We start from the raw sequence: 115,343 nt of genomic DNA, 5'->3' as shown, positions 1-115,343 counted from the left end.
CACCAAGAATATCCTGCTTCAAGATGACAGAGGGTTTACCTTTTGCTCCTGGAACAAAAACATCATCCAGACCATCTCCACTTATATCTCCAATGGCCAATTTTGGCCCCTCATTGGAGATCATGTGAAAGCGCAACCTGTCCCTATCGAAGTCCACAAAATCGCTTTCTTCATGCCTCCACGGAACCACTGCTTCTGAAACCTTAAAATAGGTCAATAATCTATCTTTTGAAGATTTCCATTCCTCATCAGATTGATCCGGTTGAAGTGTCAAAACTTGATTACTCTTCACCTCTTTTAAAACCCTTTTCCTGCCATTTGGCCAATGGATAATCAATGAGTCAATCAAACTGTTGTAACCCAATCCAAAATGCAGACGGTGATCAACAGAAGACATATAACCCTTGACGGGATTGTGTTCTGCAAAAAACATCTCTTTGCCAGCATAGACGGTTACCTGCGTACCAAACTGTCCCGAAAGTTCAAGCTGCAGATAATGATGTTGATTGACCTCACGGCTATTGTTCTTATACAAAAAAACTTCCCCATTCAGGTTGTTCACTACCAAATCCAAGTCCCCATCATTATCAAGATCTGCATAAGCAGCTCCTGTGGAAAAGGTAAGTTGCTGCATTCCGGCACGCGCTGCTATATCCTCAAACTCAAAACCTCCTTTATTCCTGAATAAATAATTCTGCAAAGGAGTAGAAGGGAACTCATCAATCATTTTGGTCAAAAGGATAGAGTCCTTTTTGAATTGACTGATCAGATTTTGGTTGTTGACATAATAGTCCACGTAATCAAAATCTGTCAAATCCTTCACAATCCCATTTGCCACAAAGATATCCTTGAGCCCATCATTATCCGCATCAAAGATCAATGCCCCCCAAGACCAGTCTGTGGCATGTACACCAGATTGTCTTGCCACATCAATGAAATGCACCTGATCTGTACCAGGCCTATACCCTAGGTTTCTCTGTAAGGTGTTTCTGGTAAATTGATGAAAATAGCCTGCTTGGACATTCGCCTGATATTTATCCCATTCTTCAAAAGGTGTTTTGGTCTTGACTCTATCCAAAGTGGCAGGAAGCATTTCCGTAACAAAGACATCCTGCCAGCCATTATTATCCAAATCGGCAATATCAGCACCCATGGATCCCATACTGATCTCGGTCATCATATTTTCCAGATCCTCTCTAAAGGTTCCATCCCCATTATTGATATACAGGTAATCTTTTTCAAAAAAATCATTGGATACATATAAATCCGGCCATCCATCTTTATTGATATCTGCTACTGTAACCCCAAGTCCATAGCCAATAGAAGAACCATAAATTCCTGCCTCTTCACTGATATCCACAAAGCTACCCTGATCATTCCTATAAAGCTTATTACCACCCATGGAGTCCCGGACATCCCTTTGGCCTTGCCTAAGGTCATAAATGCCTATTGACCTGGCAGAATTGTTCAAGAGGTACATGTCCAAATCTCCATCCTTATCAAAATCAAAAAATACAGCATGCTGCGACAAACCTTCATCCGCAATGCCAAATTCCTTGGCCTTCTCAGTAAAAGTAAGGTCTCCATTGTTGATATAAAGAGAATTATGACGCTCCTGTCCACCCAATGGGCCGGATTTACAGATATAAATATCCAGAAGACCGTCTCCATTAACATCTGCCATGGAAACACCTGTTGACCAGATACCAGGCACTGCCAGACCTGCATTTTCAGTGATGTCTTCAAACTGAAAATTTCCTTTGTTCAGATAAAGTTTATTCTCGGTTTGATTTCCCGCCAAAAAAATATCCACCAAACCATCATTATTGATATCCCCTAAGGCTACTCCAGCACCATTATAAAAGTTCCGAAAAGTATAAGGGTTAAATTTTTCATTGTAATCCAGATCATTCCTGAAATCCACCCCCGTCCAGGACTTATCCATCAGCTCAAAAAGCAATGGGGTATCTTCCTTCTTGGAACAAGAAGATATTGTAAGAAGGACAAGAATTATGAAAATCGGGCGAATCAAGGTTTTTTCTGAATTAATCTTATGCTGTTTGGGGATACTAAAATACTTCGGTAAGGCCAATTTCAAAACCCTGTCAAGTTTGTGTCAATTTTATTCATTGATTTATGACTTCCCTTAAAGTAAAAAGAAGTGCACGGATGTGCACTTCTTTCTTCAATCATATGAACCAAAGGATTAATATCCTGGGTTTTGAGTCAGACTAGGGTTAGCCTGAAGCTGATTTTCAGGGATCGGGAACAGGTTTCTTGTAGCTGGTGAAGCTGCCTTCTCCCACCATGCTGCATTGAATCTACCAAATCTGATCAAATCAGATCTTCTATGACCCTCTGCAAACAATTCTCTACCTCTTTCAGCCAACAATACATCAGCACTGATGGAGGTAAGGGCCGGAACATTTGCTCTTTCTCTTACCAAATTCACATATTGTAAAGCAACTGAGTTATTACCTCTTCTCCAAGCTGCCTCAGCTTTTAATAGCAATACATCCGCATATCTAAAGATCGGGAAATCATTGTTCAAGTTAGGGGCAGAACCCATTGGGATTTCAAACTTGTTGATCCTTGTCCCTGCCTGTCTGAAGGCATTTGGAGCCAACTGATTGATCTGAGGTGTGAAAATTAAATTTGGACCATCAGGATCCCCATCAAAGGCATCATCCACCAATGGTGTTACGCCATCAGCAGCAAATTGCTGTCCTTCTCTCAAACTGGCTTTTCTTACATCACCATCCTCAAAGCTGTTGTAAAACTCTTCCAAGGCGGCATATCCGTTCCATGGCTGTTCCTGTAATTGGAAAGTCAGCTGATTGCTGTAATGGAATGTCATTTGATGGATATTGAATCCAGGAGCATTGTTGGCATCCCAAGGCAGGGTAAAGATATTCTCCGGAGAATTGTTGTTTGCAGCTGCAAAGTTAGCAAAGAAGTTAGGTGCCAAAGAATAAGGTCCTTCATTGATCACTACATCCAAAACTCTTTCTGCATCTTCCCATCTTGCAGTTCCAGTGTAAACTTCTGCGTTCATGTACAGTTTGGCCAACAACACATGCGCAGACCAATAGTTAATATTGGTTCTGGTGTTTTCTCTTGTCAGATTATCTACATTTTCCAAGATGGAAGATTCTATAAAATCAAATACTTCTTGTCTTGTGCTCTGTGCAGGACTACCACCTCTGTCAGTTTCTCTGATGATCGGTACATTACCGAAAGCATCTATCAACCAGTAATAGCCCAAAGCTCGCAAAACCCTCAATTCTGAAGCCAAATCTTCCAAATCAGGATACTGCTGTAAAAGCAAGTTACATTCTGCCACCACACTAAAGGCAAACTGCCAAGCACCATTATAAGGATCATCAGTAGAAATCCAAGTATGTCTGTGCGTTCTCAACCACACACCACCATCTTCCCAGTCAGCTCCTTTTTGGGGAATGGCCAATTGATCTGAAGAAACTTCAATGATACTGTAATAACCACCATGTGCTCCAAAACTTCCCTGTCCATCTCTTACTAATGAACCGTATGCTGATTGCTTCAGTACCTCGATCAGTTCGGGAGTGACATTAGCCTCCAACTCTTCCTGCGTGATACCCGAAAGTACCTCCTGCTCCAATTCCCAGCAAGACCCCATGGTAAATGCCACCAGGCCTCCCAATAATACTGTTTTAATTGATCGTAACATATATAGTAAAGTTTATGTTATTTAAAGGTTAATGTGATACCTGCTGTCCATACTCTTGGTAAGAAGTATGTATTTCTTCTCTCAATACCTGGAGCCAGCGGGTTTGGCTCTAAAGGATTCTCATTGTCTGTCCATCTTACTTCAGGGTCAACTCCAGAGAATTGAGTTATGGTGAATAGATTTTGAACACCACCATAGATTCTGAAACCGTTGATCATATTAGATCTGGTTGGTACTGTATAACCCAGTTGAAGGTTGTCAAGTCTCACGAAATCACCTTTCTCAAGATACAAATCAGAGAAGGTAGGTGTAGAAGTAACCAATGGGTTGGTAGGAGTGTTTTTGGTAATTACAGAATTCCAGGTATTGGAAGCTCCATCAGCATTTTCATAGAAACCTCTGAAGGAGTTGTAGATCATGTGTCCCCAGCTACCTCTCAACAAGAAATTCAAATCCCAGTTTTTGTAGGAGAAACTGTTTGAGAAACCAAAATCACCGGTTGGCAACGCATTACCCAATCTTTCAAACTCAGCAGGTGTTTCACCGGAAAGGATGTATTCACCACCATCAGTTAATCCCAATAATCTTGGTCCATAGAAATCACCGATTCTTTCACCCTCTCTGTTCCAGACAATAGGGTTGTTGTTTTGTCCAGGGGAACCAGGTATACCCTGTCTGATTTCTGGCAATTGGATTGAACCAACACCGATATTCTCAATTCTGGTCCTTCTGTATATCGTAAAGTTTGCTGTAGGCGTCCATTTGATTCCATTTCCCAGATCAATGTTGTTGACACTGGCCAAAAATTCGAAACCTGCAGAAGTCAGGTCACCGATATTAGCCCAGATATTGCCAACTGTATAGAAGTTGCCAGGAAGAAATTCGTTAGGAGAACCGACAGGAACAGTGGTATTGAAAATCAGATCAGAGATGGTTCTCTGATAGTAATCCATCTGACCGGTCACTTTTCCGTTCCAAAGACCAAAGTCAACACCAAAAGTGAATTCACGGGTAGTCTCCCATTTCAACTGAGGGTTTGGATTGGATAACTGGTTAATACCAACAAATACTGAGTTAGGATCAGTAGGATCCAATGGAATTCTGTTACCATTACCATAAATACCCAAAGCCAAAGTTGGAGATGGAGGCAACTGACCTACTACCCCAAAGGAAGCTCTTGGCTTGAATTGGCTGAAAACACCCATGTCGAAAATCTGGGTAAAATCAGCACCCGCACTTACCGCAGGGAATAGACCGGTCTGGTTCTCAGAACCAAAACCTGAATAGGTTTCTGCCCTCAAGGATGCCGACAAGAAATAAGTATTGGCATAATTGAAGTTAGCTCTGCCAAATACTGAGTTTAATACCGCTCTGGTTGCAAATGAACCCATTCCTGTTCCGGGACCCAATCTTAAGCCACCAGCACCTAAGTTGTTTGGCCCTTGGTCAAAAAGGAATCTTGTAGAAGAAGCATTCATGCCTCTTTCTTCAAAAATCTGGGTTTCTCCACCCAACAAGAAAGTTAAATTTAACTGGTCTGCAATTTCATCTTCAAATCTGATGGTTCCGTTCCAAATGGTATTTGTCCTGTCAAACATATTTTGTCCGGCCTGACCAATTCTACCAAATCCTGTCTGGAAATCCTGTCTGGAATAAAACTGGGTAGACAGGTCAGTGAATCTATCCTGAGAAAACTGGGTAGATACGGTGAATTTATCTGATAAATCATATTCAGCTCTGAAAGAGTATAGTGCCGCTCTTTTTTCGTTTGTAAATCTTTGCTGATTGATCAGAGCTACCGGATTGTAGAAGTCAAACAATGGTCTTTGGAAATAACCCCCAAAGTTCCTGATTGCACCTTCAGTGTTTTCTCTTATCGGCGCAGTCGGGTTATAGATAGTGGCATATCTTACTGCCTCTGCATTGACGTTGTTCTCATCAGCATTGGTATAGGATAGATTCAAATTGAATCTCAACCTGTTATTCAAAGCACCATGAGACAAGTTAAAACGGGTATTCAGCTGCTCTCTGCTTGTCCCTTTCACAATACCGTCATTGTTACGATAGTTGACAGAAGCCAAATAGGAGGTATTTTCAAATCCACCTGCAATAGAAGCATTAACAGTTCCATTATAGGCAGTTCTTAAAACTTCATCTCTCCAATTGGTGTTAGAACCATAATTGGTTCCTCCTCTTGCAACAAACTCTTCCGCAGAAAGAACCGGAATAAGATTGGTGGCCGTTTCAGCTGAACCAAAACTATTAATGGTCACTGTGGAAACCCCTTTCTTGGTAGATCCTTTTTTAGTGGTGATCAAGATAACACCCGCAGCACCTCTGGTACCGTAGATAGCGGCTGCAGAAGCATCTTTCAATACATCAAAAGATTCAATATCGTTAGGATCAACAGCATCCAAAGAAGCACCGATCACACCATCCAAAACGATCAATGGAGACTGGGAAGCACCGAAAGAAGAAATACCTCTCAAACGGATAGTTGTGGCTTGGTTAGGATTACCACCTGGTCTTGTTACAGAAAGACCTGCAACCTTACCTTGAAGCAACTGGCTCGGATTAGGGAAGTTACCCCTGTTGAACTGCTCTGAACCTACAGAAGAAACCGCAGAAGTAATTTCTTTTTTATCCTGCGTACCATAGCCGATTACTACTGCTTCTTGCAGACTCTGAATATCCTCTTCCAATTCAATGTTAAAAACACTTTGATTGCCTAGTGCTACTTCCTGTGCAGTAAAGCCAACAAATGAAAAAACCAATGCTTGGTCACCTGGCTGAACCATGATAGAAAACTTACCGTCCAAGTCTGTAGTGGTACCTCTTGTGGTACCCTTCACTAGGACAGTTACTCCCGGAAGGGGATCTTTCAAGGTGGCATCCAGGACAGTTCCTGTTACCTCCCTGCCTTGTGCAAATGCCGCCGCTACACTGAATACCATCAGCAGTGTTATCAGCGACAATGCTTTCAATTTTTGTAAATAATTTCTCATAGGGTTTGTTGTTTTGAAAAAAACGAAATGGTTTGAATAGTTAATTTCTATTCTAAGTTGAATGTTTAAATTTTATTTTGCAAAATTTAACAAATGCCAAAGGCCAGATTTGGGCTTATAGCAGTTAACAGAATAAAGGTATTTTTCGTTAATCATTAAAAATTACCCTGATATATTAATGAATTTTTAACCGAAAACGTTTGAACTTTTCGAATAGTTAAAATTTTTCAGTTTTATTAAAAAAGTGAAAATCAAGAAACCGAAAACCACACCCAAACTCGGTTTCCGAAAAAGCCTCTATACTGCCCAAAATCGAATATTTTCAAAAAAAATATTCTTTATACCCAATTCCCAACAGAATTATGGTAGAGTTTCTGATGCATCGCTACCAATAATACCACATCATAGATACTATAAATTGCTAGTAATATTCTGAGAAAATTAAAGCTATATACCAATGGAATTGACGACTGAATTATTCCGCTTTACCAATCAATTCCAACCTAAAGGATATAAAAAAAGATTGTCCAGATTTTGAAACAGCCTTTCTTTGCCATATTTTGATTCTCAAAACTTTTACTTCATTTCCATCGATGGTAATTTTATTGTTCCCATCATCAACAATTATATTTTTAACGTTGATACCTTTGCTGGTGAACAAATCAATAATTTAGCGAAATGCATTCCACATTTTTAATTCAAATAAGTGATGGATCTAAATCCCAATAAATGCCTTTTCATGCTTTTTTTAGGATTCATGACAATGACTTTTGAATCTGTAACCGCCCAAGGTATCAGGGGTAAGGTTTCCACTGAGAAAGGTGACGCACTTCCTTTTGCCTCCATTTACGTTAGGAATATTGGAGATGGCGTCCCGACCAATCAAATGGGTGAATATGAATTCAAACTCAGGCCGGGATTCTATGATGTGGTGGCCCAGTATCTTGGATACGAAAGCATACTGAAAACCGTGCAGGTAGAAGACAATTGGGTAAACCTTGATTTCATGATGAAAGAACAGGTCTATACTTTACAGGAAGTTACCGTAAAAACAGGACAGGAAGACCCGGCACTCACCATCATGAGAAAAGCTATTTCCAAAGCCAAATTCCACCGATTACAAGTGTCCGAATACAGCATGATGGTCTATCTAAAAGGAACGGGCCAATTGACCAATGCGCCCTTTTTCATGAAAAAAGAACTGGAAAAAGAAGGGCTCAAACTTAATGAAGCTTATACTACTGAGTCCGTTTCCCAAATCACTTTCCGGCAGCCCAATGAGGTAGAAGAAAAGGTCATCAGCATCCGGACCAGTGGCGACAATAACCAAACCTCTCCTGCCCCTTATATTGCCACCAGTTTTTATAATCCCAAAATCAATGAGGCCGTCTCCCCGCTTTCACCTTCAGCCTTTGCCTATTACCGGTTTAAATATGAAGGTTCATTTGTGGAAAATGGCGTCATGATCAACCGGATCAAAGTCACCCCTAAATCCAGAGGAGAACGGGTCTTTGAAGGACACATATATATAATAGAAAATCTTTGGGCAATCCATAGCCTTGACCTCCAAACTTCCCTCTTGGGATTTCAAATCGGGGTCAAGCAATTATACCAACCTGTGAAAGAAAATGTATGGATGCCATCTACCCATACCTATACCTTTGGCGGAAAGTTTTTCGGCTTTGCCGGGGAATTCAAATACCTGGCCTCGACACGGGATTACAACATCACACTCAATCCAGACCTTATTCTAGAAACCAGAATCATCGATGAGAAAGTGGATGAAATCCCACAAGACATCAGTAAGATTGATAAAAACTTATCCACCTTGGAGCAAATGGCCCAAGCAGATAAAATGACGCGAAAGGACTTCAGGAAAATCATCAATGAGTATGAGAAAGAAGCGATAAAAGAACGGGAAGAAGCTGAAATCATATCAGTAAGAAAATATTCCATAGATTCATTGGCGACCAAAAGAGGCTTAGCCTATTGGGACAGCATCAGACCGATCAAGCTAACAGAGGCTGAAATCAAAGGTTACCAAAGAGATGATAGTTTGGCGGTGATTGAAGCAGCGAAAAATTCTGAAGTGGATTCCATCGCTAAAAAATCAAAAAGGAAATTCCAACCTATGGAGATCCTGACCGGTGGGAGGTATAATTTCGGAAAAGGAAAATCAGCTGGATTCAATACCAATATCAATAAGTTTTCTTTCAACACTGTAGAGGGCTTCAAATTTGGACTCGCCGGTTATTATAGAATTGAAAAAAGTCAAAAAATGACCGATTCGGTAACCAACCATGTGCGCTCCTGGAATTTCAGACCGGAATTCAGGTATGGATTCTCCAGCCAACAGCCCTATGGCACCTTGGATATACGCAGATCTATCACCAAAGGCAGAGAAGGAATAACCTTTGGGATCAGCGGCGGCAGATTCATTTACCAGTTTAATGCAGAAAACCCGATTTCCGAACAGGTAAATGCTTTCTATTCCTTGTTCCTAAGACAAAACTATATGAAACTGTACGAACAGGATTTCATCAAAGCCTATTTCTACCACCGTATCAATGATGGCATCACCTATAGAAGTAGCATTACCTATGCAGAAAGAAGCTCATTGGAAAATACTTCAAATTTTAGCTGGTACCGCAAACCTGAACGTGTCTACAGTTCCAATGAACCGGAAAGTCTCGAGGCAACTCCTGTGAACTTTCAAAATCACAAGGCAGTGATTTGGCAAAATTCCCTGGAGTGGAGACCCGGTTTGAAGTATACTATCCGAAACGGCATAAAGCGCCCCATTTACGAATCTGCACCACTAATCAATCTGTACTATACCAAAGCCTTGCCTGGATTGACCAATGACCCTTTTGCGGCCAAGTTTGACTGGGTAGAAGCAGGCATCGAGCATTTCTTCAATTTTGGAGTCAGTGGCAAACTGGATTTTAATGTGAAGGCTGGTACTTTCCTGAATAATGACCGGGTATATTTCATGGACTTCAAGCATTTTGGTGGAAACAGAACCATTTTTGCCAATATGGGAGTGGCCTCCAATTACCGCTTCCTGGATTATTACCAATACAGCAGCCAAACGGAATATGTCAGTGCAATTGTGCATTACCAATTCCGAAAATTCCTGCTGACCCAACTGCCGATGCTCCGTTTTTCAGGCGTGAGAGAAAACATTTTCTTCAATTATCTCAAAACCCAGAACTCCCCTCATTATTGGGAGCTTGGATATTCCCTGGACAATCTTTTCAGGATATTCAGACTTGAAATGGGAGCAGGATTTGAAAACAACAAATACCAAAGAGGAGGTGTGAGATTCGGAATCGCCAGTTTTATCAATATCAGTATTGACGATTGATTAAAAATTTGTGCCTTTGAGCCTTAGTGGCATTTAAGCAATAAACCCAATTTGCAAATTCAAAAATCCTGTTCTATCTTAGCACATGTAAGGTTTAATATCAATAAAGATTTAGCAGTCAATGGCTGTTTTATCTTTCACGGGGCTTCTTTGAAGCCTTTTTTGGTTTTTAGACTTTCATAATTCTCCCTATTTTAGCTGCCTAATTGAAGCTACATGTCCTTAGAAGTAATCGATCTGACCAAAATTTACGGCAAACAAAAAGCATTGGACAGGGTATCCTTTACCGCTGAAAAAGGACAGGTGTTGGGTTTTTTGGGTCCAAATGGCGCAGGGAAATCCACAACCATGAAAATTGCTACCGGCTTCCTCATGCCCAATGATGGAGATGTTCGCATCAATGGTATTTCTGTACTGGATAAACCAAAAGGGGTAAGTAAACTGGTAGGGTATTTACCGGAACACAATCCTCTATACCTGGACATGTATGTTAGGGAATTTTTAAACTTTGTCGGTGGAATTTACGGGATGAGGGGTGACCTACTCAAAAACAGGATTGAAGAACTCATCCCCTTATGCGGATTGGAAAGGGAGGCCCACAAAAAAATCAGCCAACTTTCCAAAGGTTACCGTCAGCGAGTCGGCCTGGCAAAAGCACTCATCCATGACCCTGAGGTGATCATACTTGATGAACCCACTACAGGCTTGGATCCAAACCAATTGGTAGAAATCAGAAAACTGATCAAAGACATCAGCCAAAACAAAACCCTGATCCTCAGTACACATATCATGCAGGAAGTAGAAGCCATATGTGATAAAGTGGTCATCATCAACCAAGGTCAAATCGTCGCCGCTGACCTGCTGAAAAACCTCAAAGCAGAAAGCCGGACTTCTACAATTTTGATTGAATTGGAAGAAAAACCCAGCCTGGAATGGTTTGAAGCACTGGGAGAAACAACCTGGATGGAAGGAAAAGAGTTTGGCATCGCCATCACGGTCAATGACAGCAGTTCTGCTAGAAAACAGGCCCTGCAGATCATACAGGACAAAAACCTCACATTGATCAGCATTCAGCAACAAGAACACAACCTGGAAAGCATATTTCACCAAATCACCCAAAAGAAATAATATGTCGGCATTGTATTGGAAAGAAATCAATGGTTTTCTGAGCAACCTCAGTGGTTACTTGATACTTTCCGTCTTTCTGGTGTCTCTGGGTCTCATCATCTGGGTATTCCCGGACACTTCAGTCCTGGAATATGGTTTTGCGGATTTGGAAGCGCTCTTTATCTATACACCATTTGTGCTTGTTTTCCTTATCCCTGCCATCACCATGAAAATGATCGCCGAGGAAAAGAAATCCGGAACTTGGGAATTGTTGATGACCTCCCCTCTGAGCATCAACAAGATTATTTTGGCCAAGTACTTTGCTGCCCTCACCTTGATCATCATCGCCATTATTCCGACTTTGATCTATTATTTTAGTATAGTTGAATTAGGAGACCCTGTAGGCAATATTGACCATGCCGGTTTCTTCGGTTCTTGGATCGGCCTGATCATGATCAGTGCGGTTTTTGCAGCCATAGGAATATTTGCATCCTCCCTTACTTCCCATCAAATGGTGGCTTTCATCTCGGGAGTATTTATTTCATTTTTACTATATTTTGGATTAACGGCTTTGGTACAGTTGAATGTAATGAGCCCCTTCGCCCTATTTCTGGAAGAATTGAGTCTCAGCTACCATTACCAAAGTATGGCCAGGGGAGTGATTGACGGTATTAATCTGGCTTATTTCCTGAGCATCATTGTCCTGATGTTGGGTTTAGCAGGAATTTTAATCAGAAAAAGATGAAAAAAAGTCCTTTTCCGCAAACAGTGAAAATCCTGACAGGCGTAATCGCCATCATACTACTTCTTGGACTTTTGGTACGCCTTTTCCCTTTCCGTCTGGACCTGACGGCCGAAAAAAGATACAGCCTTCATCCTGCAAGTATTGGGGTATTGGAATCATTGGAAGAGCCAATCGAAGTGGAGATTCTGCTGACAGGCAAACTCCCTGGAGGCATGCGCCGCCTGCAGCGCGCTATTGAAGAAACAATCCGGACCTTCAACGCTTACAGCAGTGAAAAAATCACCTTCTATTATGAAGATCCTTTATCTCTCCCTGCTGATGTGAGGGAGGATTATATTGTGGACTTGGCCAGCTATGGCATCAACCCTACCAATCTTTTTATTTCTGAAGATGGAGGTCAGCAAAGTAAACTGATTTTTCCGGGAGTAGTGGTCAGAAATGAAGAATACGAAACCGGGACGCTGCTTTTAAAAGGGGAAAAAGGAATGACTTCAGATGAAAAACTGAACCATTCCATTGAAAACCTGGAATTCGAATTGATTCAGGCCATCAAGAAAATCAGCAGCAACCAAGAGTTCTCTATCGGCATGACCATGAGCAATGGAGAAATGGCAGAGGATGATGGTTTTGGAATCGTTGAAGCACTGGTAGACCAATATGAAGTCTTCAAAGTGCCGCTTGAACAGGCCAACAAAACAGAAGATTTGGATCCTTTCGATATTCTGATCATCGCTGGGCCCAAAGAAAGTTATTCGGAAAAGGAAATCTATTTTCTTGATCAATACCTGATGAAAGGTGGCAACCTGATTTTCCTGGTCGACGCCATGGACTATGACCTCAAAGATGCAGGAGGCGATGGGACATTCGCGCTGCCTTTGGAACATGGATTGGATCAGCTGCTCTTCAGGTATGGCATTAGGGTCAATAAAGACCTGATTCAGGATTTGAACTTCGGTTACCATCCGGTGATGGCCGGAAATTTTGGGGATTCAGAACAAATCATCCCTCTTCCTTGGCCATTTTACATCGCCGCAGGTAGGATGGCAAAGCACCCCATCACCAAAGGCTTGGATCAGGTCATGTTCCGTTTTAGCAGTTCATTGGATACTGTCAAAGCCGATGGCGTGACCAAAATTCCCCTGATCTTTGGTTCGGAATTCAGCAGAAAACTTGCTGCTCCGGTCAGACTTGCATTTGAAGACATGGCCAATGAACCTGATTTGAATGATTTTGGAAGCAAAAACTTACCCCTGCTTTACTTATTGGAAGGAAATTTCACCTCATTTTTCAAAAACAGGTTCCTTCCTACAGGGATCAACAAAGACAGCTTCCTGGACCATTCCAATGATGGCCGGATACTGGTGGCCGGCTCAGGCCTGCTATTCAAAAGCCAAAAAAGCTTTGCTGATGGCAATCCGTTGCCAATAGGCGAGGATCCTTTTAACAATACCCAGTATGCCAACCGCCAATTACTTCAAAATGCGGTCAATTACCTGTTGGACCCAGACGGCATCATGTCCACAAGGACCAAAACACTTCAAATCAGACCCTTGAACAAAATGAAAGTAAGGGAAGAAAAGACCAAATGGCAGGCCATCAATGTTCTCGGACCTGTGTTGTTCTTTATTCTGTTGGGCTTGGTATGGGTGACATGGAAAAAGAAACAGTATGCACAGTAATTGAAAAATTGATGAAAAGGCACTTTCCATGACAACAGTTTTTCAATATTTCAAGGATTTTTGCAGTCAAAAGGCTGCTTTAATGATTTTATTTATAAATTTACCCTGTTCAAAAAATAGCTAAAACATAAGCCCTTTCTATATGAAATTTATTGTTTCTTCTTCTGCTCTACTAAAGCAACTTTCAACGATCAACGGCGTGGTGACCACAAACCCTGTAGTGCCGATTTTGGAAAACTTTCTTTTTGAAATCAAAGAAGGAAAATTGACCATTACCGCTTCTGATCTGCAAACTTCCATGATGACTGAAATCGAGGTGGAAGCGAAAGAAGACGGAAACATTGCCGTGCCGGCAAAGATCCTTATTGAGACGCTGAAAAACCTACCTGAGCAACCGGTAACTTTCAGTATTGACCATGACACCTACAGTGTGGAGATCAGTTCAGACAACGGCCGCTATAAATTGGCAGGCGAAAATGCTACTGACTTCCCTAAGATCCCAACTGTAACCAACGCTACAGCTGTGGATATGTCCACTGAAGTATTGAGCAGCGCCATCAGCAATACCATCTTTGCAACAAGCAATGATGAGCTGAGACCAGCCATGACCGGCGTCTACATTAATCTGAGCAGCACCAATGCGACTTTCGTCGCTACTGATGGACATAGGCTTGTAAGATATAGAAGAGTTGACGTCGCTTCTGCAGATGCAGCGAGCTTGATCATCCCAAGAAAAGCCCTGAACCTATTGAAATCTACACTTCCTTCTGAAAATGTTCCGGTATCCGTAGAGTTCAACAACTCCAATGCTTACTTTAAATTTAACAGCATCAAAATGATCTGTAGATTGATCGATGAGCGATTCCCGGATTATGAAAATGTAATTCCTGTGGACAACCCTAACCACATGACCATCGATAGATTGGAATTCTTGGGTTCCTTGAGAAGGATTGCGATTTATGCCAACAAAACCACCCATCAGGTAAGGTTGAAGTTGACCGGAAGCGAACTGCAGATATCCGCCGAAGACCTTGACTTTTCCAACGAAGCCAACGAAAGACTTTCCTGCGAGCATGATGGCGAGGACATCGAAATTGGCTTCAATGCTAAGTTCCTGGTCGAAATGCTGAATAACCTTGACTCTAAGCAGGTAACCTTACAGTTCTCTGCACCAAACAGAGCAGGTCTTATCGTGCCTTCAGATACTTCTGAAAATGAAGATATCCTGATGCTGGTAATGCCGGTGATGTTGAACAATTACGTTTAAAAATACACCAAAAATAATTTGGGCCCCTGCTGCAAAGTAGGGGCTTTTTTGTTGGAGAGAAATTGATTTTTTGAAAAAAAGGATAGATCCTAAAAGGATTGAAAACCATAACTGAAACGAGCGTATATTTCAGGAATACCCTTTTCGGTGCATTACCTGAGATTAAATACAGTTAAAAGGACCGGATTTTAGTCATAAAAATAAGTGAGGGGAGAGTTGTTGGAAGTTAATTTAAATAAGGAAGCTCTGTAAGCTAAATTACCTCACCTGAAGGATTGGATCAAAATACCTGAATAATAATTCAATGCCGAAAAATATCATCCCTTTGAAAAACAAGGCTATTTTCAGCCATGGGGGATATTAGCGGATATACCAAGAGTTTTTTGCGTCTTGATGATCCTCAACCAATTCCCCAAAATTTCTTTCCCATACTGGGTCAAATATGCTTCGGGATGATATTGTATACCAAAAATAGGGCGGAATCTATGCGCCATGGCCATATTGACGCCATCTCCAGTCCGGAGTAAGACCTCAAATTCCTCAGGTTCATCTTGAATGATCAAGGAGTGGTATCGGGTTACCTCGAAGGATTCCGGTAGGTTTGCCAGTAATCTTTGCTGACATTGACGGAAAACACGATGTACTTTACCATGAACAGGATGTTCTCCTTTCACCAATTTGGCTCCAAAGTGCTCTCCTATTGCCTGATGCCCGAGACAGATGCCGAGAATTGGTGTGCTTTTTTCCACAAATTGACCGAGGATCTTCATGAGGTTGCCTGCTTTACGGGGCGACTCGGGTCCTGGAGACAAAATCACTGCTTCCCATTTCTGTCCCAGTAAGCTTTCTGGCGACACATCATTCCTGACGATATGCAGTTCCAAACCCAATTGCATCAGGTAATCTGCCAGGATATGGGAAAAAGAATCAAAATTATCAATCAATAAAACCATCCGTGGACGTTTTGACCATTTGTTGAATGGTGCTGATCACCTCACTGAAAATCGGTAAATAATTATCCAATCCTTTGATCACTACTGGGGCAATAGGCTGAATAAAACTGTAGGTTTTGGAATCTGCCAACCAGTCTTCGTTAAGGTGAAACTCAAAAGAAGCAGCTACCCAAATAAAAAAACTGATCACAAATGCTGCTTTCAGGACACCCAAAAGCCCTCCAGCTAGACTGTCCATAGACCCTAAGATGGTGAAATCAAGTGTCTTTTTTACTAAAAATGCCAGCCCCCTAATGATCAGGATGACCCCCATAAAAATGAGGATAAATGCCACAAACGGAAGCGCAAAGGTCAGCTCTGTCACGTTTTTAGCCAGTATTTCAGCACCCCAGTCCATGAGATGAAAAGCCATGATCAGGGCAACTACAAAGGCTACCGTAGAGATTATACTGATAAATAATCCCTCACGGTAGCCACTGTAGGCTCCCAGTATCAAAAACACCGCTATGACCAGATCCAGTGCTGACAAACTTTTATCCCAACAGGGCTTTAACTTTTTGTGAAATCAATTTTCCATCGGCTTTGCCGGCCAAAGATTTGGTAGCAGCCCCCATCACCTTACCCATGTCTTTAGGACCCTCTGCCCCTACTTCGGCAATGATTTGCTTCAAAGCTGCTTCAAGCTCTTCTTCCGTCAATTGCTTGGGGAGAAATTCATTGATGATCTCCAGTTCAGCCATCTCCACGGCATAAAGATCCTCACGGTTTTGTTGTTGGTAGATATCAGCTGAATCTTTCCGCTGCTTGGCCGCCTTGGTCAACAGTTTTAATTCATCCTCTTCAGAAATTTCACCGTTAGCCCCTCCTTTGGTTTCTTCTAACAAAATCAAAGATTTGATCGCTCTCAAAGCTCTCAATCTATCTTTGTCTTTGGCCAACATGGCTTTTTTAATTTCACTTTCTACACTTGCCTTTAAACTCATTTCCTTGTTGTTTGTATTATAGGTGTAAATTTGTACAAAATTACCGTTTAATTTCAGGAAAATGACCAAACTCAGTGTAAATATTAACAAAATCGCCACGCTCCGCAATGCCCGTGGCGGAAATAATCCGGACGTGGTAAAAGTTGCGCTGGACTGTGAACGATTTGGTGCAGAAGGCATTACCGTACATCCAAGACCGGACGAAAGACATATCAGATACCAGGATGTCCTGGATTTGTCCCAAGCAGTGACGACTGAATTCAATATCGAGGGTTACCCGGACAAGCGCTTTATGGAGATCATCCGGATGGTCAAACCAGCGCAGGCGACCCTGGTCCCTGACCCTCCCCATGTCCTGACTTCCAACAACGGATGGGATACCATCACCCATCAGGAGATGCTTAAGGATATTGTCGCCGAGCTCAAAGAAAGCGGAACGAGGGTATCTATATTTATCAATCCTGAAGCTAAATATTTTGAACCTGCCAAAAGCACTGGAACAGACAGGGTAGAACTCTATACAGAACCTTATGCATCCCACTACCATATAGACAGAGTTAAGGCGGTAAAACCTTATGTGGAAGTGGCCCATATCGCTAGGGATCTTGGATTGGGTCTGAATGCAGGACATGATTTGGATCTGCACAACCTCAAATTCCTGAAGGATAGCATCCCTTTCCTCGATGAAGTTTCCATCGGTCATGCACTGATCTGTGACGCCTTATATTATGGATTGGAAAACACCATTCAGATGTACAGAAGGCAGTTGGAATAAAAAAACAAAATTCCAAATTTTAAAACTCAAGATCCAAAAAGCAAAAAGCAAGTTTGATAATCAAGGTAATTGTAATTAAGGTTTTTATTGGCCTTATTGGCTTTCATGTTTTTCTTAATCGCTAAAAATTTATATTTGAAAACGTTAATAATTTAAAATTCTAATTTTACCTTAATAGTTTGGGACTTGGGGCTTGATATTTGGAGCTTGAAATTTTGTTTTTTTTTTCAGAACCTATGCTATTCAGGCATTTTAATTAATTTTGCGGGCTATGGCAAAAAATGAACAAACTGCGGAAAACACGCAATTGAAAGATATAATCGCACACGCCAAGGAATACGGCTTTGTGTACCCTTCATCAGAAATCTATGACGGTCTGCAGGCTGTCTATGATTACGGTGCTTATGGGGTAGAACTGAAAAACAACCTGAAACGTCTTTGGTGGGAAACCATGACCCGTCTCAATGACAACATAGTGGGGATCGATGCGGCGATTTTTATGCATCCGACCACCTGGAAAGCTTCAGGTCACGTGGACAGTTTCAATGACCCAATGATCGACAACAAGGACAGTAAAAAACGTTACCGTGCGGATGTGCTGATCGAGGAGAAAGCTGCCCAATATGAGAAAGAAGGAGATAAAGAAAGGGCACAGAACCTATTGAACGCCATGGCAAGACTTTTGGAAGCAGAAGACCTTGCCGCTGTGCGAGAACTCATCATCAATGAAGGCATTACTTGCCCGATCAGTGGCACTTCCAACTGGACAGAAGTACGTCAGTTCAACCTGATGTTCTCTACCCAAGTAGGTTCTGTAGCAGAAGATGCTTCTACCATTTATCTGAGACCAGAGACCGCCCAAGGTATTTTCGTCAACTTCCTCAATGTACAGAAAACCGCCAGGATGAAAGTACCATTTGGAATTGCCCAAATCGGTAAGGCCTTCAGGAATGAAATTGTTGCCCGTCAGTTTATCTTCAGAATGAGGGAATTCGAGCAGATGGAAATGCAGTTCTTTGTAAGACCTGGCTCTGAATTGGATTGGTACAAGCAGTGGGCGGAAACCCGTATGAGATGGCATAAGGCTCTGGGAATTCCAGAACAAAAACTCAGAAGACATGACCATGAGAAATTGGCGCATTATGCCAATGCCGCGATGGATATCGAATTTGAATTCCCTTTTGGTTTCAAAGAAGTGGAAGGTATCCACTCCAGAACAGACTTTGACCTGAAGAGCCATCAGGAGTATTCCAAAAAGAAACAGCAATACTTCGACCCGGAAATCAATCAGAACTATATTCCTTTTGTGATTGAAACTTCCATTGGGGCAGACCGACTGTTCCTGATGACCCTGTGCAATGCTTTTGTAGACGAAGAGGTGGAAGGCAAGCAAAGAACTTACCTGAAGTTCCACCCCGCCATTGCCCCAGTCAAAGCAGCCATTTTGCCATTGACCAAAAAAGATGGCCTACCTGAAAAAGCTCAGGAAATCGTAGAAAACCTCAAATATGATTTCAACATCATCTATGAAGAGGCTGCTTCCATTGGAAAAAGATATACCCGTCAGGACCTGATCGGAACACCATTCTGTATCGCTGTGGATCATCAGACTTTGGAAGACAATACAGTGACTATCCGTCACAGGGATACCACCGAACAGGAAAGGGTAGCCATTTCAGAACTTCACAGCAGATTGACTGAAGCTTGTAGCTTTAGAAGGATTTTTGAGAAGATTTGATCTCCAGCCATTTGAACACATTGAGATAGAAGAATTTCACTCAATAAAATAAAGGAGGACTCTTGATTTTAGAGTCCTCCTTTTTTATGGTTTAAGCCTGAAAGGCTGAGCTGTTTTAGTACGGGAGAAAGTCTGAGGTGATAAGCAATTGGGTTTTCAGAGGCCTGAAAGGCCGTTCCGTATTAGCCTAGGATATCATCCCGGGTTGAAATAACAATTGCGTACCAAGAGGTCTGAAAGACCGATCTTTGATGGATACCAAGGAACCTAGTTAAAGGATGGATTTATGGGGAATGAAAAGCAAGGCCTTATTGACATCAGAACACCTAACATCCTGCTAACCTAAGTTTCTTTACTTGGATCAGCTAAAACAAAAAGCCCCGGATTACTCCAGGGCTTATGATATTGTCACTAGGGCTTATCATGGATTAGCATGATTTGACAATATTCTTAAGGTCACATTTCTTGGAATCACCATTGACAGTAAAGTCTGTCCAAAGGTTGGCATTTGGCTGGCCAACACCTCTACAGTTTGTATCCAATTCCACTGTCCAGGTATACGTTGAAAAAGCTATCATATTCATCTTTTTTTGCATGGTCACTCCTTTAGCTTCCCAGTTATCCAATCCACCGATGGTCACACCTTGGGCAAAAGTGAAAACCAAATTGGCATCATTCATATCTTGTTTTGGTACAAAGGTAAAAGTATAAGTACCGTCTCCATGATCTACATAGCTTAGGGAATTGTCACAAGTCACTTCAGGTGCTTCACAAACACCTACCAGTTTATAGCTGGTATTGATCAATACTTGCTGTCCTGAACCGCCACCATTGGAGTTGTTTCTTCTTACTACCAGATCTGCAAAAAGCTCATCACCTGCATTCCAATCAGTTTCAAAAGCACCAAGTTCCTCAGTGATTATAAATGGTTGGGCAGCTGGCGTATTGCTTTTATATTTTTCAACACCTTTAAAATTAACCACTTTGATGTCTGTAGTACTGCTGATAGCGTATACCATTTGGGTTGGGGTATTGTAAACCTCCACTGTTACATCTCCTTGGGTTGGACCATAACTTTCGGTAAAGGAAGCCACAAACCAAGTTTCTGCATCTTCGGTAATACAGGAAATATCCCAGGCATTCTCGGTGTAGGTTCTGGCATTATCCAATCCTGTTCCTATAGCGGCAAGGTTAAAACCATTCTTGGCCACAGCTTCCGCTTCCATTCCATAAGGACTTGGATCAAAAGGTTCAATGTGGTTACAGGAAAATAAAGTAGCGGCGCCAAAAGTAAGCACCAAGGCCATTTTGAAGTTTGTCATTAAGTTTTTCATATCGTCGGTTATTTTATTTGATGATGCTAAACTACATCAAATTTTATTTAAATGCAAATATATGTATATAAAAAACATTTTTTTGTATTTTGAAAAAATATTGATTTTACCAAAAACCGCCTCAAACAGCCCAAAAAGGCCCATTTTGAGATTGAAAAAAAAAATTGAAAAAAATTTCAAATTCTTTTTTTTGTATTTATAAATTTACTAATTTTATCAAAAACCCCTTATTTTAATCCATTTAGGCCTTTTTTAATCAATAAAAAAATTTTATCTTTTTTCTCCTATTTTGTAAATAAACTGCGTTTTTTTACTCATTTTATGCCTTTTTGTGTTTTACAAATTAATGATTTTCAAACTTCCAGATTCAAAAATGAGAGTTTAATATCTTCAACCTTACCTGTGAAAGACAAGCTTGACTTTTCAAGTCAATAAAAAAGGCTGCCAGCTTCTGCTGACAGCCTTAGACTTATAGCCTAATCCTATATTACTGATTGCATACCACATCCAAGTGGATAACATAAAACCTGGATCCATTGCCCTTAACAAGCAATTCTCTTCCCGCATAAATTCTTGGACTGTTAGGTCCACCACCATTTGCCGGCCTGGCAGTAGGCAATTCATTATACGCCAGAACTTTTACTGCTTCATCACTTTCCTGTAATTCCCAATCTCCCAGATCAATGCTGATTTCATCTTTATCAGCATCATAAGTGACTTTTCCATTGGTCAGTTTCTGACCTGCATAGATCGGCTGTTCCGCGTCTTTTGTAGTATCAAAATAGAACCACCAAGCCGAGCCATCACCCTCTGTACTGCCTCCATAAGCAGTCTGGGAACCTTCACAGAAATATTCCTCATCACAATCTTCTAAAACCAATTTCACAGCTGTTCGCTCTGCACTGACACAGCCTTCAAACTTTACGGCTTCTGCCCAGTAGGTCACTTCACCTACTTCATCCAAAATTGGGTCATCAACTACATTGCCACCGCTAGCAGCATCGTACCACACTACAGTTACGCCTTCTCCACTTACTTTGGCAGAAGCCCTCAAAACAATGCCCTCCTCAAAGCACTCTTTCTGATCACCATCTGAAACAGGCGGTTCAGGAGCTTCGGTCAAGGTAAAACAAAAAGTCAAATTACTTAAACCAGCAGGTTTACCACTGGCATTCACAGGAGCGGCGAGTCCATCATCATTTTTAATTCCAGATTTGTATTCATATACGTTTGCGGCTGATCCTCCTTTTACTATCACTGCCATACGCTCCAAACAATAGCCTTTTGGCGCTGTATAGGACCAAGTCACATATGTTCCATCAACAACCTCTACCTCCAGACCTTCCGGCCATTTCTCATCAAAAGCCCCATCATTGTAATTATTTCTACCGGAACTCTCGGCATAAGTTTCATCCAGATCATCACAATCTACATTCCCTCCATTATTACCGTTACCCCCTACTCTAAGAGCCCAGTTGACCGGCTCCACCAATGGGCCCTGAAAATTTATTTTGGTTCCAGGACCTTGTGCCAATTCTTCTTTTGCATCCAGTTGGGGATTCAAATCCTCAACCTGCGAACAGCTGAACGCAAACAATAAAATAACCAATCCCCAAACTCCTGTCAGGGATTGGCGTAATGAAAGTGCTCTCATGTTTAAATGTTTAATGGTTTCCAAATGGATCTTAGTTTGCTAAATATATAACCAAAAGTTATTTTTTGTATATAAAATACACTTTATCACATCTGAATTGAATAATCTAAAAATCAATTGTTTACACTTAAAAAAATAGAATTAGCCTAATAACTGGTTTTCTTCCTAATAATTTGATTTTACCTTTATTCAATTAGACTATTTGAATTCAAAATTTTTTCAAAAAAATAACTTTTTTTAAGTATAATATCCTGACTTCTAGCACTTATTAAGATATCACCCTTACTTTATTGACAAAATCAACCCTTAATCCATCTTCTTTTTCGATAAAATATTTCTTTAGAATCAAGTGAGATCCCCTTTCATTAGGGGCATCATAAAATTTGATTTTCCCGTTTTTCTAAACCAGATTTGACAAATTGAGTTTCTACCTTATGTCCAAATCAGCAATTGTCATCGGTGCGGGAATCGCAGGCCTAGCAGCATCCATTCGTCTAGCCATCAAAGGTTACCAAGTCAATGTATTCGAAGCCAATGCTTTCCCGGGAGGCAAGCTCTCTGAAATTGAAATCAAAGGTTACCGCTTTGATGCGGGACCTTCCCTGTTTACTTTACCGGAACAGGTAGAAGAACTTTTTCAATTGGCCGGAAAAGACCCAAAGGAGCATTTCGATTACATCAAATTACCAGTGGCCTGCCATTATTTCTGGGAAGACGGAGCTCAGGTCAAAGCTTATGCTGATATCAACCGCTTTGCAGATGAGGTGGAAACCAAGCTAGGCGAACCAGCAGACCATGTCAGGAAATCATTGAAAAGATCTGCCTTTATTTATGAAAGCCTGGCACCACTGTTTATGCACCGTTCTCTACATCAACTGAAGACCTGGACCAACAAGGACGCTTTAAAATCCTACTTGAAACTAGGAAAGCTTGGCATCTTCAGCACCATGTACAAAGCCAATGCTAGACAGTTCAAACAGGCTAAAATGGTACAGTTGTTCAACCGCTATGCCACCTATAATGGCTCCAATCCCTATGAAACCCCTGCCACGCTGAATATTATCCCACACTTGGAATTCAATATTGGCGCTTTCTTTCCTAAAAAAGGAATGCATGACATTACTTTGAGCCTATATAAACTTGCCTTAGAACTGGGCGTCATATTTAAATTCAACTCCAAGGTTGAAGAAATAATTGTAGCCAATCAAAAAGCCATTGGTGTCAAAGTAAAAGGACAGGATCATCTGACTGATATCGTGGTCAACAACATGGACATGGTCAATGCTTACAAAACCATCCTCAAAGAAGAAAAACAGCCCAAACTTTTGCTCAACCAACCCAAATCAAGTTCCGCATTGATATTTTATTGGGGCATCAAAAAAGTCTTCCCTGAACTGGATCTGCATAACATTCTTTTTTCTGAGGACTACAAAGCGGAGTTTGACCATATTTTCCACAAAAAACGCATTTACGAAGACCCAACGGTCTATATCAATATCACATCGGTATACAAACCAGATGATGCGCCAGAAGGCTGCATGAACTGGTTTACCATGATCAATGTCCCCAATAACCAAGGTCAGAACTGGGACAGCATGATCAATGAGGCTAGAAAAAATATCATTGCCAAAATCAACCGAACACTGAATACCGACATTGAACCTTTGATAGAAGTCGAGGATATCCTTGAACCGAGAACAATTGAATCCAGGACTTCCAGTGCCAATGGCGCATTGTACGGTAATAGCTCCAATAATATGTATGCGGCATTTTTAAGACACGCCAACTATTCTTCCAATATCAAAAACCTGTATTTCTGTGGGGGCAGTGTACATCCAGGAGGAGGAATCCCCCTCTGCCTGCTTTCTGCTAAGATTATGACGGAGATGGTAAGTAAAGAAAAAGATCCAAAGTAAAAGGCAAAAGTAATTTCGAATTTCGGAAGGAAGATTTCGGAAAACATTAAGAAGTTGAGGCAAATAAGGAATTCATTAAGGTTTTTGATTTTGTCAAAATCAATTATTCCATCTAGGCCTTAAACAACCATTATAACCCGACAACTCGACAACAAGCAAAATCCCCTACACTTCCTTTTTCCTCAAAACAAACACCCCCATACTCCGCTGACCATGCACCAAAACACTTTTAGCGGGCTCAAGGTATTCCAATTGGTATCGATTTACCATTTGCTCTTCAAGTTTTTCGGTCATGACAAAACGTTCAGAACCATCAGGCAACAGGTATACGCCCTCCCCTAAATTTGGAGAATTTGACAAAATATTACCTGCATCTGTACACATCCTCAAGAAAAACACACCCCCAGGCTTCAGCACCCGCATCATTTCATCCATCAATTGAAAGAAATGATTTTCGCTTATGGCAAAATGAAGAACCGCGGAACTCAAAATGGCATCGAATGCACCATTATGGAAAGGCATATCTTCTACATTTGCCTTTTGAAATCTATAAATATCAAAATCTTTCTGAATGGTCTGTGCATAGACCCTTGCCATCTGAATGGCAATTGGATTTGCATCTGCTCCAAAAATCTGATAGCCTTGATTCAGGAAATAAATACAATTTCTCCCCTCTCCACATCCTGCATCCAGGATTTTCATATCCTTTTTGAATCGGCCTTTGAGGATCTGGTCCAACAGGTAGATATCAATGTTACCCAGTAAAGCATTAAGTTCCTTAACTTCCACTTTCGAATTTTTTAATGGCTTCTTCCATTTTCATTCTGCCAACCTGAATCAGTTCTTCCGCCCTATGGAACTCCAAGGTCCCTGCCTGTTCCCTGGAAATTTCCACGATGATATCCACCGGGTGCTTTTCTATCACCAAGTCCGACAATTTATCCTGCAGCAGGTCGAAAGAAAAGTTAAGCAATTCGACAGAACTCATCCCTTTGGCTTTTTCAGATTTCTCTTCAGAATAAAAATAGTTGGCGAATTTCTTTTGATAATCCTTCATCCATGAGGGGAGTTTAAGATTTGAGTCCATCTTTTCTTTTTTGTCTACCTTCACCAATTCTTCTTTTGGACCATTTAGGTCAATGGCTACCAACAAATCTCCCTTGTATTGTTCCTTAATCAAGTTAAAAGGTATAGGGTTCAGAATACCGCCGTCAATATATTCATGTTTACCGATTTTAGCTGGCGTCATAACAGATGGAATGGAAGATGAAGCCCTAATCGCCTCGTAAAGACTTCCGGATTTGAAGATTTTTTCTTTTCCGGCAGGGATCTCTACTGCTGTACATCTAAAAGGAATATTCAGTTCTTCAATCTGACAATCAGCTATCAATTTTTTCAATTCCCCAAAAACCTTTTCCCCTTTGATAAAGCCCTTACTGGAGAAGGTAAAATCCATCAGTGAAAAAACATCAATCCTATCCAGATTACAAATCCAGTCCTTGAATTTCGGTAATTGACCGGTGGCATATATCCCGCCGATCAGAGCCCCAGCAGAACAGCCAGCTATTGAGACGACTTCATATCCAGACTCTTCCAATACCTCAATAGCTCCAATATGCGCCATCCCTCTAGCGCCACCACTGGAAAGCACCAATGAAACAGTTTTCTTACCCATAATTCAAATCCATTTTCAAAAACAAGAAATTACCGTCATTTTTGCAGCACGAAAATATAAAATTATGAGCCAATTTAAGCCTTTTCATTTAGCATTTCCTATTCGGGATATAGAAGAAACCAGAAAGTTTTATGGAGATCTCCTGGGTTGTGAAATAGGACGAAGCACCGAGAAATGGATAGATTTTAATTTCTTCGGACACCAACTTTCCGCCCATGTTAAGCCTGAAGAACTAACTTTGGCCAAGGCAAATGAAGTTGACGGTAAAAATGTCCCTGTAAGACATTTCGGAGCTATTTTACCCTGGGATGAATGGCATGCATTAGCAGACAAACTTACCCAGCACGGTATCCAGTTCGTCATTGAACCTTACATCAGGTTCAAAGGGGAAGTGGGTGAACAGGCCACCATGTTTTTCCTTGACCCGGCAGGAAATGCACTGGAATTCAAATCCTTCCAGGACGAATCCCAGATTTTCGCAAAATAAGTTTAATGCTTCCTTCCGAAAACAGGGGGAGCATTTTAAAATGAATAAAGTTTGATTCAGGTAAATAAAAGCCTGAATCATGTAAATCAGTGAAAAAAAGTCTCTCCATTTGCAAATGGAGAGACTTGAATGCCTTTCATTGTGTATGGATTACATGAAGGTTGTTGGTTTTTCAAAAAATAAAGCCAAAATATTGACCACTAATAGCCCTGTAATACCATCTATATTTATTTCGTTAAAAAGCAGAACGAAAGGCCTTAGCTTTCGGTTGAATAACTATCTCCCCTTACAATAGTTATATGCTAGATCAAAGAGAAAAAGGCATGTTATATTACAAAACATACCATCATCCATCCAGTCAAGAATGGGTCGTGTTCATTCATGGCGCTGGTGGATCTTCTTCAATCTGGTATAAACAGATCAGGGAATTCAAAGAGGAGTTTAACTTATTACTCATTGACCTGAGAGGCCACGGAAGGTCTGCTGAATCCATCAGGAATATTTGGAATGACAAATACACCTTTGCAGGTGTTACCAAAGATATCATTGAAGTATTGGACCATTTGGACATTCCTCCAGCACACTTTATGGGCGTATCCTTGGGGACGATCATCACCAGACAATTGGCCGAAATGGAACCTCAACGCGTCAAAACGATGGTAATGGCCGGTGCGGTAACCCGCTTGACCACCACTTCCCGTGTTTTGGTTACACTCGGCAATGCTTTTAAGAGTGTAGTCCCTTACATGTGGCTCTACAAACTTTTTGCCTGGATCATCATGCCAAGAAGACATCATGCAGAATCCCGGAACCTTTTTATTAGGGAAGCCAAAAGACTTTGCCAAAAGGAATTTATCCGTTGGTTTAAAATGACCAAAGACATCAACCCTTTATTGAAGTACTTTAAAGAGAAGGAATTGTCCATTCCTACACTATACATTATGGGGGAAGAGGACATCATGTTTTTGGAACCGGTAAAAAAAATCGTCCAAGAGCATAAACTTTCCATCCTGGAAATTGTCAAAGCCTGTGGACACGTCGTCAATGTGGAGCAACCTGACACTTTCAATCAGTTATCGCTTCAATTTCTTAGAAATCAAAATCAATCATTTTATAATTCTTTGCAAACCTAAAGAATGAAAAACCAGACTAAAATCATATTGACACTAGTCATCGTTGCGGTGATCGCAGTGATTTTTATTTATCCCAGAAGGGATCAAATCTTTGGAGGCAAGACCGCTGGACCTGCCCCTACACAACTGCCGGGGGGACCTGGGCAGGATGCTCCTTTACCGGTAAATGTGGTAGAAATCAGACCTGAAAGGTTGGAAAATAATCTGAGCATCACCGGTACCATCATTCCTAATGAAACAGTAAACCTAAGATCAGAAATTTCAGGTTTGGTCAAAAGAATATCCTTCAGAGAAGGTGAATTCGTTAAAAAAGGCACCCCTTTGGTATATTTAAATGATGATGAGCTGAAGGCCCAGTATGAGAGATTGGAATACACCAAAAAATTATTCGAAAGCCAGGAAAACAGACAAAAACAATTGCTGGCCAAAGAAGCTATCTCCCAGGAAGAATACGACATTGTGTTGAATCAATTCAACACCAACTTGGCAGATTTGAGATTGGTCGATGCACAGCTGAACAAAACTGTTATAAGGGCTCCATTCGATGGCGTACTCGGTTTAAGAATGATTTCTGAAGGAAGTGTCATCGGCACAGCTGATGTGATTGCCAGTATCGTCAATATTGATCCGATCAAGATTGAGTTTTCAATTCCTGAAAGATATGCCAATCAGGTAAAATTGGGTTCTACAATTTACTTCTCCAGTGAAGCCGGAGGCCAAGAAGTAGAAGGCACAGTATATGCTTATGAACCGAATATAGATGCCGGTACCAGAACGCTTAAACTCCGAGCAACAAGTCCTAATAAACAAAGGACTTTCCTTCCTGGAATGTTTGTCAGAATCAAATTCATTCTTGGCGTAGAAGAAAACGCCCTAATGGTGCCTTCAGAAGCGATTATTCCGGAATTGAGCGGTTATAAAGTATTTGTGGTCAATAGTGACAAAAAAGTGGAAGAAAGACAGGTATCCATTGGGACCCGTACAGATAGATATGTACAGATTGTCAATGGATTGAATGAAGGTGATCTAGTATTGACCACCGGAGTGTTGCAAGCAAGAACAGGTATGCCTGTCAACTACACTAAAATCAACTGATTATGGCAAGCTTATCAACCATTAGCATTAGAAGACCCGTCCTGGCCATTGTGATGTCATTGGTCATTGTACTCTTTGGGTCAATTGGTATTTCGCTTTTGGGTGTAAGGGAGTTTCCTAGCGTGGATCCCCCTATCATCAACGTGAGAACTTCTTATGTCGGCGCTAATGCCGATGTGATAGAAGCCCAGATTACGGAACCCTTGGAAGAGGCCATAAACGGTATCGCAGGGATCAAATCCCTGACTTCCACCAGTAATGACGGTACGAGCAACATTACGGTAGAATTTGATGTTGGTGCTGACCTCGAAGCTGCGGCCAATGACGTAAGGGATAAAGTTTCCGGTGCACAACGAAACCTTCCGCCCGATACAGACCCCCCGGTAGTTTCCAAAGCGGATTCAGATTCCCAGCCTATTGTATTCCTCAATGTACAGAGTGATAGAAGAAGTCTTCTGGAAATTTCCGATATCGCCAATAATATTTTCAAAGAAAGACTTCAGACCATTCCTGGTGTAAGTACAGTGCAAATCTGGGGTGAAAAAAGGTATGCCATCAGATTGAGAATGGATCCTTTGAAAATGGCCTCCTACGGAATTACGCCACTGGATGTACTCAATAAAGTTCAAAGCGAAAACGTAGAACTTCCTTCCGGAAGAATAGAAGGTTCAGCCATAGAGCTTTCCGTTCGAACCAAAAGCCGTCTGAGTACTCCTCAGGAATTCAATGAACTGATCATCAAAGAGGACCAAAACAATATCGTAAGGTTCCAGGATATAGGAAGAGCGGAACTGGCAGCCTTGAACGAAAGAACGGTCCTGAAAAGAGACGGTATCCCGATGGTTGGGGTAGTCTTAGTCCCATTGCCAGGTTCCAACAACATTGAAATCGTCGATGAATTCTATAAAAGACTGGAAGGGATCAAAAAAGATATTCCTGAAGATGTAAAACTGGATATTGGATTTGACTCCACGAAGTTTATCCGTAATTCTATCAAAGAAGTTCAGGAAACCATTCTCATCGCCTTTATTCTGGTAGTTTCCATTATCTTCCTTTTCCTTAGAGACTGGAGGACCACTTTTATCCCTGTCCTGACCATCCCTATCTCCCTGATCGGGGTATTCTTTATCATGTACTTTATGGGATTCTCGATCAACGTACTGACCTTATTGGGTATCGTGCTTTCGATCGGTCTGGTGGTGGATGATGCCATTGTGGTATTGGAAAATATTTACACCAGAATTGAAAAAGGAGAAAATCCGGACAAAGCAGCCGAAACGGGCGCAGAAGAAATTTTCTTTGCGGTAATATCCACCACGGTAGCTTTGGCAGCAGTATTCCTTCCAGTGATATTCCTGACCGGTACTACGGGCAGATTGTTCAGGGAATTTGGTATAGTGGTAGCAGGAGCGGTGATCATATCCTCTTTTGTGGCCTTGACCATGACCCCTATGCTAAGCTCCAAGCTTTTGAAGAAAAGAGAGAAGCAGAATGCATTTTATAACTTCACAGAACCATTCTTTGTATGGCTCAACGAAAAATATAACCTAGCGCTGGAAAAGTTCATGAAAATCCGTTGGACGGCTTTTGCCATCATCGCTTTGATGGGCTTCGGTATATATTGGATGTTCGGCACTATTCCAACAGAATTGGCTCCTGTGGAAGATAGGGGTGAAATGAGGGTCAACCTCACCGGCCCTGAAGGTGCTACATTCGGATATATGGATAATGTTCTGGATGATATGTTAGAAGATTTCAAAAAAGAAATTCCAGAAAAAGAGCGTACAGGTATCATCACAGTAACTTCACCTGGATTTGGAACAGCGAGTACCAACTCTGGATTCCTGAGGTTGATCCTGACAGATGCTACAGAAAGAGAAAGAAGCCAACAGCAAATTTTTGATCAGGTTTCAGGCATGATCAGAAAATACACTGCTGTTAGGGCTTTTGCCACACAGCCACAGTCAATTGGTGATAGAAGAGGTGGCTTGCCAGTACAATATGTCATACAAGCTCCTACTTTGGAAAAACTGAAAGAGGTCATTCCTCCATTTATGGAAAAAGCCAACCAAAGCTCAATTTTCAGCTTTACTGATATCAACCTGAAATTCACCAAACCTGAGCTAGAAATTGAAATCGATAGGGAAAAAGCAAGAAATGTTGGCGTTTCTGTTCAGGAAATTGCGCGTACGCTACAGTTATCCTATTCAGGTCAGCGATTTGCTTATTTCATCATGAACGGGAAGCAATACCAAGTAGTGGGAGAAATGCAGATCCAGGACAGAAACGAACCTGTAAATCTACGAATGCTATATGTCAGGGCAGACAATGGACAGCTGATCCAGCTGGATAACCTTGTTACTGTCAGAGAAAGTAGCACCCCTCCACAGTTATATCGTTTTAACAGGTTTGTCAGCGCCACGGTTTCCGCCGGTTTAGCTCCGGGATATACCATAGGTGCAGGTTTGGAAGAAATGGACAGGATTGCAGGCGAAGTCTTGGACGAAACCTACAGTACTGATGTAGCAGGTCTTTCCAAAGAATTCAGAGAGAGCTCGAACAGTTTGATCTTTGCTTTCTTATTCGCATTGGTATTAATTTACTTGGTCTTGTCAGCACAGTTTGAAAGCTTCAAGGATCCATTGACCATTATGTTTACCGTGCCTTTGGCATTGTTTGGAGCCTTGTTCTCACTTTGGCTGTTTGGTTTCACACTCAATATCTTCAGTCAAATCGGGATTATCATGCTCATCGGCTTGGTAACCAAAAACGGTATCTTGATCGTAGAGTTTGCTAATCAGCGGAAAGCACAGGGCATGAGCATTGACGATGCTATCATTGGTGCTGCAGGTGCACGTTTCAGACCGATTTTAATGACCAGTTTGTCTACCATTTTGGGTATCCTCCCAATTGCTTTAGCACTTGGCGCAGGAGCTGAAAGTAGGGTACCAATGGGTGTGGCGGTTATCGGCGGTCTGGCCTTCTCTACCATTCTGACTTTATTTGTGATCCCGGCAGTATATACTTATTTAACTTCTAAACAAGGAAGATTAGCGAGAGTCTGATGAAAAAACTACTTTGTATGTTGGCCTTGGTTACCCTAGGCCAACACTTTGCTTTAGCCCAAGAGGAAGAGAACATAGATCTCGAAAAAGCCATTTTGATGGGTTTGGACAAAAACTATGGCATCAAAATCGCCTCTAACAATCAAAATATAGCCGAGCGGGATGCCAAAATCACTCGAGGTAGCCTTTTGATGCCGATTTTAGATGCAAACTTCACACGATCCTTCAGCCAGGAAGATGTTACACAGCAATTTGTAAACTCTCCTGAACCAAACCAGATTAATGGCGCCCAATCTAATAATGAAAATTATTCTTTGATTGCTGTATACGGATTGAGACCAGAAGCCATCTATACCATGAAAGTCGCTGGGAAATTGGCAGAAGTCAGTGAATTGCAGGCCAAAGTGATGGTGGAAAACACTGTAGCTTCCATTGCCTCCGCTTATTACAAGTTAGTGCTGGAGCTTCAGAGACAGAAAGTATTGGAGACAACCCTAGAACTTTCCAAGTCTAGATTAGATATCGCACAGGCAAGATATGAGTTAGGTGGGGCTGGAAAAAGAGATTACCTCACTGCTCAAGTAGATTTCAATGCAGACAGATCCATGATGGTCAATCAGGAATTGGCAATTAAAAATGCCAGAATTAACTTGAATGAGTTATTGGCACTTTCTCCTGATACCCGACTTGCGGTAAATGACACTATCATTGTAGAGAACAACCTGAAATTAAATGACCTGATCGAGAATGCCTATCTCAACAACAAGGAGTATCTCATTACCCAAAGGAATGAAAATGTCGCTTTTCTGACTTTAAGGGAAACCCAAGCTTCAAGGCTTCCTTCAATTAACCTTAACGGTACCTATAACAACAACACTCTGAATTCACAAGCTGGTTTCTTGCTTTTCAACCAAAGACAAGGATTCAACTATGGATTTACTGCTTCTTTTAATGTGTTCAATGGATTTGCATTAAATAGGAGAATCCAAAATGCCAAAGTACAAAAGCTCAATGCTGAACTTGCCGTAAGCCAAATGGAATTACAGCTAACCTCTGATATCCAAAGGGCATACAATATTTACAACACCAACATGCAACTTTTGGATATTGAGTTCGCCAATTACAAAGTCGCGGTAGAAAATGCAGATATTGCACTGGAAAGATTCAGGCTTGGCATCGCAGATTACCTACAGTTCCGGGACGCACAAGTCAACCTTCTGACCGCACAGGACAGGCTGATATCCGCACTTTTCAACATCAAAGAAATGGAAATTGAGCTGTTGAGACTGTCCGGAAAAATCTTTTTTCAAAATGACAAAGACAAGTTCAGTTTGACGCTTGATTAAGCAGAAATAGGTGAAAATTTCATAAAACATCCTCATTCACTGGGGATGTTTTTTTATTTTAAGTAGATTAATCAGATACCAAATAATATTTGGTATAAAATTTGCTATTTTTACTATTAGTGTTCACCATGTCTGAGTATTCGGACCTTAACTGAATGAAACAAACCTTAAATGGATTCTTATTTATCCTCATTTTTGCCATGTTCGGCGTTCAATGTACCTTCTTAGGACAAAAAGAAGAGGTTGAGAACCACTGGGAAAACCCGCTACCTTTTGACTTGGAAGAAATCCAAAAAAGGGGCTTTATCAGAGCTATTGTAGACAATTCCTCCACGAGTTATTATATCTATAGAGGAAGGCGAATGGGCTATGAATTTGAAATGCTCAGGAACCTGGCAAGTAAACTTGGCGTGAGACTCCATCTTATTGTCAAATCTGACATTGATGAAGCTTTCTATCTGCTCAACAAGGGAAAGGCTGACATTATTGCCATGAACCTTGAAATCAACGAGGAAAGAAAAGTGCTGGCAAACTTCACCAAACCCTTAGGACAAATGGGCACTGTACTCGTGCAGCGAAAAGACCTGAGGATGGTCAAGGATTACCATGACCTACAAGATAAAATCATCCATATCCGAAAAGATGCTGTCTATAAAGCACAACTTCAGGACTTACAGGATGCTTATGGCGTCACATTTTCTGTTTTGGATGAGAAAGGGGACAGCGAAGCACTCATCCAAAAAGTAGTCAATGGAGAAATTGAATACACGGTTACTGATAAAGTAGTCGGAATGGTCAATGCTACTTATTTTGACAATCTGGACGTAGATATGGAAATCAGTCCAAAATCCGATGTGGCCTGGGCAATCCGTAAAAATGCCCCTAATCTGGAAAAAGCCATCAACGAATGGATCTCGAAAAATGTCAAATCAGGCTATATCAATACCCTGTACGCCAAGTATTTTCAAAATTCCAAAAACAGTTATTTCAGAAACAATAGCCCTTTTTCCTCCTTGGCTGGAAATGCGATTTCCCCCTATGATGACATCATCAAGAAAGGTGCAGAAAACCTGGGTTGGGATTGGAGACTATTAGCATCATTGGTGTACAAAGAATCCAGATTTGATACCACCGCTACCTCCTATGCAGGGGCAGTAGGTCTTCTTCAGTTGATGCCCGTGACGTTGGAAAGATTTGGAGTAGAAAACCCCAATGATCCTTTGGAAAGCTTAATGGGCGGGGTTAACTACCTCAAATACCTGGATAAATTCTGGAGAGAAAGAATCCCGGAAGCCAATGAAAGGATCAAAGTGATCTTGGCATCCTATAACATAGGACACGGACATGTGGAAGACGCCTGGAAGCTCACTTTAAAATACGGAGGTAACACCCAGAACTGGGAAAGTATCGCACGGTTTCTACAAATGAAAAGCGACCCGAAATATTACAATGATCCGGTCGTCAGAAGTGGTTTTGCCAAAGGCCATCTTGCCGTCAACTATGTGGATGATATCATGATCCTCTATGATTCCTATCGGGTCTTGATTGAACCCTAAAAAACAATAAAGCCTTCGTAATTCTGAACACTTTTTTAAAGGAGTATGATTTACGAAGGCTTTATTTATTTGGATTTGAAAGTATAACTTACCAAAACTGGATTTCTATATTCCTTTACTACTCCTTTTAGGTCTGACTCCATATATTCTTCAGGGCTAATAAAGGCAATCAATCGTTGGTCATCAACATAAACAATATTCTTTGGGTAAAAGGAATCACCTTCAAGGAGATAAGTTACTCCTGTAACTTTGTCATAATAAGAAAGATTTCTCTGACCTTGGTTTCCAGACCAAAGGAAAAATACCTGATTAGAATTTTCAAAAACCCTCCCCCAATGAAAATGAGGCCAATCAGTCATTATTCGTTGCATGGCCTCCATCATATCAGCTTTTTTAATATCATCACTTATTCTTTTATCCCCAAAATCAAAAACATACTTAGGAATAAAGCCTGAAGCCTCTACTTGATAAACCGTATCATTCATAGATTTGGCAAACAAAAGTCCTTTTTCACCTCGTGTAAATTCTTGTTCAGCGGTCATATAATCTGTGTTACCAAAGTCAAGAACCCATTTTGCAGTAGACTTTCCTCCTCCCAAAGCAGCTATTTGGCCAAGATAATGTAGATCCGGCCCTAATTCTCTGCCATCTAGGTGGTAAGCAAATGTATTATTATCCAAATGGGCAAAGGTTAAAGCCTGAAAATCACCTATCCTTTGTTCATTATCGAATTGTCCATTTACAGCATTAAAAAATAAAATTTTACGCTGATTGACATCTAATACAAAAAGTCTATTTTTATCCAATTCCATATCAAAAGGAAGTATATATTTCCCCAACCCTTCCCCGCTCTCAGAAATATTGAACAAAAGTGTACCATTCCAATCAAACTTCTTGATAGATTTTGTAATTGTTTTATCAAGAACGTAAAAACCAGAATCATCAATAAGAATTTTATGAACTTCCCCTATAATACAAGCATCACAAAAGTCTAAAGCAATTATCCTGTTAATTTCAAATTTATCTTCAAAAACCTGGTTATCCAGTCCTGAAACAGGGATTTTAATCAGTGTATTTTCATTCAATTGAACTTCTTTATGATTACAAGAGCCTATCAATAAAAAGTTAATAACTAATGAATAAAATAAAGATTTTTTCATATTCTTTAAATAAAAGGTTTTTAATATATAATCCCCTCCTCAAAAATTGAGGAGGGGAAATAAATAGGTTACTGATTTGATGAAGGTCTGGATGTACAGCAAATTGCCATTGTACTTTTATCACAGACTAAACTCCAATTAGAACCCCAAGATTGTTTACCACTTGATTCATGACCAGGATTGCAACCTGCTTCAACATTCATAGGTAAAAATCCAAAAATTAAGATCAAAGTTGAAGTTGATAAAATTAAAGATACTTTTTTCATAAGAATAAATGTTAACACCATCTCTTAGCATTTTGCAGGGTGAGAATAAAAACCCTAAAAATCTCAAAAATTGGCCAATTCTAAAACTTTGAACGTAATTTACCCCCCCCCCATTACTAAAATGCAAGTTTTTAATAAAAAATCTTTATTTTTCCTGTTGATTTTCAGGACTTAACAAATACTTAGAGTAATCAAATTTTATACAGAAGGAAAACTGTCGGTATTTTATGCAGATCAATTTTTACCTTTTTCCAATCCCTGACCGTCTTGGTCAGAATCATTTCATCCGAACCTGTGAGGTTTTTGGCCACGCATAAGCGGGTGTCAGGATGAAGATGTTCTAAAAGGTCAGCCATCAAATGGTTATTTCTGAAAGGTGTCTCCATGAAAATCTGTGTCCTTCTAAATTTTGCAGATTCTGCCTCCAACATTTTGATTCCCTGAACACGGTCCTTTTTGTCAATGGGTAGGTAGCCATGAAAAGCGAAAGACTGTCCATTAAACCCCGATCCCATCAAAGCCAAAAACATGGAACTCGGCCCGCTTAAGGGTACTACCTGTATCCCTTTCTCATGTGCATAGGCGACTGCAGCCGAACCGGGATCCGCTATTCCCGGACAACCTGCTTCTGAAATGACCCCTACATCATGACCTTCGAATATAGGTTGCATGATCCTTTCCAGCTCTGCCTGTTTTGTTTTTTTGTCCAATACCTCAAAGTGCAGCGCATCAATCTGTAGGCCCAGTTTCAGGCTACTGATATACCTTCTGGCAGTTCTGATATTCTCCACCAAAAAATATTGGGTATGTAGCACTACCTCTTTTACCTGAGGACTGATGACCAATTCCGCTGTGCCCTCAGCAAGCACAGTAGGAACCAAAAATAATTTTCCCAATGGGGGTTTATTGGTTTTCATATGGTAAAGATGGGAAAAAAGTAAGCAAATCGAAATTGATGTGGGGTTTTGTAGTTATATTAGTGTTTAGTTGTTAAAACTTAATTTTTCCTTCATATGAAACACATCATCCTATTTTCACTGGTTATCTTCTCTTTACCTATTATTTCTGCATTTTCACAAACGGACAAAAACTTCATTGACACCAAATATGAATGGTTTGGCGGTAGATTGGTTTATTCGGTTCATGGAGAAAATTTATCCTTCAAAAAAGCCTTAACAGTCTCTATTACCGCAGCCGGTTGCTCTGCATGCAGCCAATGCCCTGCATCTTTGATGTAAATGACATGGCTGTTTGGAAAGAGCCTTTCGATTTCCTCTTTGTCCTTTTCTGTAATATAATCTGAATTGGCTCCTCCCATAAACAAAGTCGGTTTTTCAAATGGGGTAGCGGACTTCAGCTCTTCTCCGACATTTCCAATCTTCTCAGTGATGACAGGAAGGTTTATTTTCCAGATAAACTTTCCATTTTCATCCCTTCCCAAACTCTTCAGCAAAAACTGCCTGATTCCAGGGATTTTAATATACTCCGCTAGAATATCATCCGCTTCTTTTCTAGATTTCAACTGACCCATCGGGATAGCATTCAATCCTTCCAGGATACGTTGATGGTGTAATGGATAAAATCTCGGAGCAATATCCGCTACAATCATTTTTTTGACTTTTGCAGGGTAATTCATGGCGAAGGTCATCACTGTTTTACCACCCATAGAATGTCCCATGATATAAGCACTGTCAAGTCCTTCATCGTCCATCAACTCTTTGAGGTCTTCTGCCATTACCTGATAATTCCAATCATCACTGTGCGGGGAATCTCCATGATTCCTTTGGTCTACCAAATAGAGGGTAAAATCCTTTTCCAGTTCCTTCGCAATACTGAACCAGTTATCAGCAGAACCGAAAAGCCCATGAAGAATAATCAGGGGCTCCCCCTGTCCTGATTTTTTAAAATTAAGTTTCATTGATTCTTTTAATGTAAAAGCCTTCTATCAATCGATAGGAAATCCCTTAGCTGCATACCAAATACCTCCATAAATATGCTGAAGGAAATTTTCATTCAGAAAAGACCAATCTGTATGTCCCAATGCAGTATAGAAAATTCTACCGCCATCATATTCATGTGTCCAGGCCATAGGGTGGAATTCGCCCATTCCTTCTGTAGGCTGCCATGAGAAATTGGTATCATAGGATGTCTCGTCAGCAGTTACCAAAACCCGAACATTCGGATTGAAGTTTTTAAATGCATACAATTCATCTGTCCAAAGCCATTTTTCAGGCAAATGATAGGTGGCAGGATGGTTCCTGTCGACTACATTCAACCTAACAGATTGTATATACGGGTGGTTCATAAATTGTGCTCCAATCAACTTGGTGTACCATGGCCACTCATATTCTGTATCCGTAGCACTGTGGATACCTACTACCCCTTTTCCGCTCTGCACAAATCTCTGAAAGGCAGCTTTCTGCTCCTCGTTGAAAATGGTGCCTGTCGTGCTCATCAGGATAATGACATCAAAGCGCTTGAGTTTCTCGTCGGTGAAAATATCGGCATCTTCAGTGGAGTACACTTCAAACTGATGGTCTCTACCAAGTTTTTTTAAAGCTACAACGCCATCAGGAATGGACTGATGTCGAAATCCTTTGGTTTTGCTAAATACCAAAGCCCTGAACTGATAATTCTGGGCAATTGATTCCATGCTGATGCCCAAAACCATAATCAGGGCTAGCAATAAAGTGGTCAAATAGGTTTTTGAGTTCATGAATCTTGGGTTTAAATATGTTTTTTTATCAATAATTACTTCACCAAACCGAATTTTTCAGCAGCATCTTTTCTGGAATAAGCATTGAAGTGCCACCATTCTGAGCCAATTCCGGAAAATCCTCCATGCTTCATCACTTTCCTTAATATTTCTCTATTGGCTACCTGTTCTTTGGTGATTTTGCCTTCCCTGAGCATCTGTGCTTCCCTGTCCGGATAGGCCGGGTATCCAAAATAATCATAGGGGGTACCCATGTCCAAGGCTTCGCCGGTTTCTGCTTTGGCTAAAGTCAAGTCCACCGCCACACCATAATTATGCAAGCCGCCTACCTTAGGGTCGGCTACATATAAAGGTTTGACACTATCAGGTTTGTCAAGATTATCCCACAAAATCTGTTGCACGCTCAGCGGACGCACCCCATCATAAACCAAAAAGGTCAGCTCGGGATGTTCCTCTTGAAGCTTCTCGTGTGCTTTCTTCAACATCTCTGCAACTTCAGGTTGTAGATAACAACGCATCAGGTCACCATATACATCCTGCCCAAAGAAATTATCCGTGGTGGAATACTTCAGGTCAACAAATATCCCTGATATGACATCCTCTACATCCACCAAACCCGCATCGATCAGGCTTTGCTCAAGAGGTCCAATTTCCTCTACTATTTCAAATTCGGAATCATCAATGACCCAATCTTCTCCTTTAGCTTCTAAAACCACTTCTTCTCCACTGATTTGTTCATTTGACCCCCTAGGAGAACAAGCTGAAAAGATGAGAATAGGAAATAGAAAGAAGTGGAATAATCCGAAATACCTCTGCATAAACTACAGGTTTTTCTTGACGATAGTTGCAGAAGCTTGGGCCGTAGGCAACATCACGATATCTGCCAAAACCACATGAGGAGGTCTACTAACCGCAAAAGCAATGGTTTCTGCAATATCTTCTGCCGTCAAAGGCTGATATCCTTGATAGACTGTCTTAGACCTTTCCGCATCGCCTTTGAAGCGTACAAGTGAAAATTCTGTCTTCACCAAACCAGGATGTACCCCGATTACCCTGATACCGTATGGATTCAAATCCATACGCATCCCCTGGGTTAGGGCATCTACCGCATGCTTGGAAGCACAATACACATTTCCGTTGGGATAAACTTCCTTGCCGGCAATGGACCCGATGTTGACAATGGTGCCGCTTTGACGGGCAACCATGCCAGGGATGATTTCCTTTGACACATAGAGTAAGCCTTTTACATTGATATCCATCATGGCATCCCAATCCTCCATATCACCAGTCTGAATTGGATCCAATCCATGTGCGTTACCGGCATTATTGATCAAAATATCAATTTTCCTCCAGGAATCCGGTAGCGTGGCAATAGCATCTTTCACTGCTTCCCTGTCCCGCACATCAAAGGTAAGGATTAGCGTATCGACACCTTCCTTTGCTATTTCCTTTTGCAATTGTGCAAGCCTGTTTTGTCTCCTACCTGTTGCAACAATATTATATCCCATTTGGGCAAGTGCTATGGCTGTTGCCCAGCCAATTCCTGAAGTTGCACCTGTGACCAAAGCAATTTTCTTTTCCATGATTTGAATTTATAAATTAATGGCCGCTAAATAAAATAATTATTTGGCTTTACTGAAAGGGAAGTGATAAATGGCGAAAGTCTAACAACATCCTCTAAAAACATGATCAGCCCTTCTCATACCAAAAATCCAATGGATTCCCCATTTGAAATGCAAAACCGGTTTCCAAAATCTTATCTGCCGAAATCTCCTTCCATGAAGTGCTTTGAACCGTGTAAGATGTAGGTGGAGGAAATCCCAAATCCAGGGCATTTCGCTCATAGACCATGCGACGCTTGGGATGCATGGGCGCAACCCCATTAAACACTTGATTCCAGAGATCTTTTTCTATAACCCAGCTGATCAATCGAACGGCATCATCGCGATGTATATAATTTACCGGACTATCACCCTCCACATTGGACTTGCCTGAAAAATACCTGCCCGGGATCCTGTCAACTCCCAGCAACCCTCCAAACCGTATGATCGTCAGGTCATATTCTTTATCTTTTGACAAAATTTGTTCAGCCCGAAAAAGAGCCCTATTCCCTGTAGTATCCAAGTTAAGTTCATCTGATTCTCTGGCTATTTGATTAAGGTCTGGATAAACAGAAGTGGAAGAAACATAAATGATTTTCTTTACCCCTCCCTGAATTGCCAGGGCTTTGAGGTATTTGATCTGCTCTGGATGGAAAGTATCAAGAAAACTTCTGGTGCGGGGAGGAATATTGATGATCAGGATATCTGCATCAAACAAAGAGCTAAACCTAACCCCCTCAGGATGTGGATTCAGGCTTAACAGCACAGCATTTATTCCTTCCTGATTCAGCCTATTTGCTTTCTCTTCTGAAGTGGTGGAACCCATTACTGTATATCCCAAAATTTGCATGTGCTCGGCTAAAGGCTTTCCCAACCATCCTAATCCTATAATACTAAGTCTTGTCATTTCCTGCTGTTTTATCTTGAAAAATAATTAATTTAAGGCTTATCTTTAATCTGAGAATCGATTTAAGTGAATTTAAGCTTTTACTATTCCCTTTAGATAATGAGTACAAAATTATCCTTCATATTGTTCATTATTATCCTCTTAGCTTCCTGCAAGCCCAAAACAGAGCCGAATTTGTTGCTTGGAAACTGGTATGGCTTCGATCAGGATTCCGCCTATTATGAATTGTATATATCTGATTCCCTAATCATCTTAAATCATGAAAACATGGGTTTTGCAGAATATAGCTACAAAAAAGATGGCACGAAACTGATCACGACCACACCATTGTTTTTTGAAAGGGTCTGGAATCTTGACAGTGTAAATGATTCAATATTTATCCTATCTGACACTTTGGAAACCCATCATTATTACAGAATCGATACACCAATGGACTTTTTTGGCAGTCTCAAAGATTCAATGGAGTTTGCTGGATTTAAGGAAGGTTTTATTTCAAGAAATCAAAAACACAAAAACGACTAAAACAAAAAAAACCTTCGGATGAAGGTTTTTTTGTTTATCTGTCTTTTTTGGGCATTGTACCTAAAAGATAATCCCATAAGGGAGAACTTACCCCAAAGGCAGCATCAGGGTCTTTATAGTGGTGAACAGCATGGTTTACCCACAGGATTTTAAGAAAATTCTTTGGTGGCTGATAGGCATGCACCGCATAATGTACACCTAAATAAGCTGCATATCCAATCAAAAATCCCGGCAGGAAATAAAGCGCATAATCACCCATGAGTAAGGTAAATACCCCATAAAAGATCAAAGCATAACCGGCACTTACGAATGGAGGCATCGCTAATCTGTCTTTGTCCCTTGGGTAATCATGGTGTACTCCATGAACCGTATATTGTAATTTGTCTTTAACTGGTGTATCGGGTTCCATGTGAAAGAAATGTTTGTGCATCATATATTCCACAAAAGTAAATGTGAACAGCCCACCTATTAGTACCAAAAGACCTATTCCCAATGATATTTCAGTGTTCAATATCGCATGGTACAACGACACTCCGGAAATTACAAAAAACAAGGCAATAGGTATACTGATATGTGTCCTAGAGAGCTTCTCCAATACCGGATTTTGAAACATCTGAGCAGAACCATTATTGTCAGGTCTATCCAGTCTCCCGATTTTTTTCATGGTAGTCATCTTGCTGAAGGATTAAGTTAATAAATAATAATTGGTTTTCTTAGAATATCAATAACAATTCAATAACTGTCTGCATCAAAAGCTATGCAAATTTAAAAGAAGTAAGCTGAATATCACATAGGTTTTGCTTGTGAGGAGCAATGATTTTTATCAGGCATCCAAGAGTTTCTTGTTGGCGCGCGCTATGGTTTCCCTGTAATATTGCTCATACTTGGGCAGGATATTGGCCACATCAAATTCTTTTGCCCTCGCTAAAGCTGCAGCCTTGAACCGGGGTAAATTGTCGTCATCAAGAATTTCAAGCGCCTTTTCGGTCATAGTGGTCACATCTCCTATGTTGCACACATAACCGGTAATACCATCCAAGTTCAGCTCAGGGATTCCGCCAGCATTCGAAGAAAGAATCGGTACTTCACAAGCCATAGCTTCCAGTGCGGCAAGACCAAAACTTTCCTTTTCCGAAGGCATAAGAAAAAGATCTGCAACAGAAAGTACTTCTTCAACAGCTTCCAATTTGCCCAAAAAACGGATATCATCACAAGTACCAAGATCCCTGCACAATCTCTCCATCTTATCTCTTTCAGGGCCATCACCTACCAACAATAATTTGGCGGGGACAGTCTTTCTTAGCCTATAAAAGACCTGAATCACATCTTCAACTCTTTTTACCTTTCGAAAGTTTGAGGTATGAACGAGTAATTTTTCTCCATGCGGACAAATTGCCAGCTTAAAATGCTCTTTTTTCTGCTTCTTAAACCTATCTAAATCGATGAAATTCGGAATGACTTCAATATGGTTTTTGATGTCAAAATGCTCAAAAGTGTCTTTTCTCAAATCCTCAGACACCGCAGTCACGCCATCTGATTGGTTGATGCTGAAAGTTACCACGGGTTCATAACTTGGGTCCTTGCCTACCAAAGTAATATCCGTACCATGAAGTGTCGTGACTACCGGAATATAAATCCCCTGTTCTTTCAAAATCTGCTTGGCCATATAGGCCGCCGATGCATGAGGAATGGCATAATGCACATGCAAGAGATCCAAACCCTCATATTTGACCACATTCACCATTTTGCTGGCCAAAGCCAACTCATAAGGCGCAAACTCAAAAAGTGGATAACTTTTAATGTCCACTTCATGATAGTAAAGGTTCTCACTAAAAAAATCCAGTCTAGTCGGCTGTCTATAGGTAATAAAATGAATCTGATGCCCTTCTTTTGCCAAGGCTTTGCCCAATTCTGTTGCTACAACACCACTACCTCCAAAAGTAGGGTAACAGACAATACCGATTTTCATGGATGATAAATTTTTTATAACAGTTTTATAAACACGATTAATGGACAAAATTGTTCAAATCCCCTTGAAAAATAATTTCAAGCTCATGCTTTTCTCAAAGCCTGATAAATGATATCATGTATCTGAGTCCTGACTCCATCTCTCAAAAGGATGTTATTGTTGGCATCGGGATGTACCCTGTTTGATAGGAAAACATAAATCAAATCATTTTCAGGATCGGCCCATACGCATGTACCGGTAAATCCTGTATGTCCAAAAGTGCTTTTGGGGGCCAGAACTCCAGCGCTTCCCCCTTTTCCTCTCTCTGGTTCAGGCTTATCCCAACCCCAGCCCCTACGGCTTTGACTGGACTGCCTTTTGGTAAAGTCTTTGATGGTCTCCATATCCAAAAGACCCACATCTCCATAAACACCCCCGTTCAGCATCAACTGCATCATGACTGCTAAGTCATTGGCTTTTCCAAATAAGCCGGCATGCCCAGCAACCCCTCCATACATCGCGGCACCTGGGTCATGCACATAACCCTGAATGGTACGCTTTCTGAAAGCCACATCATCCTCCGTAGGGGCTATCCAGTCCTTTGGGTATTTTAGGGCAGGATTGAATGTCATGGTATGGAGTCCAAGCGGCTCATAGAAATTCTGTCCAACGAATTCATCCAGAGGCTGATTGGTAACTTTTTCAACCAATTCCTGCATCAAATACATAGTCAGGTCTGAATATACATAAGAATGCTTTCTTCTTCCTGCCTCCAATTTCCTTAGATCTGACTTTACCGTCCAATGCCAAATACTGTCCCTTAGGGAATTTCGGGCATACATATCGTTGGATACCGGCAGTGTAAATCCAGCTTCAGGCTTTTCCCTGTAATACTCACTTTTCCAGGATCCTGCTTCAAGGGTTTTGACATAATGAGGGATAAATGCCACCAAGCCTGCCTCATGTGCCAAAATATCTTTCAAAATCAAATTACCCTTATTGGTATTTCTCAGTTCGGGTACATACTGACCTATGGGCTTGTCCATATCGATCAACTTCCGGCTTGCCAAAAACATGACTGCCTGCGTAGTAGCCAACACTTTGGTGATGGATGCGAGGTCATACACCGTCTCAGTCGTGACTTTTCTTGATTTGGCATAATCATAATGGCCATAGGCTTTTTCAAAAACTACTTGCCCATTTTTGGCCACCAAAACCACCCCTCCCGGAAATGCTTTTTTGGCTATGGCAGTTTCCATGACCTTATCTATATCTGCCAACTTATTCCTATCAAATCCCTGACTTTCAGGAAGTGAATAAGAAAGCCTTCCCAGCCCCTCTAGATATCCTCCAGAACCAATTCTCAAATCCTCACTCACCGAAACGGACAACATCCCGAAAGCATCCCTACCTCCAAAGATAATTTCTGGCACCACCCTTTGGGTAAAGTCATTGTTCTCAAATGCCAAAATAGTTTGAGGCATACCCGCTATATTTTTGGCTGCGTATGCGTTGCCAAAGAGAACAGTGATGACATTTTTCTCTTGACTGAGTTTTTTAATGAAATTGATATCAGAGTCATTGATTCCGAAATTTCTATTGGGATTATTAGTTACACCCATTATGCCTACCACCACCGTATTGGCTTCCGCAAGTTTTGTCTCAGTTGCCGCCAGAATAGAAGCATCAGCACCTTTAGGGATGTTCAAATGAGTAAACTTGGCATATTTATTCAACTTTTCCTGCAAGATTGTACCATCACCACCGATGGTCAGGGAAGCAAAACTTTTTAAATCCAAATGCTTGAGGGGAAGAAAATTATCTTTGTTGGAAACCACTGTGATGGACGCTGCATACAACTTTTCTACCAAAAGTTCTGTGGCAGGGCTATTGATCCTATCCAATAAATTTGTGGTATTGATACGTTTGTTTTCATGAAGACCAGCCCAATATTTGGCTTTGAGGATCTTTCTCACCCGGTCATCAACTTCTTCCTTGGTGATTTTACCTTCTTCAATGGCCTGCAGGATCATGGTTTTGGCCTTTGGCACATCTTGAGAATACACCAAAACATCATTCCCTGCCAAAAGAGCCATTACATCTACCTCTCCCGGCTTATAAAAACCCGACACGCCCTTCATATTCAGGGCATCTGTAAAGACAAGCCCATTGAAATTCATTTGTGTTTTCAAAAGGTCAGAAACAACATACTTGGAAAGAGTTGTGGCCTTATTGCGCTCTGAATCCAAGCTAGGAATGTGCAGATGAGCCACCATCACACTCATCAAATCCTGATCGATCAGCTCACGGTAAGGATAAAGATCAATGTCTTTGATACGGTTCTCTGAATGCTTGATTACAGGAAGGGTGTAATGGGAATCAGACTCCGTATCGCCATGTCCTGGAAAGTGCTTGGCATTAGCGATGACTCCATGGTCCTGAAGGCCTTTCATGTAAGCAACTGACTTCTTGGCTACCAATCGCTTTTCTTCCCCAAAAGCCCTATAGCCTATCACAGGATTATTTGGATTGGAGTTGACATCTACTACAGGAGCAAAATTGATATGCATGCCCAGTTCCTTGAACTGCCTTGCCATCTCTTTGCCCATTTCATAAATCAGTTCTTCTTGATGCAAGGCACCCAAGGTCATGGCTTTGGGAAATGTAATGACTGAATCGAGCCGCATATTGATGCCCCATTCTGCATCCATAGCAATAAAGAGAGGGACTTTAGAAATCGATTGGTAATAATTGGTCAGGTTGGCCTGTCTTACTGGACCTCCCTGAAAAAATATCAAACCCCCTAAATGCTGTTCCTGAATGAGTTTCGCTATTTCATCTGTATGATGCTTGTCTTTATTGGAATAAGCTGCTACCATAAAAAGCTGCCCTAGCCTGTCTTCAAAGCTTTGGCTTCTGAAAACACTGTCCACCCAGAACATTTGCTTTCGCTGATCTCTGGAAGCCAGCGGATCACGATCTTCCCTTTTCCTGTCTTCACTTGCTTTTTCCAAACCCATCACCGCATCTGCCTGAAAAATTACTGCCAAAGCGATCAGTATGCCCCAAACTTTTATCCGCATCCTTCTGTTTAATTTTTATTGCTTAAATTTTAAAATAACTTTGTATGAATATACATCGTTTTGTACAAACATACACGAAAAAACACAAGCCCTAGATCATTTTTGATCAATGGAGTAAGTTTTCAACATAACGACCAAACATCCATTTGAATTGAGTTCCACTATGAAATTTCCTCAAATATTCAGAACTGCCCAGCCCATGCGATTCGACATCAAGCCGAGGTATTATGACCCGGTGAAGGAAGAAGTTGAGCAAAGGACTGCCCGGATAAAAAAGGAGCTTCAGGCTGATGGCATATTACCCTCCTTGGAAGAAGATGCAGAAGACCTAAAAGGATACGGCTCTTCCATCAGGGGATCATTTACCAGTGGAGGTCCGATCAAAGGCAGAGAGAGCACTTCAATTCACAGTGCTGGGTTGATTCGTTTGGTCATATTTGTAGTACTGATCGGAAGCCTCTTCGGATATATTTATTTTGGGCCTGAAGCCCTATATATCCTGCTTTACACCGCTTTGGGGCTTGGGTTGATGTTGGCATTTTTCAGGTTAAAAAGAAAGCGAATTAAATGAATGATATCATCCAGCTTCTCCCTGATGCCATCGCCAATCAGATTGCTGCGGGAGAGGTAGTGCAGCGACCGGCATCAGCCTTGAAGGAGCTGATGGAAAACGCAGTGGATGCCGGTGCTACGAATATTCAAGTACTTGTCAAAGAGGCCGGAAAAATTCTGATCCAGGTAATTGACAACGGTAAAGGCATGTCAATGACAGATGCCAGAATGAGCTTCGAAAGACATGCCACTTCCAAAATCCGTAATTCTGACGATCTGTTTGGTATCCGTACTTTCGGTTTCAGAGGTGAGGCTTTGGCCTCCATTGCTGCGGTCGCCCAAGTAGAAATGAAAACCCGCCAAAAAGGTGAAGAACTGGGGACCATTATCCATATAGAAGGATCTGAAGTCAGGAAGCAAGAACTTACCTCCTGCTCGGAAGGCACCAGCATCGCGGTAAAAAACCTCTTTTACAACGTACCGGCACGAAGAAACTTCCTGAAGTCCAATCCGGTGGAAATGCGCCATTTGGTGGATGAATTTCAAAGGGTAGCTTTGGCCCACCCGGAAATTGGCTTCAGTTTCATCCAAAATGATATGGAACTTTTTAACCTCAGTCCGGGAAAATTAAGCCAGAGAATTGTAGGACTATTTGGAAAATCCTACCAAGGTCAGTTAGTGGCCTGCAAAGAAGAGACGCCACATCTCATCATAAGCGGCTACATAGGCAAACCCGAAAATGCCAAAAAAACCAGAGGGGAACAGTTTTTCTTTGTCAACAACCGCTACATCAAAAGCAGCTACCTCAACCACGCTGTGACCAATGCCTACGAAGGCCTGATGGGGTCTGATATGCATCCATTTTATGTGCTTTTCCTCGAAATAGACCCTTCGCATATCGATATCAATGTACACCCGACGAAAACAGAAATAAAATTTGACGATGAAAGGACGGTCTATGCAGTGGTACGATCTGCTGTCAAACAGGCCCTCGGTGCCCATAATGTCGTTCCGACCTTGGATTTTTCACTGGATGTCAATTTTACCGAAAACTGGAAACATGACACGGTCCGAAGGTTTGAAGTAGGACAGGAAAACACACCCAAGGCAGATGATTTGGGGAGAGAAAACAGCTATAAAACATTTCAAAGTCCTTCTTTCAAAAAGCAGTCGGTCTCAGGATGGGAAAGACTTTTTGAGACAGGTGGTTCCACACGGGAAATCAGCCAAACTATCCCAAATGAAGAGGAAGATAAGGATTTTTTGACCTTCCCTTCCAAAGCTAATGAACCTAATGCTAAAGGCAGCCTGGAGTTCCCCACTGACACTGATTCCACTGGCACTACATTTCAGGTGGAATTAAGCTATATTGTCGCACAGATGTCTTCCGGATTGCTAATCATTGACCAACAGGCTGCTCATGAAAGAATTCTCTATGAAAGGTATCTAAGACAGCTTAATCAGTCTTCAGGAGCTTCTCAACAATGCCTTTTTCCTCCTCATATCCAATTAAGCCAAGCAGATTTTTCTCTGGTCATGGACATCAAAGAGGAACTGCACAGTTTGGGTTTTGTCATTGTGGAATTCGGTATTGACACCATCTTGATACAAGGGGTACCAGCGGATGTCAAACTCACCAATGAAAAAGCACTGTTTGAAGGCCTACTGGAACAGTATAAGCACTTCAAATCCGAATTATCATTGGATAAAAGAGAAAGTTTGGCCAGATCTTTGGCCAGAAAATCTTCGATCAAAAAAGGGGCAAGATTGGATGCTTCCGAAATGGAGACCATTGTCGGTCAATTGTTTTCCTGTCAAAATCCAAATTATGGGCTTTCAGGGAACAAAACCTTCATCAAACTCGATTTACAAAAGATACATGGTTTTTTTACCAGATAAGATATGTTCAGAAATTTAACTCCTGTTGTCAAAAACCTTCTGCTGATCACTGTTGGCGTATATGTCATTTCAGCATTTTTCATGCCTCAACTGAAAGCCTTTTTTGCTTTGTACTATGTGCATAGCAGCAGGTTTATGCCGACCCAATTCCTGACTTACATGTTCATGCATGCCGATGGCTGGCATTTGTTCAGCAATATGTTCGGCCTCTTCATATTTGGTCCTTTGTTGGAACAATTCTTAGGACCAAAAAAAATACTCACCTTATGGATGGTCTGTGGTGTGGGTTCAGGTTTGCTTTATTCAGGTTACACGGCTTACAGAATGAACCAAATGGACAACAGCATCTCTCAATTCTACAGCAATCCCAATCCGGATAATTTTAGAGAGTTTGTCAATGATAATCCTGGATTTTTTAAATCTGGAGTATATGATTTCATAGATGCCTATGACAGAAACCCTGAAAATCAGACATTGATCCAAAGAGCCAAAGACAACCTGATGAGTGTTAGGGAAATGCAGGCCAATGTGCCTATGGTAGGAGCTTCCGGTGCTTTGTTTGGGGTATTGATTGCCTTTGCCATGCTTTTCCCCAATACGCAATTGTTTTTGCTCTTTCCACCAATGCCGGTGAAGGCTAAATATTTGGTACTTTTTTATGGACTTTATACGATTTACAACGTAATCAATAATAACCCATTGGATAATGTTGCACATTTTGCCCATCTTAGTGGGCTGATTATTGGCGCCGCATTGGTGTGGTATTGGAAAAAAGACAGATCAAACTTTTATTAAAAAAGCATGTACGGCGGATTTTGGGATAATTTGCGAAATGCCTTCAGGCAAAACAACAACAGCCTTTACAAAATATTGGCCCTGAATATCATTGTATTTTTTGTAATGGTAGTGATCAGGGTGGTTTTCACCTTTTCAGGTGCAGGAAATCTGTACAACACGATCAGGTCCTTCCTGATGATGCCCGCTGATCTTTCCTCTTTCATCGTACAGCCTTGGTCTATCCTGACCTACATGTTTTTCCATGAAGGGCTCTTCCATATCCTGTTCAACCTGTTGTTTTTATATTGGTTTGGCTTGCTGGTCAATGAATACCTGGGCAGTAGAAAACTGGCCAATCTGTACATCCTAGGAGGCATTTCCGGTGCCTTACTGTATGTGTTGATGTACAATATTTCACCCTATTTTTCAGATGTATTGCCTTCAGCAAGAATGCTGGGAGCAAGTGCCGGTGTCTATGCAATAGTCGTCGGAGCAGCGACCTTATCCCCAAATACTACCTTCCATTTGATCTTACTGGGACCAGTCAAAATCAAATATATAGCGATATTTTATGTGATCATTGCATTTGTCAATTCTGCTGGCAGTAATGCTGGTGGAGAGTTGGCACACTTGGGCGGTGCCGCACTTGGGTATTTCTACATCACACAACTCAGGAAAGGAAATGATTGGGGCAGACCTGTTCAGGCAATAGGGCAGTTTTTTGAAAGATTGTTTGCCAATAAACCCAAAGTCAGGGTTTCTTATAGGAGGAAAAAAACATACACCTCTACTGAAGGCTACAGTACTTCTTCTTCTCAAAAAACAAACCCAAGCACCACTTCAAGTTCTGCTCCTACACAGGAAGAAATCGACCTTATTCTGGACAAAATCGCAGAAAAGGGTTATGATGGACTAAGCAAGGAAGAAAAAAGGAAACTCTTTGAATTCAGCAAAAAGTAAGGATTAACTCCCTACTTTGAAAACCAATCCCAATCTCAGCACAGGCTGACGCGTATTCTGACTTTGGATCTTAAACTCTGTGTTGATTCCAAATGATTCTGCGATATCCAAAAAGGCCCCAAGCCCAAAATTACCTCCTGACCTGGATAGCGTCTGTCCAGGAAGCCCGGGCTGTGTATTAAGCCAAATATTACTGTATCCTCCCATGACATATACCTGAGACACTCCCTTCGTCAGGTAATAGCGTAGGTCCATATTGAGGTTGGAACTTCTTCCAAAATCAGGAAACCAATAAGTAAAGCTGGGGGCAATAGAAAGATTATCTACAAATACATACTCCACTCCAGCATGGGCACCGATATCATTGATATTCAGTTTATAATCAGGCCCCACCTGAATCCTAACATCTCCCTGCTCCTGGGCATATGCAAAGCCGAAGGCCAAAAATGCAAATAGCAACAGTATTGATTTTTTCATGAGCTGAAGATAGTCAAAAAAGAAAAAGCCCCAAAACGGGGCTTTTAAATTATGGATTAATGTCCTGTTCCAGATAGGATAATCTTCCAAACTTATCCATACCCTGTACCACTACTTTATATTTCTGCACAATGTCATTGTTGAAAAACTCAATATTGGCCATGTTGCCCTCAAATTTGAGCTTAGGATTCCAATATAAGGTTGAGCGGTAATCAGGCGCAGGGGAATTTTCTTTGTCATACTTTGGAATGTAAAATTCTCTTGCGACCGAATAACCAGGGAAACGCATATTGAATACTCCTTCACCTACATCTCCAATCCCGGCAGCTCTTTTTGTATAAAGGGCAATTGCACCATTGGCACCACCTGAACCAAATATCGCCAAAGAGGCAGCATCCTTAAACACCTCTACTGAAGCCAGGTCCCTAGGAGGAATGGAACTTGCAAATGAGATGTCAATAGGAACATTGTCCAATAGAATCAAAGGCGAACCTCCGGCGACCACTGAACCTACTCCTCTAATCCTGATGGTTGGGGAACCAGAGATATCAGGAATTACCCTTACTCCCGGAAATCTACCTTGAATCAATTCCCAAACGTCCCTAAAACCTTCAAAACCACCAATTTCCTCAGGTTTAAGGGAAGCATCTCCCTTACCGTACATTCTGGTAATTTCCTCCTCTGTGGCATCAAATTTATCTGACTTGATCACAAACTCTTCTATATCGACTGTTTGTATTTCTCCAAATGCCACTGAGGCCTGCTTCCTTTTCTCTGCATTTTCCAGATAATCCCTGAGCATAGGTGAAATCTGAAAAGGCCTCATATCAGACTGGAAGCCTTCCCATTTTACATATTTGGCAAGAGGTGCATCAAGTTCCAGGCTGACGAGTTCCTTATGCCGTTTGTCCAAAACAGACATCGTCAACAAAGTGGTGTCCTGAAAATCCAGGTCATCAATGATGAATTTCCCATTTTCCCCATATTCCACTGCGATAAAATCTTCTTCTTTACCCTTACTGAAAACATTGATGATCCCTCCTGTTAAACCTCTTTTCCCGCCAGATTTAGGAGAAACCGTTCCGGTAATATTGATCCCCTGCTCTATGAAATTCTTGTTTTCCACTTTATTGTTCAGTACATCTTCCCAGTTAAACCTTCTCCAACCATGTGTCAACATGATCATCTCTATTCCTTCATCATCCCTATGGTCACCAAAAAAATGCTTGGGCTGATGAATGCGCCCTCTAAGCTCTGACTCCAATTTCAGGTAAGAAATTATACTGGAATTGATCGAATAGGGTGCTTCATTGGCATCAGTGATCGAAACGGAGTAGTTCCCTCCTTCAAAAGCAGCACCGTCAACTTGTAGCTTCCAACTATTTTTGCCTCTTGGGTTAACATTCACCTGATCTGCTTTCAAATTCAGTTTCAGACCATTCTCCTGAGGAATAAAAACCAATCGCTCTGCAAGCGGAGTACCATCTGGTTCAAATACCGTCACTTGATTGATCCCTGTAGCTAGCTGGGATTTGTTCACCCTTGCACCGGTCACACCATTGGAAAGGTTGATGACCTGCATATACCCTATCCTGCCCCTGGCATGGACCACCAACAAGCCCTCCCCGCTTACGGATATTTCCTGAAAATTATTGGACTGGATCAAGATATTGAGGAGACCTTCTTTGCTGTTGTCAACCGCAAGATTGACCCCCTTGGTTTTTACTTCGGAAAGCTTTTTCTCAAACCTACTACCCTCTATCTCTATTTTTGCCACATATTCCTGACCAGCTTGGGGAACAAATGAAAACATGCCCAAACCTGATTCATTGGTCTTAAACTCAACTTCCTGACCATCCACCGACAGACTTCCCTTTATTTGGATGGGTGAACCATCCGGATACACTGCCCTTACCCCAATCTTATTACTGAATCCTGCGATCAGGTCACCGCCTTCAGGAAGGAACTGAATATCCATACTGGAGGACGGGAATGGCAAAAGGAACTTTCTGGAAATGCTGTATTCCTCATTCTCTTTTTGTATTAAGACCATTGCAGTCACCTGATTGAGTTGGTCTGCAGCCAGCTCAAAGTCTAAATTGCTCTTGCCATCCTTATCCAATTGTAATGACCCTTCCTTAAGGATTCTATCCCTGTTCATCAATTCATAATACAAAGTCTCTCCCGCCAAGGGCTGCAAGGATCGGTTTACTGCTGTAATGGATGCTATATATTGAATCAAGTTGCCATTTTCAATTTTCTCAAAATTTACAGTTGGCTGAAACCTGAGGTTATAAGGCTCTAAAATTTCTATACCGGTCTGAAAAATTGCTTCTTCTCCAAATCCCTTTAACCAATGAGAATATGCTTTGACCTGGTAAGTACCTTCCTTCATGTAAAAATCCAACTTGAAATCTCCAAACCCGTGTCCGGCATCCACCTGAACCGTTCTCTGCTGAATCAAATTGCCTTCATTGTCTAATAAATCCACATAGACAACCTTGCTCAATGGGGAAGGAATATCCGGGCTTCCTGCCGTCAGGAATACCGAGAACCAAATATTATCTCCTGCAGCATAAAGATTTTTGTCTAAATGTACAAACACCTTTTCTTCAGGAACCTCTTCCACATAATATTGCATGAGATTGATGATCTTTTCGCTCAGTTCAGCAATACTGGATTTTTCCTGAAATGATGAAAACAGATAAAAAAAAGAAATAACGACAACTGGAATAAAATAAGACACTCTTTTCATTTGAAATAGTTTAGTTGGTTTTTCATATAAAAGACAATCGTTTCATAATAACGACTTCATGATAATTTCGTTTCGCTTTTGCTACCAAGACCGACAAAAACTTGTTAATATTACAAAACTAAAAAATTATTACATTTATTAAACAATTTTCAAAAATAATTATTACTGCCTTTACACAAAAACAATTACTATTCCGTGATTTAATGGTGATATTCGTTGGTTATAATTGGGCCACTTCGTTCTTATTGGCCAACTGACCGCAGGCCGCATCGATATCCTGACCTCTTGATTTTCGGACTTTGGCGATTATGCCCTGATCTTCCAGTATTCTTACGTACATATTCACCGCTTCCTGAGAAGCCTGACGGAATTCGCCCTCATCAATTGGATTGTATTGGATGATATTCACTTTGGAAGGAATGATTTTACAGAACTTGGCTAGGGCTCTGGCATGTTGCTCGTCGTCATTGACACCATCCCAAATCACATATTCATAGGTGACTTTTCTTTTGGTTTTTTGATACCAATATTTCAAGGCATCTGCCAGGTCTTCCAAAGGATTCACCTCATTGATCGGCATCAACCTGCTTCGTGTCTCATTGATGGCGGAGTGTAAGGAAATTGCCAAATTGAATTTGACCCCATCATCAGCCATTTTTTTGATCATCTTAGGAATCCCAACAGTGGATAGCGTAATTCTTCTTGGTGCCATTCCCAATCCTTCGGGAGAGGTAATCTTATCAATGGCTTCAATGACATTATTGTAATTTAACAAAGGCTCTCCCATACCCATAAACACAATATTGGTCAGCGGGCGGCTGAAATAGGTTTCTGCTTCCTCTTTGATGGCCACTACCTGATCATAAATTTCATCAGGGTTAAGGTTGCGCATTCTTTTCAATCTTGCCGTAGCGCAGAAGTTACAATCCAAGCTACAGCCTACCTGGGAAGATACACAGGCAGTAATTCTTTTTGTTGTGGGGATCAGTACCGACTCCACAATTTTATCATCAAAAAGTTTGACCGCATTCTTAATGGTCCCATCGCTGGAATGCTGCATCAAGTCCACATGGATATGGTTGATCTCAAAATTTTCCTTCAACATCTCCCTTGTCGCTTTGGAGATATTGCTCATATCGTCAAAGTTTTTCAAAGACTTATTCCACAACCAATCATAGACTTGCTTGGCCCTGAATTTTTTATCTCCCTGCGCGACGAAAAACTCTTCAAGCTGTTCTAAGGTAAATTTTCTGATGTCCTTTTTTGGGGTACTTTCCATATTGCAAAGGTAGCGGATTGCAAGTTTGGAAAATAAAAAAATTAAAAATTGATGAATATGGATTTGAAAATGCTTGAAATTCAAAAAAACATCCCCTAAACAGGGTATTTTTCCACATTTAAACTGAATTTTTTGCGAAAAAGATTTGATAATAATAATAATATGTTAGAATTACCTAACTGGTTGGTTAGTAATCTTGGCCAGGATTTTTGTTCGTATTAAAAATTTTAGAAAATGAAAAAGTTAATTTTAAGCATTGGGGTAATCGCTCTGACTTTTGGAAGTATAATGCCCGCAAATGCAATTTGTAGAGATTCCCGAGGCAACATAATTATTGAGAATGGAATGACATATTCCAGAGACAACGGTGATGGATCCTGCTCAGGATGTAATATGACTTGTGGAAGGCCACTACCGCAATATTAATTATTCTTAAAGGGAACGGGAGATCCCGTTCCTTTTTCACTTTTACAATAATATTGATGAAATCAACAATATCTCTATTCCTTGGATTTACAATTTTCTCATGTTCACCTCTAGCAAGTGAAGAAAAAACAAATTCTAATTTATTTAAAATTTCAGAAATAAACCTTCCATTAGATGATTCTACAGCTCTTGACTTTATAAGGACCTCCTATTTGTTTGAGAACGATACTGAATTTTTGTACCATCAAAATGAATTCAAAAAGTCAATTCAGGTTTATAATTTAGACTTAGAGATTTTAGAAAAAGAAATCAAATACCCATCTACCCCTCCCTTAGGAATAAATACGGCTCAAGGAATTCTTGTGATCAATTCAGATTCCGTATTCATATTCCCAACACTCACTGTTCGTGGATCACTTTTGATTAACGATAGTGGAGAGGTTTTGAATCGGTATATGCCCCCCCGTTATAAAAGCATTGAAGAATCTTTGGTCAATCACATTTCTTTTGGTTCCATGCCTACTATTTTGAGTAAAGGAAAATTAAGGTTTATCCAGCTCCCGATGTTTGATTTGAGTAATCCGGCAAATATCAGTGATGAATTTAAATTTGAAGTATCCTATGACATCGCAGCCAATACTTTGGAATTTGTAGAAGAATCAGGATTCCCATCTTTTTACCAAGACAAAATATGGCCAGGGAGTGATTTGCAGGTTTCAAGAATTGAGGATGACTTTGAAAGGGTAATTTATTCGTGGAAATATTTTGACTCTTTAAGTTATTTTTTAGATGGTCAAGAATTCAAAGTTTTTGGTGGAAGCAAATTTAAGAATTCTGAAGTCAAGCCTTTCGCTATGGTTCCAGAACCGGAAAAAGAGGACAAAGCATGGGTTGAAAATTCTAAATACTATGGTATCTATTTCGATCCATACAGAAAACTTTATTACAGAACTTTCCAATTCCCTGGGATTTATGACAAAAATGTCATCTTGAAAGAAATCGATGCAAAAAAACAATTTAGTGTGATCGTTTTGGATAAGGATTTTAAAATAATTAAAGAAGTCGTATTTCCAGGAGGGATTTATAATGTCTATAGGGCATTTGTAGGTAAGAAGGGATTCTATCTTCCAAAGAACAATATTTTGAACCCAGAACTTCAAGAAAACTATTTATCCATAGACGTATTTGATTTTACTCAAGATGAAGAGAATTAGTATTTTATTGTTTATCATATTGCTCGGATGCAAACCAATAGAGAGTGATTTTGAAAAATACGGATCAATAATTGGATTTGACACTGATACACCTACTCTGATTATCAGTCTTGAAAATTGTCAATATTGTTTTTCAGTATTTAAGGAATCCTTGCAAGAACTTGAAGGCAAAAAAATCAATGTTATCATTGTATCATCACAGGAGAAGAAAGCAAATTTACTGGCGAAGGTTGATGGCAAGTCTATTTTCATTGACCAAAAAAAGGAAGGGTTAAAGTTAGGATTGATAGAATCTTTACCTGTACTTTTCCTTACGGGCCAAGAAAAACAAGTCATAGAAACTCCTGATGAACTTGTTGATTTAATTCAGAAACATGTCCAATAGCCTCAAATTCATCTCCTTAATTCTTTTTTTTCCTGTGTTTCAAAAAAAAAGGAACTATACAATCATGAATTTCAAATTGAATTTTCCCCCTTTGCTACTGTCAGAGATGTGGCTATCAGTGAATATGAAGTTTTCATTTTGACCAATAAGCATGAATTGCTTTCCTATACATTTGATGGAAATAAAACCTTGGATACAGTTATCCTCCAACCCAAGCTTTATCCTGATAAGAGTGTGGAATATTATCCAGATAATGCTTTCAGATCATTGTTTTATTACGACAACTCCTGCTATTTTCTGGGACAAAACCCAAGTGACTTATATAGGTTTGATCTTAGAACTAAAAAGATCAGCAAAAAAAGAGTGAACCTCGACGAAGCCGGACTACATTACATTCTTCATTCAGAAGCACAAGAAGCAATCATTCGGGTCAATAATATTATGGACACAGAAGATGATTTAATACTTTATCGCCTGGATTTAAATTCAATGAAACCAAAAAAAATAATGAAAAAATCATTAGGGTATAGTCAGGAAGGAAGCTATTTGTATCATAAGGACAATATCCTTCGAATTTTGAACCCTTTACAAAGCGGGTATCTTGAAGTCTCTAAGTCCGGTAAACTTTCGAAAACAAAGGAATATTTTCTTGATTCATTATTGGATAAAACCAAACCCAAGCGGGTAATGGAACTGAGTGAGTTTTATGGTATGGCACTGTGGGAGAGAAATCAATACCAATTAGATTTGATTCTTTCAGCTATTTCAGTCGATAAAGAAACAGATTACTTTTTGATCAAAAAACTGAATAGAACCTCCACAACAGAAAAAGACTTCAAGATACTAATGATTAAGAAATACCAGGATAATATAGAAATTAAAGAATTAAAGGATTATGTGTTTTGTAAATTTGACCAGAACACCAAAACTTTTTGTGGAATCACCTTGGATTCCAAAATTGTGGTTACTTCGGATTTGGATAAAATTATATACAACTAAAGCCGTCTTATTGAAGATTTAATTACATTAAGACTTACAGCCTCGCATGAAGGGGATCACATGCAATGATCTTTTGATAATAGGGACCAGAATAAAAAATAGGTTCAAATTGATGGCAACAATCCTTTTCCCGTAAAAATACTTTTTCGACCCAGAGTCAATTTATTTTCAGATAATTACTCAGAAAAGAGTATTTTTAAAATCATGGAAACCATCAACAACCTTCTGCAAAGAATGACCAAAGAGTCCACGGACTGGGAAAGCTCAGGAGACCGAAGACATGTGTTTTTACAGTGCTATACCTTGATGAGCCGAAATATGTATGTCTCCATTGAAGAAAAGCACTTTTCAGATCCTTTATGGGTAAGCACTTTGTTGGTCAGGTTCTCCGATTATTATTTCGAGGCACTCGATCTCTATCATTCTGGTCATCCTCATGTGCCCTCCGTATGGAAGCAGGCGCATGATGCCAGCAAAAATCCTGAAACCCATGTCCTGCAAAACCTACTTTTGGGCGTCAATGCACATATCAATTATGACCTTCCTTTGGCACTTTATGATTGCATGGAACAAGAATGGATCAGCGCTGATCCTGATAAAAGAACTAGGCGGAAAAATGACCATGAACTGGTCAATCAGGTTATTGCCAACTCTATAGATGCGGTTCAAGACAATATCATCAAACCCCTTTCGCCAAGCTTGGCAATTTTGGACAAATTGATGGGACGAATGGACGAATGGCTGCTTTCAAAAATGATCGTCTCCTGGAGAAGTGATGTCTGGAATGTTTCCCAGCTACTCTTGGATGCAAAATCACCCGATGTAAGGGAAGAAATCAGGCAAAGACAGGAGCTACAGGTCCTCAAAAGGGGAGAGCAGTTGCTCAACCTATTTTAAAAAAGGCTAAAACTTTCAAATTGCTGAGCAGGTAATCTAATATCAATGCAGATGAGTACCGATCGGAAGAGCTGCATGTAAGGTTTGCCACTACAAAAGGTCTTTTGATTATTTTATGCCAAGTTCTTTTCCAAAGCCACCAAAACATCCCTGATCTCTACGATACTTTCCCATTCCCTGTCTTTCTCTCCATGCTCAATACCCACATAGCCATGATACCCATGAGAAAGTACTATTTTCATCATCCGTTCATAATCCAAAGGAGACTGATTACCATAGTCATCAAAGGCTGTAGGCTTTAGACTGACCCCTTTCGCCATTGGCATCAATTCATCTACCCCACGGTAAGAATCATAGGATACCTCCCTGTTTTCATCCCTGAAAATCCTGAAATTTCCAAAATCCGGCAAACTCCCTGCTCTGGGATGGGCTGTTTGCTGCAGCATACCTACCAACCACTTGGCATCACTGGAATAACCGCCGTGATTCTCAATGAGGATATTGATATCAAAATCATCCGCAAACTCACAAAGTGATCGCATACCCTCAGCACATAGTTTCATCGCTTCCGTGGCCTTTTCAGGATCTGTGGACCAAGGAATTTCAGTGTAGGCATTGATCCTGATGGAATGACAACCCAAGAATTGAGCAGCCTCCACCCACTTTTTATGATTTTCCACTGTCTGTTGGCGATCAGCCGCTGACTTGGCGCCCAATGTCCCCTCACTGTCACACATGATCAATACCTGATCAATCCCCTCATTCTGACAACGGGTATTCATCTCCCTCAGGTAATTTTTATCCGTAGCCTTGTCCATGAAAAACTGATTGACATACTCAACAGCATAAATTCCATGCTTTTTGGTCATTAATGGAAAATCCAGATGATCCATCTGACCTGAAAAAAGCAATCGGTTGACAGACCATTCTGCCAAGGATATTTTGAATAAAGGGTCTTGATTAGTCATCGAAAAAGCGATTTGGGGCATTCCTATTGCCATGGCTGCCAAACTGGCTTTTTTCAGGAAATCTCTTCTTTGGTTTATCATTTTTAAAATGGGCTAATTCATCATCTAAACCTTATCAGAATAGCTGTTATATGATCGGTAAACCTGACCACTTACAACTTTGGATTTGATCTTGGCCAAGTCATGCATAATTTCGTCAAAAAGAATAGAATACCAATAAGGTTTTCATTAATTTGAAAACTCTTCAAGTGTAAAAAGCAAAAATTGAGAAAATCCCGATCCTTCATTCTTAGATTTTTATACGCAATCAAGCGAAACTTTTCTTTGATCAAAGTTAAAACAGGGGTCAGGCTCGGTTTGATCAGATCTATCATGATCATGCCCTACATAGGCTTCGGCAATGACAAAGAAATCTATTTTTTGGTCAGGGTTCTGAAAGATAGAAATATCGGAAATGCTCAAGGAGAGGATGGTGCATGGCATAATTTTAAAAAGATGTACAAACGCTTCTCATCTTGGAAAATCCCCAATGTGAAAGTAAAAGCGGTATTTCAAGGTTCGGAACAAATTGCCATTACTGATGAAGAAGGCTATGCGGAATTTCACATCCCCATTCCTGAAGGCTTCAGACCAACCCAAAATTGGGAAATTGTGCAGCTTGAACTCATCGACAAGGTGAGGCCTCGACAAGGTAAAGTTACTGCCTTCAATAAAATCTTTATGCCTTTGAACCACCTCGAATATGGCATCATTTCTGACATTGATGACACGATCGTACCTACAGGAGCAACCAGGCTTTGGGAGATGTTGAAAACCACCTTCTTTGGAAATGCCTATTCGAGAATTCCTTTTCCCGGAGTAGCAGCTTTTTACAAAGCACTGGAAAAAGGCAGGGATGATATCAAAAGCAACCCTTTGTTTTATGTTTCCAGCAGCCCATGGAACCTGTATGATTTCCTGATGGAATTTATGGATGTGCATCAAATCCCCAAAGGACCATTGATGTTGAGAGATATTGGTTTGTCCAGAGACCATCTGATAGCAGGCAGTCATTTTGATCACAAACTGACACAAGTTGAAAAGATCTTTTCTTTCTTCTCCGATATTCCCTTCATTTTGATCGGGGATTCCGGACAACATGATCCTGAAATCTACCTACAGGTAATCAAAGATTTTCCAGGTAGGGTCAAAATGATCTATATCCGGGATGTGAAAGCAGACAGGATTCAGCAAGTGGAAGATATCAGGCTGGAAATGAAACAACTTGGTGTCAGCATGCTTTTGGTGAAAGACACCATGGAGGCTGCCAGACATGCATTATCGAAAGGATGGATTTTGGACCAGGATCTGAAAGATATTGGTATTTCCAAGCAGGAAGATGAGCAATCAGGTTAGTTGGACCTCAAAATCCCTTTTTCCACAAACCAAAATGTATCCCAGTCAAAATCCCAGGAATTGATCTGTAAGGTCTCTTTTTTCTCTGGACCCAATATTTTGACCTTTACGGCCTGATTTCCCAACACCCAACTCAGCGGCATTCCCGGTTGCAAAACTTCCGGATCCTGATCTGAAAATGCTTCTTCAAACAAAAATACATTCGCCTGCCCCATTTGACTGGCGACACCATTTTCATCAATGACCAAGGCTGTTTTTTCATCCACTGCGATCGCTCTCAAAGGAGATTTATCTGATTGTTCTTTCAACCTGGCCAAAAAACCCATCAATCTACCCTGTCTTTCCCTTTGGGAAAAATGCTGGTCAGTGATGGTGTTCTGAAGAAGAGGATGGTTGACCAGAGTAGAACGCTGAACAGTCATCCGCTCATCAAAAGGATCAGCCAAGGCTTCAACCCCAGTTACAGAACCCTTTTCTCCCGTATAGACAAACTCCCCCATCACGGCACATCCTGCGCTGGTGCCGCCAACAGGGATTTTCTTCTCATGGATCAGGTATTGGATAGCTTCTTCCACTTTACTGCCTTCCCAAAGCTGGATATACTGAGATTGGTCTCCACCAGCAATAAAAAGAGCTTCAGCATTTTTCAGTGTTTGGAAAACTTTCTCCTCATTGGCCGCTTCCGGAGTATTGATCCTAAGTGTTTCGACTGAATTCAAACCTCCCATCTCATAGAGGTAATCATTATAACCTGTCCCGCCACTCACTCTGATAATTACGAAATCACCCCCTCCTGCTCTCTCAATCATCCACTTCATCGCTGCATCTACATCAGTACTTCCTCCCATCAGCATCAAACCGCTGGCTGTGGAAGTATGCACATCCCGTTTATTTCCAACCCTTCCCAAAGAATAGGGATTGTCGGGCGTAGGAATCATCGGGTCCAAAACGGGCTTCGAACAGGAAATAATACCTGCTATCATATATAGAAAAATGGGACTGATATTGAGCTTCATATCTATCAGAGATTTACTTTGTAGATTTTTAATCAAAAGGGAAAACAGCTTAGGCCAATAATGCTATCAGATTACTTGATCAAAGGGTTTTCAGGATAACTGTCGATGACATTACCATCAGCATCAATGGAAATCAGACTGAATTGTCCCCCTTCCAAAGTCAGTAAAGTAAAGGCCCTTATACTTTGGACATTTTTAAGATACCAGGTATCTTCCAAACTATGAATAGGTCGTGGTTCAGTACCCCATGAACCATCTCCGATATAGACAATTCCAGATTGGTCTACTTCCATATTTTTGATAGGGAAGGTCCTTTTATAGGCATGGTCATGGTTTTCAAAAGCAATCTTGACCCCATATTTTTCAAAGATCGGCATCCAGTTTTCCCTTACCAATGTCTGCGTATAATCTTCATATTTCCTCACTGAAGGATAGCCGGGCACGTGATAGATAGGAATTTTATGGAGTACATGGCCTCTTTCTGCCAAAGTTTTATCAAGCCATTCGGTCTGTATGCCCTGAATTGGATTAGAGTGCTCGGTATCCAGAATAATCAAACTCAAATAATCCCCAATATCCAATACATTGTATCCCGGTTGGCCGGGAAAAGGAAACAGTGCGTAGAAATAAGGAGCTATATTTCTTCTGAAATCGTCCGTTTGCTCATACCACTCATGCTTGCTATGGTATCCTCCCACCACTTCATGATTGCCAATGGCCACTATACAGGGAAGAATCCTGTTATCTTCTCTGACCAAGGTATGGGTATAGGCGTCAAACCAGTCATAGATGCGTTGAAGGTTCTCTGCCACACCGTTTTCATAAGCCATATCACCCCCTATAATTACAAAATCCGGATTATAAGAGGCCGCTACCTTATTGGTAGTTTCCAACCATTCCTTTTGGTGCATGGAATCTCCTCCTATGGCAATTTTCAAGGAAGACTTATCCAAGGTTTCGGGAAGCGTGTGGAAATAATAAACCTCTTCATTCCCTGGAAACATCAGTTCATATTCAGTACCCGGATTTAATCCTAGAATACTGACCCTATGGACCAATCGTTCTGAAAAAGGATAAGGCAATACATCACTTTCCAAAGCTTGCCAGATATCCGTTCCTTTTCTCCTCAACTGTAAATCCTGGGATTCATGCTCATCACTATGCCAGTCCACCGTCATACTTGTCCGTGGATCATGCTGCCAGGTAAGGTAAAAAGCATGGGGTCCTCCTTGGGCTGTTGCCAGTTGGCTTATGAAAAACAAACCAAGGATGATGAGTTGAAAATTGAATATTTTCGCTTTCATAGAGTTCTTTCATTAAACATATTTTGAAAATTATGGCTAAAATCAGGCAAGGCCAATTTAATAAAGTTAAGTTTTCATCATTTCTTTCATGGCCAGATACACCCCATTGGTCCAGCCAAAACCATCCTGTACAGGGTATTCCCCTCCACCTGCTTCCAAACTCACATCTTCCACATTGTATTTTTCCATCATTTTTCCGGTACGCTCATAGACTTTCTCATTCAAACCAGTCCAGCGCTTGGCCAGTTCCAAAGCGGTATCTCTTCTTCCATAATTCCAAAAAGCCTCAAATCCTATCCATTGTAATGGTGCCCAACCATTTGGGGCATCCCATTGCTGTCCGGAATGGAAATTGCTCGTCACCAGCCCGCCAAGCTTCAGAAAGTGCTGCTCCGTATAATCCATCACCTTTTCTGCCTGATCCGCGGTAGCAATGCCTGCCCACAATGGAAAAAGCATGGCCAAAGATGGCCTGTCCACCTCTTCTTTGAATTTGATATGGTAATCCAGATAAATCCCTTTGTCCTCATTCCAAAAATACCTCTCAATCCCTTCCAACCTGTTTTTTCTGTTTTTTTCGAGATTGGCAGCCAGTTTTTCATTACCCGCCAAGCGATTGGCATATACCAACACACGCTCGGTCTCGGACAACAGCACATTCAGATCAATGGGTAATATCGCTACAGTTTGGATAGACTTGAGATCCATAGGATCATAGAGCCATCTGGAACTAAAATCCCAACCTGATTCACATGCTGCTCTCAAGTTTCTGAAAATCTTATCTGGATATCTTTTTGAGCCTTGGGAAAGGGTCACATCCTCATGAAATGATTCAGGTCTGGGCGTAGATTCATCGTCAAAATACCTGTTGAGAAAGGCATCCTCATCCAGCCTTACCACTCTTTTATATCTTTTTCCCGGCAAATGCAGGTCTGTATCTCCCTCTACCCAAAACAGGTACTCCATCAGCATCTCCGGAATATATTTTTCCAAGATTGTTTCATCCTTTTTGGCTTCAGCCAAAAGCTCTACCATCTTGGCAAAAAATGGTGGCTGCGACCTGGAAAGAAAATAGGTCCGGTTACCATTGGGAATATGGCCGACCGTATTGATCAGATGGGCAAAATTGGCCACCATGGACTCAATCAACTCCACTCTTCCCGAGACCTTAAGACCCAGCATGGTGAAATAACTGTCCCAATAATAAATCTCCCGAAACCTTCCACCCGGCACAATGTAGGGGTTGGGAAGTGGCAGTAAACTAGAGTCCGGGATTTCGGGATCAGGTTCACGTCTCAATAAATCCCATTGGAGGTTCAATCTCTCTTCCAAACTGATCTGTTTGGGCATTTCAATTTCCTTTGGATCTTCGGGCATATTGAAATTTGCTTTAACAAATTCCAACAACGAAAAGCCATTGTTATTTGCCCGCTCATAAAAATCCAACAAAATGTCCTTTGCAGGTCTTTTGGGAATACAGTCCACAAAGGTCTTGGAATCTTTGAAAATCCCACTCATCTGCACAGCGTCAAACAGCTCCCAGTACAATTCTTCTGGAGGGGTGAAACTATATAAACTCATGATTTTTTGACTTGTCTATTTAATAACACTAATACAACACACAATAAAACAATGGGTACCAAAGAGAAATAAAAGGCATTGGTACCACCATAGGACTCAAAGATATGCCCTGTGATGATGGAACCGGTAGTTCCACCTAAGGCTGAAAACACCACAATCAATCCTGACATAGAGCTTTGCATGTATTTGGGCAGTGCACTCAACACAACAGAATTAATGGTAGGATAAATTGGCGCAAGAAATACGCCCAAAATTGGAAACAGGTAAACCACAAATGGGGCATTGAACCAGGTAATGGTTTCAATAGCTTCAGGCAAGCCGGATGTCAAGGGTAAGGTCAGGATCACGCACACGCCTACCAAGACAGTGCAGGTCAACGTAAAGGTCAACCAATGGATTCTTTTCAATACTATGCCTGCCAAGAGTCTGCCTATCGCCAAAGCACCAGCTAGGACTGCCCCTGCCTGAATCCCCATACTTGCGGGAACTTTCAGCACGTCCTGGTAAAATGTCGGCGTCCAGGTCATAAAACTCTGTTCGATCAATACAAACAAAAAAGCTGATGCCGCAAATACCAATACCAATGGCTTAATGACCAGTTTCAGCATTTCCAAAAACTCATCCCAAGCATTGGTTTCTTCCCTTTTGGATTCAGTCTCATTGATCTGCGCAAATGAAAGCAAAAGGGCTGCTGCCAAAGTCATGGCTCCCAAGTACCAATAAATATTCAGCCATTCCCTGGAGGTTGGGTCCGCATCATTGACAAATAGACTGAAGAACACGTTGCCTAACAAGACACCTACCATAAAGAAGCCCTCGATTGTACTCATCAGACTACTGTGCTCTTTGGTATTATTGGTCACGAGTCCTATCATCGCAAAAACCGAAACTTTGATGACAGCAAATGAAATCCCTACTGCTGCAAACAGCATCTTGAAATACCAAAATTCATTGGCCGTCAAAGGCATAACAAAGCAGATTCCCCCAACTAAGAAGAGGACAATAAGCATACCCCTCTTCAAACCTATTTTAGGCAGAAGAGAAGCCACAATAAAGGAAAATATGGCAATTGGAAGGTCTTTAAATCCTTCCAGAACAGAGGCTTCAGCCTTACTGACATCAAATGTTCTCTGCACCTGCAAAATTACTGCCCCCACTGAATTCAACAAAACGGCAAAAACCATATAGTTGACAATCAGGGAAAGTCTGATCAAAGCTCTCGAACTCATACCTGTGGTTTATCGGATTAGAAAAAGAATCTAAATTCAATTTGGGCAATTAATTGAACTTAGCCTACCAAAAGTCAAAAAAATCAATTCCTCATTTCTTTTCCAATAAGTACCAATTTCCGGGATCGACCTCCACCGGACCACTGCTCTTGACCAAAACAGGTTTGGTAGAGAGCATATGACGTTCCAAACCATGAGCAGTCCTGATTTCCACTGGCATGCTGAAATGAATATTTGGCAAACTTACCATATACCCTTTTTTACCTTTTTTGGTGACTTTGACTTTTGGCAACCTGACACTTTTGAGATATAAATCAAAGAATCCATCAGTATCAACTCCTGTATAGTGCTTTACAAATTCCGTAAAATCAGATGTCTCTACGAGATTTTCATAAATAAACCGCTCATCAGAAGCAAAAGCTTTAAGCATGGGAAAAAACAGCTCATCTCCCAGGTAATACCGTAAAGAATGAATGACAAATGCCCCCTTGGTATAAATATCGGGATGATAGGCAAAATCAGAATTCGAGTTTCTTGGAGAGACCACAGGGCGCAGGTTTCTGATATTTTGCCTTACTGAGGCTACTTTCTGTTGATAGGCATCCTCTCCTCCATGCTCAAGATAAAATAGCCAGTCCCCATAGGCAGTCAAACCTTCGTGGATCCAGAAATCCGCCCAATCTTTGACGGAAACCTTATTACCGAACCATTCGTGGCCAAGTTCATGATGCAATAACCAGTCACCCATCACCTTTCCAACCTTTTCAAATTGAAAATTATTACCATAAGCATTGATGGTCTGATGCTCCATACCCAAATAAGGCGTTTCTACCACTGCTATTTTGTCATTGGGAAAAGGATAAGGACCAAAGAACTTTTCCAGTGTTTTGGAAGAGTTTTCCAGTATTTGCAAGAGATCTTTTGCCTTTGACCTGTTTTGCTGCAACACATACACCATCATCGGGATCTCTGTTCCATTGTCAGATTTGAAAATGGTTGATTCCTCATGAAATACTCCCACTGTAAAATTGATATTGTAATTGTTGATGGGATATCTTGTCGCCCAATGATATGTGATTTTATCAACACTCTCTGTCTCACCCACCAAAGAGCCATTAGAGGCCACAAAATAAGGTTTGGGAACAGTAAATATCAGGTCCACACCATTGATTGGTTCGCTGGAAGGATGATCAAGTGAAGGCATAAAGATCTTAGCCCCTTCATTTTGGGAAGAGAGCCCCAACCAATGATTCCCCAATTCGTCCTTTTCCCAAGTAAACCCACCTGTCCAGGGAGGCCGTATAGCTATAGGAGTCTTCCCTCCATAAAACACCTCCACTTCCTTACAGGTACAATCCAAAGGATAAATATCCAGAATATCCCCATGTCTCTCAAATCCGGTTTCCCTTCCATCCATGACCACTTTTTGAACCTGATACTCCTCGATCAAATTCAGTCGAAGGGTATCCAATTTTTCCTGTGAATTGAAAGTAATTTTATTTTTCCCGTGGATTTCCTGCTCTTCTGGGAAAATTTCCAGTTCCAGTTGGTAATGCTCAACCTGATACTTGGCCTGCAAAGGATCAAGAGGCCCTCCCCAAGTCCAATTCTTTTGGATTTGGGAAAAAGCAGTTTCTGGTAAAACACAAAACAGAACAGCCGCAAATGACCAGGCAAGTAAATTAGATCTCATCATGTCGTAATCCCCTTAAAATTGGTGGATGACCCCAAGTTAGAAAATATTTTAAAGCTGAGGAATTATAGCTAGCGTCAGACAGGGGATCTTTTCAAAAAATCAATTGATCCTCTTGCAAAAAAGAAGTTTGTATTTTTCTCCCACCTTTGTACCGATCAGATAGTCTTCTCCCCCATCCTTAAGCTTGTACTTTTTTTTCAGCTCCTCAGCTTTGATCGCGAAATTTCTGGTGATCACATTGACCTTTCCAGATGGAAAGAGCTGCTTCAATTCTTTCTTTGGGTTGGAGACCTCCTGAACCACCTCAAAAATCCTTCCAGGAACATTTTCGGCAACATCAGCGGCTGTATACAAATGACTGTTTGGATGTAACTTGGCCAGGCCAAACCTTCTCCCAAATGATTTGAAGGCTCCCGCTTTCAGAATTGCCGCCATTGGCTCCACCAATTTGGCTCCGATATCGGAAAAGCTACTGACACAGTCTTCTTCCGCCTCAAAAGTAAAATCAAATGCTTTATTGCCGTGTGGATGCAGATCAATACAATGGATATGCCTTTCACTTCGCTCTTTCTCCTCTTCCCATGACAACAAGACTTCCTTCACTTCATTCCTAACAGAAACCACCCAGATCTGCTGTATATCTGGAAGTTCCATAAGGGCCTGCTTCAGATCCAGCATGGGTGATGCCTTTAGCAGGATACTTTTGGATTTACTCTTCAAAAGATCCCAGTGAGCAACTATGTCGGGCTCACAATCAACCAATTTGTAAAGCTTTTGATTATGCCCTCCCCGCCTTGCCGGATCTGCATAAATGAGGTCAAGCTTACCCTCAAACCGCTTTAAAAAATCAATACTATTTCCGGAAAATATGGAAAATTTGGTCTCTCCAAGCACTTCCATATTGTGGGCAAAAAGGGAGCTGAGTTCCTCATTCCTTTCACAATAATATGCTTTGTCGAATTCTTTTGACAGGTAATAGGTATCCACTCCAAATCCGCCTGTAAGATCTGCCATTGTGGACCCACGGACCAACCCAGATTTGAAAAGTGCAGTTTCCTCAGAAGAGGCCTGCTCCACCGAAAGGTTGGGCGGAAAAACCAGAGAGGGATGCTTTGCCCAGGTCGGGATTTTTTTTAAAGCCTTCTGTCTGGCCTGAAGCTGTCCGAAGGCCAATTTAAGATCAAAATCAAGCGGTTGCTTCTGGGCCAAAAAAAGTTTTGCAGGATCCTCTTCCAAGTGATCCTGCACAAACTGTTGTAATTTTTCGCTATAGCTATTTTTCCAATCCAAATTAAACCATGCTATGCTCCACCAAGTATTCCGCTATCTGAACAGCGTTGGTAGCTGCTCCTTTGCGCAAGTTATCAGCAACAATCCACATATTCAAGGTATTGGGCTGGGATTCATCTCTTCTCAATCTGCCAACAAAAACCTCATCTCTTTTATGTGCTGTCAAAGGCATAGGATAAATATTATTGGTAGGATCATCCTGCACCACCACGCCAGGTGTTTTGGACAGAATTTCTTTTACTTCTTCAAGGTCAAAATCTTGCTTGAATTCTACATTTACAGATTCAGAGTGTCCACCCATAGTAGGTATTCTGACCGTTGTGGCTGTGACTTGAATACTGTTGTCGTTGAATATTTTCTTCGTCTCATTGATCATCTTCATCTCCTCTTTGGTATAGCCATTTGGCTGGAAGACATCAATATGAGGAAGAACGTTCATATCTATTTTGTGTGGATATACCATTTCCGCTGGCTGACCAGCTCTTTCAGCCATCATCTGATCTACTGCAGCCTTACCGGTCCCTGTGACAGATTGGTAAGTGGAAACCACAATTCTCTTGATACCATACTTATCTCTCAGTTTGGTCAGGGCAAGTACCATCTGAATGGTCGAACAGTTTGGATTGGCGATGATACGGTCATCAATCCTGAGGTCTTTTGCATTGATTTCAGGCACCACGAGCTTCTTGGTAGGATCCATTCTCCAAGCAGATGAATTGTCGATCACGATGGTACCCACTTCAGCAAATTTGGGTGCCCATTCCAATGAAGTACCCCCACCTGCAGAAAAAATAGCAATATCCGGCTTCTCAGAAACAGCCTGTTTAAGTCCTATTACCGTATATTCCTTACCCTTGAAAGTCATCTTCTTTCCTGCAGACCTTTCACTGGCTACCAAGAGTAATTCATCAAATGGGAAATTGTGCTCATCCAGCACTTCTAGGATTTCTGAGCCTACCAATCCGGTAGCTCCTACTACGGCTAGTTTCATTTTTAATTAGGTTTTTAAACTGTGTTGCAAATGTAAACCAAGAAATCTCAAAAAAGATATAATCAATTCATTTAATTACTTTATTTTCAAATAGAACGCCCTTTTTTTGATAAGAATGAAAAAAAATAAGCTTAAACGGATAAAATTCGATTCTATACAGCAGGTTTTTTAATTTTCAGTGATGATTCCTATGTTTTTGGTAAGGATTTGTATTGCTTTTTCCTTACTAGGTTGTTTTTTTAACCGAAACATGTCTTTTGCTCAGGTTCAGGATTTTGAAAGCAATTTTATGATCGTCAACCATCCTGAAGAATTTTTACCGGACTGGTCTGCCAATGAAGTCCGCTCTACCGCTGCCCGGGTCTTCCAAGCCTCCGGCGAAGGCCGGTTTGGTTCCAGGGCATTGGGGGTCCAGGCGATCAGCTCATTCAATGGGGCCATTTACTCCCGAATTTCAACCATTGGATTAGACGCTCCCAAAATTGCGTTTTTTGCCAAAACAAGACAGAATGGCTCAGGAAACAGGCCTGTGCTGGTCAATCTTACCATTGAAAATGAAACAGGAAATGAGTTTGTTTTTCAGGTGGGAGACAACCACAGCTTTCCCAATCAGAATACCCCCTATCGCTTGTATGAGTTTGAGCTTCCTGAACAATTTTGGGAAATGGAAAAAGTGCTGATCAAAATTGAGGTATTATTTGGTCCCGGAACAGGCTCAGCGGCGAGGTTCTTTATGGATGACTTTGGGGTTTATAATGGCAATGAGCTCATAGACCCTATTCAGGTTAAATCAGCCTATCTGCTAAATCCTTATGCCATTGAATTACAATTCGACAGGGAAATCAATGCACCCAACCCAAGCCAGGTCAAGATATCAGGATATTCAGGAATTGACTTGGTCTTTCCTACAGATTCAACCCTTCAGATTTATGCAGAACAATTTTTTGACACCAGAATTGTCGAAATCCTTCTGCTTGGGCTACAGGATAAAGAAGGGAATATTACTCCTGAAATTGAGCTGGAAATAGAAATCGATGGCATCCTTCTCGGTGAAATTTTAGTCACTTCCCCGAAAACAATGCTGGTAAGTTTCAACCGGTTTTTCCTTGAATCTTCCGTTGCGCAGACTTCAAACTTTCAGGTCAATGGGAGATTACCAAGTGATATTGAAATAAAAGAAAACGGGTATCAGGTCGAATTACTGTTCACAGAAGATTTAATTTTAAATTCTACCCTATCCATATCAGCGCTAAACATTCAAAACAACCAAACTGGAGAAGTATCCTCATCTAGCAAAGAGGTACGGTACCGTGACTTTATAGAAAATGTTTTTCTGATGGAACAGGATCTTATCAGCATTTACCATGAGGTTGAAATCCGCTCCAGTTCAGCAGATGCTCTTTTATTCAAGATAGAGGAAAATGACGCCTTTGCCTTTGAAGCATTTGTTCCCGAGCCCAAACAAATACAACTTAGAAGCAGTCAACTTTTTGAAGAAGGGCCAGTCTACACCCTGGAAATCCCCTTGAGATGGAGTGAAAGAGGATTGCCCTTGCACGCCTCAAAAAGAGAGTTTGTCTGGGACAGAACACCTCCGGAGATTGTAAATATTTCACCTGTTGACAACCAAAAAACCCTGGTTTCCTTTTCTGAACCATTGGATCCTGTTTATGCCCTCTTGTCTTCCATTTACTCCTTGGATGAACAGCATCCCGTCGAAGTCATTCTTCAGCAAAACAACAGTCAGGTGCTGCTCAGTTGGGCTTTTACTTTTGAGTCAGGGCGTACCTACACGCTGTTGATCGAGAAAATGGTAGACTTATCGGGAAACCAAAATACTAATCGGCGTTTTGATTTTGAATTTGCCCCACCTGAAAGGGTTGCGTTCAAGGAAGTGGTCATCAATGAAGTAATGGCAGCTCCAAGGGCTGGAAACAGCCTGCCAAATGTAGAATATGTGGAGCTATACAATACAGGGGAAAGGCCTATTTATCTTGGCGGCATGCAGCTTGCCAATTCCAGAAGGGTCACTACCATACCTTCAGCCGTCTTGGGGCCAAAGTCACATGTAATCTTGGTACCCAGAGCAAGAATGAGCGAGTTTGGCCAGTTTGGGGATGTGCTGGGTTTGACCAATTGGCCGACATTATTGAACTCCGCAGACCATGTCAAAATCATGGATGAGTCGGGAAATTTGCTGGATAGCCTTGGCTATACCACCGCCAATTATGGTGGAAGCTCCTTTGCCCAGGGAGGTTATAGCCTGGAAATTGCCAACCCTTATCTGGCCTGTCACCTTAGTTCAAACCTAGCAGCATCTATAGATCCAAAAAGAGGAACCCCTGGACGGGTGAATTCGGTCTATGAAACCAGCCCCGACCTTAGCCCTCCCCGATTCATCCGATCTGCATGGCTTGGCAACAAAACGGTCTTATTGACCTTTTCAAAAGTGCTGAGCAATAATCTTGCAGTCACCACATGGGAAACTTCACCCTCTTTAAATCCACTAAGAATTTTGGCTGGCGAAAACCCGACTGAAATACTGATTGAATTTGATGAAGAACTAAAAGAAGGTGTCAGATATACCATCCGGATCAGCAATCTGAGGGACTGTACCGGAAACCTGCTGGACCCAAATGAAGAGGTCTGGATGGTGGTTCCCTCAAAGCCTGAAGCTAAAGATATTGTCCTTAATGAGGTGCTTTTCAACGCCAGGACCAATTCCCCTAAGTTTGTCGAAATCTACAACCGTAGCAATAAATTTATCAACTTGAAAGACTGGAAATTGGCAAACCTGAATAGTACTGGAGAGATCGCCAACAGAAGGATTTTATTTCATGAGGACTTTATCCTGGAGCCTTTTTCATTTCTGGTCTTCACGACAGACGCGGGCAGACTCAAAGAGGAGTACCCGAAATCCAAGGAAGACCGTTTTATAGCCTACAGTTCTTTACCCAGTTATCCCATTTCCTCCGGAAATGTGGTATTACTCGATCCTGAGGAAGAATTGGCGGAAATATTCAGTTATTCCGACCGCATGCACCACCCTTTACTGAGAGATACAAGAGGAGTCTCCCTGGAGCGGCTTTCGGTTGATTTTGAGGTCAATGACCCAAGCAATTGGCAGTCCGCTTCTTCCTCGGCAGGTTTTGCAACGCCCGGATATAGAAACTCACAGGTTTTCGATGGTCAGGAAGCGTTGGGCATTGAGATTCAGCCCAAAGTATTTATGCCGGATGTTCCAGGCCAACCAGCTTTTATTACCATCAGCTACAAAATGGAACAACCTGGGAAAAATGCAACCGTCAGAATCTATGGCGTCAACGGATCCATGATCAGGGAAATCTGTCAAAATGCCATTTGGGGAATGGAGGGATTTTATCTTTGGGACGGTACGGACAGTCAAGGCAGAAAAGTCCGTCCTGGGTATTATATCATTTGGGTAGAGATTTTTGACCTACAGGGAAATGTCCGTCAAATCAAAAAAACTGCGGTTGTAGGTACGGTTTTTTAAATTTTTCTTCTTTAAATGCCAGAAAATTAATATCTTAATAAAGTCATCATCAAACTTATGAACCCATTATGAAACCAGATCTTATCACCCAGACTCTCAAAACTTATTTTGTCGAAAAAGGCAAGAACTTAAAAGTGATACAAAGGTATCTCAGTGTGAAATACAAGCTGATTATGGACGAAAAAGTCCTGGCCAAGAGACTTCAGAATCTGACCTGAAATCATAAACCGTCCCAGTGACGGTTTTTTTATTTTTGATTTTAAAAAGCTAAGCGTATTTTAGGGAACTTTTCAACTAGCCTGTTGGATCGGAGAACCATTATATATAAAGTAAACGCTATGAGCCAAGAAGAAAAAACAGCCTATTCTCCAGAAGAGCTGAAGGAATTTGAGGAAATCATCCTGCAGAAATTAGCCGTTGCCAAAGAGGAACTTACATCATTGAAGCAGACATTGAGCAAAAAGAATGACAGTGGCACAGATTTTACTGCCTCCACCTCAAAACTCCTGGAAGACGGTGCAGACACCCTGGAAAGAGAAAGCCTTAGCCAGCTGGCTGCAAGACAACAAAAATTCATTATCAACCTTGAAAATGCATTGATCAGAATCAAAAACGGCACTTATGGTGTCTGCGTGGATACAGGAAAATTGATCGCGAAAGAAAGATTAAAGGCCGTTCCACATACCATGCATTCAATCGAAGCCAAACTTGCTAAGAAGTAAATTGGAGTTTTTACATAAACATATAGAAGCACTGATTTTCTGTTCACCATCTCCGTTGGGATTGGAAGAAATCCAAAAATGCCTGACGGAGATGTTTGAAACAGAAGTTCCCAAGGAGCACATCCTTGAAGCAATCAACACCTTGCAGGAAAAATACAGCCATGATGATTTTTCCTTTGCCTTAGAACATTTGGGAGGTGGATACCAGTTTCTGACCAAACCTGCCTATCAAAGCAGTATTTCTATTTTACTCAAACAGCAATCCCAAAAGCGGCTGTCTACTGCCCAATTGGAAACCCTTTCCATTATCGCCTACAAACAGCCGGTAACCAAAACTGAAATCGAGCATATCAGAGGGGTTAGCTGTGACTATTCCATCCAAAAATTATTGGAAAAGGAACTCATTGCCATCAAAGGTAAATCTGACAGCGTCGGCAAACCTATACTATATGGTACGAGTGATAAGTTTATGGAATACTTTGGAATCAACCAGCTCAGTGACCTGCCACAGCCAAAAGATTTTTCTCAGGAAACCAATCAAATTGGGGAAGAGAAAGATCAGCTTTCTTAATCCAATTTCTTGACTTCCGCATGGGCTGAGATGAGGTACTTTTTCCCAGTCTGGACTTCTTCGCAAAGGACACGTGTCCTCTTGGTATGGTCCTTTTGGAATTTCCTGCCCTGTAATTCAAAAATCTCTCCCTTTGGCAGATCAGCAAGGAAAACCTTTCCTGTTTGGGTTTTACTGTCAAAAGCCTTTACGGTCTTGCTCAAGAACAAATCCGCCCCTGTACTGGCTTTCGGATTTTTCAGATGCCTGCTTAAAGCAATCTGAATTTCTTTTGGAAAAACTTTATCATTCAGTAAAGGAATCATCAGTTTTCGGAAAGTCATTTTCCATTCTGCACCATGAGGCTTGATATTGAAACCGTGGTTTTCAAAAGCCCTGTAGTGCGCTACTTCATGTACAAAGGTGATAAGAAACTGATAGGGATTGAGGTCATGATTAATGGAAATGGTCTGAAGCTTTCGGTCTTTTCTATACCGAAAATCACCCAATTTGGTCAGCCGGCCCTTGGTAATATAAAAGTTAAAGGGTTTTTCCTGCCACAAAGAATAGCAATACTCTACCGCCCCTGATGGTAGATATTTTTTGAATGCTTCCAAAAATTGCTCCTGTTGGTTCATCACCCGAAATATAAGACAAAAAAAAGAGGCTGACCAAAACCTGGACAGCCTCAATTTTTTTTCGAAGTGAAAATTAACCTTCTACAACTTCTTCAGTTGCTTCTTCGATCACTTCTTCTGCTTCTTCAACAGAATCTTCGATCACTTCTTCAGTCTCTTCGATTACTACTTCGATTTCTTCAGTAGCCTCTTCAGACACTTCTTTGTTTCCGCAAGAAGCAGTGAACAACATTCCTGCAACAGCGAATAATGCAAATACCTTTTTCATGTGTTTGGTTTTGTTTCTTAAATTAAGCGTGCAAAGATACTTCCATTCATGTAATTGTCAAGCGTCTTGATCAAATATTTTTATTTTTTCTTATAAGTTATCTTAATAGGAACTCCCTCAAAATCAAAGTTTTCCCTTATCCTATTCTCCAGGTACCTTGTATAGGGATCTTTGATATATTGTGGCAAGTTACAAAAGAAAGCAAATACCGGGTTTTTGGTCGGTAATTGGGTGATATATTTGATCTTGACATACTTTCCTTTGTATGCCGGCGGAGGATATTTTTCAATTTCAGGAAGGATGATTTCGTTCAGTTTTGACGTTGCTACCTTCTTGGTTTTATTCTCATAAACTTTTACCGCAAGTTCGATCGCCTGGAAAATTCTCTGTTTGCTTTCCACAGAAGTGAAAATAATCGGGATCCACCTGTTTTCCCCCAATCGCTCCATCATATCCTTTTTGATGGTATCCATGGTCTTATGATCCTTCTCGATCAAGTCCCATTTATTGACCATGATCATGATGCCCTTATTGTTTTTGATACCCAAGGAGATCAAATTGACATCTTGGGCCTCCAAACCTCTAGTGGCATCTACCATGATAATCAGCACATCGGATTCTTCCAAAGTCCTCAAGGACCTCATGACAGAATAGAATTCTATGTCTTCCTTTACTTTGGCTTTTTTACGGATACCTGCTGTATCTGTAATGATGAAATCCTTACCATAGAGTTTGTAACGTGTATGGATGGCATCCCTGGTGGTACCTGCCTCATCTGTCACAATAGACCTTTCCGTACCCAAAAGAGCATTCAGGAAAGATGATTTACCAACATTGGGTCTTCCGAGGATGGCAATTTTTGGAATGCCGGACTCCGGATCTTCTACTCCTTCATCAGGGAAATTCTTGATCACTTCATCCAACAAATCACCGGTACCACTACCGCTGACAGCTGCCACGGGAAACACGTCGTTATCGCCCAGCCCCAATCCATAAAATTCAGCTGCAGCCAATGCTTTCTCTGCACTGTCAGCTTTATTGGCCACAATGTAAATAGGTTTTTTGGTGCCCCGGAGCTCATTGGCAAATTCCTTATCCAAATCTGTCAAACCATCGATACAATCGACTACAAACAGGATGACATTTGCTTCATCTATGGCCAATTTGACCTGCTTACGGATTTCTGCCTCAAACACATCATCTGAACCGGTCACATAACCACCCGTATCCACTACGGAGAAGTATTTACCGCCCCACTGCGCATGGCCATAATGACGGTCACGGGTCACCCCGGAGACGTTGTCTTCAATCGCTTTGCGCTCTTCTATCAATCTATTGAAAAAGGTAGATTTCCCCACATTGGGCCTACCTACTATTGCTACTATATTTGCCATTGTACACTTTCTTATTGGTCGTAACCAAATTTTTTCAACTTGTTTTTATCTTTTCTCCAATCATCTGCCACTTTCACGAAAGTTTCCAGGAAGATTTTCTTACCGAAGAATTTTTCCATCTCTTCCCTTGCCTGAATGCCTACGCGCTTAAGGGCTTTACCACCTTCTCCGATGATGATCCCTTTTTGGCTATTACGTTCGACATAGATGACTGCACGGATCCGAATGATATTTTCCTCTTCATAAAAATCCTCAATGGAAACCTCCGTACTGTAAGGGATTTCTTTTTTGTAATTGAGGAAGATTTTTTCCCGGACAATTTCTGAAGCGAAGAACCGCTCAGGCCTATCGGTAAGCTCCTCTTTATCATAAAACGGAGGATGTTGGGGAAGTCTGTCCAGGATTTCCTGGAGAATGCGCTGGGTGTTGAAACTTTCGGTTGCAGAGATTGGGATCACCGCATCAGCTTTGATGCGCTGTGTCCAATAAGCCGTCACTTCTTCCAATTGATTCTCCTTGGACAGGTCAATTTTGTTGATGACTAAGAGTACAGGGACACCTGAGTGGTTGATCTTTTCAATTACGTCTTCTATTTCCGCGTCGGTTTCAAATAGATCGGTTACGAAAAGGATCACATCTGCATCCTCCAGCGACATGTGCACAAAACTCATCATGTTTTTGTGCAGCTCATATTTAGGCTTCAACATTCCCGGGGTATCGGAGAAGACGATTTGGTAATCGTCATCATTGATGATCCCCATGATACGGTGACGTGTGGTCTGTGCCTTGGAGGAGATGATCGAAAGTCTTTCACCGATGAGCACATTCATGAGCGTGGATTTGCCAACATTGGGTTTTCCGATGATATTGACAAAGCCTGCTTTGTGTGTGTTTTCGGTCATGACTACAATTTTTTGTGCAAAGTTACTTGATTTTTCTCAGAGGTAATACTTAGGGGGAAAAACAAACCAAATAAACTTTGGATAAATTCAAAAAAAATAGCGTATGGCGCCAATCTGAGCCGTTTAATCGCATAAAAAAATATTTTCAATAAGGAGCTAATTCTCAGGGAATAAAGCTAAGGGCAGCTTAAGCTTGTAAAATTATCTCTCGCAGTAATTTGCATAGTATTTAAAAAACTTCTACTTTTGTACCACGAATTCAGCAAAAGGCTGATCAAAAAAAGAAAATCATTAGATTAAAGATATATCGTGGGATGGAGCAGTTGGTAGCTCGTCGGGCTCATATCCGCCGCGGCGGACACAGGTTCGAGTCACGAAAGGTTCTTTAAGAAAATAAAAATATATCGCGGGATGGAGCAGTTGGTAGCTCGTCGGGCTCATAACCCGAAGGTCACAGGTTCGAGTCCTGTTCCCGCTACTACGAAGGATACTGGAAACGGTATCCTTTTTTTTTGTTTTTAATCAATTCTCTGGAGGGCTTATATCCGCTACTCCACAGCGCACAAGCGCGGCGGACACAGTTCGTCTCTGTTCCCGCTACTACGAAGCCAAAGTTTATTTTTTTACGACAATAAATGTCGGCAAGTCGTTCATCATTTCCTTTATACTTGGATTTTCAACTAAAAACAGACATCTTGTTTCTAGTTTTTAATTGGATCTCAAATAAAATGAATCACAAAATCCTCAAACCAAGGCAGGCATTAAATAAGGCATTTTTAAAAGTTAAACCTGTAAGAACCCAAATTGAGGTATTCAAGGATAATTTGACTCGATTACTGGATCACATCAATGAAAGTGAATCAGAGGAGTTTCACAAAAACCTTGTCTCTGACTTTCTCAAAAGAACTTATTACGAACCTGATTTTTCTATCAATACCAAGGGGAGAAATGATTTGGTCATCCATAATGGGAAAGATGGGAAAAGCCCTGTTGGTGTGATTCTTGAAACCAAAAAGCCTACAAATAGGGGCGAGATGATTAGTTTCATTAAGACAAATCCCCTCACGCACAAGCCTTCACCTGAGGATAGCTCCCTCACCCCCCGTCCCCCTCTCCCTGATGGAGAGGGGGAGGAAAACCAACATCAAACGTTGAGCTCTGAAAGTTCCCCTCTCCCTAGGGGAGAGGGGCTAGGGGTGAGGGTGAACCTCAACGTCAAATCCTTTCAGGAACTGGTATTATACTTTTTAAGGGAGCGCATCACTCAAAACAATTTAGAAATTAAGCACCTAGTGGTAACTAACATCTATGAATGGTTTGTGTTTGATGCATCGGTATTTGAAAAGGCTTTTGCCCAAAACAAGAATCTGGTGAAAGATTTCAAGGCTTTTGAGGCAGGAAGTTTGTCTGGTACGACTACGGACTTTTTCTATAAAGAAATAGCAGCTCGTGAGATCGATAAACTGGAAGGAGAACTGGCATTTACCTATTTTAACCTTAGGACATACGACAAATCGCTTCGCAATGCAGATAAAAAGGATGATGTCAAGCTGATAGCGCTATTTAAGTTGCTTTCACCTGAGCATATGCTGAAGCTTCCTTTTACCAATGACAGTAATAGCCTTGATAAGCGATTCTACAGCGAACTCTTGCACATTATTGGATTGAGTGAAACCAAGGAAGGGGGTAAAAAGCTGATCGGAAGAAATAAGTCTGGAGAAAGGCATGCGGGTTCTATTTTGGAAAATGCCATTGTAGAACTGGATAGCTTGGATAAGATCAGCCGACTGGAAAGACCAAGTCAATATGGCAATACCAATGAAGAAAGGCTGTTCAATGTCGCCCTTGAACTGAGCATCACTTGGGTGAATAGAATCCTTTTCCTGAAACTACTGGAAGCGCAGCTGATCACTTACCATAAGGGTGATAAATCCTATTCCTTCCTGAATCTGGATAAGATCAAAAATTACGATGACCTGAACAGTTTATTTTTTAAGGTATTGGCCAGAAAATATGAAGACAGGTCCGAGGAGATAATCAAGGTTTTTGGTAATGTGCCTTATCTGAACAGCTCACTCTTTGAGCCAACGGATATGGAGCATGATACGCTGTTTATCTCCAATCTGAGGGATGAAAAGACAGTGCCCATCATTTCTTCTACAGTTCTAAAGAATGAACTTGGTAAAAAAAGAACAGGGAACCTCTCCACCTTGGAGTATCTATTTGAATTCTTGAATGCTTATGATTTCAGCTCCGAAGGTTCGGAAGATATCCAAGAGGATAACAAAACCCTGATCAATGCTTCTGTTCTTGGTCTGATCTTCGAGAAAATCAATGGTTATAAGGATGGTTCATTCTTCACCCCAGGCTTTATTACCATGTACATGTGTCGGGAAACGATCCGAAGAGCCGTGGTTCAGAAGTTCAAAGAGGCGGTTAATATCACCCTCACCCCCCGGCCCCCTCTCCCAAAAGGAGAGGGGGAGGATTCCCAGCAACAAATGTTGAGCTATGGAAAAGTCCCCTCGCCCATGGGGAGAGGGGATTTAGGGGTGAGGGACATTGAGCTTCAAGGCAAGAAAGTTGATCCAAAGATTTTGGAATTTGCTAGAAGTAATAGGAAGGATGCTACCCAAGCCGAGTCTTTTCTATGGGAAATTCTTAGAAACAGAAAATTGAATGGATTAAAATTTAGAAGGCAGCATCCAGTTGATGATAAATATGTTCTTGACTTTTATTGTGCAGAGTTTAGATTGGCCGTTGAGATAGATGGGGGGTATCATGAAAGTTTAGATCAAAAAGAGTATGATGAAGGCAGAACTTATGACTTAAACGAGCTAGGTCTGACCGTACTACGTTTTTCGAATGAAGAAGTGCTCTTTGAAACTGAAAGAGTTTTACAGGAGATCTTGGATAAGGTCCTCACTCTCCAGTCCCCTGTTGGTGATGATACCCTCACCCCTCACACTTCTCCTGAGGATATCACCCTCACCCCCCAGCCCCCTCTCCCAAAAGGAGAGGGGGAGGATTCCCAGCAACAAATGTTGAGCTATGGAAAAGTCCCCTCGCCCTCGGGGAGAGGGGATTTAGGGGTGAGGGTGGAAAACCTTGATGATGTCTATGACCTAATCGGCCCTGGAGGAAGATTTTCCTATAAAGAAGCCAACGATATCGTCAACAGCATCAAAATCTGTGACCCTGCTGTAGGTTCCGGTCACTTCTTGGTATCTGCGCTGAATGAAATGATTGCGGTCAAGAATGACCTCAAAATCCTTCAAGATAGAACAGGCAGAAGGCTGAAAGAGTATCAAGTGGAAGTGGTCAATGATGAATTGGTGATCACGGACGAGGAAGGACAGCTCTTTGAATACAATCCCAACAACAAGGAGAGCCAACGCATCCAAGAAACCCTGTTTCATGAAAAGCAGACGATCATTGAAAATTGTCTGTTTGGTGTAGATATCAATCCCAACTCGGTGAAGATTTGCCGATTGAGGTTATGGATTGAGTTGTTGAAGAATGCTTATTATAAGACCATTAACACCGAAAATACCCTCACCCCCCGGCCCCCTCTCCCAGAAGGAGAGGGGGTTGATTCCCAGCATCACACGTTGAGCTCTAGGAAAGTCCCCTCGCCCTTGGGGAGAGGGGATTTAGGGGTGAGGGAAATGAGGTCACTGGAAACCCTGCCAAACATCGATATCAATATCAAATGTGGGAATTCATTGGTCAGCCGATTTGCTATAGACGCAGATCTGAGTGAGGCGCTGAAGAAAAGTAAGTTTTCCATCGACAGCTATCGCATGGCGGTGACAACTTACCGAAATGCACAAAGCAAGGAAGAGAAGCGGGAGATGGAGCGACTGATCTCAGAGATCAAGTCTGATTTCCGTTCCGAGATTGCCAACAATGATCCCAAGATCAAGAGGAAGGCAAAACTTGGTGGAGAACTCTATAACCTCACCATGCAGACTGGACTATTCGAGGTATCAGCCAAAGAGAAAAAGGAGCGAAAAAAGAAAGTAGAAAAGATAGAAGCCGAGCTGGAAAAGCTCTCTACCGAGATCGAAGAGATCAAAAACAACAAGATCTATGAAAATGCCTTTGAATGGAGGTTTGAGTTTCCGGAGGTTTTAAATGAAACAGGGGATTTTGTGGGTTTTGACGTGGTGATTGGGAATCCGCCTTATATTAATTTTAGAGATATAAAAAATCAAAGTGAAAAACAATTTTATTTAATCAAGTACAAAGTTTCTGAATATCAATCGGATCTTTTTATTCTATTTATCGAGCTATCTTTTGAGCTATTAAAATCCAAAGGTGAGTTTGCGTTTATAATACCAAATTCAATTTCTAACAATCTTAATAATTCTAAAGTAAGAAAACATATACTAGATACCGTATCAATTAATTCTATTGTGAATACACCAATTGGTGTTTTTCCTGAGGCAACTGTAGATACAGTAGTTTTAACTGCAACAATTGAAAGTAGATTTGAGCCAATTCTCTTAGTTCTTGAAATCCAAAAACAAGATATCATTATAACAAATAGGTTAAATCAAATCGAATTTTTAAATAATGAAAATTACTATTTTGACTTTCTCACAACTAAAGAGAATAGGTTGATTATTAGTAAGATCGAAAAAGATTCCATTTCACTTAATGAAATTTCGGATTCTTCAAGTGGCCTAAAAGAATATGAAACAGGAAAAGGGAAACCTCCTCAATCTGAAGAAGATAGAATAAATAAAGTCTTTAATTCAAATGAGAAAATTGATGTGCATTACAGAAAGCATATTCAGGGAAACGAGGTAAATAATTATTGTTTGAATTGGAAAGGGGGATACCTTAAATATGGTGAATGGATTGCAGCTCCAAGAGAACCAAAGTATTTTGAGGGAGAAAGAATTATAATACGAGAAATTCCCGGTAAAAATAGGCTTATTGCTGCTTTTACAGAGGAGGATTTTACTGTAAAGAATACAGCTCACATCTTTATAATCCACTCTGATTATGAAACTAAATTCGTATTAGGTTTATTAAACTCAAAATTAATGGGATATTATTTTGTGAACAAATTTTCCGAACGAGACGACGTTTTTCCAAAAGCTAAGATTGGTCAATGCAGATTACTACCGATTAAAAAATGTGAAAATGCTAAACAAAAACTCCTAGTAGATTTGGTAAATCAAATTCTTGAAATAAAATCTTTTGGTATTGATACTGATACTACCCCTCTAGAAAACCAAATTGACCAGTTGGTTTATGAACTTTATGGGTTGACTGAGGAGGAGATTAGGATTGTGGAAGGGGGTGAAGAGTGATGAAAAATATATCTAAAAAAAATCATTATATCCCTTGCTTTTGGTCAGCAAATTGGAATTTAGATTATTTGATGAAACTTAGAAATAACACAATAAACCATCAAAGTCCTCGGAAAGTGCTTTTACATACATTTGGTGTAGCAGCTAAAAAAATTTACCAAAAAAAAGCCGAAAATGTTTTTTATATAGAATATGCTAACTTATCAGAAGTTGAAAGCAAAGAAGATCTAATTGAATTGAATAAAGTATTCAATAATGTAGAACTAGATTTTGATATTGAAGATGGGTTTAATGAAAACTTTTCCTATTTCTTCAACTACGAGGATAAATTCACGGTTTACGAAAATGAATTTAAAAAATACCTATTAAACTTGATAAAGTATAAAAAAATTAATAACCTAGAAGAAAAAACATACATTTCTTTATTTTTATACATACAAATTCTCAGAAATCCGTATTATTTTTCAAAATTTACTTCGATGATTAATGCAAAGAAAGTATCTAAGATTCATTTATTTTTAGAAATGGAAAAAGCGTTAAAAGATAAAGATTTTCTTTTTAATTCATTATTTTATTTTATAAATAATGAATGGAATATTTATATCACAAAAGATTACTCACTCCCCCTTTCGGATTTTCCGTTTATAGAAAGTGATTCAAGTATTCTGATATGCATAGCACCAGATATTCTTTTAGAAATTGAAATGAATGGAAGAGAAAGAATAAATAATTATATGATAATGAATGAGAGTAAACATAAATTTATTTATGATCAAATATTAAAAAACTCTCACTTTAACTTGGTTTGTTCTGAAATAAAATTTTTTAAATTTTTGAATATTTCTAATTTATGAAAGCCAACGAATTACAAATCATCAATTTTTTACAGATATTAAGAGTACAGTTTGTTGTGACTTTGATTTAGCAGGGTTTTAACTGCTTTTAGAAATGAAATTAGCTAATGAGTCTAAGGTATCTAGATTAAAAAATATTAGTAGTTTAAAAGACAAACATTTGCATTTAGTTAGTCTTTTGTAAATTGAAATTTATTTGGGCAAAAAATGATACGAGTATCACTTAACCCACACGTTTATTTAAATCATGCAAAATCCACTTTGTTGGTAGCAGGAGAAAATTTAAGAATCTTCTTTGAAGTAGCGAATCAGTCTGATTTGATTGAAGAAAATCGCTTAAAACAATTAGGTTTTTTTCGATCAACTTTATTACATTATGCTATAACAATAGAACTTTTATTAAAGGCTTTAGCTCTTAATTATGAGAAACCAAATATTGAATCTGGAAAAATTAAAACATTTGATGACTTCCTAAAGAATTTAAAAAATGGGAAGAAAGGTGGTAATGGACATGATTTTAAAACTATAATTAAAAAGTATAATCTAAATTTTGAACAAAAGGAATTAGCATTGATTAATTCCCTTCAAGAATTTGCTATTTGGGCAGGTCGATTTCCATATCCTAAAAACAATGATCAAATTGAAAAATTAGAAAATGTTAATGGGGTTTCAGGACCATCTTTATCGAATGAAACAGATGAAATTGTTAAAAAGATTCTTGAAAGAGTAAATATCGCTTTACAATAATTTAAGCTCTATGAAATGGGATAAAATCATCACCACAAAGCAGGAATATGAAAATGCTTTAAATAGACTCTCTTCAATATTTGATGCCAATCCAGATAGTCCTGAAGGTATGGAGGCAGAGCTATTGGTGACGCTGATAGAGAAGTATGAAAAAGAGCATTATCCTATCGCTTTGCCTGAGCCTATCACGGCCGTCAAAGAAGCCATGGAAATGAAAGGGCTAAAGGATAAAGACTTAATTCCAGCTATGGGCAGTAAGACCACTGTAAGTCTTGTACTAAACCGTAAGCGGGCTTTGACCATTGATATGATCAGAAACCTTCACGAGCTCTTAGGATTGCCTGTTGAGGTGTTAATACAGCCTTATGAATTGAATGGTAAAGAAAACTTAGTAAATTGATTTTCTATGATTACAAGCACACACAAATATATTGACAAGAACCAAGTTAAAGATTCAGATACTGCTTTGATTCTTGGCACCATTCATCCCCATAGGACCGATGATTTTAAAATTGATTTTTTCTATGGAAATAAGAACTCACTTTGGAACATTTTAGGTCAAGCTTTTCCAGCATTAGAATTTAATTCTCTTGAAAAAATTCAAACGACTTTATCTAATTCAAATATTTGGATTTCAGATATGATTCGGACTTGCGAAAGAGAGAATGAAAAAATAACCCAAGACCGACTTCTAAAAGACATCGCTGTCAACAAAAATCAAATTGAAAGTGGAATCAAAAACTCAAAAATTGACACCATCTTTTTCACCAGTGGCTTTGGGAAAAACAATGCAGCAAAACTCTTTTGTGATACTTTTAAAATTCAAGTTCAGAATAAGAAGGACAGAGTTTTTGATATTGATGAGAGAATTTTTGACAGAAAAATTAAAGGGATAATTTTATTTTCACCATCGGGACAAGCGAATGTTGGCATTAAAAAGAATAAGATATTTATGGAAAATGAATTCAAGTATAAAAACCATAAAACTCCTGTAAATCAGTTTAGAATTGATAGCTATAGAGAAGCATTCAAAAAACATTTTGGAAAACCATGACCCCAGAATGGACCAAAAACACCATCTACTTTTCCTCCCTCCTCTCCTCAAGAGATGAGTTTAAACCATTTTTTGAAGCACTTTCAGGTATTTTGAATGCACAGAAAATACCATTTCATCTGCTACCGCATACCAGAGATATCTGGGCAAGGGATTATATGCCAATTCAAATCAGCATTGACGACTTTCTGGAATATAGATATGATCCGGATTACCTACTAAGTACAGCAAAGCAAGATCGTGGCTCAAAGACCTATACCAGCTTGGTCTGCGATGCCCTTGGCATACAAACCAGAAAAACAGACCTGATCCTCGATGGTGGCAATGTAGTCAATAACAGCAAATGTGTGATTCTGACAGAAAAGATTGTTTTGGAAAACAAACATTGGTATTCCAAGAAACAATTGATAGACAAACTTTATGAAGATTTTAGAGCCGAGAAAGTGATCTTGGTTCCTTGGGATAAATCGGAACCTTATGGTCACATAGACGGCGTCTTAAGGTTTATTGATGAAGAAACGGTTTTGATCAACGACTGCTACAAAGATGACCTCAACCTGAGTCACACTCTTCGTAAGAATGGCCTGAAAACCGAATTTCTTCATTATGCCGTCAAAAAGCCACATAGAAACAATTGGGCTTTTCTTAATTTTTTACAAACTCAGGACATCATCCTCATTCCGACCTTGGGCATTGATGAAGACGAACAGGCTTTTGATCAGCTTGGCCATTTCTTCCCGACATATCTAAAAAACAATCACTTTATTCCACTCCGCTCAGAAGACATCATCAAACATGGTGGAGCCTTAAACTGTGCCAGTTGGACGGTAGAGGAGTTTTAGTTTAAATTAAACGCATACCGCACCGACCTCCTTGCCCCCGATTTGGTCAGCACACCCTGCTCAAAGAGGTATTGCAGGTCTCTGGTAGCTTTGGCTTTGGAAGCTTGGGTGGTGGACATATATTTCTTGGCGCTCAATTCAACTTGGAAGGCCTCAAGTCCTGCTTCAAACATTTTCTCCATTTCTGAGGGTACACAATCAGAAGGAGGACTTCCAAATCATATTTGAAATTCGGCCAATCTTAATATTGCCAGCTGTAGGTCATGAGCCAATAATTTTACCTAATCGGCTCAAATACAATATTGTTTTGAGCCGATTAAAAGAATTAATCGGCTCATGAAGTTTTTATTCCATATTTGAATAAGGAAAAAAACAACTTTAGAAATATTACTTCAACTGACCGAAGCTGAAAACGCCCATTTTCAAACCAATCTGAAAAGTCAATGCGTTACCAGCATCTGGCACTCCTGGGGCATTTTCGAATGTATTCCCCATAATCCTATATCCCACACCGGCATTTAATCGAGCAAACTTGTGCAGGTTGATCTCTAGCATCGCCTTGGGCTCCACAAACAAGGTCTTTGTCTCATCAAAGTCAAAGTCTCTTCCTTCGTTGTCAATTTCCACTTCCATCATGCCTACTGAAAGCGGGAAAGTAAAGTGTACAAGTTTGTTGGAATAAATGGTGTACTCCACAAATCCACCTGCCATATAGGAATCTAGATGGGCTGAAATAGGGAGTGAATTATCAAATGATGATGGACGCACATCATTGATCGATTGACCATAGAATCCCCCTAAAGTCAGTTTATCATTGAAAACTATCCCTCCTCTAAAATTAAAAAATCCAGCTCCCTCGCCAGCAAGTCTGGTCAGTTGGACTCCCGGATCTACCATGACTCCCAAACTCGAAAGAGAAATCTTTTCCCCAAATAATGTTTGCTGCTCATCTTGAGCTGATGCAATCTGAACAAATAAAATCAATGCAGTAATTAATCCTACGGTTTTTTTCATGATATAGTATGGTTTTGTTTTAATTTTACACCCATTACGAACCGCTCGCTCAAAACAGTTGCCTGTGAAAAAATTTTTTTTTCTTAAGAAATGAGGCAACCATTTTATACCCTGAGTTCGTGATGCTGTCAAGATGAATCTCGAAAATTCCAGAGAATTACATGATGTAATTAGGCGCTGTCTCTCTGGAGACAGAAAAGCACAGCAAACACTTTTTAGTCTTTGCTACCCACTGTCAATGAATGTTTGCAGGCGATATGCCAGTGATCTGGGTGAAGCCAAATCATTGGTCAATGAAGGAATGCTTAAAGTATTTAAGCAATTGGACAAATATTCCATGAACCTCAGTTTCGGTGGTTGGTTGAGGAGAATAATGGTCAATACGGCCATTGATCACTATAGAAAAGAGAAAGTTTTTCAGGACCGATTTAAAGGTATAGGTAACGAGGACTATACAAATGCTTTTCAAGAGGACGCCTTGGACAGCATAAGTGCCGAAGAACTTTTGGCCCTTGTACAGGATCTTCCGCCTGCATACAGGATAGTTTTCTCCCTGTATGCCGTGGAAGAATATTCCCATAAAGAAATTGCCGAACATCTGGGAATTTCAGAAGGGACTTCAAAATCCAATTATGCAAAAGCCAGAGCAAAACTCCAAAAAGCCTTGGCAACCCTTCACTCTTCAAATGGACAACAAAGATGACAGGTAAAGATAATTTTGAGAAAAAAATAAAGGGTAAACTTGAAGAGGTCTATACGCCTTATGAGGAATCAGCCTGGCAAAGTTTTGCCCCGCTATTGGATGTTCCTAAAACACCAATATGGAAGCGGTGGTACATGCCTTATCTGTACAGTACTATGCTTTTTGTATTAGCAGCAATTTGGTATTCCCAAAAAGAAGGGGCCTCTTCAAATTTTGAAATGAATGGACCTGAAAACAACTTATACCAGGCTGACACCATATACCAAAGAGATACTGTATGGATCATAGATACAGTTTATTTACATAAGAAAGTGTTGATAGAAGAGTCGGAAAAAATCGCAAAGATCAATAACAAACAAGATCTTAATGAAACTTCATCCATGAATCACACTTCTTTTCTGAAAAAAGAAATCACATCAGTAAAACCAGAAGTTGACGCTCTAATTCAAAATCAGAAAAATGAGGGGAAAATTGAAAAAACAGAAAGTTCACTCAAACCTTTGGCTGAATCTACCAAATCACATTCCCTTGATTCTTTAAAACCCAGTCAAGCCTATCAGGAAAGTCACACCAAAAATTCAAATGGTGAAAGTAAGCCTGCCAAAAATACCCTAATGGCTCCTTCCATTGCCCCTGAAGAATCTTTTGTCATGAAACTGGACAAAGAATTGGTAGAAGGGGATACCAGCAACTTGAGCAGTACACCTGCACTGGAAAAAAACAAGCCTTATTTCAATCTCGAAGCCGGATTATCATTATTGGTACCAGTAAACAGGCAAATAGAATACTATTCTTCATTTGCACAGTCTTTTAACTTGGGGATTGAATGGGAAAATGGTTTTGGACTTTACACAGGCATCATCAGAAGTCAAATCAAGGGAGAAATCGATGACGATGACCTGTCTACTTTCAATTCAACAGTATTAGGCTCATTACCTGGAAGACCCGCTGATATCCGTGATATTGATGAAATCTACCTTACCAACAGACAGTTGTTTTTTCCTTTAGAATTAAGATGGAGGAGCTTGTATTACAGTGGATTTAGCTTTGAAAGTAGTTTTGGAATAGTAGGCAATTACCTTGCCCGCCAAGAATTCCAGTATGAATTTGAAGATCGACTTGGCCTTAGTGATCAATTTGAGTCAATCACTCCCCGTCAATTCAGATTTAGCCATTTGAAGGTCGGCCTAGGTACGAATTACCTGCTTTCAGGAAGATGGGGGATGTTCTTGAGAAGCCATTATTGGTTACCTGTTTCAGGTGTAGGGATCTTAGAAAACAGGACACATGGTTTGGAAGTGGGATTAGGAATCAATTATTTTCTTGGAAGATAATTTAAATCCTTAAATTGAAATATCAACTAGTTGGACCTTGAGCCCAAAATGGACAAAAAACAAAATATCACAGGTGTCATCTTAGCCGGAGGCAAAAACAGCCGGATGGGAAGCGACAAAGGCCTGCTGCAAGTTGGCGGTAAAAGCATTATCGAACGGCAGATTGAGGTACTCCAACCTTTGGTCAAAGAGATCATCATCATCCATAATGGAGATAATTACACCGAATTGGGACACCAAATCTATAAAGATATCATGCCGGATTGTGGCCCAATGGGCGGAATCTATACAGCATTGATGGTCAGTCAGACAGCCAAGATTTTTGTATTGAGCTGTGATATGCCATTTATCAGTTCCGAACTGGTGAAAATGATTATTGAAAAAACCGAAAACTGCGAGATTGCTATACCCAGGAATGGTGAAAAACTCGAACCACTTTGTGCGGTCTATGACCAATCCTGCATTGAAACATTCAGGGAATTACTGGATCAAAAAGCCCTGAAAATGATGGATGCTTTGAAGCTTTTTAGGGTTAAAGAATTAACCATAACACAAGAAATATTGGCCAAGCAACCATTCACCAATATCAATACCCCCGAGGATTATTTGAAAATCACTTTTCAAACATAATACCTATGTGGTAAAAATTTTGTTTTGCTTATTATTTACCCCATGGACTTTACATTTAAAATAGATTTGTCATCAAATAGCAAAAAATCTGCTTGATACCTTTCTATTATATTTCTATGATAAACTTGTTTTGAATTGATGCATCAAACTTTATACTTTCCTTTGCTTTTCCTGATATTGACCGCCACTACTTTGTACTCCGGACACATAGCCTCTGAATCATGTTCATCACTGGTAATCTGATTCAGCATCACTTCAGGAAAATGGAAAGTTGAACTCAATATTCCCGGCTTGATCTCATCGGTAATCTTTGCCTTCAGGTCCACCTTCCCTCTTGGAGATTCCACACAGACCATGTCCCCATCTTGGATAAAATGTCTTTCTGCATCTGCCGGATGGATCATCAAGGCATCCTCGGTGAGCAGTTCCACATTCTTGGTTCTCCGGGTCATGGTACCTGCATTATAATGCTCCAACTCCCGATTGGTCGTGATGATATAAGGATATTCCTTCCCATGCTTGACCAACTCCTGACTTTCCTGAAAATCAAAATAATGGAATTTCCCCTTGCCCCTATTGAAAGCTTCGGCATGCAAGATTTTGGTATCGCTACCATCTGCCGCTACCGGCCACTGCTTGCCATTGTCACCCAACTCCTGCCATTTCACTCCACGGAAAAACGGAACAATCTGAGAAATCTCCTCCAAAAGGGTTTCAGCATCATAATCCGGTTGGGCATAGCCCATCCTGTTCATAATATCCACAATAATCTGTCCATCACTTTTGGTGCCTTCCAATGGTTCCACCACCTTTTTAACCCGCTGAATCCTCCTTTCCCCATTGGTGAATGTGCCGCTTTTTTCCAGAAATGAAGCACCAGGCAAAACTACATGGGCATACTTGGCTGTTTCTGTTAAAAACAGTTCCTGCACTACCAAAAGATCAAGACTTTCCATCGCAGCGATGACCTTATTGGTATTTGGATCGGTCTGCACCACATCCTCACCCATCAGCCACAAGGCCTTCAAATTCCCTTCAATGGAAGCATCAAACATTTCCGGGATTTTCAAACCCTTGCTGAATGGAATCTTTGTCTTATAAAATTCTTCATATTGCTTATTGATTTCCGGATCATAGGCATTCAGGTACCCAGCACCCTGATGGGGCTGACAGCCCATATCTGCGGCACCCTGCACGTTATTTTGACCTCTTAGAGGATTGACTCCAACGCCTTTCCTACCAATATTGCCTGTAATCAATGCAAGGTCTGCAATCTGCATCACCGTAAAGGTGCCTTGGGTATGTTCGGTTACCCCAAGTCCATGGAAGGACATGGCATTTGGTGCTTTGGCATAAGCCAAGGCCGCCTGCCTCACAAGGTCTTTATCAACCCCTGTGACACTTTCCAACTGGTCTATATCCAATCCGAGGATCTGATTTTTGAATTCCTCAAAACCTTCTGTTCTCCCTGCAATAAAATCCTTGTCCATCACATTTTCCTGAATGATGTAGTACAACATCATATTCAGCAAGGCCACATTCGTTCCCGGCTTCAATTGAAGGTGATAGGTGGCATAGCGTGCCAGTTCGGTTCTGCGGGGATCGACCACAATGGTGGTTTTACCCTTCATGGCAAACTGCTTCATCTTCGCTCCAGTAACAGGATGGGCATCTGTTGGATTAGCACCAATGACCAAAATACAATCAGTATATTTGATATCATCAATGGAATTGGTAGCCGCTCCTGTCCCGAAAGCATTCTGCATACCCAATGCTGTAGGAGAATGGCAAACCCTGGCACAACAATCAATATTATTCGTTCCGATCACGGCACGGATAAATTTCTGCATCAGGTAATTTTCCTCATTGGAACAGCGGGCAGAGGAAATCCCTGCAATGGCATCTGGACCATAGTGCTGCTTGATAGCCGTCAGTTTCTGGGCAATATAATCATACGCCTCTTCCCAGCTGGCAGGTTCTAAATTCCCATTTTTTCTGATCAGAGGAGTCCTGATACGGTCCGGATGGTTATAAAAAGAAAATGCAAACCTACCTTTCAAACAGGTATGACCCTGATTGACCTCTGCATCGTAGGGTGCCTGTATAGACTTGATTTTCCCATTTTTCACCGCAACTTCCAGATTACAGCCCACTCCGCAATAGGTACAGACAGTCCTGACTTTTTTCTGTGCCACAACACTCTTGGATTCAAAGACATCGGATATGGCAGAGGTAGGACAAGCCTGGGCACAGGCACCACAACTCACACAATCCGAATTGAAAAAGGTAGTGTTATCACTTTTGATAATATGACTGTCAAATCCACGTCCTGCCATACTGAGCACAAATTCGCCCTGTACCTCATCACAGGCCCTGACACAGCGGAAGCAGTTGATGCATTTTGAAAAATCAGATGTCATGTAGGGATGGCTGAGATCCTTTTCCCTGTCCAAGTGGTTTTTCCCTTCAGGATAACGAACGTCCCTGATACCCACTTGGGCAGCAACAGTCTGCAATTCACAGTTATTGTTCACTTCACAGGTCAGGCAATCCAAAGGGTGGTCGGTCAGCACCAGCTCAATAATATTTTTGCGAAGTCTTGAGATTTTTTCTGTATCGGTATAGAAATAGGAATCGGCAAAGGCGGGCGTATGACAGGAAGCTACAGTTTTGGTGTTTCCATTTGGCTGCAAAGCCACCTCTACACTGCAGACCCTGCAGGAACCAAATGGCTCCAAATTGGGCGCATCACAAAGGGTGGGCACATAGCTTTTCCCCAAATGCCTCCGAACAAATGAAAGAACTGTCTCCCCTTCCTGAAGGGCATATGCCTTATCGTTAATGTAGGCTACTTTATTTTTCACCCCGCCGTTTCCATTCAACCTGTGGCCCATACCGGTATCATTCTGTAACTTCTCCATGGTTGCCAATTTTAGTTTTGTTCGCTTTTGAAATACACCTTTAACTCCTCTTCAAAATACTCCAGCGCATTCTTTACTGGCAGAGGCAATCCTCCGCCCAACATACACAATGAACCTATTTCCAATGTCTCCAGCAAATCATCCATAAGTTTCCTATCGATGGTATAACCTGAAGTCCTGGCTTTATGCAACATTTCTTTTCCCCTCGTAGAACCCAATCTACAAGGGAAGCACTTCCCGCAACTTTCATGTGCCGTAAATTCAAATAAATGCTCGATGTACAAAATCATCGGGAAATTTTCCGGTATACAAATGATGGAAGCATGCCCCAAAAGAAACCCTTCCCGACTGAAAGACTCAAAATCAATGCTGAGATCATCAATCTTAGAAACCGGAACAAGGCCTCCCAAAGGCCCTCCGATATGCATCGCTTTCACGGCTTGCTTAAAACCACCTCCAAGTTCATGTACCACCACGGATAAAGGTGTCCCCATATCCACTTCATAAATTCCCGGATTTCTGAAGTATCCATCCAAAGACACCAATTTGGTTCCTCTAGATTTTTCTGTTCCAATAGCCCCATAAGCATTCCCACCTTCTGCCATGACAAAAGGAAGATTGGCCAAGGTTTCCACATTATTGACCACCGTAGGCAAATTGAACAGACCTTTCTGTGCTGGATAAGGCGGTCTTACCCTAACTTCCGGCCGCTGCCCCTCAATAGAGGAAAGCAAAGCTGTCTCTTCCCCACAGATATAAGCCCCTTGGGCCCTGATGATTTTAAAGTGAAAAGAAAATCCAGAACCTAGAATATCTTCTCCAATCAAATGATGCTTTTCCATCTCGGAAATAGCACTTTCAATCACCGAAATGGATTCAGGATACTCGCCCCTGATATACAAAACCCCTACTGTGGCATCTGCCAAATATCCGGCGATGACCATTCCCAGCAAAACTGAATAGGGCCGCTTTTCCAATAAATATCTGTCCGAATACGCTCCGGGATCACCTTCATCTGCATTACAGACAATAAAACGCTGTTCTGCAGGGGTGTTGCGGCATGAGTCCAACTTGATGGCCATCGGGAACCCTGCTCCTCCCCTCCCGCGCAAACCGGATTTTTTTAACTCTTCGGACAACTCAGCAATAGGTCTCTGAAAACAGGATTTTAAGATATCTTCATAAGCTGAAAAACCTGGAAAAGGCAGAGTCAATACGGGAGTTCCGTATACCCCTACTTGATAATTGTCCTCCAAACTGATCTCTTCTTCCAGGATCTCCTCAATTTGATCAATGGCCTTGCCTGAAAAATTTTTACCCCCATAATGAAAAGCAGCATTTTCATGACATCTTCCCAGACAGCACATTTCCCCGATTTCATGGGCTTCAAAATGCCGGGACAACTTTTCCTTCAACTCAGGCTGCGTTCCCGCACAAAGACAGGCACTGCCATTGCAGACATACACTTTTTTATGCTGATTTTCAGGTTTGAGAAAATCATAAAAAGAAACAGTGCCATGCAGCGTAGCCTTGCCCACCAGGAATTCCTGCCTGATGCGTTCCATATCCGATTCCTGAAGCAGACCGGTTTTTTGAACAGCAGTACCCAGTTCTTCAAATAGATTGGCGGAAAGACCTTTTCGGCCTGATAAATAACTTAAGTTTTTTGACATATGCTGTTATCTTTTACCCTACCTGATGCTACCAGTTCACTGGTTGATAGCATTTCAAGCTGTTGGGAATTGGAGTAAATGGTGAGTTTTTGATCACGGCAAAATGCCATGAGGGTAATACTCGCTTCTATGGCCATATCGACCGCTAGCGTGGATGGCGCAGATACAGAGGCCAAGAACGGAATACCGGCAGACCTTGCCTTATTCACGATTTCGTAGGAAATCCTGCCGCTCACGGTAAGGCATTTTGCTTGGTCCAAACAACCTGTATTAAGCAGTTCACCGATCACTTTATCAACGGCATTGTGACGGCCTATATCTTCCTGTATACTCAACAAGTCACCATCAATGGTGAAAGCCCCTGCTGCATGGGTGCCTCCACTTTGCTTAAAATCCTTCTGATGCTGACTCACTTTGAGAAACATTTCAAAGATTAATTGTGGGTTTAATACATCCTGATTTTGAACACTTTCATTCCCCAATTCCATTAGTGATGTTTTACCACACAGTCCGCAGGAAGAAGAGGAAATTACATTTCTCTTGCCGGTAAAATCGGTCAAAACCATATCAGGAGAGACATTGACATTCACTGAAGTGATATATCCAGAACTGTCCAGGTCACAGATTTCGAGATCAGGTCTCCAGGAAAAATCCCGTATGATGTTTTCGGTAAAAAGCAGCCCGCGCACCAGGTTCTTTTCATTGCCCGGCGTCTGCATCGTGACTGTAAAAGGGACTTGGTTGACCGCTATGCTTAAAGGAACTTCAATGGCAAGTTTATCTTCAACCTGCGAAAAATGGTTATCCTGATAGAAAATCCCATAGTAGTCCCTGACACTCATAGCCTGCACAATTTTTTTGTTTCAAAATGAAGAACATGTCCCAATTCCCAAACCAAATGAAGGTTACACATCCGAACCTGCCTTTTGTTGATGGGAAATATATATACTTCTTCTGAGCTATAAGTTAGTCAATTATGATCGGTTTTGAAGGATTTTAGCTATCAAAATTCAAGTAATGCCTTGTTCCTATAGAAACCGATTTAAGTTTTTTTCCTTCAGTAGCAATAAAGCGGAAGGTCAACACCAAGGATAGCATAAAAAATACCGAAACCAATAGCGTTGCTCCCGGCAGGAATTCCTGTAAACCAAACCAACCTCCGTTCCAATAGATCAACCCCATACCCAATGAAAATCTGATTATTTCAGCAGGAATGGCCATTTTGGACTTATCCATCAAACTCGTATAAGCAAAAATAGAAACCATCAGAAAAATGGAGTATAGCATCACTTCCAAATACTGAAAACTGACAAAAGCAACCAATACATGGAAAACCATCGTAAAACCGACGACCAACTGCACCCATGACCAAACCTGTAATGACTTTGATGGCCGACTGTCGTACTTCACCTGATCAAAGGCATTTTTCCAATATTCCCAAGGATACTTTTCTGCTACATCCGCAGGTCTCCAACCTGTAGGCATAAACCAGATTCTTGCCTTATCCCACCAGTTTTTTGTCCTCCAGGCATCCATAATCAATGCCCACATATGCGTATAATTGATGATCAAAGGGTTCCATGTATTGACAGGTTTTTTGACCCCATAGACAGGTGGCTCTTCTGCCAACTCTTCCTGAAAAGTACCAAAAAGCTTATCCCAAAAGATAAATACCTGTGAGAGGTTTTTATCTAAATAAACATCATTGATGGCATGGTGTACCCTATGATGGGAAGGCGTAACCAAAATATACTCCAAGAAACCCATTTTGCCGATCAAGCGTGCATGATACCAGAATTGCGCAAAGAGATGAATAGGCGCTACAATGGCGACCACTTCCGCCGGCACGCCCAAAAAGGCCATTGGGATATATAAGAAGAAATAAATACCTACGATTGCAGAAACTGACTGTCTCAAAGCACAGCTTAGGTTAAACTCCTCGCTGCTATGGTGCACGATATGCCTGTTCCAAAATGCATTGATCTTATGATCGAAACGGTGACTCCAGTAGCCTACGAAGTCCATCCCAATAAATGCCACTACATAAACCAACCAAGTAGTTTCAATATGGAAAAGCGCAACCTTATCCACCATCCATCCATAGGAAACAATGGCTATGGATAGACCCATCAGGTTTTTCAAGGTATTGGTCATACCCGAACTCAGACTGGAAATGGTATCCATCCCATAGTTGACCTGACGTTTCATTTTTCGGGCAGCAAATTCTTCAATGATAATCAGAATCAGAAAGAAAGGTATGGCAAAGGTCAACGCCTTGGCATATAATTCCATGTATTTGGGGTTAATTGTATTCTGCAACACAAATTAATTCTGTATTCCCTATTTCCCAAAAGAATTGACATAATCTACATTGAAAAATAGAAAAAGCAGGGGCAAAAAATCTCCAAACAAATTCCCCTTGACTTTCCTGAAAACAATAGGATTAAAAAGTCACTTAATCACCCAGGCCAAAGGTATTCATAACATTCACATGGGGAAATACCTAATTTAGGGTATTTTTAAAAAAATTTGTTCAATTTATTCCTTGCATCATTCTGTTTTAAACTGACATGAACGACTGACAAAACTGACACATCGGTTGGAAAAATTTAACTTTTAGAAGTCAAAGTAGCACCCTGTAAAGGAATTTTGCACTAAACCGTAATTTAGAATAAAATTTCCCTTACATGGAATGGTATTTGTTTAATTAGGAAACAAACGTTCTTGGGATGGTTTTTTGAAATAAAATTTGGAAAACATATATCTCCCCTAAATAGAAATTTTCATTAAAATTTAACCAACATGCTTTCTTCCAAGCTTCTCATCAAATACGGTGGGAATGCCATGATCAATCAACAGTTACAAATTCAAATCGCACAAACCCTCAAACAACTCTCCGATACTGGACATGAGATCGTCCTGGTACATGGAGGCGGCCCCTTTATCAACAGGGCTCTTGAAAAAGCCCAAATAAACTCTGAGTTTATCCAGGGACAGAGACAAACCAGCCCTGAGGCTTTTAAAGAAATCCAAAAAACCCTCATTGGAGAAGTCAATGCCAACTTGGTCACCACTTTTTCGCAATATGGCGTAAAAGCCATCGGACTTTCGGGTCTTGACAATCAAACAGTCACTGTCAAACAAAAAAAATTGCAGCTATCCCTTAGTGATGGCACCAACAAAGAGGTTGACTTGGGCCGAGTAGGTGAAATTACTACCATTAACCCTGAATTGATATCTACACTCTCCCAGAACAAGTTCATACCTGTCATGGCAAGTATTGGCGCTGATCAGAATGGATTGGGCTACAATATCAATGCAGATGACTTCGCCGGCGAAATTGCCGCTGCCATAAAAGCCGATTATTACATCTCCCTTACAGATGTCGAAGGGCTTTATAGACATTACCCTGACCCCCATTCGATCGTCCGTACTATTTCCCTGCAGGAACTACCGCAACTCTATGGTTCGGTCATTCAGGGAGGTATGATTCCCAAAATCCAATCCTGTGAAAATGCCCTCAAAAAAGGAGTGAAAAACGCTGTGATCCTCAACGGTACCAAGCCAGAGCAATTGCTTCATTACTTTGAAACAGAGGAAAAAATCGGAACCACCATTAAAAAACAATCATGAAAAACATAGACCTACATACCAAAGACCAACAATATTATCTCCCGACTTTCAAAAGAATTCCACTCACCTTTGTCAAGGGAAAAGGATCCAAATTATGGGACATTGAAAATAAGGAATACACCGATATGCTGGCAGGCATTGCGGTCAACAACGTGGGGCATTGTCATCCAAAAGTAGTAGAGGCAATTCAGGATCAGGCCGCTGAGCTGATGCATATTTCCAACTTTTTTGTCAGCCCTGCCCAGGTAGCCCTTTCGGAATTGTTGGTGAAAATCTCCGGAATGGATCGCATATTTTTTACCAACAGTGGAGCAGAATCTGTAGAGGGGGCCATCAAGATTGCCCGCCGCTATGCGCATAGCAAAGGAAGAGGCGGTAAGATCATCTCGATGGAAAACTCTTTCCACGGAAGGACTTTAGCTACGATTGCCACTGGGCAACCTAAATATCAGGAGGGTTTCGGACCAATGCCAAGTGGATTTATACAAGTCCCTTTTAATGACCTTGAAGCACTCAAGAAAGAAGTCAACCAAGATGTGACCGCCATCATCCTGGAACCTATTCAAGGTGAAGGAGGGATAATCCCTGCTGAAAAACCTTATCTCCAAGCTGTCAAACAACTCTGTGAGGAAGAAGATATAGTCCTCATCTTTGATGAAATCCAATCAGGAATCGGCAGAACAGGGTATTGGTTTGCCAAGGATCTGTATGGCGTACAACCGGACATCATGACACTCGCCAAAGGCCTGGGTGGCGGCATGCCCATTGGTGCATTTCTCTGTAATGAAAAAATAGCAGGTAGTATCCAATACGGTGACCATGGAACCACCTTTGGCGGCAATCCAATGGCGACAGCTGCCTCTCTGGCAACCTTAAAAGTCATTGTGGAAGAAAATCTCCGACAGGCTGCCAAGGAAAAGGGCAATTGGCTTAAAGAAAATCTACAAGCGCTTCAAAAAAAATTCCAGATTATTCAAGATATCAGAGGAGAAGGCCTCATGCTGGGTATAGTTCTAAGTGTGCCAGCCATAGAAATCATGCAAAAATTATTGAAAGCGGGTTTTATCACCAACGCTACAGCAGGCAATGTACTGCGCTTGGTGCCACCTCTGAATATTGAACAAAAAGCATTGGAAAATTTCCTGACAGCTTTTGAACTGGTACTTATCCAACATGAAAAAGAAAACAATGAGCAATAGCATATACAAAGTGGCCATCGTAGGGGCAACAGGGTTTACAGGTTCAGAATTGGCCAGGATCCTTTGTCAACACCCTCATATAGAAATCAAATATATCACTTCAGAGAGCCATGAAGGAAAAAAATTCAGCGATCTCCATCCTCAGTTCCTAGGGATATTGGACAAAACTTTAGCTTCTTCCCAAGTCATCAAGGATGATGATATGGATGTTATTTTCCTGGCGCTACCTCATGGTATATCTATGGATTTCGTCAAAACCTTGGCATCACACAAAGCCAAAATCATTGACCTTTCAGGCGATTTTAGATTGAAAAGCCCTGAAGTATATGAAGCTTGGTACCAAAAGCAGCATGTTTTTCCTGAAGGATTCAAAAATGCAGTATATGGTTTGCCCGAACTATATGTGGACAACATAAAAGAGAGCAGGCTGATAGCCAATCCAGGTTGCTACCCTACCGCTTCCATCTTAAGCTTGGCCCCACTTATGGCCAATGGGCTAATTGAATCAGATTCGGTAATCATTGATGCCAAATCAGGCCTTACTGGTGCTGGCATCAAGGCCAGCGACACAACTCATTTCTCAAATGTGAATGAAAATTTCAAAGCCTATGGCATCGGAACACATCGGCATACAGTTGAAATTGAGGAACAACTTACTGCATTGGGCCAATCGGATGCAATGGTACAGTTTACCCCACATCTCCTTCCCGTAGATAGAGGCATATTGGTTACCGCCTATACCAAACCAAAAGGTCAAATGGATCAGGAAAAACTGGAAAAAATTTATAGGGATTTTTATGCAGACAAACCTTTTGTGAGGGTAAGAGAAAAGGCTCCTGGAATCAAAGATGTCAGGGGCAGTCATTATTGTGATGTCTTCCCCTATTGGGATCGAAGAACCCAAAGAATTATCAGTATCGCTGCCATAGACAACCTGCTCAAAGGAGCGGCAAGTCAGGCAGTCCACAATATGAATTTAATGCTCGGTTTGGAGGAAAAAACCGGGTTAACACAAATCCCATTAAGACCTTAACGCAATAGCAGTCATGATAAAAAATATAACCAATGTCAGGGGCATCAAATGTTGGGGTGCCCACACCGGAGTCAAATCCATGCGCAGGGATCTGGCCATTATCTATTCAGAAGTACCTGCTGCCGCTGCCGCAGTCTTTACCCAAAACAAGGTCAGGGCAGAACCAGTAGAAATCAGCGAAAAACATGTCAAGGAAAATAACCGTGCCCAGGTCATAGTCTGTAATGCCGGCAATGCCAATGCCTGCACAGGAGAACAGGGCAGACTTGGTGCTGAAGCTATGGTAAAAACAACGGCTGAACTCTTGAATATCCCACAGGAAGATGTGATTGTGGCCTCCACTGGGTTGATTGGTGAACGCTTCCCAACAGATGATGTAGTCAATGGGATCAAAGAAAACATCCACAAACTCTCAGACAATACCAAAGCCGGATCCTTTGTGGCCAATGCCATACTGACTACCGACACCTTTGCAAAAGAAGGTTTTGTGGAATTTCAACATGATGGAAAAACCATCAACTTGGGTGGTGTGGCCAAGGGCTCAGGAATGATCCATCCCAATATGGCCACCATGCTGGGATTCATTGTCACTGACCTGGACATAGATGCACAACTCTTGGACAAAGCATTAAGACACAGTGTAGACCGATCATTCAACATGATTACTGTAGATGGGGATACCTCTACGAATGATATGGTAGCAGTAATGGCCAATGGTTTGGCGGGCAATAAAAAAATCACCTCAGAAAAAGATCCCGGATATATTATATTCAGAGAAAAACTACAGGAAATCCTGACACATTTGGCCAAATTGATTGTCTCAGATGGAGAAGGAGCCTCAAAATTTATCGAATACAAGGTCTGCAAAGCCCGGTCTGGTGAAATAGCCCGGAAATTTGTACGGGCCATTTCCGACTCTACCCTTGTCAAAACAGCGATGTTTGGCAGAGATCCAAACTGGGGAAGGATTATCGCTGCTTGTGGCAATACCGGTCTTCATTTCAATTACAAAAAAGTCAATCTATTTGTCGGAGACAAAGACAAATTGGTACAGGTTCTGGACAAGGGCCAACCTGTTGATTTTGACAAAAACTATGTCAAAAAATTATTGAGAGACTCTCATATCAGGGTACACCTGGAACTCAACACAGGACAGGAATCCGGAGTGGGCTGGGGCACAGATCTCACCACCGATTATGTCATGTTCAACTCTGTTTACACAACATAAAATACAGAAAGGGCTTCAGTCACATATCTCATGACTGAAGCCCTTTTTATTTTTAAAGGATTATTGAGATAAGGATGACTGTTACTTTTCATCAAATTCCCGGTTCGGAAAAATGCTTACTTTGCCGTACTTTAAACCTTCGATAAACTCCTGAAAAAAAATCCCCTATTTGATGAAAGCCAGAATGAATTCCATGGACCGGCTTCGGTTACTTTTTGAAGAGCAGATCAATGTGATGCCCATTGCGGAAAACCTCATGCTTTTTGACCAATCTAATTTCCGGGAAGAAATGGAAAAACGAAATTTCCATTCTGCTATAGTCAATGTGGATGGGCAATGGATGAAATACGATGAAGGAGATAAAACACTTTCTGAAATAACAGAGGAGGACTGGATGGAAGCCGACACGCCTCTGCTAAAGGCTTTTCGTTTGTTGATCGAAAGAAGGCGGTATTTCATCAAAGATGAAGACGGTAATCCCGCATACATCGTGACCCGTACGGACTTGGATAAAATACCTATGAGAATCGGTTTTTTCGGGTTGATCAGTCTTTTGGAAACCCACCTGAAAGACCTGATCAGGAAGCAGCTTCCCCATTGGGAGGATAGCATCACGGCAAACCGATTGGGTCAAGCCAAGGAGCTATATGATTGGAAAAAAGCAAGAGGAGAAGAAATTGACTTGATCCAATGTTTGCAGTTTGGGGATTTAGGTTCTGTGTTTTCGAAAAAACAACGCTTCCGGAAATTTGAGCCTGATTTCAGCCGGGACAATTGGGTGGACATGATGAACAATATCGGAAGGTTGAGAGATGCATTGGCCCATTCCCAATCCCATTTGGGTTTTACTTGGGAGGAAATTGACCGTATGATCGTTTTTATCAGAGGAGTTATTGACCGGGAAGATCCGGTTTTTGAGGGATAAGACTTTATTTTTCAAATATTTCACAAATCTTCCAAAGACAAGCATCGATACTCTACCTGATAGTCAGAAAATGAAAGCAACAACTTGGCTGATTTTTCAATCATAAAATATCATAATTCAATATATTGTAACCCGCATTACTGTAACAGAAATTACTGTAATATTCTTTACAATAAAAATTTCCTTGAAATCAGAGAAACCCAGGATTAAAACCTCCCCACCTCAAAAGCCTTGATATCCATAGGCGACGCGTTGCCTTCATGAAGGTCAGCAAGGATTTTTCCGGTGGCAGGAGCCATGCTGACCCCCATCATGCCATGGCCTGTTCCAAACCAGACGTTATCATAACCTGGGGCTGCACCGATATAGGGCAGACCATCCGGTGAACATGGTCTGAGACCTTTCCAAATCTTTTCGCCTTCAGGGAATTTTGACTGAAAACTAGGGTAATATCGGTTGATGGATTCAAAAATTCCTTTTACCCTGTTGATGTTGATGGATTCGTCTATTCCGGCTATTTCCATGGTACCTCCAAAGCGAACCTGCTGTCCATAAGGACTTACCGCCACTTTCATTTCAGTAAGGATAGAGGCCTGTAGGATTTCAGGTTGGTTGTCCTGCATAAAACTATAGCCCTTACCGCCCATCATGGGCAATTTGAATCCTAGCTTTTGGGCCAATTCCGCCGACCAAGCTCCGCCGCAAAGAATGACTTTTTCTGCACTCAAACTTCCTTCTTCCGTGAGTACTGCGGTGACCTTGCCAGCATGTTTTTCAAAACCTAACACTTTACGGTTGGGAAGGAATTTGACGCCTTTTTCCGATAGATATTTTTTCAAAAACCTGTACAGGTTTGACGGAGAAAGGTGGGCATCCCCTGGAAACAATACTGCTCCGCGGGCTTTCACTTCCAAATTGGGTTCCACCTTTGCAATATCCGCAGGGCTGAGTACTTCTGCATCCAGACCATGCTGACGTGCCAGATGAGCAAATTCAATTTCTTCTTTTTCCACCTCTGCTGTTTGATAAATCATCATCAAACCTTTTTCAGCCATTTCCAGATCTACAGCATCCTTATGGGCAGTTCTGAATTCCTGATAAAGCGCTTTGCTGAGGAGGGAAATGTTTTTCAGATAGGGGATGGATTTTTCCACATGGTTGGCGTTGGCTGAGCGGTAAAACAGCCAGGACCATTCCAGGAGTTTGCGGTCAAGTCTTGGATGGATGTAAAAAGGGCTTTTGGAAGAAAACATCCAGGCAATTCCCTTAGCAATCATCCCAGGTGCTGAGAGCGGGATAATATGGCTGGGAACGATCATGCCCGCATTTCCTGTAGAAGTGGTATCCTGCATGTCACTTTTGTCCACAATAATCACTTCTACCCCCTGTTCGCTAAGGTAGTATGCTGAAAAAAGGCCGAGAACGCCTCCGCCGATGATGATGGTTGGTTTCATATACAATTGCACGAAGTACCATGTACAAAGTACCAAGTAGGCCGACCCATTGGTAGTACTTTAATACATTTTTGAAAATGAAAGATAAGGATTTTGGTGGTTTCCTATACCTTATTTTTGATAGGCGAAGGTAAGTTTTTCACCAATCAACCTAGTGATGTAGGTTGACGAAAAATGGTAGGAAATTGACATGTTAAAAACTACAAAACCCGATTTCTTGCAATGATGGCACGCTGATGATGCGGATTGAGCTGATCTTCGCAGATTTTATTCAGATATCCCCCTTTTGCCTTGGTTCTTATTCCCACCCCGCATCCTGGCCTCCCGAATCGCTTTGCTATCGGGACAGGCTGTCGCTAAATCCCAATAGCAATCGGGACCAAATCATTTCGAAATCAGCCTTTCGACATCCGACTTTTCTTAATGAATTTCTTAATTCCATTAACTTCTAAATGGTTCAAATTCCAATATCCGACTTCCACCTTCCGAAATTCTTATCTCTTGTTTCTTGATTCTTGCCTCTTGTTTCTAAACTCTCGCTTCTAATCTCTCGCCTCTAATCTCTCAAATCACCTGAAATCCATACACATACGGATCATCGTCATCCATGATAATCGTATTGTAGCCATAGATTTTCGCCCAACCTTCTATGCTCGGCACAATGGCCGGCTTTCCTGCAATTTCCGTAACTTCTTCTATCCTACCCGTGAATTTCGAGCCAATAAAACTCTCATGGATAAAGTCTTCTCCAGGCTTCAACCAACCTTTGGCAAACCACTGGGCCATGCGCGCAGATGTTCCCGTACCACAAGGAGAGCGGTCTATGGCCTTGTCTCCATAGAATACAGCATTTCGGGCTGTGCTGCTTTCATCCAATGTTTTTCCTGTCCAAAGTACATGGGAAAGTCCTTTTATCTGAGGGTGTTCAGGATGTACAAACTCATATTTTTCATTCATCTTCTGCCTCAGGTTGCGGGCCATAGAAATCAACTGCTCGGCTTTATAATGCTCCAAGCCGGGGAAGTTTTCCTGAGGATCCACAATGCAATAAAAATTCCCCCCATAGGCCACATCCACGGTGAGTTTACCCAATTCTTCGATTTCTATCTCCAAAGCTTCAGCGGCCAGAAAACTCTTGATATTGGTCAATTTGACGGACGTTACCTTGTTGCCTTCCTGTTTGTATTCCACTAAGACCAAGCCCGCCGGTGCTTCCATGCGAAGGAAACCAGGCGTCTTGGGCGTGATCAATCCTTCTTCAATGGCAATGGTAATGGTACCAATGGTACCATGTCCGCACATCGGCAGACAACCGGAAGTTTCGATGAACAACACGGCAAAGTCATTTTCAGGATCATGGGGAGGAAAAAGCATAGACCCCGACATCATATCATGTCCGCGGGGTTCAAACATCAGCCCCGTACGGATCCAGTCCAAGTTTTCCAGAAAATACTGCCGCTTTTCGAGCATATTGTTGCCTTTAAGGAAAGGAACACCACCGGCCACTACCCTGACCGGATTGCCACAGGTATGGGCATCAATACATTGGAAAGTTTTTTTCATACTTTGAAATGAAATATGGGTGAAATATAATGGAAATAAGGTGGGAATAATTTGTAATAGTACTATCTGTCAACTGGCTATTCACTCAATTAATCAATCCCTATAGTGTTATGTACATAGCATCCCAATTCAACATGTATGAGGTTGGCTTTTAGGAATGGGTTTATTTTAAATGCTTCTCAAACCAAGATGTGCTTCCATGACCTGAAAATCTTTTTCTGCATGCAAAAGACTGATATTATTGGCAATACAGAAAGTAGCTATAATCACATCAATAGTTTTTCTGACCGTTACCCCTTTTTTTCTCATGACTCTATAATGCTCTGCTGCAAGTAAAGCCGTTTCTTTATTGATTAACGTGAAATAGGGCAATGATTCAAGTGCCGTTTTAGCCTTTTGAAATTGGGAATCATTCTTGAATCCCTGCAATACCTCCACCCATATCAAATCCCCTGAAACAACGACTTGATTGCCCAATAACTGGTAGAGCTTCTCGACATGTTCAGCATCTTTTCCGTTAAAGAAATCTATCCAAACCGAAGAATCTACCAGTATCATTGGTCCAGCCTCATTTTTTCAAGATTTCCTTCCCACTTGAGTTTACCTCTTAAACCCCTGATTTTCTGTTGTTGGTATAATTGTACGATTAGCCTCAAACCTTCTTCAACCGTCGCTTTTTTGGTTTTTATTCCGGTAACCTTCATGGCTTCAGCCAATAAAGCCTCATCTATTTCTATATTCGTTCTCATATGTGTACGTTTTTATCAAATATACACATTTTTTACCTGCCGCAGAAAATACAAGGGGGTTAACTTATGTATGATGGAAATAAATGGAAATATTATTACCCTCTTCGGCACTGTCCAACCAATTCTCCAATCACTAAATCAACTTTCTCGAAAATCCTCTCTCAATATTTCGCGAAGCTTATTTCTACTTATTTCTCTTCCAGCATATTTCTACAATATTTCACCCTTGGGAATATTTCCAATAACATTACCGCTTAAATTCCCCATCCACCATTCTCCAAATACCCAAAGGATTCTCCTCTCTTAGGGCATTCGGAAGCAATTCATGCGGCATGTCCTGGAAGGCTATTGGTCTTGCAAATCTTTTGATGGCATAGGCTCCAACAGAAGTGAAGCGGCTATCTGTGGTAGATGGGTAAGGTCCTCCATGCTGCATGGCATAACCCACTTCCACGCCGGTGGGGACTCCCTTAAACAATAACCTGCCGCATTTTTCCTCCAATTGGTTGATCAGGTCCACCTTTTTGGCCAATTCATCTTCCTCGCCCCAAAGGGTAATGGTCAACTGCCCGTGCAGTCTTTGGGCAATGGCATACAATTCATTGAAATGTTCATACACTACCATCAAAGCAAAGGATCCAAATACTTCCTGCTGGAAATGTTCGTCTTCCAGCCAATCCGAAGCTTTTATTTTGGCCAAAGCAGGATAAGCCTTGATCAGGTCTTTGGCTTCCGCCACCTGCACCCATTCAAGTTCTTTTCTCCCTTGAAGGATTGCCAGGGCATTATAATAAGAAGCAGCGATACCTTCATGCAACATGGGGGCTGCTGTAATGAGCTCCAGTTCATTTTTCACCGCTTTGGCAAATTCCTCCGCATGGATGTCAGGCACCATAATCAGACCAGGGTTGGTGCAAAATTGACCTGCACCTAGGGTAAGTGAAGCGACAAACTGTTTGGCAAGGGCCTCCATATTGTTCCCCAATTTTTCTTTCAGCGCAATGACAGGGTTGACTGAACCCATTTCCGCAAATACAGGAATAGGTTCTTTCCTTTGGCTCGCAGCATCGAAAAGGGCTTTACCTCCGGCAAATGATCCTGTAAAGGCCACCGCTTTGGCAGTTGGATGCTTCGCCAAAGCCTGTCCAACCTCAATCCCTCCTTCTACATGGGTGAAAACGCCAATCGGTAAAGTGGATTCAATCACAGCTTTATGGATAACCTGTCCCACTAACTTAGATGTTTCCGGATGAGCAGGATGGGCTTTATAGATCACCGGGCAGCCTGCCGCCAAAGCGGAAATGGTATCACCTCCCGCCGTAGAAAAGGCCAAAGGGAAATTACTGGCTCCAAAAACCACTACCGGTCCTAATGCGGTTAAAAAGCGGCGTATATCAGGTTTAGGCGCAGGCGCTCTGTCTGGATCCGCATGGTCAATCACAGCTTCTACCCAACTTCCTTCCTCTACCAAATTGGCAAAAAGTTTGATCTGACCTACCGTTCTCCCCAATTCCCCAGTGATCCTACCTTCCGGCAAATTGGACTCTTCCGACGCCATTGGAATCAAACTGTGTTTTTCCGCCTCCAGTCCTTCCGCTATTTTCCTCAAAAAAGCAGCTTTGTCTTTTCCTGAGATGTTTTTATAGTGCAAAAAAGCTTCTTGGGCGGACTGGAAAATTGGATCTAGGTTCATGGTATCTTTTTGTCAGTTAATTCGAAATAAGGTTGAAATAGGGTAGAAATATAATTGAAATAGGCTGCAAATCGAAGTTTAAAACCAGAAAGTGAAAGAAAAGTCCAATTATTCAAAAGAACTTTCAAAAATCAAATATCCTATTATCGCAAAGTCAACATCTTCATATATCCAACCCTCTTATATCTTATGTCTTGAGTCTTAAATCCAGTCTTCAAACCACCGGTCTATGCTCCAATCCCCTCTTGATGATATTTTCCACCTTCACCCTTTCTTCTCCTATCAAGGTCAACCTTGGAGCCCTTACCCATTCGGAGCCTATACCGGCCATCTGCTCAGCTAATTTGATGTACTGCACCAGTTTGGGATGGATATCCAGTTCCAGCAAAGGCAAAAACCAACGATAGATTGTCAAGGCTTCATCATATTTTCCAGCTTTTACCAAGTTGTACACGGCCACAGTTTCTTTCGGAAAGGCACAGACCAATCCGGCCACCCAGCCATCAGCTCCCATCACCAATTCCTCCATGGCCAGGGTATCTACCCCACAAAGAATTTTGTAGCGGTCACCAAAGCGGTTTCGCATACGGGTCACATTCGAAATATCCCTGGTGGATTCTTTAATAGATTGAATATTCTCACATTCTGCCAACTCTTCAAACATGGAAATGGTCACCAGTGTCTTATAATCAACAGGGTTGTTATAGATCATAATGGGCAAATCAGTGCTGTTGGCTACCGCTTTGAAGTAGGTTACCACTTCTCTATGGTCTGCTGCATATCGCATCGGAGGCAAAAGCATCAATCCCGAGGCACCCATTTCCTTGGCCTTTTCTGCCCAAAAAATAGCATCTCTGGTAGCGCCTTCTGCGATGTTGAGGATTACAGGAACTTTGCCATTGATATATTTGACTGTTTCAGTGGTCAGTTGGATTTTTTCTTCCAAGGACAATACCGAGGATTCTCCCAATGTACCCCCAAGAATGATCCCATGCACCCCTGCATCCAATTGGGCATCGAGATTTTTGAAAAACATATTCATATCCAAGCTACCATCTTGGTGAAACTTGGTGGTTACTGCCGGAAATACGCCTTGCCAGTTCATAATATTTTTTTTAAATTGATGATTCAAAACTACAACCTAGTCCTCCTGAATGCTTATACTGTTTTAATGTTTACTAATACCATATTGACCCAATAAAGGGAATTGTCAAAAAATCGTATTAATATTATATCAAAATTCTATAGCTAACAGAGTGGGTAACAAAAAGCCTATCCTCTCGCACACCTTACATATTGGCAAAGCATCGGATATGAGCCGCAAAATTATTTCCTTCCAAATCCCAAAATCCAGCAAGGAATTTGTCCGATTCCAAGTGGATGCGGGTAAACATTTTTATGACAAACTCCATCAGCATCCACAGTGGCAGCTCACCTTAATCGTCGAGGGGAAAGGTCAGCTAATGGTTGGGGATTATTTGGGGAGGTTTGAGCCCGGTGACATGTTTCTGTTTTCGGCCAATATGCCGCACGTATTCCGCTCGGATGCAGAGTATTTTGATCCAAATACAGACAAGCAGTCCTTAGGGCATACCTTGTTTTTTGATTTTGAGGCATTGGGAAAAGGCATGATAGAAGTAGAAGAGTTTGCCGGTCTGAACCAATGGCTACAACAGACAAAGGGCTGCTTTGCCATACAAGGGAGCACCAAAAAGAACATCAAAAAGAACCTGATGGATTTTTCCGGATTAAAGGGATTAAAAAAAATACTTACGGCATTGGAAATATTGAATGTCCTACAGGAATCACAAGAACTCACTGCTTTAAACAGGCTCATTCCCCAAAAGGACTTTACAGAATCTGAAGGTAAGCGCATGGGGCAGGTGATGTCCTTTATTCTTTCCCAAAGCCAAAATCAAATCAGTTTAAGTGAAGTGGCAGATGTGGCCAACTTAAGCAAAGAAGCATTTTGCAGATTTTTCAAAGAAAGGACAGGGAAGACTTTTACAGAATTTTTGACACAGGTAAGGATTCACCAAGCCTGCCAACTCTTACAAGAAAGTGAATGGTCGATTTCGCAGATTGCCTATCAAAGCGGTTTTCAGAATCTTTCCTATTTCAACAGGGCATTTAAGAAAGTTCAGGGTGAAACCCCGAAGGTTTTTAGAGGTAGACTTACCCAAGTTACGCAACATTAAAACATGACGTAAATCTCTTATTCACACATTTTCAAAGGGAGAAACCAAATTCTCCTTTTTACCACCCATCAATCCTGACAAACCTTTGGTCAACAGGGTATTAGTTTTTTAGCCTTGAATAAGAGAACTTACTTTTTGAAATATGAATCGGAAATAAAATTGAAATATAGCCTTGCTGAATTATTACTCCGGTGAAATACTCATGTTTTGACTTGGGCTGAAGATCAAATGAAATATTTCAACTTTGTTTCAATTTATTTCTACATTATATCCACTGAGCCATATTCAAATCGTTTCCACTATGAAAAAAAGTTTACTTTCCTTTGTACTATGTATCCTCATTCTGGGAAATTCACTTGCCACAGAGCTTTATCCCGCCATCAGCAGTTATCAGGCAGATAGAGGCGCATTGGCCAGAAAGTACAACAACCCACTTTCGGACGAATACTTTCAGCGCTTTGACAAACTTTATAAAGACTGGCTCAAATCCCTTGAAAGCATGCCGTATGAGTCCTTTTCTTTGGATGGAAAAATGGATTACCAACTCTTCAAAAACCATTTGGAAAAGGAGCTATTTTTCCATGGGCTGGCCTATGATGATTTCAAGCAAGTCAGTCATGTAGTGGATTTCAAGGCAGATCTGGAAAAGTTTTACCAAACAAGGAGATTGGCGGTGAAACCCAGTGCACAGGAAATCGCTGCCACCTTCGCCAAAACCGAGGTCAACATCAAAGCCAAATGGGAGGCCATGGAAAAAACCAAAGCTTTTGATTCATGGCAAAAGGCAGACCTAGCGGCCCAAACAGTAGAAGCTTTGCGTAAGAGTACCGAGGAAGCCTACAACTTTTACTATGACTATGACCCGGAGTTCACCTGGTGGATGAAAAAACCCATGGAAAGCATGAATGAGGTGTTAAGGGCATATTCGGTATTTTTAAAAAATCATTTCGAAAATACAGTTGTAAAAGATGATGGCTCAGGAATCATAGGTAAACCAGTAGGCAAGTTGGCCATAGAGAAAGAATTGGCCTACAACATGATCCCTTATACGGCAGAAGAATTGCTCAAAGAAGGAGAAAAGCAATATGCATGGTGTGAAGCGGAAATGATCAAAGCTTCGCAAGAACTTGGTTTTGGCAGGGATTGGAAAGCAGCCCTCGAACATGTAAAAAACAGTTATGCCCCTGCCGGGGAATGGCCTCAGATGGTGACTGAAATGGCGGAAGAAGCCATTGAATTTTTGGAATCAAGGGACTTGTTGACCATACCGGATTTGGCCAAGGAAACGTGGAGGACGACCATGATGTCTGCGGAAAGGCAGAAGGTAAGCCCTTTCTTCCTAGGCGGGGAAACCATCATCATTTCTTATCCAACTTCCACCATGACTCATGAGGAAAAGATGATGAGCATGCGGGGCAACAACCCCCATTTTTCCAGGGCAACCGTTCAGCATGAACTTATTCCGGGGCACCACCTGCAGCAATTTATGAACCAAAGGCATTTCCCTCACAGAAGGGTATTCAATACGCCTTTCTGGGTAGAGGGCTGGACCTTATATTGGGAGTTCAACCTTTGGAATAAAAACTTCCCAAGAAATGCAGAGGATAGGGTCGGCATGTTATTTTGGAGAATGCACCGTGCAGCGAGGATTGTCTTTTCGCTGAACTATCACTTAGGCAAATGGACGCCACAGCAATGTATCGACTTCTTGGTGGACCGCGTCGGCCATGAACGGGCCAATGCAGAGGCTGAAGTAAGAAGGTCTTTTGAGGGAAGTTATGGTCCCTTATACCAATTGGCCTACATGATCGGAGGACTACAGGTATATGGTTTGAGAAAAGAAATGGTAGAAGGTGGTAAAATGACCGAAAAAGAATTCCATGATTTCTTTATCACCCAAAATTACACCCCTATTGAGCTGCTCAGAGCAAGAATGAAAGGGGATATTCCAAAAGATTTCAAAAGCACCTGGAGATTTTTGGATTGAACTGAACAAAACCCTCCAAGGGTCTGGAACCCTTGGAGGCAAAATTCTATTCCAGCATTACTTTAATTTTTAAACTCCAATAAAGAAAGTAAAAGGAGTATAATGAACAAGTTTATCGGAGGACAACAGGCTTGGGATCGTTTACATAGTAGGTAAAACCAATAAGCTCATCATTTATTTCTTTCACGATCCTCTTGACTGTTACCACATTGATCAACACAGAATCACTTGCCGTAGGTTTTTGCTGAGAAAACAGAAACAAGTCTTCTCCATGAATTATGAATGAATTATCCACGGGAAGATGTCTGTAAGCAATAGTCCCAAAGTTCCTTTGGTTTTCAGGCTTTAAATTGCTCTTGGGAATCACTACCAATTGAAAGAAAACAGAGTCTGAATCAACTTCCTTCTGAAAACGTATGGTATTCAATTCGCTTAGTGACAACTCCACATTATAATCTACAATCCTTGCAGGTTTGGGAAGTTGGTCAAATTTCAATACAAACTTCTTTGTCTTCTTAAGGTCAATAAACTCCCATTCAAAGTAATTTGGAGTTTTCGCCTGACCTATTAAATCCCATGCACCATTGAGGTAAAAATCCGAAAAGTCACAATCAGAAGCAAAACTTCTGCACATTTCTATTCCGTTAACTTTACTGTTGGCGCAAGCAAAGTCAATCATAGTGCTAAACCTTTCTCCTGACAAGAAAAATCGATTTTCCCCCAACAAACCAAGAATAGAACCCTCAGTATAGCTAAACTCTCCATCGGTATGCATGTCCCAAGAAAAGGCAGGTAAGACCTCAATGTCAGAATCCCTAACATAAATTACTTCCTCCGGTAAATCTTCTGGAGATAGTGAAATTGGTTTCAGGATATCATCATCTCCCGAAAAACCTGTGTCACAAGAACAAATAGCTAACAGTAGAAACAAATAAACTAAACAAGATCTCATTTCAACTAAATTTATTCAAAATTAGTAAAAATTAACTGACCCTCCAAGGGTTTGGAACCCTTGGAGGGTTAAAGCTTACCTAAAAGTATACTTCAAACCAATCCCTGCCCGAAAATACGTTCCCCTCTCATTGGGGAATATTGGGCTGGCTTCCATCAAGAATCCGAAATTTTTGGCAGTGAAAGGCTTAACCAAAACGCCTAAAGGCACCCCAAGATAGAAACCATCTCTATCACCTTCTGTTCCCAGGTGAAAACCACTGTAGAAGTTGACATCGGAGCTTTGGACAAAGTTGTAGCCAAAGGTACCCTCTACACCCACTCTGCCTCCAGCCGAAATCCTGGCTTCTCCAAATATCTTGCTGTCAGGATCGGTACCTATGGAGGCAAAAGTTGCAGAACTTAATCGGTAAACACCAGCTGAAATCTGGGCTTGAGCATGAATAACAGTTGCGAAAAAGAGCAACATCGAAAATACAAGTAACTTTTTCATAAGTATAAATAGTTGGTTTACCTCCATCTTAAACAAAGACCAGACCAAACTGAAAAAATCTCAAAATCCAAATCTCAAAATCCAAGAAGAAAAATCAACGGCCTAATATTTTATTAGTAATTGGTGATTAGTGATTTGTTATTGTTAATTTAATGCCGTTAAGTTAAGGAATGTGATTAAATAGATTTGTAATTCATTGAGTATTTCAGTTTAGCTCTGAATTTCCGCTTGAATACCTGGTTTCTTCTTGAATATTCTATTTTGGAAGCGA

94 protein-coding genes and 1 tRNA gene (1 of these 95 running past the window's edge) are annotated in these 115,343 nt (G+C 41.1%); 45 read left to right on the top strand and 50 right to left on the bottom strand.

Annotated features, from left to right (window positions below):
• The 3 genes from ACFFIP_RS02280 to ACFFIP_RS02270 all read right to left on the bottom strand — a co-directional run.
• On the bottom strand, positions 1-1,945 hold the 5' portion of the coding sequence (locus ACFFIP_RS02280) for a VCBS repeat-containing protein (protein ID WP_382385940.1). Its footprint begins 1,256 nt before the window's first position; only the first 1,945 of its 3,201 coding nucleotides appear in the window; the start codon lies at positions 1,943-1,945; the stop codon falls past the left edge of the window.
• Positions 1,946-2,206: 261 nt separating this feature from the next.
• Entirely contained in the window at positions 2,207-3,709 is a 1,503-nt protein-coding gene (locus ACFFIP_RS02275; RefSeq protein WP_382385939.1) for a RagB/SusD family nutrient uptake outer membrane protein, read from the bottom strand.
• Between the two features lie 17 nt (positions 3,710-3,726).
• Positions 3,727-6,714 carry a SusC/RagA family TonB-linked outer membrane protein gene (locus ACFFIP_RS02270; protein WP_382385938.1) on the bottom strand — a complete coding sequence of 996 codons (2,988 nt, stop codon included), beginning with the start codon at positions 6,712-6,714 and terminating at the stop codon, positions 3,727-3,729.
• A gap of 739 nt (positions 6,715-7,453) precedes the next feature.
• On the opposite strand from ACFFIP_RS02270, the gene ACFFIP_RS02265 reads away from it, so the two are divergent.
• From ACFFIP_RS02265 to dnaN, 5 genes are all read left to right on the top strand, one after another.
• Positions 7,454-10,081 carry a DUF5686 and carboxypeptidase regulatory-like domain-containing protein gene (locus tag ACFFIP_RS02265; RefSeq protein ID WP_382385937.1) on the top strand — a complete coding sequence of 876 codons (2,628 nt, stop codon included), beginning with the start codon at positions 7,454-7,456 and terminating at the stop codon, positions 10,079-10,081.
• Between the two features lie 216 nt (positions 10,082-10,297).
• The gene (gene gldA / locus ACFFIP_RS02260) at positions 10,298-11,209 is read left to right on the top strand and encodes a gliding motility-associated ABC transporter ATP-binding subunit GldA (RefSeq protein WP_382385936.1); all 912 of its coding nucleotides are present in this window, start codon (positions 10,298-10,300) and stop codon (positions 11,207-11,209) included.
• A 1-nt stretch (position 11,210) separates the two neighbouring features.
• A complete protein-coding gene (gldF, locus tag ACFFIP_RS02255; protein ID WP_382385935.1) occupies positions 11,211-11,933 on the top strand; it encodes a gliding motility-associated ABC transporter permease subunit GldF in 723 nt (240 codons plus the stop codon).
• Positions 11,930-13,612: a gliding motility-associated ABC transporter substrate-binding protein GldG gene (gldG, locus tag ACFFIP_RS02250; protein ID WP_382385934.1), complete on the top strand. Its 1,683-nt coding sequence runs from the start codon at positions 11,930-11,932 to the stop codon at positions 13,610-13,612. The genes gldF and gldG overlap by 4 nt, the downstream gene beginning before the upstream one ends.
• 142 nt (positions 13,613-13,754) lie before the next feature.
• Positions 13,755-14,879 carry a DNA polymerase III subunit beta gene (gene dnaN / locus ACFFIP_RS02245; protein WP_382385933.1) on the top strand — a complete coding sequence of 375 codons (1,125 nt, stop codon included), beginning with the start codon at positions 13,755-13,757 and terminating at the stop codon, positions 14,877-14,879.
• 344 nt (positions 14,880-15,223) lie between these two features.
• Here dnaN and ACFFIP_RS02240 read toward each other — a convergent pair whose 3' ends face one another.
• Genes ACFFIP_RS02240 through ACFFIP_RS02230 form a run of 3 tightly spaced genes read right to left on the bottom strand, consistent with a single transcriptional unit; the run spans position 15,224 to position 16,815 of the window.
• A complete protein-coding gene (locus tag ACFFIP_RS02240) occupies positions 15,224-15,832 on the bottom strand; it encodes an anthranilate synthase component II (RefSeq protein WP_382385932.1) in 609 nt (202 codons plus the stop codon).
• Positions 15,816-16,361, bottom strand: a complete 546-nt coding sequence (locus ACFFIP_RS02235) for a CvpA family protein (protein ID WP_382385931.1) — start codon at positions 16,359-16,361, stop codon at positions 15,816-15,818. Before ACFFIP_RS02235 ends, ACFFIP_RS02240 begins: the two co-directional genes overlap by 17 nt.
• Before the next feature lie 4 nt (positions 16,362-16,365).
• Positions 16,366-16,815, bottom strand: coding sequence for a GatB/YqeY domain-containing protein (locus ACFFIP_RS02230; RefSeq protein WP_382385930.1), 450 nt, complete (start codon positions 16,813-16,815; stop codon positions 16,366-16,368).
• Positions 16,816-16,876: 61 nt separating this feature from the next.
• Here ACFFIP_RS02230 and ACFFIP_RS02225 point away from each other — a divergent pair, with 61 nt between their 5' ends.
• Together ACFFIP_RS02225 and ACFFIP_RS02220 are read left to right on the top strand one after the other, a co-directional pair.
• Complete coding sequence (locus tag ACFFIP_RS02225) at positions 16,877-17,590, top strand: pyridoxine 5'-phosphate synthase (protein WP_382385929.1); 714 nt, start codon at positions 16,877-16,879, stop codon at positions 17,588-17,590.
• Between the two features lie 271 nt (positions 17,591-17,861).
• A complete protein-coding gene (locus tag ACFFIP_RS02220) occupies positions 17,862-19,328 on the top strand; it encodes a glycine--tRNA ligase (protein ID WP_382385928.1) in 1,467 nt (488 codons plus the stop codon).
• A 428-nt stretch (positions 19,329-19,756) separates the two neighbouring features.
• Here the strand turns inward: ACFFIP_RS02220 and ACFFIP_RS02215 are convergent, their stop codons facing one another.
• Positions 19,757-20,662 carry a hypothetical protein gene (locus ACFFIP_RS02215; RefSeq protein ID WP_382385927.1) on the bottom strand — a complete coding sequence of 302 codons (906 nt, stop codon included), beginning with the start codon at positions 20,660-20,662 and terminating at the stop codon, positions 19,757-19,759.
• Positions 20,663-21,149: 487 nt separating this feature from the next.
• Entirely contained in the window at positions 21,150-22,316 is a 1,167-nt protein-coding gene (locus tag ACFFIP_RS02210) for an immunoglobulin domain-containing protein (RefSeq protein WP_382385926.1), read from the bottom strand.
• A gap of 434 nt (positions 22,317-22,750) precedes the next feature.
• On the opposite strand from ACFFIP_RS02210, the gene crtD reads away from it, so the two are divergent.
• Positions 22,751-24,232 carry a 1-hydroxycarotenoid 3,4-desaturase CrtD gene (gene crtD / locus ACFFIP_RS02205; RefSeq protein WP_382385925.1) on the top strand — a complete coding sequence of 494 codons (1,482 nt, stop codon included), beginning with the start codon at positions 22,751-22,753 and terminating at the stop codon, positions 24,230-24,232.
• Between the two features lie 165 nt (positions 24,233-24,397).
• On the opposite strand, the gene ACFFIP_RS02200 is transcribed toward crtD, so the two are convergent.
• On the bottom strand, positions 24,398-25,021 hold the full coding sequence (locus ACFFIP_RS02200; RefSeq protein ID WP_382385924.1) for a class I SAM-dependent methyltransferase: 624 nt from the start codon (positions 25,019-25,021) through the stop codon (positions 24,398-24,400).
• Positions 25,011-25,907 carry a patatin-like phospholipase family protein gene (locus ACFFIP_RS02195; protein ID WP_382385923.1) on the bottom strand — a complete coding sequence of 299 codons (897 nt, stop codon included), beginning with the start codon at positions 25,905-25,907 and terminating at the stop codon, positions 25,011-25,013. The genes ACFFIP_RS02200 and ACFFIP_RS02195 overlap by 11 nt, the downstream gene beginning before the upstream one ends.
• A 64-nt stretch (positions 25,908-25,971) precedes the next feature.
• Between ACFFIP_RS02195 and ACFFIP_RS02190 the strand changes: the two genes are divergently transcribed.
• From ACFFIP_RS02190 to ACFFIP_RS02165, 6 genes are all read left to right on the top strand, one after another.
• Entirely contained in the window at positions 25,972-26,394 is a 423-nt protein-coding gene (locus ACFFIP_RS02190) for a VOC family protein (protein ID WP_382385922.1), read from the top strand.
• Positions 26,395-26,717: 323 nt separating this feature from the next.
• Positions 26,718-27,527 carry an alpha/beta fold hydrolase gene (locus ACFFIP_RS02185; protein WP_382386042.1) on the top strand — a complete coding sequence of 270 codons (810 nt, stop codon included), beginning with the start codon at positions 26,718-26,720 and terminating at the stop codon, positions 27,525-27,527.
• Between the two features lie 3 nt (positions 27,528-27,530).
• Positions 27,531-28,622 carry an efflux RND transporter periplasmic adaptor subunit gene (locus ACFFIP_RS02180; RefSeq protein WP_382385921.1) on the top strand — a complete coding sequence of 364 codons (1,092 nt, stop codon included), beginning with the start codon at positions 27,531-27,533 and terminating at the stop codon, positions 28,620-28,622.
• A 2-nt stretch (positions 28,623-28,624) separates the two neighbouring features.
• Positions 28,625-31,687: an efflux RND transporter permease subunit gene (locus tag ACFFIP_RS02175; RefSeq protein WP_382385920.1), complete on the top strand. Its 3,063-nt coding sequence runs from the start codon at positions 28,625-28,627 to the stop codon at positions 31,685-31,687.
• The gene (locus ACFFIP_RS02170) at positions 31,687-33,033 is read left to right on the top strand and encodes a TolC family protein (protein ID WP_382385919.1); all 1,347 of its coding nucleotides are present in this window, start codon (positions 31,687-31,689) and stop codon (positions 33,031-33,033) included. The genes ACFFIP_RS02175 and ACFFIP_RS02170 overlap by 1 nt, the downstream gene beginning before the upstream one ends.
• A 155-nt stretch (positions 33,034-33,188) precedes the next feature.
• The gene (locus ACFFIP_RS02165) at positions 33,189-34,589 is read left to right on the top strand and encodes an MltF family protein (RefSeq protein WP_382385918.1); all 1,401 of its coding nucleotides are present in this window, start codon (positions 33,189-33,191) and stop codon (positions 34,587-34,589) included.
• A 65-nt stretch (positions 34,590-34,654) separates the two neighbouring features.
• Here the strand turns inward: ACFFIP_RS02165 and ACFFIP_RS02160 are convergent, their stop codons facing one another.
• From ACFFIP_RS02160 to ACFFIP_RS02125, 8 genes are all read right to left on the bottom strand, one after another.
• Positions 34,655-35,749 (bottom strand): DUF4934 domain-containing protein, encoded by a 1,095-nt coding sequence (locus ACFFIP_RS02160; RefSeq protein ID WP_382385917.1) that lies wholly within the window; start codon positions 35,747-35,749, stop codon positions 34,655-34,657.
• Positions 35,750-35,817: 68 nt separating this feature from the next.
• On the bottom strand, positions 35,818-36,015 hold the full coding sequence (locus ACFFIP_RS02155) for a hypothetical protein (RefSeq protein WP_382385916.1): 198 nt from the start codon (positions 36,013-36,015) through the stop codon (positions 35,818-35,820).
• A gap of 191 nt (positions 36,016-36,206) precedes the next feature.
• Positions 36,207-36,932 (bottom strand): SAM-dependent methyltransferase, encoded by a 726-nt coding sequence (locus ACFFIP_RS02150; protein ID WP_382385915.1) that lies wholly within the window; start codon positions 36,930-36,932, stop codon positions 36,207-36,209.
• 224 nt (positions 36,933-37,156) lie between these two features.
• Positions 37,157-37,933, bottom strand: a complete 777-nt coding sequence (locus ACFFIP_RS02145; protein ID WP_382385914.1) for an alpha/beta fold hydrolase — start codon at positions 37,931-37,933, stop codon at positions 37,157-37,159.
• 27 nt (positions 37,934-37,960) lie between these two features.
• Positions 37,961-38,731, bottom strand: coding sequence for a ThuA domain-containing protein (locus tag ACFFIP_RS02140; RefSeq protein ID WP_382385913.1), 771 nt, complete (start codon positions 38,729-38,731; stop codon positions 37,961-37,963).
• 35 nt (positions 38,732-38,766) lie between these two features.
• On the bottom strand, positions 38,767-39,549 hold the full coding sequence (locus ACFFIP_RS02135) for a M15 family metallopeptidase (RefSeq protein ID WP_382385912.1): 783 nt from the start codon (positions 39,547-39,549) through the stop codon (positions 38,767-38,769).
• 3 nt (positions 39,550-39,552) lie between these two features.
• Entirely contained in the window at positions 39,553-40,314 is a 762-nt protein-coding gene (locus ACFFIP_RS02130; protein WP_382385911.1) for an SDR family NAD(P)-dependent oxidoreductase, read from the bottom strand.
• Between the two features lie 106 nt (positions 40,315-40,420).
• The gene (locus tag ACFFIP_RS02125) at positions 40,421-41,239 is read right to left on the bottom strand and encodes an NAD(P)-binding domain-containing protein (protein ID WP_382385910.1); all 819 of its coding nucleotides are present in this window, start codon (positions 41,237-41,239) and stop codon (positions 40,421-40,423) included.
• Positions 41,240-41,338: 99 nt separating this feature from the next.
• On the opposite strand from ACFFIP_RS02125, the gene ACFFIP_RS02120 reads away from it, so the two are divergent.
• On the top strand, positions 41,339-41,761 hold the full coding sequence (locus ACFFIP_RS02120) for a hypothetical protein (RefSeq protein WP_382385909.1): 423 nt from the start codon (positions 41,339-41,341) through the stop codon (positions 41,759-41,761).
• Positions 41,762-41,795: 34 nt separating this feature from the next.
• Here the strand turns inward: ACFFIP_RS02120 and ACFFIP_RS02115 are convergent, their stop codons facing one another.
• The 3 genes from ACFFIP_RS02115 to ACFFIP_RS02105 all read right to left on the bottom strand — a co-directional run bounded on the left by ACFFIP_RS02115 (position 41,796) and on the right by ACFFIP_RS02105 (position 46,792).
• Positions 41,796-42,425 carry a sterol desaturase family protein gene (locus ACFFIP_RS02115; protein WP_382386041.1) on the bottom strand — a complete coding sequence of 210 codons (630 nt, stop codon included), beginning with the start codon at positions 42,423-42,425 and terminating at the stop codon, positions 41,796-41,798.
• Positions 42,426-42,584: 159 nt separating this feature from the next.
• Positions 42,585-43,730 carry an N-acetyl-alpha-D-glucosaminyl L-malate synthase BshA gene (gene bshA / locus ACFFIP_RS02110; RefSeq protein ID WP_382385908.1) on the bottom strand — a complete coding sequence of 382 codons (1,146 nt, stop codon included), beginning with the start codon at positions 43,728-43,730 and terminating at the stop codon, positions 42,585-42,587.
• Between the two features lie 83 nt (positions 43,731-43,813).
• On the bottom strand, positions 43,814-46,792 hold the full coding sequence (locus ACFFIP_RS02105; protein WP_382385907.1) for a serine hydrolase domain-containing protein: 2,979 nt from the start codon (positions 46,790-46,792) through the stop codon (positions 43,814-43,816).
• A gap of 163 nt (positions 46,793-46,955) precedes the next feature.
• On the opposite strand from ACFFIP_RS02105, the gene ACFFIP_RS02100 reads away from it, so the two are divergent.
• Genes ACFFIP_RS02100 through ACFFIP_RS02085 form a run of 4 tightly spaced genes read left to right on the top strand, consistent with a single transcriptional unit; the run spans position 46,956 to position 50,980 of the window.
• Positions 46,956-47,363: a hypothetical protein gene (locus tag ACFFIP_RS02100; RefSeq protein WP_382385906.1), complete on the top strand. Its 408-nt coding sequence runs from the start codon at positions 46,956-46,958 to the stop codon at positions 47,361-47,363.
• Positions 47,360-49,243, top strand: coding sequence for a DNA mismatch repair endonuclease MutL (gene mutL / locus ACFFIP_RS02095; protein ID WP_382385905.1), 1,884 nt, complete (start codon positions 47,360-47,362; stop codon positions 49,241-49,243). Before ACFFIP_RS02100 ends, mutL begins: the two co-directional genes overlap by 4 nt.
• Before the next feature lie 3 nt (positions 49,244-49,246).
• Entirely contained in the window at positions 49,247-50,038 is a 792-nt protein-coding gene (locus ACFFIP_RS02090) for a rhomboid family intramembrane serine protease (RefSeq protein ID WP_382385904.1), read from the top strand.
• Between the two features lie 6 nt (positions 50,039-50,044).
• Positions 50,045-50,980 (top strand): rhomboid family intramembrane serine protease, encoded by a 936-nt coding sequence (locus ACFFIP_RS02085; protein ID WP_382385903.1) that lies wholly within the window; start codon positions 50,045-50,047, stop codon positions 50,978-50,980.
• A gap of 3 nt (positions 50,981-50,983) precedes the next feature.
• On the opposite strand, the gene ACFFIP_RS02080 is transcribed toward ACFFIP_RS02085, so the two are convergent.
• From ACFFIP_RS02080 to rlmN, 3 genes are all read right to left on the bottom strand, one after another.
• Entirely contained in the window at positions 50,984-51,457 is a 474-nt protein-coding gene (locus ACFFIP_RS02080) for a hypothetical protein (RefSeq protein WP_382385902.1), read from the bottom strand.
• 49 nt (positions 51,458-51,506) lie between these two features.
• Positions 51,507-54,212, bottom strand: coding sequence for a TonB-dependent receptor plug domain-containing protein (locus tag ACFFIP_RS02075; RefSeq protein ID WP_382385901.1), 2,706 nt, complete (start codon positions 54,210-54,212; stop codon positions 51,507-51,509).
• 220 nt (positions 54,213-54,432) lie between these two features.
• Positions 54,433-55,491, bottom strand: coding sequence for a dual-specificity RNA methyltransferase RlmN (gene rlmN, locus ACFFIP_RS02070; RefSeq protein WP_382385900.1), 1,059 nt, complete (start codon positions 55,489-55,491; stop codon positions 54,433-54,435).
• A 638-nt stretch (positions 55,492-56,129) separates the two neighbouring features.
• Here rlmN and ACFFIP_RS02065 point away from each other — a divergent pair.
• The 4 genes from ACFFIP_RS02065 (at position 56,130) to ACFFIP_RS02050 (ending at position 59,412) form a co-directional block, all read left to right on the top strand.
• The gene (locus ACFFIP_RS02065; protein ID WP_496384683.1) at positions 56,130-57,131 is read left to right on the top strand and encodes a DUF4221 family protein; all 1,002 of its coding nucleotides are present in this window, start codon (positions 56,130-56,132) and stop codon (positions 57,129-57,131) included.
• A complete protein-coding gene (locus tag ACFFIP_RS02060; RefSeq protein WP_382385898.1) occupies positions 57,118-57,516 on the top strand; it encodes a hypothetical protein in 399 nt (132 codons plus the stop codon). The genes ACFFIP_RS02065 and ACFFIP_RS02060 overlap by 14 nt, the downstream gene beginning before the upstream one ends.
• Before the next feature lie 108 nt (positions 57,517-57,624).
• A complete protein-coding gene (locus ACFFIP_RS02055) occupies positions 57,625-58,515 on the top strand; it encodes a hypothetical protein (RefSeq protein WP_382385897.1) in 891 nt (296 codons plus the stop codon).
• A gap of 204 nt (positions 58,516-58,719) precedes the next feature.
• Positions 58,720-59,412, top strand: a complete 693-nt coding sequence (locus ACFFIP_RS02050; RefSeq protein WP_382385896.1) for a DUF5995 family protein — start codon at positions 58,720-58,722, stop codon at positions 59,410-59,412.
• A gap of 113 nt (positions 59,413-59,525) precedes the next feature.
• Here ACFFIP_RS02050 and ACFFIP_RS02045 read toward each other — a convergent pair whose 3' ends face one another.
• Positions 59,526-60,461 (bottom strand): sugar phosphate isomerase/epimerase family protein, encoded by a 936-nt coding sequence (locus tag ACFFIP_RS02045; RefSeq protein ID WP_382385895.1) that lies wholly within the window; start codon positions 60,459-60,461, stop codon positions 59,526-59,528.
• A 243-nt stretch (positions 60,462-60,704) separates the two neighbouring features.
• On the opposite strand from ACFFIP_RS02045, the gene ACFFIP_RS02040 reads away from it, so the two are divergent.
• Positions 60,705-61,775 carry an App1 family protein phosphatidate phosphatase gene (locus ACFFIP_RS02040; protein ID WP_382385894.1) on the top strand — a complete coding sequence of 357 codons (1,071 nt, stop codon included), beginning with the start codon at positions 60,705-60,707 and terminating at the stop codon, positions 61,773-61,775.
• On the opposite strand, the gene ACFFIP_RS02035 is transcribed toward ACFFIP_RS02040, so the two are convergent.
• The 7 genes from ACFFIP_RS02035 to ACFFIP_RS02005 form a co-directional block, all read right to left on the bottom strand.
• Positions 61,772-62,791: a cyanophycinase gene (locus tag ACFFIP_RS02035; RefSeq protein WP_382385893.1), complete on the bottom strand. Its 1,020-nt coding sequence runs from the start codon at positions 62,789-62,791 to the stop codon at positions 61,772-61,774. The genes ACFFIP_RS02040 and ACFFIP_RS02035 overlap by 4 nt on opposite strands.
• A gap of 71 nt (positions 62,792-62,862) precedes the next feature.
• Positions 62,863-64,095 (bottom strand): purple acid phosphatase family protein, encoded by a 1,233-nt coding sequence (locus ACFFIP_RS02030; RefSeq protein WP_382385892.1) that lies wholly within the window; start codon positions 64,093-64,095, stop codon positions 62,863-62,865.
• Positions 64,096-64,161: 66 nt separating this feature from the next.
• Positions 64,162-65,676, bottom strand: a complete 1,515-nt coding sequence (treF, locus tag ACFFIP_RS02025) for an alpha,alpha-trehalase TreF (RefSeq protein WP_382385891.1) — start codon at positions 65,674-65,676, stop codon at positions 64,162-64,164.
• The gene (locus ACFFIP_RS02020; protein ID WP_382385890.1) at positions 65,673-66,905 is read right to left on the bottom strand and encodes an MFS transporter; all 1,233 of its coding nucleotides are present in this window, start codon (positions 66,903-66,905) and stop codon (positions 65,673-65,675) included. The genes treF and ACFFIP_RS02020 overlap by 4 nt, the downstream gene beginning before the upstream one ends.
• A gap of 91 nt (positions 66,906-66,996) precedes the next feature.
• Positions 66,997-68,601, bottom strand: a complete 1,605-nt coding sequence (locus ACFFIP_RS02015; protein WP_382385889.1) for a M1 family metallopeptidase — start codon at positions 68,599-68,601, stop codon at positions 66,997-66,999.
• A gap of 99 nt (positions 68,602-68,700) precedes the next feature.
• Positions 68,701-69,891 carry a THUMP-like domain-containing protein gene (locus ACFFIP_RS02010; RefSeq protein ID WP_382385888.1) on the bottom strand — a complete coding sequence of 397 codons (1,191 nt, stop codon included), beginning with the start codon at positions 69,889-69,891 and terminating at the stop codon, positions 68,701-68,703.
• A gap of 1 nt (position 69,892) precedes the next feature.
• Positions 69,893-70,882, bottom strand: a complete 990-nt coding sequence (locus tag ACFFIP_RS02005) for an aspartate-semialdehyde dehydrogenase (RefSeq protein WP_382385887.1) — start codon at positions 70,880-70,882, stop codon at positions 69,893-69,895.
• A 250-nt stretch (positions 70,883-71,132) separates the two neighbouring features.
• On the opposite strand from ACFFIP_RS02005, the gene ACFFIP_RS02000 reads away from it, so the two are divergent.
• The 4 genes from ACFFIP_RS02000 (at position 71,133) to scpB (ending at position 75,689) form a co-directional block, all read left to right on the top strand.
• Positions 71,133-74,396, top strand: a complete 3,264-nt coding sequence (locus tag ACFFIP_RS02000; protein ID WP_382385886.1) for a lamin tail domain-containing protein — start codon at positions 71,133-71,135, stop codon at positions 74,394-74,396.
• A 68-nt stretch (positions 74,397-74,464) separates the two neighbouring features.
• Complete coding sequence (locus ACFFIP_RS01995) at positions 74,465-74,614, top strand: hypothetical protein (RefSeq protein ID WP_382385885.1); 150 nt, start codon at positions 74,465-74,467, stop codon at positions 74,612-74,614.
• Between the two features lie 120 nt (positions 74,615-74,734).
• Positions 74,735-75,118: a TraR/DksA family transcriptional regulator gene (locus ACFFIP_RS01990; protein ID WP_382385884.1), complete on the top strand. Its 384-nt coding sequence runs from the start codon at positions 74,735-74,737 to the stop codon at positions 75,116-75,118.
• Between the two features lies 1 nt (position 75,119).
• Positions 75,120-75,689 carry an SMC-Scp complex subunit ScpB gene (gene scpB, locus ACFFIP_RS01985; protein ID WP_382386040.1) on the top strand — a complete coding sequence of 190 codons (570 nt, stop codon included), beginning with the start codon at positions 75,120-75,122 and terminating at the stop codon, positions 75,687-75,689.
• On the opposite strand, the gene ACFFIP_RS01980 is transcribed toward scpB, so the two are convergent.
• From ACFFIP_RS01980 to era, 4 genes are all read right to left on the bottom strand, one after another.
• A complete protein-coding gene (locus ACFFIP_RS01980) occupies positions 75,686-76,306 on the bottom strand; it encodes a SprT-like domain-containing protein (RefSeq protein ID WP_382385883.1) in 621 nt (206 codons plus the stop codon). The two genes, scpB and ACFFIP_RS01980, sit on opposite strands and share 4 nt — an antisense overlap.
• A 73-nt stretch (positions 76,307-76,379) precedes the next feature.
• Positions 76,380-76,574, bottom strand: a complete 195-nt coding sequence (locus ACFFIP_RS01975; protein WP_382385882.1) for a hypothetical protein — start codon at positions 76,572-76,574, stop codon at positions 76,380-76,382.
• Between the two features lie 80 nt (positions 76,575-76,654).
• Positions 76,655-77,968 carry a ribosome biogenesis GTPase Der gene (gene der / locus ACFFIP_RS01970; RefSeq protein ID WP_382385881.1) on the bottom strand — a complete coding sequence of 438 codons (1,314 nt, stop codon included), beginning with the start codon at positions 77,966-77,968 and terminating at the stop codon, positions 76,655-76,657.
• 11 nt (positions 77,969-77,979) lie between these two features.
• Positions 77,980-78,870 (bottom strand): GTPase Era, encoded by an 891-nt coding sequence (gene era, locus ACFFIP_RS01965; RefSeq protein WP_382385880.1) that lies wholly within the window; start codon positions 78,868-78,870, stop codon positions 77,980-77,982.
• Positions 78,871-79,275: 405 nt separating this feature from the next.
• Here era and ACFFIP_RS01960 point away from each other — a divergent pair.
• The 7 genes from ACFFIP_RS01960 to ACFFIP_RS01930 all read left to right on the top strand — a co-directional run bounded on the left by ACFFIP_RS01960 (position 79,276) and on the right by ACFFIP_RS01930 (position 87,691).
• Positions 79,276-79,348 (top strand) — tRNA-Met (locus ACFFIP_RS01960).
• A 250-nt stretch (positions 79,349-79,598) separates the two neighbouring features.
• A complete protein-coding gene (locus tag ACFFIP_RS01955) occupies positions 79,599-84,194 on the top strand; it encodes a type IIG restriction enzyme/methyltransferase (RefSeq protein WP_382385879.1) in 4,596 nt (1,531 codons plus the stop codon).
• Positions 84,194-85,048, top strand: a complete 855-nt coding sequence (locus ACFFIP_RS01950) for a hypothetical protein (RefSeq protein ID WP_382385878.1) — start codon at positions 84,194-84,196, stop codon at positions 85,046-85,048. Before ACFFIP_RS01955 ends, ACFFIP_RS01950 begins: the two co-directional genes overlap by 1 nt.
• Positions 85,049-85,255: 207 nt before the next feature.
• Positions 85,256-85,795 (top strand): hypothetical protein, encoded by a 540-nt coding sequence (locus ACFFIP_RS01945; protein WP_382385877.1) that lies wholly within the window; start codon positions 85,256-85,258, stop codon positions 85,793-85,795.
• A gap of 10 nt (positions 85,796-85,805) precedes the next feature.
• On the top strand, positions 85,806-86,195 hold the full coding sequence (locus tag ACFFIP_RS01940) for a helix-turn-helix domain-containing protein (RefSeq protein WP_382385876.1): 390 nt from the start codon (positions 85,806-85,808) through the stop codon (positions 86,193-86,195).
• A 6-nt stretch (positions 86,196-86,201) separates the two neighbouring features.
• A complete protein-coding gene (locus ACFFIP_RS01935; protein ID WP_382385875.1) occupies positions 86,202-86,849 on the top strand; it encodes a hypothetical protein in 648 nt (215 codons plus the stop codon).
• Positions 86,846-87,691 carry an agmatine deiminase family protein gene (locus ACFFIP_RS01930; RefSeq protein WP_382385874.1) on the top strand — a complete coding sequence of 282 codons (846 nt, stop codon included), beginning with the start codon at positions 86,846-86,848 and terminating at the stop codon, positions 87,689-87,691. The genes ACFFIP_RS01935 and ACFFIP_RS01930 overlap by 4 nt, the downstream gene beginning before the upstream one ends.
• Here ACFFIP_RS01930 and ACFFIP_RS01925 read toward each other — a convergent pair.
• Both ACFFIP_RS01925 and ACFFIP_RS01920 read right to left on the bottom strand, forming a co-directional pair.
• Positions 87,688-87,873, bottom strand: a complete 186-nt coding sequence (locus ACFFIP_RS01925; protein ID WP_382385873.1) for a hypothetical protein — start codon at positions 87,871-87,873, stop codon at positions 87,688-87,690. The two genes, ACFFIP_RS01930 and ACFFIP_RS01925, sit on opposite strands and share 4 nt — an antisense overlap.
• Positions 87,874-88,078: 205 nt before the next feature.
• Complete coding sequence (locus ACFFIP_RS01920; RefSeq protein ID WP_382385872.1) at positions 88,079-88,705, bottom strand: hypothetical protein; 627 nt, start codon at positions 88,703-88,705, stop codon at positions 88,079-88,081.
• 133 nt (positions 88,706-88,838) lie between these two features.
• Here ACFFIP_RS01920 and ACFFIP_RS01915 point away from each other — a divergent pair, with 133 nt between their 5' ends.
• Genes ACFFIP_RS01915 through mobA form a run of 3 tightly spaced genes read left to right on the top strand, consistent with a single transcriptional unit; the run spans position 88,839 to position 91,372 of the window.
• The gene (locus tag ACFFIP_RS01915) at positions 88,839-89,408 is read left to right on the top strand and encodes an RNA polymerase sigma factor (protein ID WP_382385871.1); all 570 of its coding nucleotides are present in this window, start codon (positions 88,839-88,841) and stop codon (positions 89,406-89,408) included.
• Positions 89,405-90,742 (top strand): hypothetical protein, encoded by a 1,338-nt coding sequence (locus ACFFIP_RS01910; protein WP_382385870.1) that lies wholly within the window; start codon positions 89,405-89,407, stop codon positions 90,740-90,742. The genes ACFFIP_RS01915 and ACFFIP_RS01910 overlap by 4 nt, the downstream gene beginning before the upstream one ends.
• A gap of 48 nt (positions 90,743-90,790) precedes the next feature.
• Positions 90,791-91,372, top strand: coding sequence for a molybdenum cofactor guanylyltransferase (gene mobA / locus ACFFIP_RS01905; RefSeq protein WP_382385869.1), 582 nt, complete (start codon positions 90,791-90,793; stop codon positions 91,370-91,372).
• Positions 91,373-91,515: 143 nt separating this feature from the next.
• Here mobA and fdhF read toward each other — a convergent pair whose 3' ends face one another.
• The 4 genes from fdhF to ACFFIP_RS01885 all read right to left on the bottom strand — a co-directional run bounded on the left by fdhF (position 91,516) and on the right by ACFFIP_RS01885 (position 98,258).
• The gene (fdhF, locus tag ACFFIP_RS01900) at positions 91,516-94,293 is read right to left on the bottom strand and encodes a formate dehydrogenase subunit alpha (RefSeq protein WP_382385868.1); all 2,778 of its coding nucleotides are present in this window, start codon (positions 94,291-94,293) and stop codon (positions 91,516-91,518) included.
• A gap of 11 nt (positions 94,294-94,304) precedes the next feature.
• The gene (locus tag ACFFIP_RS01895; RefSeq protein WP_382385867.1) at positions 94,305-95,966 is read right to left on the bottom strand and encodes an NADH-ubiquinone oxidoreductase-F iron-sulfur binding region domain-containing protein; all 1,662 of its coding nucleotides are present in this window, start codon (positions 95,964-95,966) and stop codon (positions 94,305-94,307) included.
• Positions 95,951-96,808, bottom strand: a complete 858-nt coding sequence (gene fdhD, locus ACFFIP_RS01890; RefSeq protein ID WP_382385866.1) for a formate dehydrogenase accessory sulfurtransferase FdhD — start codon at positions 96,806-96,808, stop codon at positions 95,951-95,953. Before fdhD ends, ACFFIP_RS01895 begins: the two co-directional genes overlap by 16 nt.
• Positions 96,809-96,962: 154 nt before the next feature.
• Positions 96,963-98,258 (bottom strand): sterol desaturase family protein, encoded by a 1,296-nt coding sequence (locus tag ACFFIP_RS01885; protein ID WP_382385865.1) that lies wholly within the window; start codon positions 98,256-98,258, stop codon positions 96,963-96,965.
• 510 nt (positions 98,259-98,768) lie between these two features.
• On the opposite strand from ACFFIP_RS01885, the gene argB reads away from it, so the two are divergent.
• From argB to ACFFIP_RS01860, 5 genes are all read left to right on the top strand, one after another.
• Positions 98,769-99,599: an acetylglutamate kinase gene (gene argB, locus ACFFIP_RS01880; protein ID WP_382385864.1), complete on the top strand. Its 831-nt coding sequence runs from the start codon at positions 98,769-98,771 to the stop codon at positions 99,597-99,599.
• Entirely contained in the window at positions 99,596-100,798 is a 1,203-nt protein-coding gene (locus ACFFIP_RS01875) for an aspartate aminotransferase family protein (RefSeq protein WP_382385863.1), read from the top strand. Before argB ends, ACFFIP_RS01875 begins: the two co-directional genes overlap by 4 nt.
• Positions 100,788-101,831 (top strand): N-acetyl-gamma-glutamyl-phosphate reductase, encoded by a 1,044-nt coding sequence (gene argC, locus ACFFIP_RS01870; RefSeq protein WP_382385862.1) that lies wholly within the window; start codon positions 100,788-100,790, stop codon positions 101,829-101,831. The genes ACFFIP_RS01875 and argC overlap by 11 nt, the downstream gene beginning before the upstream one ends.
• A 13-nt stretch (positions 101,832-101,844) precedes the next feature.
• Positions 101,845-103,059, top strand: coding sequence for a bifunctional glutamate N-acetyltransferase/amino-acid acetyltransferase ArgJ (argJ, locus tag ACFFIP_RS01865; RefSeq protein ID WP_382385861.1), 1,215 nt, complete (start codon positions 101,845-101,847; stop codon positions 103,057-103,059).
• Between the two features lie 172 nt (positions 103,060-103,231).
• Positions 103,232-103,984 carry a CBS domain-containing protein gene (locus ACFFIP_RS01860; protein ID WP_382385860.1) on the top strand — a complete coding sequence of 251 codons (753 nt, stop codon included), beginning with the start codon at positions 103,232-103,234 and terminating at the stop codon, positions 103,982-103,984.
• A gap of 206 nt (positions 103,985-104,190) precedes the next feature.
• Here ACFFIP_RS01860 and ACFFIP_RS01855 read toward each other — a convergent pair whose 3' ends face one another.
• From ACFFIP_RS01855 to ACFFIP_RS01830, 6 genes are all read right to left on the bottom strand, one after another.
• A complete protein-coding gene (locus ACFFIP_RS01855) occupies positions 104,191-105,438 on the bottom strand; it encodes an NAD(P)/FAD-dependent oxidoreductase (RefSeq protein WP_382385859.1) in 1,248 nt (415 codons plus the stop codon).
• Between the two features lie 564 nt (positions 105,439-106,002).
• Positions 106,003-107,001 (bottom strand): 4-hydroxyproline epimerase, encoded by a 999-nt coding sequence (locus tag ACFFIP_RS01850; protein WP_382385858.1) that lies wholly within the window; start codon positions 106,999-107,001, stop codon positions 106,003-106,005.
• A 168-nt stretch (positions 107,002-107,169) separates the two neighbouring features.
• Positions 107,170-107,559 carry a type II toxin-antitoxin system VapC family toxin gene (gene vapC / locus ACFFIP_RS01845; RefSeq protein WP_382385857.1) on the bottom strand — a complete coding sequence of 130 codons (390 nt, stop codon included), beginning with the start codon at positions 107,557-107,559 and terminating at the stop codon, positions 107,170-107,172.
• Positions 107,556-107,750 (bottom strand): type II toxin-antitoxin system VapB family antitoxin, encoded by a 195-nt coding sequence (locus ACFFIP_RS01840; RefSeq protein WP_382385856.1) that lies wholly within the window; start codon positions 107,748-107,750, stop codon positions 107,556-107,558. Before ACFFIP_RS01840 ends, vapC begins: the two co-directional genes overlap by 4 nt.
• 247 nt (positions 107,751-107,997) lie before the next feature.
• Positions 107,998-109,443, bottom strand: a complete 1,446-nt coding sequence (locus ACFFIP_RS01835; protein WP_382385855.1) for an aldehyde dehydrogenase (NADP(+)) — start codon at positions 109,441-109,443, stop codon at positions 107,998-108,000.
• A gap of 214 nt (positions 109,444-109,657) precedes the next feature.
• Positions 109,658-110,548: a dihydrodipicolinate synthase family protein gene (locus tag ACFFIP_RS01830; RefSeq protein ID WP_382385854.1), complete on the bottom strand. Its 891-nt coding sequence runs from the start codon at positions 110,546-110,548 to the stop codon at positions 109,658-109,660.
• A gap of 208 nt (positions 110,549-110,756) precedes the next feature.
• Between ACFFIP_RS01830 and ACFFIP_RS01825 the strand changes: the two genes are divergently transcribed.
• Positions 110,757-111,641 (top strand): helix-turn-helix domain-containing protein, encoded by an 885-nt coding sequence (locus ACFFIP_RS01825; protein ID WP_382385853.1) that lies wholly within the window; start codon positions 110,757-110,759, stop codon positions 111,639-111,641.
• Between the two features lie 301 nt (positions 111,642-111,942).
• On the top strand, positions 111,943-113,628 hold the full coding sequence (locus ACFFIP_RS01820) for a DUF885 family protein (protein WP_382385852.1): 1,686 nt from the start codon (positions 111,943-111,945) through the stop codon (positions 113,626-113,628).
• Between the two features lie 112 nt (positions 113,629-113,740).
• Here the strand turns inward: ACFFIP_RS01820 and ACFFIP_RS01815 are convergent, their stop codons facing one another.
• The gene (locus ACFFIP_RS01815; protein ID WP_382385851.1) at positions 113,741-114,580 is read right to left on the bottom strand and encodes a hypothetical protein; all 840 of its coding nucleotides are present in this window, start codon (positions 114,578-114,580) and stop codon (positions 113,741-113,743) included.
• A gap of 75 nt (positions 114,581-114,655) precedes the next feature.
• Positions 114,656-115,072, bottom strand: coding sequence for an outer membrane insertion C- signal (locus ACFFIP_RS01810; protein ID WP_382385850.1), 417 nt, complete (start codon positions 115,070-115,072; stop codon positions 114,656-114,658).
• Positions 115,073-115,343 lie beyond the last annotated feature (271 nt).

Source organism: Fontibacter flavus (assembly GCF_042432905.1).
GTDB lineage: Bacteria > Bacteroidota > Bacteroidia > Cytophagales > Cyclobacteriaceae > Fontibacter > Fontibacter flavus.
This window is presented reverse-complemented; position numbering and strand designations above follow the sequence as displayed.

What these genes read in the sequence shown, in the direction of transcription:
- ACFFIP_RS02275 (WP_382385939.1), bottom strand. Translation starts at nt 3,709, where the DNA reads ATGTTACGATCAATTAAAACAGTATTATTGGGAGGCCTGGTGGCATTT.
- ACFFIP_RS02270 (WP_382385938.1), bottom strand. Translation starts at nt 6,714, where the DNA reads ATGAGAAATTATTTACAAAAATTGAAAGCATTGTCGCTGATAACACTG.
- ACFFIP_RS02265 (WP_382385937.1), top strand. Translation starts at nt 7,454, where the DNA reads ATGCTTTTTTTAGGATTCATGACAATGACTTTTGAATCTGTAACCGCC.
- gldA (WP_382385936.1), top strand. Translation starts at nt 10,298, where the DNA reads ATGTCCTTAGAAGTAATCGATCTGACCAAAATTTACGGCAAACAAAAA.
- gldF (WP_382385935.1), top strand. Translation starts at nt 11,211, where the DNA reads ATGTCGGCATTGTATTGGAAAGAAATCAATGGTTTTCTGAGCAACCTC.
- gldG (WP_382385934.1), top strand. Translation starts at nt 11,930, where the DNA reads ATGAAAAAAAGTCCTTTTCCGCAAACAGTGAAAATCCTGACAGGCGTA.
- dnaN (WP_382385933.1), top strand. Translation starts at nt 13,755, where the DNA reads ATGAAATTTATTGTTTCTTCTTCTGCTCTACTAAAGCAACTTTCAACG.
- ACFFIP_RS02240 (WP_382385932.1), bottom strand. Translation starts at nt 15,832, where the DNA reads ATGGTTTTATTGATTGATAATTTTGATTCTTTTTCCCATATCCTGGCA.
- ACFFIP_RS02230 (WP_382385930.1), bottom strand. Translation starts at nt 16,815, where the DNA reads ATGAGTTTAAAGGCAAGTGTAGAAAGTGAAATTAAAAAAGCCATGTTG.
- ACFFIP_RS02225 (WP_382385929.1), top strand. Translation starts at nt 16,877, where the DNA reads ATGACCAAACTCAGTGTAAATATTAACAAAATCGCCACGCTCCGCAAT.
- ACFFIP_RS02220 (WP_382385928.1), top strand. Translation starts at nt 17,862, where the DNA reads ATGGCAAAAAATGAACAAACTGCGGAAAACACGCAATTGAAAGATATA.
- ACFFIP_RS02215 (WP_382385927.1), bottom strand. Translation starts at nt 20,662, where the DNA reads ATGAAAAACTTAATGACAAACTTCAAAATGGCCTTGGTGCTTACTTTT.
- ACFFIP_RS02210 (WP_382385926.1), bottom strand. Translation starts at nt 22,316, where the DNA reads ATGAGAGCACTTTCATTACGCCAATCCCTGACAGGAGTTTGGGGATTG.
- crtD (WP_382385925.1), top strand. Translation starts at nt 22,751, where the DNA reads ATGTCCAAATCAGCAATTGTCATCGGTGCGGGAATCGCAGGCCTAGCA.
- ACFFIP_RS02195 (WP_382385923.1), bottom strand. Translation starts at nt 25,907, where the DNA reads ATGGGTAAGAAAACTGTTTCATTGGTGCTTTCCAGTGGTGGCGCTAGA.
- ACFFIP_RS02190 (WP_382385922.1), top strand. Translation starts at nt 25,972, where the DNA reads ATGAGCCAATTTAAGCCTTTTCATTTAGCATTTCCTATTCGGGATATA.
- ACFFIP_RS02185 (WP_382386042.1), top strand. Translation starts at nt 26,718, where the DNA reads ATGTTATATTACAAAACATACCATCATCCATCCAGTCAAGAATGGGTC.
- ACFFIP_RS02180 (WP_382385921.1), top strand. Translation starts at nt 27,531, where the DNA reads ATGAAAAACCAGACTAAAATCATATTGACACTAGTCATCGTTGCGGTG.
- ACFFIP_RS02175 (WP_382385920.1), top strand. Translation starts at nt 28,625, where the DNA reads ATGGCAAGCTTATCAACCATTAGCATTAGAAGACCCGTCCTGGCCATT.
- ACFFIP_RS02170 (WP_382385919.1), top strand. Translation starts at nt 31,687, where the DNA reads ATGAAAAAACTACTTTGTATGTTGGCCTTGGTTACCCTAGGCCAACAC.
- ACFFIP_RS02165 (WP_382385918.1), top strand. Translation starts at nt 33,189, where the DNA reads ATGAAACAAACCTTAAATGGATTCTTATTTATCCTCATTTTTGCCATG.
- ACFFIP_RS02160 (WP_382385917.1), bottom strand. Translation starts at nt 35,749, where the DNA reads ATGAAAAAATCTTTATTTTATTCATTAGTTATTAACTTTTTATTGATA.
- ACFFIP_RS02155 (WP_382385916.1), bottom strand. Translation starts at nt 36,015, where the DNA reads ATGAAAAAAGTATCTTTAATTTTATCAACTTCAACTTTGATCTTAATT.
- ACFFIP_RS02150 (WP_382385915.1), bottom strand. Translation starts at nt 36,932, where the DNA reads ATGAAAACCAATAAACCCCCATTGGGAAAATTATTTTTGGTTCCTACT.
- ACFFIP_RS02145 (WP_382385914.1), bottom strand. Translation starts at nt 37,933, where the DNA reads ATGAAACTTAATTTTAAAAAATCAGGACAGGGGGAGCCCCTGATTATT.
- ACFFIP_RS02140 (WP_382385913.1), bottom strand. Translation starts at nt 38,731, where the DNA reads ATGAACTCAAAAACCTATTTGACCACTTTATTGCTAGCCCTGATTATG.
- ACFFIP_RS02135 (WP_382385912.1), bottom strand. Translation starts at nt 39,549, where the DNA reads ATGCAGAGGTATTTCGGATTATTCCACTTCTTTCTATTTCCTATTCTC.
- ACFFIP_RS02130 (WP_382385911.1), bottom strand. Translation starts at nt 40,314, where the DNA reads ATGGAAAAGAAAATTGCTTTGGTCACAGGTGCAACTTCAGGAATTGGC.
- ACFFIP_RS02125 (WP_382385910.1), bottom strand. Translation starts at nt 41,239, where the DNA reads ATGACAAGACTTAGTATTATAGGATTAGGATGGTTGGGAAAGCCTTTA.
- ACFFIP_RS02120 (WP_382385909.1), top strand. Translation starts at nt 41,339, where the DNA reads ATGAGTACAAAATTATCCTTCATATTGTTCATTATTATCCTCTTAGCT.
- ACFFIP_RS02115 (WP_382386041.1), bottom strand. Translation starts at nt 42,425, where the DNA reads ATGAAAAAAATCGGGAGACTGGATAGACCTGACAATAATGGTTCTGCT.
- bshA (WP_382385908.1), bottom strand. Translation starts at nt 43,730, where the DNA reads ATGAAAATCGGTATTGTCTGTTACCCTACTTTTGGAGGTAGTGGTGTT.
- ACFFIP_RS02105 (WP_382385907.1), bottom strand. Translation starts at nt 46,792, where the DNA reads ATGCGGATAAAAGTTTGGGGCATACTGATCGCTTTGGCAGTAATTTTT.
- ACFFIP_RS02100 (WP_382385906.1), top strand. Translation starts at nt 46,956, where the DNA reads ATGAAATTTCCTCAAATATTCAGAACTGCCCAGCCCATGCGATTCGAC.
- mutL (WP_382385905.1), top strand. Translation starts at nt 47,360, where the DNA reads ATGAATGATATCATCCAGCTTCTCCCTGATGCCATCGCCAATCAGATT.
- ACFFIP_RS02090 (WP_382385904.1), top strand. Translation starts at nt 49,247, where the DNA reads ATGTTCAGAAATTTAACTCCTGTTGTCAAAAACCTTCTGCTGATCACT.
- ACFFIP_RS02085 (WP_382385903.1), top strand. Translation starts at nt 50,045, where the DNA reads ATGTACGGCGGATTTTGGGATAATTTGCGAAATGCCTTCAGGCAAAAC.
- ACFFIP_RS02080 (WP_382385902.1), bottom strand. Translation starts at nt 51,457, where the DNA reads ATGAAAAAATCAATACTGTTGCTATTTGCATTTTTGGCCTTCGGCTTT.
- ACFFIP_RS02075 (WP_382385901.1), bottom strand. Translation starts at nt 54,212, where the DNA reads ATGAAAAGAGTGTCTTATTTTATTCCAGTTGTCGTTATTTCTTTTTTT.
- rlmN (WP_382385900.1), bottom strand. Translation starts at nt 55,491, where the DNA reads ATGGAAAGTACCCCAAAAAAGGACATCAGAAAATTTACCTTAGAACAG.
- ACFFIP_RS02060 (WP_382385898.1), top strand. Translation starts at nt 57,118, where the DNA reads ATGAAGAGAATTAGTATTTTATTGTTTATCATATTGCTCGGATGCAAA.
- ACFFIP_RS02050 (WP_382385896.1), top strand. Translation starts at nt 58,720, where the DNA reads ATGGAAACCATCAACAACCTTCTGCAAAGAATGACCAAAGAGTCCACG.
- ACFFIP_RS02045 (WP_382385895.1), bottom strand. Translation starts at nt 60,461, where the DNA reads ATGATAAACCAAAGAAGAGATTTCCTGAAAAAAGCCAGTTTGGCAGCC.
- ACFFIP_RS02035 (WP_382385893.1), bottom strand. Translation starts at nt 62,791, where the DNA reads ATGAAGCTCAATATCAGTCCCATTTTTCTATATATGATAGCAGGTATT.
- ACFFIP_RS02030 (WP_382385892.1), bottom strand. Translation starts at nt 64,095, where the DNA reads ATGAAAGCGAAAATATTCAATTTTCAACTCATCATCCTTGGTTTGTTT.
- treF (WP_382385891.1), bottom strand. Translation starts at nt 65,676, where the DNA reads ATGAGTTTATATAGTTTCACCCCTCCAGAAGAATTGTACTGGGAGCTG.
- ACFFIP_RS02020 (WP_382385890.1), bottom strand. Translation starts at nt 66,905, where the DNA reads ATGAGTTCGAGAGCTTTGATCAGACTTTCCCTGATTGTCAACTATATG.
- ACFFIP_RS02015 (WP_382385889.1), bottom strand. Translation starts at nt 68,601, where the DNA reads ATGATGAGATCTAATTTACTTGCCTGGTCATTTGCGGCTGTTCTGTTT.
- ACFFIP_RS02005 (WP_382385887.1), bottom strand. Translation starts at nt 70,882, where the DNA reads ATGAAACTAGCCGTAGTAGGAGCTACCGGATTGGTAGGCTCAGAAATC.
- ACFFIP_RS02000 (WP_382385886.1), top strand. Translation starts at nt 71,133, where the DNA reads ATGTCTTTTGCTCAGGTTCAGGATTTTGAAAGCAATTTTATGATCGTC.
- ACFFIP_RS01995 (WP_382385885.1), top strand. Translation starts at nt 74,465, where the DNA reads ATGAAACCAGATCTTATCACCCAGACTCTCAAAACTTATTTTGTCGAA.
- ACFFIP_RS01990 (WP_382385884.1), top strand. Translation starts at nt 74,735, where the DNA reads ATGAGCCAAGAAGAAAAAACAGCCTATTCTCCAGAAGAGCTGAAGGAA.
- ACFFIP_RS01980 (WP_382385883.1), bottom strand. Translation starts at nt 76,306, where the DNA reads ATGAACCAACAGGAGCAATTTTTGGAAGCATTCAAAAAATATCTACCA.
- ACFFIP_RS01975 (WP_382385882.1), bottom strand. Translation starts at nt 76,574, where the DNA reads ATGAAAAAGGTATTTGCATTATTCGCTGTTGCAGGAATGTTGTTCACT.
- der (WP_382385881.1), bottom strand. Translation starts at nt 77,968, where the DNA reads ATGGCAAATATAGTAGCAATAGTAGGTAGGCCCAATGTGGGGAAATCT.
- era (WP_382385880.1), bottom strand. Translation starts at nt 78,870, where the DNA reads ATGACCGAAAACACACACAAAGCAGGCTTTGTCAATATCATCGGAAAA.
- ACFFIP_RS01955 (WP_382385879.1), top strand. Translation starts at nt 79,599, where the DNA reads ATGAATCACAAAATCCTCAAACCAAGGCAGGCATTAAATAAGGCATTT.
- ACFFIP_RS01950 (WP_382385878.1), top strand. Translation starts at nt 84,194, where the DNA reads ATGAAAAATATATCTAAAAAAAATCATTATATCCCTTGCTTTTGGTCA.
- ACFFIP_RS01945 (WP_382385877.1), top strand. Translation starts at nt 85,256, where the DNA reads ATGATACGAGTATCACTTAACCCACACGTTTATTTAAATCATGCAAAA.
- ACFFIP_RS01940 (WP_382385876.1), top strand. Translation starts at nt 85,806, where the DNA reads ATGAAATGGGATAAAATCATCACCACAAAGCAGGAATATGAAAATGCT.
- ACFFIP_RS01935 (WP_382385875.1), top strand. Translation starts at nt 86,202, where the DNA reads ATGATTACAAGCACACACAAATATATTGACAAGAACCAAGTTAAAGAT.
- ACFFIP_RS01930 (WP_382385874.1), top strand. Translation starts at nt 86,846, where the DNA reads ATGACCCCAGAATGGACCAAAAACACCATCTACTTTTCCTCCCTCCTC.
- ACFFIP_RS01925 (WP_382385873.1), bottom strand. Translation starts at nt 87,873, where the DNA reads ATGGAGAAAATGTTTGAAGCAGGACTTGAGGCCTTCCAAGTTGAATTG.
- ACFFIP_RS01920 (WP_382385872.1), bottom strand. Translation starts at nt 88,705, where the DNA reads ATGAAAAAAACCGTAGGATTAATTACTGCATTGATTTTATTTGTTCAG.
- ACFFIP_RS01915 (WP_382385871.1), top strand. Translation starts at nt 88,839, where the DNA reads ATGAATCTCGAAAATTCCAGAGAATTACATGATGTAATTAGGCGCTGT.
- ACFFIP_RS01910 (WP_382385870.1), top strand. Translation starts at nt 89,405, where the DNA reads ATGACAGGTAAAGATAATTTTGAGAAAAAAATAAAGGGTAAACTTGAA.
- mobA (WP_382385869.1), top strand. Translation starts at nt 90,791, where the DNA reads ATGGACAAAAAACAAAATATCACAGGTGTCATCTTAGCCGGAGGCAAA.
- fdhF (WP_382385868.1), bottom strand. Translation starts at nt 94,293, where the DNA reads ATGGAGAAGTTACAGAATGATACCGGTATGGGCCACAGGTTGAATGGA.
- ACFFIP_RS01895 (WP_382385867.1), bottom strand. Translation starts at nt 95,966, where the DNA reads ATGTCAAAAAACTTAAGTTATTTATCAGGCCGAAAAGGTCTTTCCGCC.
- fdhD (WP_382385866.1), bottom strand. Translation starts at nt 96,808, where the DNA reads ATGAGTGTCAGGGACTACTATGGGATTTTCTATCAGGATAACCATTTT.
- ACFFIP_RS01885 (WP_382385865.1), bottom strand. Translation starts at nt 98,258, where the DNA reads ATGGAATTATATGCCAAGGCGTTGACCTTTGCCATACCTTTCTTTCTG.
- argB (WP_382385864.1), top strand. Translation starts at nt 98,769, where the DNA reads ATGCTTTCTTCCAAGCTTCTCATCAAATACGGTGGGAATGCCATGATC.
- ACFFIP_RS01875 (WP_382385863.1), top strand. Translation starts at nt 99,596, where the DNA reads ATGAAAAACATAGACCTACATACCAAAGACCAACAATATTATCTCCCG.
- argC (WP_382385862.1), top strand. Translation starts at nt 100,788, where the DNA reads ATGAGCAATAGCATATACAAAGTGGCCATCGTAGGGGCAACAGGGTTT.
- argJ (WP_382385861.1), top strand. Translation starts at nt 101,845, where the DNA reads ATGATAAAAAATATAACCAATGTCAGGGGCATCAAATGTTGGGGTGCC.
- ACFFIP_RS01860 (WP_382385860.1), top strand. Translation starts at nt 103,232, where the DNA reads ATGAAAGCCAGAATGAATTCCATGGACCGGCTTCGGTTACTTTTTGAA.
- ACFFIP_RS01855 (WP_382385859.1), bottom strand. Translation starts at nt 105,438, where the DNA reads ATGAAACCAACCATCATCATCGGCGGAGGCGTTCTCGGCCTTTTTTCA.
- ACFFIP_RS01850 (WP_382385858.1), bottom strand. Translation starts at nt 107,001, where the DNA reads ATGAAAAAAACTTTCCAATGTATTGATGCCCATACCTGTGGCAATCCG.
- vapC (WP_382385857.1), bottom strand. Translation starts at nt 107,559, where the DNA reads ATGATACTGGTAGATTCTTCGGTTTGGATAGATTTCTTTAACGGAAAA.
- ACFFIP_RS01840 (WP_382385856.1), bottom strand. Translation starts at nt 107,750, where the DNA reads ATGAGAACGAATATAGAAATAGATGAGGCTTTATTGGCTGAAGCCATG.
- ACFFIP_RS01835 (WP_382385855.1), bottom strand. Translation starts at nt 109,443, where the DNA reads ATGAACCTAGATCCAATTTTCCAGTCCGCCCAAGAAGCTTTTTTGCAC.
- ACFFIP_RS01830 (WP_382385854.1), bottom strand. Translation starts at nt 110,548, where the DNA reads ATGAACTGGCAAGGCGTATTTCCGGCAGTAACCACCAAGTTTCACCAA.
- ACFFIP_RS01825 (WP_382385853.1), top strand. Translation starts at nt 110,757, where the DNA reads ATGAGCCGCAAAATTATTTCCTTCCAAATCCCAAAATCCAGCAAGGAA.
- ACFFIP_RS01820 (WP_382385852.1), top strand. Translation starts at nt 111,943, where the DNA reads ATGAAAAAAAGTTTACTTTCCTTTGTACTATGTATCCTCATTCTGGGA.
- ACFFIP_RS01815 (WP_382385851.1), bottom strand. Translation starts at nt 114,580, where the DNA reads ATGAGATCTTGTTTAGTTTATTTGTTTCTACTGTTAGCTATTTGTTCT.
- ACFFIP_RS01810 (WP_382385850.1), bottom strand. Translation starts at nt 115,072, where the DNA reads ATGAAAAAGTTACTTGTATTTTCGATGTTGCTCTTTTTCGCAACTGTT.